The organism is Pseudomonas petrae (assembly GCF_021728295.1).
Taxonomy (GTDB): domain Bacteria; phylum Pseudomonadota; class Gammaproteobacteria; order Pseudomonadales; family Pseudomonadaceae; genus Aquipseudomonas; species Aquipseudomonas petrae.
The window spans coordinates 57,672-159,688 of the sequence record NZ_JAKJXE010000012.1 but is presented as its reverse complement, the minus strand read 5'-3'; the positions used below and the strand labels follow the sequence as shown (position 1 = coordinate 159,688).

Sequence of the window (102,017 nt, the reverse complement as noted above, 5' to 3'; positions counted from 1 at the left end):
CTTTGCGTGACAGCTCGGCTCACCCCGCCTTTCGCAGCATTGCAATGAATCCGGGCGAAGAGGATGCTGAGTCGCAAATCCTCCGCAGAGCACCGGCTCAGGATGAAGAATAAAAATGCACAGCAATCACCTGACGCGCCATGCCGAACAAGTGCTGACCGTTACCCAAGGCAAAACGCCCCATCAATACGGCCCCGGCGCCGACCCTTCCATTGCCCGTTCATGGTTGCGGTGTCTGGAGGATTATCACCTTGACCCCGCGCAAGCCATGGCGCCCACCGTGCTTGAGCATGCGCGCGTGCTGGAGAGTCGCGAGCAGTTGCAGCAGGTCCTGACCATCGCCGGCGACGAGATGAACAGCCTGCACCGCCAGCTTGCCGGCGGCAGCGCGGTGCTGCTGACCGATGCCCGCGGGATCATCCTCAATTGCGTGACCGAGCCCGGGGACCGGCGGATTTTCGAGCGCGCCGGCCTGTGGCTGGGCGCCGACTGGAGCGAGGCGCGAGAGGGCACCAATGGCATCGGCACCTGCCTGGTCGAGCGTCAGTCGGTGACGATCCATCGCGACGAGCACTTTCGCGGCCGCCATACCGGGCTGACCTGTTCGGCGAGCCCGGTGTTCGATCCCCACGGCGATCTGCTTGCGGTGCTGGACGTGTCTTCGGCCCGTCACGACGTGTCCCGCCAGAGCCAGTTTCACACCATGGCGTTGGTGAATCTGTCGGCGAAGATGATCGAAAGCAGTTACTTCCTGCGCCACTTCGACGATCAGTGGCTGCTGCGTTTTCATCTTCAGGCCGGTGCAGTCGGTTTGTTCAGCGAAGGGCTGTTGGCGTTTGATGGCGAAGGTCGCGTTAGTGCGCTGAACCAGAGCGCGCTGAATCTGCTGGGCTTGAGCCGTGGCGATCTGGTCGGGCAGGGCGTGGAATCGTTGTTTGACTGCTCGCTGGATGAACTGCTGAACCGCGCTTCGCCGGATGCCGCCGCCAGTTGGCCACTGCGTACGCGTGATGGACGGGGATTCTTCGCTGTGCTGCGTGGGCAATCGAGGGCCGAACTGAAGGGCCTTGCTACGCCGGTGGTCAGCAAGTTGGCTGTGCCGGTCTCTTCGAGTGATATCTGCCTGGGGGACGCGTCGCTGCAAACTGATTTCCGTCGCGCGCTGAAGGTGTTTGAGCGCGACGTGCCGTTGCTGATCAACGGCGAGACCGGCTCTGGCAAGGAGGCGTTCGCCAAGGCGGTGCATCAGGCGAGTCAGCGCTCCGCCAAACCGTTCGTGGCGCTGAACTGCGCGGCCATTCCCGAAAGCCTGATCGAGAGCGAGCTGTTCGGTTATCGCGGCGGCAGCTTTACCGGCGCGCGTAAAGAAGGCATGCGCGGCAAGCTGCAACAGGCCGATGGCGGCACGTTATTTCTGGATGAGATCGGCGACATGCCGGTGGCCTTGCAGACCCGTTTATTACGAGTGCTGGAAGATCGGTTGGTGGTGCCGATTGGCGGCGAGCCGCAGGCAGTGGATGTACGACTGATCAGCGCGACCCACCGGAATCTGCTGGAGCGGGTGGAGGACGGCAGCTTTCGCGAGGATTTGTTTTATCGGCTAAACGGCCTGGAAATCGCCTTGCCGCCGTTGAGAGAACGGAGTGATAAGGCGCAGTTGCTGGAGTTTCTGCTGGAGCAGGAGGCGGGCGGGCTGTCGGTGGTGATCGAGGCGAAGGCCAGGCAGGCGCTGCTCGACTTCAACTGGCCCGGCAACGTGCGGCAGATGCGCAACGTGCTGCGTACCTTGGCGGCGCTGTGTGATGAGGGGCGGATTGGTTTTGATGATCTGCCGGTGGCGATTCGGCAGGGGAGTGCGCAGACCAAGTCCGATGTGGCCCATTCCCCGTTGGACGACGCCGAACGCGCAGCGCTCATCGCCACCCTGGAAACCCAGCGCTGGCACATGACCCACGCCGCCCGGGAGCTGGGGGTAAGCCGCAATACGCTGTATAGAAAGCTGCGCAAGCATGGGATCAACCGCTGAGGGTCTGTGTAGGCCTTCCAACCCTTCCCGGCTAAAGCCGGTCCTACTAAGTACGTGCTCCTTGGGCGGCATATGGGGCAAGGCGGGAAAACGAGATAACGCTGGCTGACGCCCATCCTGTAGGAGCGCGCTTGCCCGCGAAGGCGTTCGAACTGCAACCATTGTATTGCCCGACTAACCGATTTCGCGGGCAAGCGCGCTCCTACAATTGCCCGCGTCAGACCGCACATAGTCAGTGAAGCCAGTCCGCCAGCAGGTGCGCTAGGTTTTTAAGTGGGACATCGCGGTCAGTCAGTGGGACCGGCTTCAGCCGGGAATAGGCCTGTGTGAGCGCCATCCATTCTGCGGTGTGGCACCTGACGCTTTCCCGGCTAAAGCCGGTCCTACTGGGGGGATCGCGGTCCCACTCAGTAAGTGCTTCTTGGCCGGTATATGGGCCAGGGCGGGAAAACGGAATAATGCAGGCTGACGCCCATCCTGTAGGAGCGCGCTTGCCCGCGAAGGCGTTCTGACTGCAATGAAATTCGCTGCCTGATACACCGATTTCGCGGGCAAGCGCGCTCCTACAATTGACCGCGTCAGACCGAAGATCCGCAGCGCGAGGTTTTTAAGTAGGACCGGCTTCAGCCGGGAATAGGACTGTGTGAGCACCATCAATTCTGCGGTGTGCTACCCGACGCTTTCCCGGTTAAAGCCGGTCCTACTGGGGGATCGCGGTCCCACTCAGTAAGTGCTTCTTGGCCGGTATATGGGCCAGGGCGGGAAAACGGAATAATGCAGGCTGACGCCCATCCTGTAGGAGCGCGCTTGCCCGCGAAGGCGTTCGAACGGCAATGAAATTCGCTGCCTGATACACCGATTTCGCGGGCAAGCGCGCTCCCACAATTGCCCGCGTCAGACCGAAGATCCGCAGCGCGAGGTTTTAAGTAGGACCGGCTTCAGCCGGGAATAGGCCAGTGTGGGTACCATCAATTCTGCGGTGTGCTACCCGACGCTTTCCCGGCTAAAGCCCGGTCCTACCCTGGCGTTCACTCGCTCTCGGTAATTCCCTCGTGCGCATCCACTGCCTTCTACGCTAACCTGCGCCCCATGTTTTAAGAGGTCGGTCATGCACATTCATATTCTGGGTATCTGCGGCACGTTCATGGGTTCGCTGGCGGTGCTCGCCAAGGATCTGGGCCATAAAGTCACGGGCTCTGATGCCAACGTTTACCCGCCGATGAGCACGCAGCTCGAGGCGCAGGGCATTCAGTTGATGCAGGGTTACGACCCTTCGCACCTGGAACCGGCGCCGGATCTGGTGGTGGTCGGCAACGCCATGTCGCGCGGCAATCCCGCGGTCGAGTATGTCCTGAACAAGGGCCTGCCCTACGTTTCCGGGCCGCAATGGCTGGCTGATCACGTCCTTCGCGAGCGTTGGGTGCTGGCCGTCGCAGGCACCCACGGCAAAACCACCACCAGCAGCATGCTCGCCTGGGTGCTGGAACACGCCGGCATGGCCCCCGGCTTTCTGATCGGCGGCGTGCCGCAAAACTTCGACGTCTCGGCGCGCCTGGGCGATACGCCGTTCTTCGTCGTCGAGGCGGATGAATACGACAGCGCCTTCTTCGACAAGCGCTCCAAGTTCGTCCATTACGGTCCGCGCACCGCCATCCTCAACAACCTCGAGTTCGATCACGCCGACATCTTCCCTGATCTCCCGGCCATCGAACGGCAGTTCCACCACCTCGTGCGCACCATCCCGAGCGAAGGCCTGGTCATTCACCCGACCACCGAGCCCGCACTTGAGCGCGTGATTCAAATGGGCTGCTGGACGCCGGTGCAAACCACGGGCGAGGGCGGTCAATGGCAAGCGAACCTGCTCAGCGAAGACGGTTCAAAATTCGAAGTGCTGTTCGACGGTGCGGTCCAGGGCGTCGTCGATTGGGGCATGACCGGCCAGCACAACGTTGCGAATGCCTTGGCGACCCTCGCCGCCGCCCGCCACGTTGGCGTTGTGCCGCAGCAAGGCGTCGAAGCGTTGAGTGCTTTCAAAAGTGTGAAGCGGCGCATGGAAAAGGTCGCCGAAGTGCGCGGCATCACTATTTACGATGACTTCGCCCACCACCCGACGGCCATCGCTACCACGCTGGACGGTCTGCGCAAAAAGGTTGGCGATGCGCCGATCATCGCCATCGTCGAACCGCGTTCCAACTCCATGAAGCTCGGCGCCCACCGCGACGGCCTGCCGGAAAGCGTGGTCCAGGCCGATCAGGTGGTCTGGTATGCGCCGGCCAATCTGGGTTGGGATCTGGCCGCAACCGCTGCGCAATGCACCATTCCATCATTAGTGTGCGACAGCCTCGACGGCATCATCGAGCTTGTGAAAAACCAGGCCGAGCCTGGCACCCACGTGGTGATCATGAGCAACGGCGGCTTCGGCGGCCTGCACGGCAAACTGGCGGAGGCACTGCAATGAGCGGCCCGGAACGCATCACCCTGGCGATGACCGGCGCGTCCGGCGCGCAATACGGCCTGCGCCTGCTGGACTGTCTGGTGCGCGAAGACCGCGAGGTGCATTTCCTCATCTCCAAGGCCGCGCAGCTGGTCATGGCCACCGAGACCGACGTCAACCTGCCGCCCAAACCGCAGATGATGCAGGCCTTCCTTAATGAATACACCGGCGCGACCGCGGGCCAGATTCGGGTGTACGGCAAGGAAGACTGGATGTCGCCGGTGGCGTCCGGTTCCGGTTCGCCGAGTGCGATGGTCGTGGTGCCGTGCTCGACCGGGACCCTGTCGGCGATCGCCATGGGCGCCTGCAACAACCTGATCGAGCGCGCCGCAGACGTGACGTTGAAGGAGCGTCGTCAGCTGATTCTGGTGCCCCGCGAGGCGCCGTTCTCCAGCATCCATCTGGAGAACATGCTCAAACTGTCGAACATGGGCGCGGTTATTCTGCCGGCGTCGCCCGGCTTCTATCATCAGCCGCAGACGATCGATGATCTGGTGGATTTCGTCGTCGCACGGATTCTCAATCTCCTCAACATCCCCCAGGACATGCTGCCGCGCTGGGGCGAGCATCATTTTGGCGCCGATGAATAAGCTCGTCGTCATTGCCTTGGGCCTGTTGTTGACGACGGGCTGCTCGACCGTGCGCACCCTCGACGCCAATCAGCCGGGCGCACCGGTCGTTTACGCCGGCACGCGACTGGATCTGTACGCCATCGAAGGCGGCTGCTGCGAGAAGGACCGCTTCGGCACTGAGGCGCCGAAATACCCGATGCTCGACCTGCCCGGCAGCGCGCTGCTCGACACGCTGCTGCTGCCGCTGTCGATTCTGACCGCGCTGGGTGTGGGATTTCAGGCTACGGGCGGGATGTAATGCCTGTCGGGTGGTTTGATTACTTCCCCAACCGCCGCAAATCATCCGATTCAACCACCCGCACGCCGTCCTGCTCTTCCAGCGCCAGGCGCCAGAGCGCGCGGGCGAGGTTGCAGGCTTCGATGCCGCCGTATTTGCCGGGAATCAGCTTGGCAATCGGCGCTGCCAGCTGCTCCACCAGACGCTGATCCTGCCGCTCGCCAATCAACAGCGACGGTTGGACGATGGTCAGTTGCGGCCAGCCCTGAAGCTTCAGCGCTTCTTCCATCTCGCCTTTGACGCGGCTGTAAAAGATGCTCGATTGCGGGTCGGCGTTCACTGCGCTGATCACCAGCAGGTGACGCGCCCCCAACTCGCGGGCACGTTTGCCGAACGCCACGACCATGTCCAGATCCACGGCCCGAAACGCTTCCTGGGAACCGGCCTGTTTGATCGTGGTGCCCAGGCAGCAGAAAGCGATGTCGACGGGGCCTTCCAGTGCAGGCAGCAAGCTCTGAAGATCGCCAACCGGGTTTTCCAGGCGTGGATGTTCAGCCAGAGGACGACGGCTGGGGGCGAGAACGCGGGTGACAGTGGGTTCGTTAAGCAGGCGGTCGAGCAAGTGCTCGCCAGTCAATCCGGTAGCTCCGGCAAGCAAAATGTCCTGAGGCGTCAAGTACATGATCTTTCTCCCTTGATACGCCACAAGCATAGGCGCTGTACCGCAACAGACTGCGAGGGAGGCGGGAGGGTTTCACAAAAACACATGAAATCTTGGCGCATCCCGCATTTGAGGTTGGATCAATCTGTGGGAGCCGGTTTGCAGGCGAACCCGCCCGGCCCCTTCCCGGCTGAAGCCGGTCCTACATTGAGTGCGATGGCACTCAGCGCCGAACCGTATTCAACGCGCGCTCCGCCTGACTTTTGCGCAGCTGCCGCCAGTGGGCGACCACGCCTTTCGGCGCCCACATCTGCGGCTCGGAGGCTTCGAAGCTTTCGTCCGTCTCGCGCTGTGCGACGATGTCTCGCGCCTCGTTGAACGCCTGCACCAGATCATCGGTTTCCACCAGCGCCTTGCCGAACAGCGCCTCGCCGAAGTAGGTGAAATCGGCCTCCTCAGAACAGCCAAAGGAAACCCGATCCTCACGGGATGCAGTAATCACCATCGTCCGCTCGTCCTTGATCGCCGGAATGAAACCGCCCGAATAGCACGCTGAAATCACCACCACCTTGTCGCGATTCTTCAGCGGTGCCAGTACGCCGGCCATCTCGTTGGCGGGCAGGTCGGACAGCTCCAGACGCGGCTGGTCCAGCACCAGCTCGTGTTCATGGGTGCCGTGGCTGGTCAGGTAAATGAAGATCAAATCTTCCGGGCCGCTGCGCTTGGCCAGCGTTTGCACGGCGCGGCTGATGGTCTCGCGCGTGGCCAGCGGTCGATCGGCCATGTGATCGCGGTGGTTGACCAACGTGATCTGGCCGAACGCACCGAAGCGCGTCGCGAGCAGCTTGTTGACGTAATCGGCCTCGCGCAGAAAAACGCTCTGCTTGCCATCGCCACCCACGACGAGGCTGTAAAGCTCAATGGCCGGCGTGGAGGCAGGCACGGCGGCGAGGGCTTTCTCGACGAGGGCGCCCTGGGCGAGCAAGCCGATTTCCAGCGGGTCAGGCAGCAGCTTGCCGGCGGCGTCGCGCACGCGCTGGCCGTTGGACCAGGTGCCGCTCTGGACTTCGCCTTCCGCCGTGGTCAGCACGCCGCTGCCTTGATAGTTGTCGTTCTCGAACTGGCCGATGTACACGCTGCCGTCCGGGAGCTTCAGGCTGCCTGAGCCTGCGAAGCGCCAGTTTTTGAAATCACCTTGATAGCGCGTGCCGTCGGAGCCGATCAACTCGCCCTTGCCGGTGAACGCGCCATCCTTGAACTGCCCCGACCAGACATCGCCATCGGCGTTTTCGTAGCGACCGCGGCCATTGAGCTGATTGTTGTGAAAGCCGCCGACGTACTGATCGCCATCGGCGCTGTTGAAATTGCCCGTGCCTTCAAGCTGGCCGTCGACGAACTTGCCGCTGAACTGGTTGCCCGCCGAATCGTTGCGCTGGCCTTCGCCATTGGGTTTGCCGTGGGCGAACTGGCCCTGATACTCGCTGCCGTCGTCCAGCTCCAGATGCCCGGCGCCGTCGTACAGATCGGCCTTGAACTCGCCGCGATAACTCATGCCGTGCTCTTTCAACGTGCCTTCGCCGTCGCGCCGCCCCAGCTTGTAGCCGCCGACGTAACTGCCGGCGCTGGTCGTCAGCGAGCCCTGGCCATGGAAAAGCCCGTCCTGAAAACCGCCCCGGTACACGTCGCCATTGCTGGCGTGCCACTCGCCCTGGCCGTTCCATTGCCCGTTTTTGAATTCCCCGGCGTACCAGCTGCCATTGGGGTAATCGATCCGGCCCTTGCCTTGCAGCACGCCATTGATCACGTCGCCGCGATAGCGTCCACCGTCGGGCAGGCGAGCGTCCGGGGGCAACAGCGATTCGCCGTCGCCGCAAGCGGTAAGAAGGAAGGTCAGGGCCAAAGGAGCAAACGCGCGCATGGTAAATCCCGAAAAAAAGATGTTTCGGCGTGATCTGATCGCGTACGTGTATCGAGTCGCTCACACAGCCGCAGCGAGTATGCCGCAGCGAGGAACGCTCATGAAACAGTCTGTTACGACTGTTTCATGTTTCGGGAGGGTTCACGGAGGGGCGACGGGGGTTATACGAAGCACAGCGAAAGCGGTTCAGCAACGAACGCGGGCTTGTCCAGGCCTTCGATTTCAAGCGTTGCCGTGGCCTTGAGCAGCCATTGGCCGGGCTTCTTTTCGGTGACCTGTGCCAGAGTGACTTTTAGACGAACGCGCGAATTCACTTTCACCGGCTGAATGAATCGCACGCTGTCCAGGCCATAGTTGATCGCCATCTGCATGCCTTCGGGTACTACCATCAAAGACTCCATCAGCTTGGGCATGAGCGACAGCGACAGAAACCCATGGGCGATGGTCGATCCGAACGGGGTTTGCGCTGCTTTGACCGGATCGACGTGGATGAACTGAAAGTCGCCGGTGGCCTCGGCAAACAGATTGATGCGCGCCTGATCGATGGTCAGCCAGTCGGAGCATCCCAGGTCCTTGCCTTCATAACGTTTGAGTTCTGCAACGGGTACGTGGGGCATCGCTACTCTCCTTGCCAGTTATTGTTTTCGCACGCGGTCTTCACAGGCACGGTGGCGTCGGCGCTGTTATTGCTTGGCAATGAGATCAGCACGCTGCACTGCGCGGGTCAACGTGACCTCAACTGGCGAATACCACCCCATAGGCAGCGCGGGTGGCGTGTCTATAATGTCGCCGCGAATCCGCTGGAGTTTTCTATGTTGCTAAGAGGCCTGACCTGGCTTGTGCTGTTCCAATTGATCGGAACCGCGCTCAACCACCTGTTTTTGTCGATACTGCCCGGCCCGATCATCGGGCTCGTGCTGTTGATGATCTATCTGATGACCCGCGGCGAAGTCAGTCAACCGATCAGCCTGGCGGCCAGCAGCCTGCTGCGTTATCTGCCGCTGCTGCTGGTGCCGCCCGCCGTCGGTGTGATGGTGTATGCCGACCAGATCGCCGAAGACTTCTGGGCGATAGTCGGCTCGCTGGTGATTTCCCTGATGGTCTCGCTGACCTTCGCCGGCTGGCTGATGCAGAAACTCATCGACCGCCAGGCCAATCGCCGGGAGCCATCATGAGTCTGGACTGGCACGGCGCCTGGCTGTCGGTGATTCATCACCCCTTGTTCGGCATCGCCATCACGCTCGGCGCTTATCAACTGGTGCTCGCCGGCTACGAAAAAACCCGTTGGGTGTTTCTGCAACCGGTGCTCATTTCGATGCTGGTGGTGATCGGCGTGTTGGTGAGCTGCGGACTGTCCTATGTCGAATACCGCAAAAGCACCGAAATCCTCAGCATTCTGCTGGGCCCGGCGACGGTTGCGCTGGCCGTGCCGCTTTATCTGAATCTGCGGCGCATCCGGCAACTGTTCTGGCCGGTATTGACTACGCTGGTGGTGGGCGGCGTGCTGGCCACCGGGCTGTGCGTGGGCTTGGGCTGGTTGCTCGGCGCTGATCACATGATCCTGATGACCATGGCGCCCAAGTCCGTAACCTCGCCGATCGCCATGCTCGTCGCCGAGCAGATTGGCGGTGTGGCGGCGCTGGCGGCCGTGTTTGTGTTGATAACCGGAGTGATCGGCGGCATATTCGGCCCCGGCTTGCTGACCCTGGCGCGGGTAAACAGCCCGGAAGCCCGAGGCATGGCCCTGGGGCTGACGGCCCACGCGGTGGGTACGTCGGCGGCCTTGCAGGAAAGTGAGGAATGTGGCGCCTTCGCGGCGCTGGCGATGAGTTTGATGGGTGTCGCCACGGCCTTGTTCCTGCCGTTGGCGGTGTCTCTGGTTGCTTGAGGATAGGTTTATGTCGTTGTCGTTGTTTGCGCTGCCGCTGTTTCCGCTGAACGCCGTGCTGTTCCCGGGGTGCGTGCTCGATCTGCAGCTATTCGAGGCGCGTTACCTCGACATGATTGGCCGCTGCATGAAGCAGGGCGAAGGCTTTGGCGTGGTCTGCATCACTGAAGGCAGTGAGACGGGCGACGTGCCGGACGGTTTTTCGCTGATCGGCTGCGAAGCGCGGGTGACCGATTTCCAGAAGCAGGACAACGGCCTGCTCGGCATTCGGGTGGTGGGTGCTCGACGCTTTCGGGTGAAGGACTACAGCACTCAGCGCGACAACCTGCTGATCGGTGAGGTCGAGTGGCTGGACGATCCCCAGGAACAACCGCTGCAGGAAGAAGACGACGACCTGGTCGCGTTACTCGCCGCGTTGGCCGAACACCCGATGGTGGCCGCGCTGAACATGGGCCTTACCGCCAGCGGTCAGCACTCGCTGGCCAATCAACTGGCGTACCTGTTGCCGTTCGCGGAAGAAGACAAGATCGAGCTGCTGGAAATCGAAGACGCTGAACAACGGCTCGACGCGATCCAGGACCTGCTCGACGAGATGCAGGGCGACATGCAGGCCTGAATGAAGCTGTTCTGCTCGTTGCAGCGCGGCCCGAGATCTATGATCTGGCGGGGCGCGCCCAAGCCGTTCTAGTACTGGTAACGGATCAAGCCGTGCGAGAACGAGTGCAGTCCAAAGCCGGCGAACAGCGCAACCATCGCCGGCAGCACCAACCACCATACCTTGATCGGCAGCGCCTCCAGCGGCTTCTTGTTCTGCACGAAAGCCAGACTCGCCGCGCAAGTGAAGAACGCCAGCAGCATCCCCGCCGTGACATCCGTCGGCCAATGCACGCCCAGATACACCCGTGACATCGCGATCGCCAGCGCCGGAATCCCGCCCAGCAGCAGCCAGGTCAGTCGCAGCCGCACCGGCTGACCGCGGCCGGCAAGCACCGCCAGCGACATGAACAGCGCAAACGAGGCCGACGCATGTCCGCTCGGCATGCTGTAAGTCCCCAGGGCCTCCGTCAGGACCTCAGGCCGTGCGCGTGCGAAGGTGTATTTCATGCTCTGATTGATCAGCGCCGCGCCAAGGGTGGTGCCGATCACGAAGATCGCATGACGCCATTGCCGCGTGACGATTAAGAGGACTGTCAGCAGCGCGGCGGCGCAGAACTGAGTCCGGAAATCCCCCAGGCCGGTCACTATCACCACGAAGTTCTCGGCCGCAGCGCTTCGGCTGGCCTGCACCACGGTCATGATGCCCTGATCGAAATCGGCCAGGTACGGCCAGCCCAGAAACACACTGCCCAGCAGAATGAAGCAGGTCAGGGCGATAACCTTGGTGGCGTAGGGTTTTTGCCGCAGGCTGCTCTGGACGCTGATCCCCAGCAGGATTGCCAGCCCGGCGCCAACCACGGCAGCCTGGGGCCAGAAGTTTTCCGGCAGCGGCAGTCGGATCGCGGCACCGGTCGCCCAGCCCGGCAGAATGTAGGCCACCGACCAACCGGCGGCGGCAATCAAGCTGACGCCGGCAAAGCGCACGAACGGCATGTCACACATCCCGGCCACCATTGGCAGCATCGGGCGCAGCGGCCCGATGAAGCGGCCGACCAGCAGGCTGGCGATCCCGTAACGCTGGAAGTAGGTCTCGGCGCCGCCGATCCATTCAGGGTGATTGCGAAGGCCGGGCAATTGCCGAATGTTCTGATGGAAGCGTCGACCGATGAAGTACGACACCAGGTCGCCCAGTATCCCGCCGAGGAAACCCAGCAGCAGCGCTTCGCTCAATGGGAGTATGCCGCTGCCGGCCAGTGCGGCGATCGCGAACAGCACAACCGTGCCCGGGACGACGATGCCGGCGATGGCCAGGCACTCGATGAACGCAACGATAAAAATCGCCGCGCCCAGCCACGAAGGGTTGGCGCTTAGCCAGGAGGTAATGCTGTCGAGCCACGCGCCCATGTGTTTAGTTTCCTTAATCGATGAAAATATAGTCGCGGCCTTCGACTTGCCCGCGTCTGACCGGGTTCCGTGTGCAGAAGCGGGCATAGGCGGCGTCAACGAACCGGTACATCAGGTGCTCGTCACGGCCAGCGGGAATGCCCAGGCGCGTCGTTTGAATGATCCGCGGCGGTCGCTGGCCCACGTCTTCGACAAATAGCTGTTCTTCATCGAAGCGCTTGGCGTCCCACATCGGCACTTTCAGGCCCAGCGCTTTGCACAGCAACGTCTGCCCGGCGCACAGCCGCTCTGGCGTGCGCACGTTTCCGCTGGCGTCGGGATTGTTGAGCAGCATGCGGGCGAGGGCGTTTTCATCGGACACCGCGTCGACCCAGGGGTAAGCCGATTTAATCAACACGGCGTTGCCCGGACCTTCCGCACTGAAGTTCAGCGAATCACCGCCACGGGCGTAATACATATAAATGTGCCCGCCTTCCAGAAACAAAGCCTTACGTTTTTCGGTGTAGCCGAGGGACGCATGACTGCCCTTTTCGGCCACGTAATACGCCTCCGTCTCAATAATCCGCGCCGACAACCACAACCCTTCGACTTTGTGACGAATGACCTTGCCGAGCAACTCTTGGGCGAGCGTCTGCGCGTCGCGATGAAAGAAACTGTCCGGCAGGGCGCGTGGCGATGGGTCAGGCATGGATGAGTGCAGTCAGAGAATGGACCGCGATCATATCAACAACGGCCTTAATTGGAGCTGAATGGGTGTGTAAGCACGGGGCCGCCAATACCAGCGCCTGAACTGCCGCCTTCCCGGCTAAAGCCGGTCCTACTAAAAGCATCGCATCCCGCCAGTGGGACCGGCTGCGACCCCCGTAGGACCGGCTTTAGCCGGGAAGCCTTAGATCTGCCTAAACGCGCTTTTGATCTTGATCTCCATACGCAGAAGGCTCAGACGACACCAAACGCGACTTGGGTGCAGGCTGAACGCAGGTCTCGCGCAGTGGGCCGAGCCGCATGGATGCGGCGAGAGCGCCGTCAGGACATGGATGTCCGTTCGGCGCGGGCCCACGGAGCGAGGCCGGAGTGAAGGAACCCCGAGGAACGAGGGGCCCAACCAGGAGCAGGCACCCTTGGTTACTTGGGGTGCTTTTCCAAGTAACTCGCCGAAGGCGAAACGATTCTGCCGTTAGGCAGAACCCGGATAGCACAACCGCCGCGGATATCTTTGACGCACCAAATCCGCCTTATTCCGACCATCCGCCCGTCGCCGCTGTCGTTCAGCACGCCCGACAGCTATAATCCGCCGCTTTCCCATTTGCCAAGCCACCCGAGACCATGACTGAGTCCGTTCTTGACTACATGACCCGCCTGGGTCGCGCCGCCCGCGAAGCCTCCCGCGTGATCGGCCGTGCCAGCACCGCACAGAAGAACCGCGCGCTTGCAGCCACCGCTGCCGCGCTGGACGCTTCCCGTGCCGAGCTGACCGCCGCCAACGAACAAGACCTCGCTGCTGCCCGCGCCAATGGACTCGAACCCGCTTTGCTCGAACGCCTCGCCCTGACCCCGGCCCGCATCGACAGCATGATCGCCGGCCTGCGACAGGTCGCCAGCCTGCCAGATCCCATCGGCACCCTGCGCGACATGAACTTCCAGCCCTCCGGCATTCAAGTCGGCAAAATGCGCGTGCCACTGGGCGTCGTCGGCATCATCTACGAGTCGCGCCCCAACGTAACCATCGACGCCGCCAGCCTCTGCCTCAAATCCGGTAACGCCACCATCCTGCGCGGCGGCTCCGAAGCCATCCATTCCAACCGCGCCATCGCCGCCTGCATCCAGCGCGGCCTCGACGAAGCCGGCTTGCCTGCCGCCGTCGTACAAGTCGTCGAAACCACCGACCGCGCCGCCGTGGGTGCGCTGATCACCATGCCGGAGTACGTGGACGTGATCGTTCCGCGCGGAGGCAAAGGCCTGATCGAACGCGTCAGCCGCGACGCCAAAGTCCCGGTCATCAAACACCTGGACGGCATCTGCCACGTCTACGTCAGCGCCCATGCCGACCTGGCCGCCGCCCAACGCATCAGCTTCAACGCCAAGACCTACCGTTATGGCATCTGCGGCGCGATGGAAACCCTGCTGGTCGATCAGGCCATCGCCGCAGACTTCCTGCCGCCAATGGCCGCCCAGTTTCGCGAAAAAGGCGTCGAGCTGCGCGGTTGCGAGCGCACCCGCGACCTGATCGACGTATTACCGGCGACCGAAGAAGACTGGCACACCGAGTACCTTGCACCGATTCTGTCGATCCGCATCGTCACCGGTCTGGACCAGGCCATCGAACACATCAATCACTACGGCTCGCATCACAGCGACGCCATCATCTCCGACTCGCAAGCCCAGACTCGCCGCTTCATGGCTGAAGTCGACTCGAGTTCGGTGATGGTCAACGCGCCCACCAGCTTTGCCGACGGTTTCGAATACGGCCTGGGTGCGGAAATCGGTATTTCGACCGACAAGATTCACGCGCGCGGTCCCGTGGGGCTCGAAGGCCTGACCTGCGAGAAATACATCGTCGTCGGCGATGGCACGCAATTGCGCGGGCAGGGGCCGGTCTGACTTGGCCGACGTCGGTCAGCTTTCAGGCAGCGGCGCGCAGGCAATGGCCGATCCGATTGCAGTTCCGCTGAACAGTGCACGTGTGCCCAAGCGCATCGGCATACTCGGCGGTACGTTCGACCCGGTGCACATTGGCCATTTGCGTGGCGCACTGGAAGTCGCCGAGCTGCTGAAACTCGATGAGTTGCGTCTGACGCCCAGCGCCCGACCGCCTCATCGCGACACGCCGAGTGTCTCGGCCCAGGACCGTCTGGCGATGGTCCAGTGCGCGGTCGCGGGGGTGCCGCCGCTAACGGTGGATGATCGCGAGCTGTTGCGCGACAAGCCGTCGTACACGATCGACACGCTGGAATCGATGCGCGCGGAACTCGCCGCCGATGATCAGCTATTTTTATTGCTGGGTTGGGACGCCTTTTGCGGGCTGCCTTCCTGGCATCGGTGGGAAGAGTTGCTGGAGCACTGCCATATCGTGGTGCTGCAACGCCCGGACGCCGACAGCGAGTCCCCGGATGCGATGCGAAATCTGCTCGCGGGACGTGCCGTCAGTGATCCGAAGGCCCTCAAAGGGCCCGGCGGAAAGATTACGTTCGTCTGGCAGACGCCGCTTTCGGTGTCTGCCACCCAGATCCGTCAACTGCTGGCCAGCGGTAAGTCGGTACGTTTTCTGGTGCCAGACGCGGTACTGGCCTATATCGATACGCACGGGCTGTACCGTGCGTCGAACTGAAGGAGCGTTTCAACGCAGCCAAGTGCGCGAAGAAACGCCCAAACATACGAGTTGAAAGAGTTTTTTATGACTGACAAACGAGCTGTAAATCCAATCATCGACGTGATCAAGGCTGCACTGGAAGACGTCAAGGCCGTGGACATCCAGGTCCTGGACGTCCGTGACAAGCAGAGCATCACCGACTACATGGTCATCGCAACCGGTACCTCCAGTCGCCAGATCAACGCGATGCTCGACAAGGTCCGCGAAGAAGTCAAAAAGCAGGGCCTCAAGCCGTTGGGCGAAGAAGGCAAGGGCAACAGTGACTGGGTGCTGCTGGACCTGGACATCGCCATCGTCCACATGATGACCGCCTCCGCTCGCCAGTTTTACGACCTCGAGCGTCTGTGGGCCGGTGCCGAGCAGAGCCGTTCGGCCAGCGCTGCACACCACAGCCCGGAAAACGCTCACGAGCATTTCGACAAGCTGAACAAAGACCAGGCCTAAGGCTTCGTCGTGCGTCTGCGTCTGATCGCTGTCGGTTCCCGCATGCCCAAGTGGGTGGAAGAGGGTTGGCATGAATATGCCAAGCGTCTGCCATCCGAACTGGCGCTGGAACTGGTGGAAATTCCGCTCAACACCCGTGGCAAGAACGCCGACGTGGCACGCCTCATCCGTCAGGAAGGCGAGGCCATGCTGGCGAAAGTGCAGCCGGGCGAGCGGATCGTCACGCTTGAAGTGCATGGCAAGCCATGGAGCACCGAGCAACTGGCGGGCGAGCTCGATCGCTGGCGTCTGGATTCGCGCACGGTCAACCTGATGGTCGGCGGCCCGGAAGGGCTGGCGCCGGAAGTCTGTGCCCGGGCCGAGCAGCGTTGGTCGTTGTCGCCGCTGACGTTGCCGCACCCGCTGGTGCGCATTCTCATCGGTGAGCAGATTTATCGTGCCTGGACCGTGCTGTCCGGTCACCCTTATCACAAGTAGCGCTGCTGCCTTCACTGTGAACCTGCCCTAAATGTCTCAGCCGATTCGCCTGAAAGACCACGAAAAGGACGCACGCCTGGTGCGCAGCCGAGTCGTGGTCGGTGCAGTCGCGGTCGTCGTGCTGATCTGCGTGCTGATCGCGCGGCTTTATTTCCTGCAGGTCATCCAGTACGACTACCACTCGACGCTGTCCGAGAACAATCGCGTTCACGTGCAGCCGATCCCGCCGAGTCGCGGGCTGATCTACGACCGTAACGGCGTGGTGATCGCCGACAACCGGCCCAGCTTCAGCCTGAGCATGACCCGCGAACGTTCCGGTGAATGGACGCAGGTGCTGGACACCATCGTCCAGGTCCTTGAGCTGACGCCTGACGATCGGATCATCTTCGAAAAACGCATGAAGCAGGGGCGGCGGCCGTTTGAGCCGGTGCCCATTCTGTTCGAGCTGACCGAAGAACAGATCGCCCGTATCGCCGTTAACCAGTTCCGCCTTCCGGGCGTTGAAGTGGTGGCGCAGCTGGTTCGCCACTACCCACAAGGCGAGCACTTCGCGCACTCGGTGGGTTACATGGGGCGGATCAACGAGAAAGAGCTGAAAAGTCTCGATCCCGTGAATTACAGCGGCACCCATCACATGGGCAAAACCGGGATCGAGCGTTTCTACGAGCCCGAGCTGCACGGTCAGGTCGGTTACGAAGAAGTCGAAACCAACGCCCGCGGCCGCGTCTTGCGCGTGCTCAAGCGGACGGATCCGGTGCCCGGCAAGGACATCGTCCTGAGCCTCGACATCCAGCTGCAGGAGGCCGCCGAAGCTGCGCTGGCAGGGCGTCGCGGCGCCGTGGTGGCGCTGGACCCAAGCACTGGCGAGGTGCTGGCGATGGTCAGCCAGCCGAGCTTCGATCCGAACCTGTTCGTCACCGGCATCAGCTTCAAGGCGTACTCCGAGCTGCGTGATTCGGTCGACCGCCCGCTGTTCAACCGCATCCTGCGGGGCCTCTACCCACCGGGTTCGACCATCAAGCCGGCCGTGGCGATTGCCGGCCTCGACACTGGCGTGATCACGGCGAGCACGCGGGTTTTCGACCCCGGCTATTACATGCTGCCGAACTACGACCACAAATACCGTAACTGGAACCGCACCGGCGATGGCTGGGTGGATCTGGACACCGCCATCATGCGCTCCAACGACACCTATTTTTACGATCTGGCCCACAAGGTCGGGATTGATCGGCTGTCGGCGTACCTGAACAAGTTCGGCATTGGCCAAAAGGTCTCGCTGGACATGTTCGAAGAATCCCCCGGCCTGATGCCGTCCCGTGACTGGAAGCGCGTCACCCGGCGGCAGGCGTGGTTCCCGGGCGAAACACTCATTCTGGGGATCGGCCAGGGTTACATGCAGGCCACCCCGCTGCAGTTGGCCCAGGCCACCGCGCTGGTGGCGAACAAAGGCAAATGGAACCGTCCGCACCTGGCCAGGACCGTCGAAGGGCAGAAGCCGGTGGACGAAAACCCGATGCCGGACATCGTTCTGCGTGATCCGTCGGACTGGACCAAGGTCAACCACGGCATGCAGCAAGTGATGCACGGTGCTCGCGGCACCGCGCGCAAAGCCGCGATTGGTGCGCAGTACCGCATCGCCGGCAAGAGTGGTACAGCCCAGGTCGTGGCCATTCGGCAGGGCGAGAAATACGACCGCTCGAAAGTCCAGGAACGCCACCGCGACCACGCCTTGTTCGTTGGCTTCGCACCGGCCGACAGCCCGAAGATCGTCGTTGCGGTGATGATCGAAAACGGCGAGTCGGGATCGGGCGTTGCCGCGCCGGTGGTGCGGCAGGTTATGGACGCCTGGCTGCTCGATCCACAGGGCCATCTGAAACCCGAATACGCCAGCAACGCACAGCCTCCGGAGACCGCGGCCCGTGAAGAGTAATTTCGACCGCATCCTGTCCAGCGAAGATGTGATGCGCCGTCGCGCCACGTTCCTGCAGAAAATCCACGTCGACGGCCCGCTGCTGATCCTGTTGCTGACGCTGGCGGCGGGCAGTCTGTTCGTGCTGTATTCGGCCAGCGGCAAGAGTTGGGACCTGCTGATCAAGCAGGCGACCTCGTTCGGCATCGGCCTGGTGTCGATGTTCGTCATCGCGCAGCTCGAACCCAGATTCATGGCCCGCTGGGTGCCCGCCGCCTACGTGATCGGCGTGTTGCTGCTGGTGGCGGTGGACGTCATGGGCCACAACGCCATGGGCGCCACGCGCTGGATCAACATTCCCGGGGTCATCCGCTTTCAGCCCTCGGAATTCATGAAGATCATCATGCCGGCGACCATCGCCTGGTACCTGTCCAAGCGCACGCTGCCGCCGCACCTCAAGCACGTGGCGGTGAGCCTCGGGTTGATTGGTCTGCCGTTCATTCTGATCGTGCGTCAGCCTGACCTTGGCACCTCGCTGCTGATTCTGGCGTCCGGCACCTTCGTGCTGTTCATGGCCGGCCTGCGCTGGCGCTGGATCATCAGCGTGATCGCGGCGGCAGTTCCGGTCGCGGTCGCCATGTGGTTCTTCTTCATGCACGACTACCAGAAGCAGCGGATTTTGACCTTCCTCGACCCGGAGAGCGATCCGCTCGGCACCGGTTGGAACATCATTCAGTCCAAGGCGGCGATCGGTTCGGGCGGCGTGTTCGGCAAAGGCTGGCTCATGGGCACGCAGTCGCACCTGGACTTCCTGCCCGAGAGCCACACTGACTTCATCATTGCGGTGCTCGGCGAGGAATTCGGGCTGGTGGGGATTTGCGCGCTGCTGCTGATCTACCTGTTGCTGATCGGCCGCGGGCTGGTGATCACCGCCCAGGCGCAGACGCTCTACGGCAAGCTCCTCGCGGGCAGCCTGACCATGACCTTTTTTGTTTACGTTTTCGTCAATATCGGTATGGTCAGCGGTCTGTTGCCGGTCGTGGGCGTGCCGTTGCCCTTCATTAGCTACGGCGGAACTTCGCTGGTGACGCTGCTGTCAGCGTTTGGTGTTTTGATGTCGGTCCATACGCATCGCAAATGGATCGCTCAGGTTTGATTAAGGTGAAGAACTCAATGCAAGTAGTGCGTGGCTGGGCTGCTCGATATGCGCCGCTGGTCGGTCTGATGGGCATCTTCGGCTCAGTGCAGGAATCACTTGCCGGTGACTATGACGGCTCTCCTCAAGTCGCCCAGTTCGTCAGCGAAATGACCCGCGATTATGGGTTTGCGGGCGAGCAACTGATCGATGTGTTCCGCGATGTGCAGCGCAAGCAGGCGATTCTCGATGCCATTTCGAGGCCCGCCGAACGCGTCAAGCCGTGGAAAGACTATCGCCCGATGTTCCTCACCGACGCACGCGTTGCCCGGGGCGTCGACTTCTGGCGTCAGCACGAGGCCGCCCTGGCGCGCGCCGAACAAGAGTACGGCGTGCCCGCTCAGGTGATCGTTTCGATCATTGGCGTCGAGACGTTTTTCGGCCGCAACACCGGGAATTACCGGGTGATGGACGCATTGTCGACGCTGGCGTTTGACTATCCCCAGCGCGCCGATTTCTTCCGCAAGGAGCTGCGCGAGTTCCTGCTCCTGTCCCGCGAACAGCAGGTCGATCCACTGACGCTCAAAGGCTCCTACGCCGGCGCCATGGGGTTGCCCCAGTTCATGCCGAGCAGCTTCCGCGCCTACGCGGTCGATTTTGACGCCGACGGCCACATTAATATCTGGAACGACCCCGACGACGCGATCGGCAGCGTCGCCAGCTACTTCCAGCGTCACGGCTGGGTCGCCGGCCAGCCGGTCGTCAGTCGCGCGGACGTGCGCGGTGACCGTGTTGACGAGGGCTTGAGCCCCGGTATCGATCCGGTGAAGACCGTTGGGGAGTTGCGAGCGTTGGGCTGGGCGAGTCATGATGCGCTGCGCGACGACATGCCGGTCACGGCGTTTCGCCTCGATGGAGACAAAGGCCCTGAATACTGGATGGGTCTGAAGAATTTTTACGCAATCACGCGGTACAACCGCAGCGTGATGTACGCCATGGCCGTGCATCAGCTGTCTGAAATGCTTGTTCAAGCCCGGGACGTCAAGTAATGCGGTCACTGCCGATGCAACAACCATTGAAACTGATGGCCTTCACGGCGCTGACTTTGCTGATCGTCAGTTGCTCAACCAGCCGCCCGACGACAACGACGCAACGGCAGGGCAATGTAATCCGCTCGCAGCCCGGGCTGGACATCAACAGGGCGCACAAAGACGGCGCGCCCTGGTGGGACGTTGATGTTTCGCGCATCCCCGACGCCATTCCGACCCTGCACACCGGCCCGTACAAAGCCAACCCGTACACCGTGCTGGGCAAGACCTATTTCCCGCTCAGCGATTCCAAGACCTATTCCCAGACGGGAACGGCGTCCTGGTACGGCACCAAATTCCACGGCCAGAACACCGCCAACGGCGAAGTCTATGACCTGTATGGCATGAGCGCGGCGCACAAGACCCTGCCGCTGCCCAGCTATGTTCGCGTGACCAACCTGGACAATAACCGCACGGTGATCCTGCGGGTCAACGATCGTGGCCCGTTCTATTCGGACCGGATCATCGACCTGTCCTACGCCGCAGCCAAAAAGCTGGGTTATGCCGAAACCGGTACGGCGCGGGTAAAAGTTGAAGGCATCGACCCTTCTCAGTATTGGGCGCAGCGCGGCAAACCGGCGCCGCTGATGCTGGATCAGCCGCAAGTGGCGAGCAGCAATCCACCGCCTCAGCAGCCAGCAGCGCCGGTGATCACCGCGTCAGCCGGCACGATCGAGCAATGGACGCCGCCGCCGCAGCAACACGCCGCTCCGGTTACGCCGGTACCGATCGACGCAAAAAAAAACGCTTCCGGACAAGCGTCTGGGCTGTTTCTCCAAGTGGGAGCCTTCGCCAACCCGGACGCTGCGGAACTCCTGAGGTCGAAATTGAGCGGGATGGTCCGCGCGCCGGTGTTCGTGAGTTCGATCGCGCGCAATCAACAGACGCTCTATCGCGTGCGGATGGGACCGGTCGACACGCCGGGTGAAGCCCAGCAACTGCAAAACAGCGTAAGGTCCGCCAATCTCGGCTCGCCAAGCGTCGTCACATCGGACCAGTAACGCGTTTATCAGCGATTCCCGCCCCGGCAACGGAGGCGAGTTTCGTTGCCTGACCGACGACGTGCCGACCAGGCTTGTCGTTGTCAGCAGCTTTTCACGGCACGTTCTGTAGAATGTGAGCCCGTTTGCCGGGGTAGCCCGGCACCCGCTTTGCCCGCAAGGGCATGTTTGCCCATTAGCATTTTCGAGAGACGGATGAACATCACCAGCTTTGCAAAACGCCTTTGCCTGCTTATCCCGCTATTCACCGCGCCTGCCGTGTTTGCGGCAGAACAGATGACGCCATCGCCACCGCAACTGGCTGCCAAGGCTTATGTGCTGATGGACGCCAACAGCGGCAACGTTCTGGTCGAAAACAATGGCGACCAGCGCCTGCCACCGGCAAGTCTGACCAAGCTGATGACCGCTTACATCGCCACGCTGGAAATCCGTCGTGGCCAGATCGGCGAAAACGACCCTGTGACCGTCAGCGAAAACGCCTGGCGCACCGGCGGTTCGCGGATGTTCATCAAGGTGGGCAGCGAGGTCACCGTCAGCGACCTGCTGCACGGCATCATCATTCAGTCGGGTAACGACGCCAGCGTTGCGCTTTCCGAGCACATCGCCGGCAGCGAAGACGCCTTCGCCGACCTGATGAACAAGACCGCTGCCGACCTGGGCATGGTCAACAGCCACTTCATGAACCCGACCGGCCTGCCGAATCCTGATCACTACGCCACCGCCCATGACATGGCCCTGCTGGCGCGCGCGATCATCCACGAAGACCCGGCGCACTACGCGATCTACTCGCAGAAAGAGTTCTTCTGGAACGGCATCAAACAGCCTAACCGCAACCTGCTGCTGTGGCGTGACAAGACCGTCGACGGTCTGAAAACCGGTCACACCGAAGAAGCCGGCTACTGCATGGTGTCCTCGGCCGTTCGTGATGGCATGCGTCTGATTGCTGTGGTGTTCGGCACCAACAGCGAGCAAGCTCGTGCTGCAGAGACCCAGAAGCTGCTGACCTACGGTTTCCGCTTCTTCGAAACCCAGACCTTCTATCAGAAGGGCACCGAGCTGGCTCAGGCGCCGGTCTGGAAAGGCACAGAGCGTCAAGTCAAAGCCGGTCTGGCTGAAGACTTGACCATGACCATGCCAAAAGGCGAGCTGAAGAAGCTGGCTGCCAGCATGACCATGAACCCGCAACTGGTTGCACCGATCGCCAAAGGCGACGTCATCGGCAAGGTTGAAGTCAAACTGGACGACAAAGTCGTGCACAGCGCGAACCTGATCGCCCTGGACGCCGTCGAGGAGGGTGGTATCTTCCGCCGCCTGTGGGATAGCATCCGCTTGTTCTTCTACGGTCTGTTCAACTGATCAACGATTGATCAAAAGCTGACCGTTGCTCCGTACGCCCCCGTCGCCGAACGCGCCGGGGGCCTGTCCGTTTTCCGGCTTACGAGGCCGTTACTGCCATGACAGATTCCGAAGTAAAAGCGCCAAAAATCGAATTTCCCTGCGCCGACTATCCCATCAAGATCATCGGCGACACGGGTGTGGGCTTCAAAGACAGAGTCATCGAGATTCTCGAGAAGCACGCCACCGTCGACATGAAAACCCTGGCCGAGCGCCAGAGCAGCAACGGTAAATACACCACCGTTCAGTTGCACATCATCGCCACCGGGCAAGATCAGCTATACGACATCAACAGCGAATTGCGGGCCACCGGCTTCGTGCACATGGTGCTGTGATGGGCGCGGTTCTGGGCTTTCGTGAACTCGGGCTGACCGACTACGAGCCCACCTGGCAGGCCATGAAACGCTTCACCGACGGTCGCGACCGCGAAACCGCCGATGAGGTCTGGCTTGTGCAGCATCCGCCTGTCTTCACCCAGGGCCAGTCCGGCAAGCCCGAGCACTTGTTGCTGCCGGGGGATATCCCGGTGGTGCAGGTCGATCGCGGCGGCCAAGTGACTTATCATGGCCCCGGCCAACTGGTCGCTTATTTGTTGTTGGACGTGCGCCGTCTGGGCTTTGGCGTTCGCGAGCTGGTCACCCGGATCGAGCGCAGCCTGATCGATCTGCTGGCCAGTTACGGCGTAGACGCCGCAGCCAAGCCTGATGCACCGGGGGTTTACGTCGACGGCGCCAAGATTGCCTCGCTGGGGCTGCGCATCCGCAACGGCTGTTCGTTTCACGGCCTTGCGTTGAACGTCGATATGGATCTGGACCCTTTTAAACGGATTAATCCCTGCGGGTATGCGGGGCTGGCGATGACCCAGCTGCGCGAACAGGCAGGTCCGATTGAATTTGCCGAGGTTAGTGCCCGGCTGCGTGCGCAGCTCGTCAACCACCTCGACTACGCTGAGCAGACGACCCTAACGGGCGGAATCGATTGATATGACTACTGCGTATGAGGCAGCTGACACTGTCGTGAATACAGAGAATGCCGTTCAAACCCTGATCCCGACAGTGAGCGTGGCCACGCCTGAGCGGGTGGCCCGTCCGAAAGTGGAGGCCGGCGTGAAGCTGCGCGGCGCGGAAAAAGTCGCGCGCATCCCGGTGAAGATCATTCCGACGGTCGATCTGCCGAAGAAGCCGGACTGGATTCGTGTGCGCATCCCGGTCTCGCCGGAAGTCGACCGCATCAAAGCGCTGCTGCGTAAGCACAAGCTGCACAGCGTGTGCGAAGAGGCGTCTTGCCCGAACCTGGGCGAGTGTTTCTCTGGCGGCACCGCGACCTTCATGATCATGGGTGACATCTGCACCCGTCGCTGCCCGTTCTGCGACGTCGGCCATGGCCGGCCGAAAGCGCTGGACACCGACGAGCCGAAGAACCTCGCCGTCGCCATCGCTGACTTGAAACTCAAGTACGTCGTGATCACTTCCGTAGACCGTGACGACCTGCGTGACGGCGGTGCACAGCATTTTGCCGATTGCATCCGCGAGATCCGCTTGCTGTCGCCGAATGTGCAGCTGGAAACTCTGGTCCCGGATTACCGTGGCCGCATGGACATCGCGCTGGAAATCACCGCCGCGACGCCACCAGACGTCTTCAACCACAACCTGGAAACCGTGCCGCGCCTGTACAAGGCCGCGCGCCCGGGTTCGGATTACCAGTGGTCGCTGACCTTGCTCAAGCGTTTTAAGGAAATGCTCCCCCACGTGCCGACCAAATCCGGGCTGATGCTGGGGCTGGGCGAGACCGACGAAGAAGTCATCGAAGTCATGCAGCGCATGCGCGAGCACGACATCGACATGCTGACCCTGGGTCAGTACCTGCAACCGTCGCGCAACCATTTGCCGGTGCAGCGCTTCGTGCACCCGGACGTCTTCGACTGGTTCGCCGAAGAAGGTTACAAGATGGGCTTCAAGAACGTCGCCTCCGGCCCGCTGGTCCGTTCCTCGTACCACGCGGACGAGCAAGCCAAGCTGGTCAAGTCGCTGCTCACGGCGGGTTGATCACAGCGTCGTTGATGCAGAAAGCAAAACGGGCCGGATAGAAATATCCGGCCCGTTTTTTTGCCTCTCGTTCAGGTCTGCGCAGTTACGGCTTGCGCAGTTGCTCCAGCAATTCCTGCGTCGGATATCCGTCCGCCGGCCAGCCAAAGGATTGCTGTGCGCTGCGAATCGCTTTACGCGTATTGGCGCCGATGATCCCGTCCGGGGCGCCTGCGTCGTACTGTCGGGCAGATAGCAGCGTCTGCAGTTCGATACGCTCGGTGCGGCTCAGCGGACGATCGCCGCGCGGCCAGCTGCCCTGCACATAACCGCCGCCACTGAATCGCTCGGACAGCAAACCGATGGCCATCGCATAGGACGACGAGTTGTTGTACTTCAGGATGGCGCGGAAGTTGTCCATCACCAGAAAGGCCGGGCCTTTGTAGCCTGCGGGCAGCAGCAAGGCTGCCTGCTGTTGCAGCAAGTTGGCCGGCAGCGCAGAACCGTTCGGCAGTTTCAGCCCCAGCTGTTGCCATTCGCTAATGGATTTGCGGGTTGATGCGTCCGCCAGCGCGTAGTCGAAACCCTGAGCCAGTTGCACTTCAAAACCCCACGGCTGGCCTTTCTGCCAGCCCGAGCTTTGCAGGTAATGCGCGGTGGAGGCGAGGGCGTCGGTGGGGGAGTTCCAGATATCACGGCGACCGTCGCCGTCGAAATCCACCGCGTGGGTGTTGTAGGTCGTCGGTATGAACTGCGTCTGTCCCATGGCGCCGGCCCACGAGCCCAGCATGCTCGGGGCATCGATATCGCCGTGCTGAATGATCTGCAGCGCGGCGATTAGCTGGTCCTGGGCAAACTGCGGACGGCGGCCTTCATAGGCGAGCGTTGCCAGTGAGCGAATCACTGACTGAGTGCCCTGGAACTGGCCGAAGCTACTCTCCATGCCCCACACGGCGATCAGTGCCTGGCGATCGACGCCATAACGCTGCTCGATGGCGCTCAGCGCGTCGGCGTATTCATTCAAAAGGGCCTGACCCTTGCGCACGCGCACGGCCGACATGGCGCCATCGAGGTATTCCCACACAGGGCGGCTGAATTCCGGCTGGCTGCGATCGGCCTTGACCACGCTCATGTCCGGCGTGACGCCGGCAAACGCGTTATCGAACACCTCCGGGCGCACACCCGCATTCAGCGCCAGAGCGCGAAACTGGCTCTGCCACTCGCTGAAGCTCATCGCAGGCTGGATTTCAAAGTTGCCGTCGTCAGGTTGCGCAACGGCGCCTGAAGGAGTGGGCAGGTTCTTGACAACTTGCGCTGCGGGCGCGGACTGGAGAGGGGTGGCAACGGCAGCGGTAGGCTGCTCGGCACAGGCGACCAGCGCGAAGAGGCTGGAGGCGGCGATCAACTGGCGAAGGTGCCAGCGACGGGGAAAGCTTGGGGGCATTCTGGGGTCCACAGGGCTAAACCGGAAGGTGCAGACCTTAACATGCCGGCCCTGTTGGTGGGGCGTCAGTCAGTAACGTGAAGTTTTCAACCCGCCATAACGGAAGAAGCCTCCCAGCTTTTAGACTGGAAGGCTTCGCGGCGGTAGCTGCCTTTGCCTTTGCCGGGTTGTTCCTGACGGCTGCGGAACAGTGGCTGGGCGATGATGGATTTGGCCTTGTTCGGCCGCTTTTTGGCTTTGCTCATGGCGTTCTCGCTCAAGTGGTGGGGCGCAGCAGCGGGGATATTCTGCCAGTTAGGCGCCGCTGTCCAATTAACCTGAGCTATCGAAACGTTACAGATTATTCCGCCGGCAACGCCAGCCGTTGCCCCGCCATCAGCAGCGTCAGTCGACTCAGGCTGCTCCAGACCGATCCCTGCGCCTGGCCTTTGATCTGCGCGTCGATGTGTTGGGCGTCCATCAACAGCTGGCCCCAGCGTCGCGCAGAGTGGCGTTGCAGGGCTTTGCTCATCAGCGGTTTGCGCTTGTCCCAGATGGGCGGGCGCGCCTGGCTGAAAGCTTTGTCCAGCGGGATGCCCTGACTGAACTGCAACGCCAGATTGGCCAGCACACGCAGCTCGCGGGACAGCGCCCAGAGAATGACCGGAGGCTCAACGCCTTCGCCGCGCAGGCCTTCGAGCATTCGCAGTGCATGGGCCGCTTCGCCATTGAGGATTGCGTCGGTCAGGCCAAAGACGTCGAAGCGCGCGCTGTCGGCCACCGCAGCCTGCACGGTCTCCACCGTGATCTGGCCTTCGTCGGCCATCAGCTTGAGCTTTTCGATTTCCTGCGCAGCGGCCAGCAAGTTGCCTTCCACCCGCGCGGCGATCAGTTCGATGGCGTCCGGCGTTGCTGCGAGGCCGGCCTGTGACAGGCGCTGACGAATCCATTGAGGCAACTGGCTGGCATCCACCGGCCAGATCTGCACGAACTGGGTTTGTGGCTCTTCAACCAGCGCCTTGCCCCATTTGGTTTTCTGCGCCGAGCCGTCGAGCTTGGGCAGGCTGATCAGCAGCAGCGTGTCTTCGGCGGGACGGCCGCAGTATTCAAGCAGCGCGGCGGCGCCCTTGTCGCCGGGTTTACCGGACGGCAGGCGCAACTCCAGCAGCCGGCGCTCGGCGAACAGCGACATGCTCGCGCCCGCCTGAAGCAGGGTGCCCCAGTCGAAGCTTGAATCGGCACTGAACACCTGGCGTTCGTCATAGCCTTGCTGGCGTGCAGCCGCACGGATGGCGTCGCACGCCTCCTGACACTGCAGCGGGTCATCGCCGCTGACGATGTAGACGGGCGCAAGCGTGCCTTGCAGGTGTTTGGAAAGCTGGGCGGGGGCGAGTTTCATGGGTCAGAAAAGATCAGGGCCGGCGAACCGGCCCCGATGCCGTCACTTGGACGGGATTTCGATAGGCGACTGTTGTGGCGTCTCGTCGCGAATGCGCTGAGCAGCGGCTTCGGCGTCAGCCTGGGCGCGGGCAGCGGCGTCGGCTTTGGCTTGCAGCTCGTCAAGGCGCTGAGGTGTCAGTTGCTGCAGACGGGCCAGCACTTTCTGCACGAGGTCAGTGCGCATTTCCTTACGGATCTGATCGGCTTCCTGGTCAGAGCCGATCAGGTTGTTGCCGTCATGGACAAACACCTTCTGCGACTGAACGGAGTCATCGATCAGCAGAACATCTTTGCTGCCGTGGATTTCGTATTTCAGTACGGTGGTCAGCTCGTATTCGGCGGAACGGCCGGAACCGGCGTAGCTCGCCGTGCGCTGGGTCTCGTCTTCACGGGCGATAAACAGCTTGTACTGAGCGCCGGTGTAGACGTGCACGCCACTGCTGGTCAGGGTCTGACGCAGCTGGGTGACGACGTCGCCGTAAGCGTCGCGCGCGCTCACGTCCAGTTCCTTGATCGACAGGGCGTTGGTGCCGGTGCCGCGCAGCTGGAAACCGCAGGCGCTCAGCAGAACCGCGAGTCCCATTACCAGCAGATTGCGTTTGATCATCTTGTTGCTCCCTTGAATCCGTTAGAACCCGGCATCCCGGGTTCTTGAAATGTATGCGGCGCCTGCTGGCACGCGCCCGATTGCGTCAGCTGGCGACGATGTTAACCAGTTTGCCCGGCACCACGATCACTTTGCGGATCGTCAGGCCGTCGATGAAGCGCAGGACGTTTTCGTTGATCCGTGCGGCAGCCTCGACTTCCTCGCGGGTGGCGCTGGCCGGCATCTCGATATGGCCACGCAGCTTGCCGTTGACCTGAATCACCAGCTGCAACGTGTCCTGCACCAGTGCCGAGTCATCGACCACAGGCCAGCCGGCGTCGATGATCGGACCGGAGTGGCCCAGCGCAGCCCACAGCTCGTGGCTGATGTGCGGGGTGATCGGCGCCAGCAGCAGCGCGACAGTCTCCACACCTTCCTGCAACAGCGCGCGGTCCTGAGCCGAAACCTGCGGTGCCTTTTCCAGCACGTTCATCAGCGTCATCACTTGCGCGATGGCGGTATTGAATTTGTGATGCTGCCCAACGTCCTGACCGGCCTGCTTGATGGCCAGGTGAATCGAGCGGCGAATAGCCTTCTGGTCGTCGCTCAGCGCGGTTTTGTCGAGTGCGCTTGCAGCGCCCGCCGTCACGTGAGCCTGAGCCAGACGCCAGACGCGCTTGAGGAAGCGGTGCGAACCTTCCACGCCGGAGTCAGACCATTCCAGGCTCATGTCAGGCGGGGAGGCGAACATCATGAACAGGCGGCAGGTGTCTGCGCCGTACTGGTCGATCATCGACTGAGGATCGACGCCGTTGTTCTTGGATTTCGCCATCTTTTCGATGCCGCCGATTTCAACCGGCTGGCCATCGGCAATCAGTCTGGCGCCGATGATCTTGGCCTTGCTGTCGCGTTCGAACTCGACGTCAGCCGGGTTGAACCAGGTCTTGCTGCCGTTGGCTTCCAGACGATAGAACGTCTCGGCCACGACCATGCCCTGGGTCAACAGATTCTTGAACGGCTCGTTGGAGCTGACCAGGCCTTCGTCGCGCATCAGCTTGTGGAAGAAGCGCGCGTACAGCAGGTGCAGAATCGCGTGTTCGATACCGCCGATGTACTGATCAACCGGCAGCCAGTGATTCGCGGCCTTCGGGTCGACCATGCCGCCTTCGTAATGAGGCGAGGCGTAGCGGGCGAAATACCACGACGACTCGACGAAGGTGTCCATGGTGTCGGTTTCGCGCTTGGCCGGCGCGCCGCAGGTCGGGCAGCTGCACTCGTAGAACTCGGGCATGCGCGCCAGCGGTGAGCCCGCGCCATCCGGTACCACGTTTTCAGGCAACTTGACCGGCAGTTGATCTTCCGGGACAGGCACGTCGCCGCACGTGTCGCAGTGAATGATCGGGATCGGGCAGCCCCAGTAGCGCTGACGGCTGATGCCCCAGTCGCGCAGGCGGAACTGGGTACGTGACTTGCCAAGTTCTTTCTTGAGCAGCGCAGCTTCGATGGCATCGAAAGCACCCGCGAAGTCCAGCCCGTCGAACTCGCCGGAGTTGATCAGCTGACCGTGTTCGCCGTATGCGTCCTGCCAGGGCGCAGGCGTTTCGTCGCCCGCGCTGGTGCGCACCACCGGCTTGATCGGCAGGCTGTACTTGGTCGCGAACTCGAAATCACGTTCGTCGTGGGCAGGAACGGCCATGACCGCGCCGTCGCCGTAATGCATCAGCACGTAGTTGGCGACCCACACCGGCAGCTTCTCGCCGGTCAGCGGGTGCTCGACGAACAGCGAGGTCGGCAGGCCTTTCTTTTCTTGGGTGGCGACGTCGGCTTCGGCAACGCTGCCGCTTTTGCATTCGTTAATGAACGCTTGCAGCTCGGGATTATTCTGCGCAGCCAGGGTCGCCAGCGGGTGCTCGGCGGCAACGGCCACATAAGTTGCGCCCATCAGGGTGTCGGGGCGGGTGGTGAAGACTTTCAGGGTGCCGGCTTCGCCGATGGACGCCTGGTCGTACGGGAACTGGACTTCCATGCCACGGGATTTGCCGATCCAGTTGCGCTGCATGGTCTTGACCTGTTCTGGCCAGCCCGGCAACTCGTCGAGGCTCTCCAGCAGCTCATCCGCGTAAGCAGTGATCTTGAAGTAGTACATCGGGATTTCGCGTTTTTCGATCACCGCGCCCGAACGCCAGCCGCGCCCGTCGATGACTTGTTCGTTGGCCAGGACGGTCTGGTCGACCGGGTCCCAGTTCACGGTGCCGTTCTTGCGGTAGATCACGCCTTTTTCGAACAGGCGAGTGAACAGCCATTGTTCCCAGCGGTAGTAATCGGGTTTGCAGGTGGTGATCTCGCGGGACCAGTCGATCGCCAGACCCAGGCTCTTGAGCTGGTTCTTCATGTAGGCGATGTTTTCGTAGGTCCACTTGGCGGGGGCGACGTTGTTCTTCATCGCGGCGTTTTCCGCCGGCATGCCGAACGCATCCCAGCCCATCGGCTGCAGCACGTTTTTGCCTTGCATGCGCTGATAGCGGGCGATCACGTCGCCGATGGTGTAGTTGCGCACGTGACCCATGTGTAGCTTGCCGCTGGGGTAAGGGAACATCGACAGGCAGTAGAAGGTGTCCTTGCCTGGCTGTTCACTGACTTCAAAAGACTTTTGCTCGTCCCAAAAGGTCTGGGCGGCGGCTTCGATTTCGCGGGGCTGGTAGAGTTCGTGCATGGCTACTTTTGGCTGAAATGAGTGACCCTTGACCGCTTCTCGGCGTGACCGGATCAGGAAGCCTTCGCATGCCAGACGAGGCCGTCCGCATTGCGATGCATCCATGCCCGGTTGGGCGGAAGTGGATTTACAGGAAGCGACGTAGCATACATGAGGCTACCAAGCCGAGGGAAACCCTGATTGCGTGCTCAAGACTCGGCATCTGCGGCATCCGCCGTTGGTCGCGGCATCGCGCCGGTTTTTGCAGTGGCGCTAAGCTCATTGACGGGGGTAAGTGTTTATCTTCAGTGAGGTGAGCGGATGGCAGAGCTGCAGCATGAAGTAGAGCAACCTGATGTGTATGACCGTTTGATCGATCGTCTCGGCCTGGCTCTGGACACAGCAAAAACAGCGGTGCGGCTTCGAAACGAATCCCCCGCCGAGCTTGAGTTGCGTGGATTGAGTCACGCCGAGTTTCAGTTGATCGAGGCTTATCTGGGCAGAACCGAAGTCGTTTCCAGAGAAGATTCTCCGATCGTCACGAGGGGAAGTTCCAGCACCTCACGGGAGCCTTCCGAGTCGATGCGAGCGCCGCATCCTCAAGCCAATGTCATCTGGCTCAAGGATCAGCGCCGAGCCAAGGTGTCGGCAAAGTTGAGTCGCTACAGTTCCACCAAACATTTCAAGCGTTAACTTCTGCGGGGGCTAACCCCGGCCAATCGAGCATTGCTGCTTAGCGTCATTGCTTCTAGGCTTCGGGCATCTTTGGAGATGCCCGATGCCCTTTCGTTATTTCATCAAAAACCTGCTGCTGCCTCCGGGCCTTTTCCTGCTGTTGTTAGTGCTGGCCTGGTGGTTGAGAAATCGCCGGCCGGTGTTGGCGCGGGTGCTGTTCCTGCTGGGCGTTGGCGGGATGACAGCGATGAGTTTGCCCATTGTGGTGGAGTGGTCGGCGAAGGGCATCGAGCGCATTCCGCCGCTGCCGCAGAACGAGTGGTCAACACTGGCCCAGCATGCGGACGCGATCGTGATTCTGGGGTCGGGCCGCGAGCGCAACGACCCGAGCTGGGGCACTGACATCCCCACGGGCGTTGCGCTGGAGCGCATGAGGTATGCCGCGCGTTTGTCCAAGGCGTCCGGTTTGCCGATCCTCACCACGGGCGGGCTGCATTACGGCGAGCCGCCGAGTGAGGCGGCGATCATGGCCGACTCCCTGCGTGACGACTTTGGCGTGAATGTCCGTTGGCAGGAAGGGGAAAGCCGCACGACCTGGGAAAACGCCAACATGACGGCTGCGATTTTATTGCCGCAGGGCATCAAGCGTGTGGTCGTGGTAACCCAAGCCTGGCACATGCCGCGTTCGGTGTGGAGTTTCGAGAAGGCCGGATTCAGTGTGGTTTCGGCGCCTGTGGGATTCCTGAGCGTGGACAACGCCCGCCCGTTCGGAGGCTGGACGCCTGAGGCGAGGGCCGTGTGGCAGAGCGGTCAATTGATCAACGAAGCGGCGGGGTTGGTGGGGTATCGGTTGTTTTACCGATGACCTGAGCAGCAGGCGCTTGTTCGGACCGGTGAGTCCTAATTGCGGGGGCGCGTGCAGTCAGCGGAGCTGGCTGTGGCCTAATTGTGGGACCGGCTTCAGCCGGGAAGGCGTCAGGTGTCAAACCGCAGATTGAGGGTGCTCCCACCGCCCTCTTCCCGGCTGAAGCCGGTCCCACTAACAGACGCATGCAGTCAGTGAGACCGGCGCGGCCCAATTATGGGAGCGCGTGCAGTCAGCGGAGCTGGCTGTGGCCTAATTGTGGGACCGGCTTCAGCCGGGAAGGCGTCAGGTTTCACACTGCAAATCTGATGGTGCGCAAACTGGCCTTTTCCCGGGGACGTATCATCTACCAGAAATCTCCCGATACCCACTCGCTGTATGTAAAACGGTTCACTGCTTTTACTGTTCGCCTTCACAACGAGGGAGAGCGGCGAAATGTATGGAAGCAAACATGAACGGTCTTTGCGTATCGGTCGATATTCCCAACAGGGAAACGTCTATCTCGTAACCTCTGTGGTGAAGGATCGCGCCCCTCTGTTCGGTGATGCTCAGATAGGCCGCCTGGTGGTTCAGGAAATGAAACGTTTGCACGACTCAGGCGTTGTGCACTCATTCGCCTGGGTGCTTATGCCTGATCATCTGCATTGGCTGTTTGAACTCAAGTCAGGATCACTGCCTGCGCTCATGCAAGCGCTGAAGGGCAGAACCGCTTTCGCAGTGAACAAGGCACATGGCGCAAAAAAAATGACATGGCAGAAGGGTTATCACGATCACGGGGTCAGGGCCGATGAGGACCTCGTTGAAATGGCTCGCTATGTCATTAACAACCCAATCCGGGCAGGGCTAGTGATGCACCGGGGGGACTATCCACTGTGGGACTGCGAATGGATGCTTGAGTGGGATTGCCTTTAGCTGTCCCACTGACACACCGAGTGCTCTTAGTGGGACCGGCTTTAGCCGGGAAGGCGTCAGGTGTCACGCCGCAAATCTGATGGTGTGCAAAGTGGCCTCTTCCCGGCTGAAGCCGGTCCCACTAACTAGACCGCATGCATTCAGTCAGGCTGGTGCTGCTCAATGGTGGGACCTTACTAAGTCAGCGGGACTGGCTGCGATTTATTGTGGGACCGGCTTTAGCCGGGAAGGCGTCAGGTGTCACGCCGCAAATCTGATGGTGTGCAAAGTGGCCTCTTCCCGGCTGAAGCCGGTCCCACTAACTAGACCGCATGCATTCAGTCAGGCTGGTGCTGCTCAATGGTGGGACCTTACTAAGTCAGCGGGACTGGCTGCGATTTATTGTGGGACCGGCTTTAGCCGGGAAGGTGTCGGGTGTCACACCGCATATTTGACGGTGTTCATGCGGGCCTCTTCCCGGCTGAAGCCGGTCCCACTAACTAGACCGCATGCATTTAGTCAGGCTGGTGCTGCCCAATGGTGGGACCTTACTAAGTCAGCGGGACTGGCTGTGATTTATTGTGGGACCGGCTTTAGCCGGGAAGGCGTCGGGTGTCACACCGCATATTTGACGGTGTTCATGCGGGCCTCTTCCCGGCTGAAGCCGGTCCCACTAATAGACCGTGTGCATTTAGTCAGGCTGGTGCTGCCCAATGGTGGGACCTTACTAAGTCAGCGGGACTGGCTGCGATTTATTGTGGGACCGGCTTTAGCCGGGAAGGCGTCGGGTGTCACACCGCATATTTGACGGTGTTCATGCGGGCCTCTTCCCGGCTGAAGCCGGTCCCACTAATAGACTGCATACATTCAGTCAGGCTGGTGCGGCCCAATTGTCGGATCGTCCGCAGTCAGCGAGACCGGCTGTGGTCCCGCTATCACACCGCCTTCGCCATCCTGCCCGCAAAGAACGCCCAGCCGATCAGTAGCAGCGACAGCACGATCAACGGCCATGAGCGCCAGTGCAGATACGGCGTGAGGTTTTGCATCGGGGTGACTTCGCCGTACATCACGGCGCGCTCGAATTGCGGCACGGTGGTGGTGATTTCGCCAAACGGGTCGATCAGCGCGCTGACGCCGTTGTTGGTGGCGCGGATCATCCAGCGCCCGGCTTCCAGCGCGCGCATCTGCGCCATCTGCAAATGCTGCAGCGGGCCGATCGAGGTGCCGAACCACGTGTCATTGCTGACCGTCAGCAGCAAATCGCTTTGCGCGGCGAGCCCGGCGGCGAATTCCGGATACACCACTTCATAACAAATGAACGGCGCAATCTCATAACCCTTCGCCTGCAACAGCGCTTGCCCGGACGGCCCGCGCGCGAAATCGGACATCGGCAGGTTAAAGAATGTAATCAGCCCACGCAGCAGGTCCTGCAACGGCACGTACTCACCAAACGGCACCAGCTTCTGCTTCAGGTAAGTGCCGTCGCCTTCGCCCGTCACGGTAATGGCGTTGTAGTAACGGTATTCACCATGGGTGCCTTTTTCACGCAGCGGCACACCGGTGATCAGCGCCGAATCGCGCTCGGCAGCAAACTTGCCCATCACCGACAGGTAACCTTCAACCGACTCCTTGAGCACCGGCACCGCCGTTTCCGGCCAGATGATCAGGTCCGCTTTTTTCGAGGTGAAAGTCATGTCCCGGTACAGCGCGAGTTGCGCGTTGAGCGCCGCTGGGTCCCACTTCATGCTCTGCTCGACGTTGCCCTGCATGGCCGCGACGCTCAGCGGCTTACCGGCAGGCTCGGTCCAGGCGTGATTTTTCAGCGCCAGCCCGGCAACCCACGGCGCCAGCAGCAACACAATGCCAGCCGCCAACTTCGGCGCGCGCGTCCGTAAACGGGGCAGATTGCACAGCAACGCAGCACTTAGCGCGAGCACAAAGGAGATCAGCCACATGCCGCCCAGTGGCGCGAGCCCTTTAAGGGGGCCGTCCAATTGGCTGTAGCCGGAATAGAGCCAGGGGAAGCCGGTGAGGAACCAGCCGCGAAACATCTCCTGGCCGAACCACAAGGCGGCAAAGGCCAGTGAGTCGGCCAGCGGGGCTTCGTTGCGACGGATCCAGCGCGCCCAGATCCAAGCCGGCAGGGCGAAGAAAAACGCCACCGCCGCGCAGAACAGCACCATCAGGAATGCCGCCAGCCACACCGGCGCCTCGCCATAAGTGTGGATGCTGACGTAAATCCAGCTGGTGCCGCCGCCGAACAGGCCAAACCCGTAGGACCAGCCGCGCCAGAGAGCCTGACGCGGCGTGAGATCGCGCAGGCCGAGATAGAAAACCACCAGCGCCACAATCGCCAGCGGCCAGATATCGAACGGTGCCAGGGCCAGGGTAATCAACGCGCCGGCCACCATGGCCAGCAGGTTACCGGGCCAGCCGGGGCGGGTGATCCAACGCATTTACATTCCTTAAAACGGGTAGGGCATTACGTGCGGTTGATCGGGCTCAGGCGCAGCAAGTGAATACGACGGCTGTCGGCATTCAGGATGCGGAAACGGTACGCGCCGATTTCGGTGATTTCATTACGCTTGGGCAGATGCCCGAACGCATTCATCACCAGACCGCCGACGGTGTCGAATTCGTCATCGGAGAACCCACTGTCGAAAAACTCGTTGAAGCTCTCGATCGGGGTCAGCGCCTTGACCAGGAAGTCGCCACTGGGCAGCGGCTTGATGTAGCTGTCTTCCTCGACGTCATGCTCGTCTTCGATGTCGCCGACGATTTGCTCGAGCACGTCTTCGATGGTCACCAGCCCCGCTACGCCGCCGTATTCGTCGATGACGATGGCCATGTGATTGTGGTTGGCGCGGAATTCCCGCAACAGCACGTTCAGGCGCTTGGATTCAGGGACGAAGGTCGCCGGGCGCAGCAGGCTTTTCACGTCGCCGCTGCCACCGTCTTCCTTGAGAATCAGCGGCAGCAGGTCCTTGGCGAGCAATACGCCCAGCACGTCATCGTGGCTTTCGCCGATGACCGGGTAGCGCGAGTGCGCCGAGTCGATCACAGCCGGCAGGAATTCGCGTGGGGTCTGGCTGGCCTTGATGCTGACCATCTGCGAACGCGGCACCATGATGTCGCGGACCTGCAGGTCCGCGACCTGAATGGCGCCTTCGACGATGGCCAGCGCTTCGCTGTCCAGCAGCTTGTTCTGATGGGCTTCGCGCAGCAGCTCCAATAGCTCCTGGCGGTTTTTCGGCTCATGGGCAAATGCCTGGGTCAGTTTGCCCAACCATGACTTTTGCCCGTTGCTCGATCGGTCTTCGCTCATAGCCCTTACTCGTGGTCCTTGGCTGATGTTTCTAAATGGGGTGTGTCGGAATTCGATGCGTCTGAATGGGACGCTTCTGTATGGAGGGCGTCGGCGGATTCGTCGTCGGCGTAGGGGTCCGGATAGCCAAGCTCTGCAAGCAACTCCCGTTCCAGCGCTTCCATCTCTTCGGCTTCGTCATCATCGATGTGATCGTAGCCCAACAGATGCAGACAGCCGTGAATCACCAGATGGGCCCAATGGGCATCCAGTGACTTGCCCTGTTCAGCGGCTTCACGGGTGACGACAGACACGCAGATGACCAGATCCCCCAGCAGCGGAATGTCCAGCAGCTCGTCCGGGACGTCGGCAGGAAACGACAGCACGTTGGTGGCGTAATCCTTGTGCCGCCACGTGTTGTTCAGCTCTCGACCTTCGGCTTCGTCGACGAGGCGAATCGTCAGTTCCGAATCAGCCGAACGCTGGCGCAGGCCCATTTCACACCAGAGGCGGAACTGGGCTTCGCTCGGGGCGCTGGCCTGACTCGCAAGTTGCAGATCCAGCTCAAGCATCGCGGCGAGTATCCCGTGAGCCCTGGGGAACAGCCGGGTTGTCGTTGCGTTCTTCGTAGCGCTCGTAGGCTTCGACGATGCGCTGCACCAGTGGATGGCGCACGACGTCCTTGGGCTTGAAGTGGGTGAAGCTGATGCCCGGCACGTCCTTGAGCACTTCGATGACGTGGTTCAATCCGGATTTCGTGCCCTTGGGCAGGTCGATCTGGGTGACGTCACCCGTGATCACGGCCGTGGAGCCAAAGCCGATACGGGTCAGGAACATTTTCATCTGCTCGACGGTGGTGTTCTGACTCTCGTCGAGAATGATGAAGCTGTTATTAAGGGTACGACCGCGCATGTACGCCAGCGGCGCGACTTCGATCACCTGCTTCTCGATCAGCTTGGCGACGTATTCGAAGCCGAGCATTTCGTACAGCGCGTCATACAGCGGGCGCAGATACGGGTCGATTTTCTGGGACAGGTCGCCGGGCAGGAAGCCGAGCTTTTCGCCCGCTTCTACGGCAGGACGCACCAGCAGGATGCGGCGGATGGTCTCGCGTTCAAGCGCATCGACCGCAGCAGCCACCGCCAGGTAGGTCTTGCCGGTGCCGGCCGGGCCGATGCCGAAGTTGATGTCGTTAGCGAGGATTTCCTTTACGTACCGCTGCTGATTCAAGCCGCGCGGGCGAATCATGCCTTTCTTGGTACGCAGAGCAACGCCGACTTCGGCAGCAGGGTGGTTATCCAGCTCTTCGACGCCGGATTCCTGCAGGAACAGATGAACCATGTCCGGGGACAGCTCGGTCGCTTTCGTTTCCCGATACAGCCGGCGCAACAGGTTCTCTGCCGAGGTGGTTTGTTTGCGCTCGCCGATCATCTCGAACTGGCCTCCGCGATTGCGGATCTCGATGTCCAGGCGCTGTTCGATCAAGCGCAGATGCTCGTCGAATTGCCCGCACAGATTGGCGAAGCGGTGAGCCTCGATAGGTTCGAGGCTGAAGCGATGTGGTTCGATAGGTGCGTTCAAAGTGGTTTTGGGCCGCCCGACGGCAATGTGAAGTGACGTGAAGGATAACCCCTGCAGGCAGTGTCCGGAAGGGCTCACTCACGAATGGATAAATGAGCTGCGCAGACGCCCGGCAGGGCGCCCTTCAACAGACAGCCCGCCGGGCCCGCGAGCTGAATCGCGCGCCGGTGCAGCCGACGTATGGCGGCTGTCCGGCACCTGGTTCACCGCCCGGGCCTGCACACAAACATCATGCGTGGCGATTACATTGGGGCACTTTGGACTATTGCAACAACGACCCGCGCAGCGAATGGGGTTGGGCGCTGTCGATGTAGACGTCGGTGAACTGGCCGATCAGTCGGGGGTTGTCGCAGCGGAAATTGACGATTCGATTGTTCTCGGTACGGCCCTGTAATTCGCCGGGGTCCTTCTTCGAATAATCGGTCACCAGAATTCGCTGCACGGTGCCGGCCATCTTGCGGCTGATATCCAGGCCCTGGCGGTTGATCAGGTCCTGCAGCTGTTTCAGGCGTTCTTTCTTCACTTCGTCCGACGTGTCGTCGGGCAGATCGGCGGCCGGTGTGCCGGGGCGTGCGCTGTAAACGAAGGAGTAAGAGAAGTCCATGCCGACGTCTTCCACCAGCTTCATGGTTTGCAGGTGATCCTTCTCGGTTTCGCCCGGGAAGCCTACGATGAAGTCGGAGCTGATGCAGATGTCCGGCACCGCCGCACGCAGCTTGCGCAGGCGCGACTTGTATTCGAGCACCGTGTGATTGCGTTTCATGGCCGCGAGAATCCGGTCGGAACCTGATTGCACGGGCAAGTGCAGATGCTTCACCAGTTCCGGCACTTCGGCGTGGGCCTGAATGAGGCTGTCGGAGAACTCCAGCGGGTGCGAAGTGGTGTAGCGAATGCGGTCGATGCCGTCGATGGCCGCGACGACGCGGATCAGTTCGGCCAGATCAGCGAGACGCCCGTCGTGGGTCGTGCCGCGATAGCCGTTGACGTTCTGGCCCAGCAAGGTCACTTCACGCACGCCGTTCTCGGCCAGATGAAGCACCTCGTTGATGACGTCGTCGAACGGCCTGCTGACTTCTTCACCACGGGTGTAAGGCACCACGCAGAACGTGCAGTACTTGCTGCAGCCTTCCATCACTGACACGTAAGCGCTCGGGCCATCGACACGCGGCTCGGGCAGGTGGTCGAATTTTTCGATTTCGGGGAACGAGACATCGACCTGCGGCAGGCGAGTGATGCGCGCCGCGTCGACCATTTCCGGCAAGCGGTGCAGGGTCTGCGGGCCGAACACCACGTCGACGTACGGCGCGCGATCACGGATCGCCGCGCCTTCCTGACTCGCCACGCAGCCACCGACGGCGATGACCATTTCAGGGTTTGCCAGCTTCAATTCGCGCCAGCGGCCAAGCTGGGAGTACACCCGGTCCTGCGCCCGCTCGCGGATCGAACAGGTGTTGAGCAGGATGACGTCAGCGTCTTCCGCCCGTGCGGTGACTTCCAGTGCTTGATGTTCGCCCAGCAGATCGACCATGCGCGAGCTGTCGTACTCGTTCATCTGGCAACCGTGGGTTTCGATGTAAAGCTTCTTGGTCATGCGGGGTTCATCAGGTGATTCAAAGAACCGCGCATTATAGGGATGCGGGCCCCGGCTTCCTAGCGTCGTCTAACCAGCGGCATGCTATAGTTCGCGCCCTTTTCAAAACGCTGATCACTGCCTGCCTGTTATGACCAAACGCGAAGCTCCAATCTACAAGGTGATTTTTCTCAACCAGGGACAGGTGTTCGAGATGTACGCCAAACAGATCTATCAGAGTGATCTGTGGAGTTTTCTGGAAGTGGAAGAATTCGTCTTCGGCGAGCGCACCACCGTCGTGGTCGACCCCAGCGAAGAGAAGCTCAAGGCGCAGTTCGATGGCGTAGTGCGCAGCTTTGTGCCGATGCACTCGATCGTGCGGATCGATGAAGTGGAGCGGATGGGCACAGCGAAGATCACCGAGGCGCGTCACACCGGCAACGTCATGCCGTTTCCGATGCCGATGCCGGACAAGTAATCCAGATCAAGGCTTGTCGCTGTCGGCGGGGAAGGGTGCAAACGGTGTGCGTCCTTCCGCGGTTTGCAGCTCCAGCAGGTATTTGCGGAAGATCTGCCCGAGCACTTGCGTGGCCACTTCGAGATCCTCGCGCTTCATCTGTGCGGACACTTCGTCAGCCTGATCCAGCGCATCTTCCGAACCGTTGACCGCGGCCATCTTCAGCACGATATACGCCTGAATGTTGTTGGCCTGCACCCCTTCGCCACGAAAGAACATCAAGCCCAGTTGGTACTGCGCCTGGGCATGCCCCTGCAACGAAGCTTTTTCGAAATAGTTGAGTGCCTGAGGCAAGTCACGTGGCGTACTTTTGCCCCCGTAATAGAACTCCCCCAACTCGTATTGCGCCTGCGCATCCCCATCCTGAGCCGCCTGCTGACAAGCGGACAACGCTGCTGGCAGGTTGTCTGGCTGGGTATCGAGGGTGCAACGACCCACCGCCGGGATTAACAACGAGTTGCCACCTGCATTAGCCAGCAGGGGATGAAGAAGCAACAGGCAGCCCAATGCAAGGGTGCGGCCGGTGCGATTCATGGAAGTCGACTTACCTCTGAAAAAGGTGCGGGCATGCCCGTCCAGCGAAACGTGCTGGCTGCGCATTATGAAATAAGCGAGGGCAACCTTACAAAGTCTTTACTGATTTTCTGCTGCGCGGGCGTGATTGGCCTGAATTCAGGGAGGTTGGCCGATGGCGAACAAACCTGTAGGAGCGCGCTTGCCCGTGATTGCGGCGGGTCAGTGCCGCAAACATCGCCTGACGCCTCGCGTTCGCCAGCAAGCCGGCTCCTACGGATTGAGTGGCGGGCGCAGCTCTCGCTTTTGTAGGAGCCGGCTTGCTGGCGAACCCGGTGGAATTGGCGAGGTGATGCCCGGGCGGAATCCGTTCCGCCCGGTCTTCCTGTTATTTCAGTTGGGCGAACGCCTTTTCTGCCGCATCCAGCGTCTGCTGCAACTCCGCGTCACCGTGGGCGATTGAGGTGAAGCCGGCTTCGAACGCGCTTGGCGCCAGGTACACGCCGCCTTCCAGCATCAGATGGAAGAACTGCTTGAAGCGATTGGCGTCGCTGGTCATTACGTCCTGGAAGGTGACGATTTCTTTGGCGTCGCTGAAGTACAGGCCGAACATGCCGCCCGCCTGGGTGGTCACGAACGGGATGCCGGCGGCGTCGGCGCGCTGTTGCAGGCCTTCCAGCAGGCGCGTGGTGAAAGCGCTCAGTTCGTCGTGGAAACCCGGGCGGCTGATCAGGCGCAGGGTGGTCAGACCCGCCGCCATTGCCAGCGGGTTACCCGACAGCGTGCCGGCCTGATACACCGGGCCCAGCGGCGCGATGTGCGACATGATTTCGCGCTTGCCACCGAAACAGCCGACCGGCATGCCACCGCCGATGATCTTGCCGAAGGTGCTCAGGTCCGGCTTCACGCCGTAGTACGCCTGCGCGCCACCGAGGGCGACGCGGAAACCGGTCATCACTTCGTCGAAAATCAGCAGCACGCCGTGCTCGTCGCAGGCCTCGCGCAGGCCTTGCAGGAAACCCGGTGCAGGCGGCACGCAGTTCATGTTGCCGGCCACCGGCTCGACGATGATGCAGGCCACTTCCTGGCCGACGTCAGCGAGCATCGTTTTGACCGCGTCGATATCGTTGAACGGCAGGGTCAGCGTGTGCTTGGCGAATGCCGCCGGTACGCCGGGCGAACTCGGCACGCCCAAGGTCAGCGCCCCCGAACCGGCTTTCACCAGTAGGCTGTCGGAGTGGCCGTGGTAGCAGCCTTCGAATTTGATAATGCTGTCCCGGCCGGTAAAACCGCGGGCCAGACGGATCGCGCTCATGGTCGCTTCGGTGCCGGAACTGACCATGCGCACCATCTCCATCGACGGCACGATGGAGCAGACCAGATCGGCCATCTCGGTTTCCATTGCGGTCGGCGCGCCATACGACAGACCGTGCTCCAGCTGCTTGCGCACGGCATCCAGCACGTCTGGATGGCTGTGGCCCAGAATCATCGGGCCCCACGAGCCGACGTAATCGACGTAACGCTTGTCGTCTTCATCGGTGACGTAGGCCCCGACCGCGTGTTTGAAGAACAAGGGCGTGCCACCGACGCTTTTGAAGGCGCGGACCGGCGAGTTGACGCCGCCGGGGATGTGTTTCTGGGCGTCGGCGAAAAGGGTTTCAGAACGGGACATGATGAGGTCTCTGTTTGAATCGGGAATGAATGAGTGCGCAACCGGCCTGACGCAGAATCAGGCGGGCTTGAACAAATCGTTGAAAGCCTGGGCGCGGCGGGTGACTTCCTGAGTGGTTTCAGCGCCGAACAGGCCGTGCACGACGGCCAGGAGATCAGCGCCGTGGGCCACCAGCGGCGCTGCGTTTTCCAGGGTAATGCCGCCAATCACCGCGATGGGCAGATTGATGCGCTTGCGCGCCTGGCTGAGGAGGTCGAGGCTGCACGTCGGCGCGCCGGGTTTGGTCTGGGAATTGAAAAAGCGTCCGAAGGCGACGTAGGTGGCGCCGTCGGCCTTGGCCTTGTCGGCCAGCTCCAGCTGCGCGTGGCAGGTCGCGCCGACAATGGCTTTGTGACCTAGCAGAGCGCGGGCGTCCGGCAGCGAGCCGTCGGTTTGCCCCAGATGCACGCCAACGCCCAGCCGCGCAGCCACTTCGGCGTCGTCGTTGATGATCAGGCGGGTCTTGTAGCGCTCGCACAGCTTGAGCAGCGCCGAGGCCTCGCGCAGGCGGCGGGTCTCGTCACCGGATTTGTCGCGGTATTGCAGCAGGGTCACGCCGCCATCAAGGGCGGCCTCGACGTAAGACAGGAATTTGCCAGCCAACAGCTGGCTGTCGGTCACGGCATACAAGCCACGTAATCTCATCAAGGTGCCTCTTTTCGTGGCGTTACGAGCAGAAATCCAGCGGCAGGCGGCGCGGAACAAATTGTCCCCGGCCCAGCTGTTCGGCATCGCGCAGCGTGCGCCAAGTGTAGTCCAGCGCCATTTGCACCGCGCCGATCAGGTCCTGACCCAGCGCCAGTCTTCCCGCCAGTGCGCTGGCCAGTGTGCAGCCGGAGCCGTGATAGCTGCCCGGCAGGCGCTGACAGGTAAAGGTGCGTGACTGCCCGCCGCGGATATACAGGCGGTTGTGAACTTCGTGCTCATCGCCATGACCGCCGGTGATCAGCAGGTGCTCACAGAACGGCAGCAGCTTCTCGGCACATTCATCGGCGGTGCCTTCGGGCAGTTCGGCGAGAATGCGCGCTTCCGGCAGGTTCGGCGTGGCGATGGTGGCCAGTGGGAGCAGACGCTCGCGCATCGCATAACCCACTTCGTCCTTGCCCAGCCGACCCCCGCCACCGGCGCGCAACACCGGATCGCAAACCATTGGCAGGTGCGGATGCGCCGCCAGCAGTTCGACGACGGTGTCGACCATCTCCAGCGAACCCAACATGCCCAGCTTCACTGCAGCGACGGTGGAATCGTTGAGCACGGCATTGGCTTGCGCCAGCACCCACTCGCGATCCAGCACGCGAAAGTCAGTGACATTCACGGTGTCCTGAACGGTCAGGGCGGTGACTGCGGGAGCGGCGTGGCAACCCTGAGCAAGCAGGGCTTCGATATCTGCCTGCAAGCCGGCGCCGCCACTGGGGTCGTGGCCGGAGAGACAGAGGACAACAGGGCGGGAGCTATAGATATTCATGGTGCGCGAGCTTACCACTAAAGTTTTTGCCAGTGGGACCGGCTAAAGCCAGTCCCACAGGTGAACGCGGTGTTTTTAGTAGGACCGGCTTCAGCCGGGAAGAGGCCGGTGCGTACACCATCAATTTGCGGTGAGACATCCGACGCTTTCCCGGCTAAAGCCAGTCCTACAGGGGCGCGCGGTGAGTTTGGTAGGACCGGCTTCAGCCGGGAAGGGGCTGGAGCGTTCACCATTGATTTTGCAGCGAGACATCTGACGCCTTCCCGGCTAAAGCCGGTCCCACTAGGTGCATTGCGATCAGCCTGTACTGCTTGGCAATTTTCTGGCCAAAGCCAGTCCTGCATGTGAACGAACCCGTCTCAACCAATGCACAGATTTAGATGGTGTCATCGAGCTATCAGTCGCTATCCTGTGGCGCTTCTTCTGTTCCGCCAAAAGAGTAAATGCAAGTGCGTTGCCCGCTGACCCCTTCGACCGATAAAGCGGTCGCTCGCAGAATTGCGAAGCCGTCCCACGTTCCCACGGCGGCCCGTGCCCGCCATCAGTGCCAAGGCGGTGTCCCATGCGTCTTGTGCTGATCGCTCTGTTCTCCCTGTTGCCGATGTTCGCCAGCGCCGTCGATTTCGATGAGAACACCCGCCGCCTGGCATTGGGCCGCGACACCCAGGTGTTCGAAGACCCCACCGGCGATGCGAGCATCCAGCAAGTCGCTTCACCCGAGGGCGCCGCACGCTTCCAACAGCTTGCCGGTCCGTCGCTCAACGCCGGGTACTCGCGCTCGGCATTCTGGTTGAAGGTGCGTCTGACCTATCGTCCGGCCAACCCACTGGCATCTGCCGACTGGTTGCTGGAACTGGCCTACCCGCCGATGGACCATGTCGATCTCTACCTCGGCGACGGCGATGCGCGCCCCCGTCTGGCTTGGCAGACCGGCGACATGCTGCCGTTTTCCAGCCGGCAGATTAAGCAGAACAACTACGTATTCGATCTCAACCTGAACGCCCACGAGACCAAGACCGTTTACCTGCGCGTCGCCAGTCACGGCTCGGTGCAGGCGCCGCTCAATCTGTGGGCCAGTCACGCCTATATAGAAGAGCAGCCGTCGCGCCTGTACATACTCGGCATGATTTACGGCGTGCTGGCAGTGATGCTGGTCTACAACCTGTTCATCTACCTCAGCGTGCGCGACACCGCGTACCTGCATTACATCCTCTACATCACCTTTTTCGGCCTGTATCAGGTGTCGGTCAACGGCGCGGCGATCGAGTATTTCTGGCCGGACAACCCGTGGTGGGCCAACACCTCAACCACCTTCCTCATCGCTGCGGCGATTCTGTTTGCCAGCCAGTTCACCCGCAGATTCCTGCAGACACCACGCCTGGGTCGCTGGCTGGACGTACCGCTGTTAGTGATGATGGTCTGCGCCGCGGTGATCATGGCGCTCGCGTTGAGCATGGATTACGGCGTTGCGCTGCGCCTGGTCACCGGGCTGGTGTTGCTGTTCACGCCGGTCGTGCTGCTGATCGGGCTGGCGGCGTGGTTCAAGGGGCGGCGGGTCGCGCGGTATTTCATCATCGGCTGGTCGGCGTTCCTGATCGGCGGGGTGGTCAACGCGACCATGCTCCTCGGGCATCTGCCCAACAACTTCTGGACCATGTACGCCAGCCAGATCGGTTCAGTGATCGAGGTGGCGTTACTGTCACTGGCGCTGGCCGACCGCATCAATGCCATGCGCGAGCGCGAGGCGCAGATCATGACGGAATCGCAGCAGGGGCTTGAAACGCTCAATCAGCAATTGGCGGTGAGTAACCGATTGAAGGATGAGTTTCTGGCCACGCTGACCCATGAACTGCGCACGCCCATGAACGGCGTGATCGGTTCGCTGGAGTTGATGCAGATGGACGTGGCCGAGAGCGAGATCGAGCTGTATCGCCAGACTGCCGCCGACTCGGCGCAAAACATGATGGGCATCGTCAACGGCATCCTCACGCTGACCGAACTGCAAGCCGGACGAATCACCGTGCGCAACGAGCCGTTCAGCCTGCGTCATGTGCTGTTTCAGCTTCGCAGTGGCTTCGAGCCGCTGGCCCGTAGCAAGGCGTTGGCGCTGAGTGTGGAGCTGGACGAGACGCTGCCGGACAGCCTCGACGGTGACGGCGTCAAGTTGCGTCAGTGCCTTGAATGCCTGCTAGACAACGCGATCAAGTTCACCAAAACCGGTTCGATCAAGATCCGCGTCAACGGCCAGAGAGCAGACGCCGGGTACGTGCGGCTGGTGATCGACGTCATCGACACCGGCATCGGCTTCAGCCGTCTTGATGAAGAAACGCTGTACGCCAACTTCTTCCAGGTGGACGGATCAACGACGCGGGAATACGGCGGGCTGGGCATCGGCCTGGCGATTTGCCGACAGTTGATTGAATTGCAGGGCGGGCGCCTGAGCCATCAATCCGAGCCGGGCAATGGCAGCCAGTTCCGCTTGAGCCTTGACGTGCAGATAGCAACGCAATCGGTGTAGGAGCGCGCTTGCCCGCGAATTGCGGTGTGCCTGTGACGGATATACCAATCGACCCACCGCGTTCGCGGGCAAGGTGGAGCGCCACCCCGGTCGCTCCTACAGATATTTTCATACGCCGGACATCCCGCGCCTGACATAGATCGGTGTAGGAGTGAGCTTGCTCGCGATTGTGGTGTGTCTGTGACGGATATGCCAATCGACCCCCCGCGTTCGCGGGGCAAGGTGGAGCGCCACCCCGGTCGCTCCTACAGTTGATCCGCGTTCGTTCAGGCGTAGCTCAGTCCCTACAGGGCTAATACAAGGCAAAACCGCCGTGATTTCGTCTTCTATGGCGCTGTCGCTGGGGCGGGGTGCGTGATTCACTAGGTCAGCCGCACCACCGCCGCGTGGTGCCCGGACCGGAGTCGCCTCATGGACCAGCGCATCAATCTGCATCAATTCGCCGAGACCCACGAGGTCACCAATCAGCCGCCTTCACTGGACGGCACCAACCTGTACCGCATCGATCTGCCGCTGCAAGAGTGGTCGCAGCGCTTCGGCGCGGGCTGGGCGCAGGACAGAATCGACGCCTATGGCGCGCTGGCCGGTGGCCCGTTGATGGAAGCGGGTTTCCTCGCCAATCAGAACAAGCCGGTGTTCGCCAGCCATGATCGCTATGGCCATCGCATCGATCTGGTGGAGTTTCATCCTGCGTATCACCAGTTGATGCAAACGGCGATCGAGCACGGCATCCCCTCGCTGCCGTGGACCGATCCCCGGGAAGGCGCCCATGTCGCACGCGCGGCGATGAGCTATTTGCACACCCAGGCCGAAGCGGGCAGCGGCTGTCCGCTGACCATGACCTTCGCCAGCGTGCCCGCCCTGCGTCTTCAAGCGGATCTGGCCGAGACCTGGCTGCCGAAGATCCTCGCCACCCGCTACGACCCGCGCAACGTCGGCATCGCCCACAAGGCCGGCGCCACCATCGGCATGGCCATGACCGAGAAACAGGGTGGCACCGACGTGCGCGCGAACACCACGCGGGCCTATCCGGTCGGCCAGCCCGGTCCCGGTCAGGCGTATGAACTGGTCGGGCACAAATGGTTTTGTTCGGCGCCCATGTGCGACGCCTTTCTCACCCTGGCGCAGACCGACAAAGGCCTGACCTGTTTCCTGCTGCCGCGCCATCGCCCGGATGACACCCGCAACGAGTTCTACATACAGCGGCTGAAGGACAAACTGGGCAACTGGTCCAACGCGTCCAGTGAAGTGGAATTCCGAGGCGCCCTGGCCTGGATGGTGGGCGAGGAGGGGCGCGGCGTGCCGACCATTATCGAAATGGTGGCGATGACCCGATTCGACTGCATGACCGGTTCCAGCGCGCTGATGCGTCAGGCCCTGACCCAGGCCGCTCACCATTGCGCCCATCGTACCGTCAGCGGCCGCTTGCTCAGCGAGCAGCCGCTCATGCAAAACGTGCTCGCCGATCTGGCGCTGGAAAGCGAAGCATCCCTCGCACTGACCTTGCGCATGGGACGCTCGCTGGAGCGCCTGGATGACGGCCACGAAGCGCGTTTCGCACGACTCGTAACGGCGGTGGGCAAGTACTGGATCTGCAAGCGCGCGCCGGCAATGATCAACGAAGCGGCGGAATGCATGGGCGGCGCAGGGTATGTGGAGGACACGATTCTGCCGCGTCTTTACCGTGAGGCGCCGGTCAATTCGACGTGGGAGGGTTCCGGGAACGTGCAGTGCCTGGACGTGCTGCGCGCGCTGTCCAAAGAGCCCGGCGTGCTGGATGCGCTTTTTGATGAGCTTGGTGACGGTCATGGCGACAAGCGTCTGGCCGCGCATATTCATGGCTTGAAGGACGCGTTTCAGGACACCGGCGACATCCAGTACCGCGCCCGACAACTCACCGAAGACATCGCCGTAGGGCTGCAAGCGAAATTGCTGCTGGAAGCGGGCAATGCAGTGGTCAGCGACGGCTTTATTGCCGGACGCCTGGAACGGCCGGGGCGCGTCTACGGCGCCTTGCCGCGCGGGGTGGATGTTCAGGCGCTGGTCGCGCGGTCATCGACGCAAATCGGGTGATCTGTGTGTGCGCTGCCTGCGAATGGGCTGTGTCAGGCATACATTCGGTGAATGCCACATTTTTCGCGGGCAAGCGCGCTCCCACACGGGATATCCGGAGCGGGCCTCTCTGACACAACTCGTGCCTTCGTCATCTGTTGCAGGCAAGATGTGCGCTTGCAAGATCAGAAGGATATGCATCGTGACCGAAGCTTTCATTGTCGTAGAAACTGCCGAACAAGCCGTTGACCGGCTCGCTGAGCTGCACGCACGGGCAACCACCGCCTTGAGCCAGGCGCTTAAGCGCTACCTGAAAGACCGCGTCGAACCAGATGCCGCCGAGCGTCTGACGTTCCGCTACCCCGAGCTGCGCCTGACCTACCACTGCCAGGGCGAAGTGCCGCTGACCACGCGCGCCTACGCCAAGGTTCAGCTGCCCGGCACCTACAGCGTCACCGTCACCCACCCGGCGGCCTTCCGTAAATACCTGCTCGAACAGCTTGTGCCGCTGATGAACGACTTCACCGTGACGGTGGAAGTGGGCGTCAGCGAGCAGAACATTCCGTATCCGTACGTGGTCGAGCAGGGCGATGAACTGGCCGGCACCGGCGTCACCGCCGCGACCCTGGCCCGCGTCTTCCCGAGCACCGATTTGTCGGCCGCCACCGATGGCATCGCTGACGGTCTATACGACTGGGCCAACACCGATCCGCTGCCGCTCGCCTTGTTCGACGCCGCCCGGGTGGATTTCTCGCTGCGCCGTCTGGTGCATTACACCGGCAGCGACTGGCGCCATGTTCAGCCGTGGATCCTGCTGACCAACTACCACCGCTACGTCGACCAGTTCATCGTGCATGGCCTGGAAAAACTGCGCGATGACCCGCGCTTCGTGAAGATGGTTTTGCCGGGCAACGTGATCGTCGACAAGAGCATGGATTATGGCGAAGCCCAGGCCATCGTCTCCGGCGTGGTCTGGCACCGTTACCAGATGCCGGCGTATCACCTGATCGCCGAAGACGGCCATGGCGTCACATTGGTCAACATCGGCGTCGGCCCGTCCAACGCCAAGAACATCACCGACCACCTGGCCGTCCTGCGTCCGCATTGCTGGCTGATGATTGGTCACTGCGGCGGCCTGCGTCAGTCGCAGACCATCGGCGACTATGTGCTCGCCCACGCCTACATGCGTCGTGACGGCATTCTTGATCGCGTGCTGCCGCCGAACATCCCGATCCCGGCGCTGGCCGAGGTGCAACTGGCGTTGCAGGAATCAGCCGCTCAGGTCACCGGCGAACGCGGCGACGATCTGAAGAAGCGTCTGCGCACCGGTACGGTCCTGACCTACGACGATCGCAACTGGGAACTGCGCTGGGCCCAGGAGCGGCCGCTGATCAACCTGTCCCGCGCCGTGGCGGTGGACATGGAGAGCGGCACCATTGCGGCGCAAGGTTATCGCCTGCGGGTGCCTTACGGAACCTTGCTCTGCGTGTCGGACAAACCGCTGCACAGCGAGATCAAGCTGCCGGGCTCGGCCAACGCGTTTTATGAGCGTGCCGTCACGCAGCATCTGAAGATCGGCATCGCCGCGCTGGACCTGATGCGCACGCAGCTCAACTCGCTGCATTCGCGCAAACTGCGCAGCTTCGACGAGCCGCCGTTCCGTTAAGGCGCTAGGCGTTCAACGAAAGGGCCACTAAAGTGGCCCTTTCTGTTTAGTGGTCCTTTCCGTTCCCGTCATTTTTTCCGGTTTCCCATGCCCCGCAACCAATGTCCCGATTCCCGCCGTCCTTCGCCTGATCGCACGGGCGCCGCCCGGCGTGTCGCCAAAGCGCCGCCCGCCGAACCTCGGCTGATTCTGTTCAACAAACCCTTCGACGTGCTGACTCAGTTCAGTGATGGCGAAGGTCGCGCGACGCTCAAGGATTTCATCGACATCCCCGGCATCTACCCGGCCGGCCGCCTGGACCGCGACAGCGAAGGCTTGCTGTTGCTGACTAACGACGGCCAACTGCAAGCGCGCATCGCCGACCCCAAGCACAAGCTGGCGAAAACCTATTGGGTGCAGGTGGAGGGCGAGCCGACGCAAGAGCAACTGCAGAAGCTGCGTAATGGCGTTGAGCTCAACGATGGCCCGACCCTGCCTGCACAGGCCCGACAACTGGACGAACCGGAACTGTGGCCACGCAACCCGCCGGTGCGGTTTCGCAAAAGCGTGCCGACAAGCTGGCTGGAGCTGGTGATCAAGGAAGGCCGAAACCGCCAGGTGCGCAGGATGACCGCGGCGGTCGGGCTGCCGACGTTGCGACTGGTCCGCGTGCGGATTGGCGACTGGAGCCTTGAAGGGCTGGATCAGGGGCAGTGGCGTGAAGTGCCGGCGAAGCTCTGACAGTCTTGATGACCGGCGCGAGATGCCTGGCCTGCACGTATCAACTGTAGGAGCGCGCTTGCCCGCGAACGCGTCGGGTCAGACGACATCAATGCAGCGGGTACGACGCCTTCGTCCGGATGCAGCCCAGACCAAGCGCGCTCCTGCACAAGCCGTTCGGGGTTGTGGCGAAATCACCCACGCTGCTCCAGGTAGGCGATCACCACGCTCTTGATCACAAACGCCAGAATTCCCAGGCCCAGAACGCTGAACAGGAGAATGGTGCCGAAGCGCCCGGCTCTGGATTTCTTCGCCAGATCCCAGACGATGAAGCCCATGAACCCGACCAGCGCCGTGATCAATAGGGTCATCATCCATTCTTCAAACAGTGCAGGATGCATGGATTACTCCTGTCGTACGCGGTTCAGCCGCGCAAATGCACCAGCGGCAATTCAGTGCTCGCCAGTACCTGATTGAGCACGAAGCTGGAGCGCACGCTGGTCACGCCGTCGATGCGGGTCAGATGGCCAAGCAGAAATTTCTGATAGTGATCCATGTCCGGTACGACAACTTTCAACTGATAGTCGGCGTCGATACCGGTCACCAGGCTGCATTCCAGAACCTGCGGCAGGTTACGGATGTGCTGCTCGAAATTCTCGAAGCGGTCGGGCGTGTGGCGATCCATGCCGATCAACACGTAGGCTGTCAGGCTCAGGCCCAGCTTCTTGCGGTCCAGCAGCGCGACCTGGCCCACGATATAACCATCGTCTTCGAGCTGTTTGACACGACGCGAGCAGGGTGAAGGCGACAGGCCAATGCGCTCGGCCAGCTCCTGATTGGAAATGCGCGCGTCCTTTTGCAGTTCGGCCAAAATACTCAAGTCATATCTGTCGAGCTTGCTCACGATAAGCGCCTTTATTGAATGGATTGCGCAGGATTATTCATCTGAAGTGAATTATTGCGCAAGTGGTGTTTTCATCAGCAACATTCGCAATCCTCTGTCGTCCGCCAAAGCCTATTCTTTTAACCAGAATCACTGCCCGGACACAGCGTCCAGCGCGGCCCGCCGAATCAGGCCAGCCGCGGCCTCCAGCCCGACAGGGTTGAGCAGGCCACCGGGCTACGCACTGTCCAGAAGACGATGCGAGGTGAGCCGGCGTCAAAAGCGTCGAGCCAGGACGAAGTATTCCAGAGAGGGCCATTGAGCCCTCTTTTTTTGCGCCTGAATTTCCGCCTGGGCCGAAACGCACGCTTCTACAGTTTCATCCGCCACGCTGATAGAGTGCGGCGAACGGCGCACCCGACACGCAGTCCTATCAACAGGTATCCGCGCCGCAGTGAGGAAAGCATGAACACGCGCATCTGGCGTTTGGCAGGTGTCAGTCTCTTGGCCATGAGCATCAGTGCTCAGGTGTGGGCCGACGACAACAACAATCAGCAGCAACAGCAGCGTAACGAGCAGCAGCACCAACAGCAGCAACAGCAGCAGCAGCGTGGGTTCGAGATGCAGCGCCAGCAGCAGGAGAACCAGCGCGGCTTTAGCGACAACCAGCAGCGTCAGCAACAGCAACAACAGCAACAACAGCAACAACGCCAGCAACAGCAGAATCAGCAACAACAGCAGCGCCAGCAGGAACAGGTGCAGCAACAGCGCCAGATTCAGCAGAACCAGCAAGAGCGCGCCAATCAGCAGCGCCAGCAGCAGGACCGCGAACGCAATCAACAGCGTGATGACCAGCGCCAACAGCAGCAACGCCAGCAACAGCAGGATCAGCAGCGACGCCAGCAAGAGCAGCAGCAACAGCAGCGTCAGTTGCAGGATCGACAGGGCGGTTTGCCTATTCAGGGTCGGCCGGACACGGTGGTTCAGACCCAGCAGCCTCGTCAGGGCTTCTATCGCGACCAGCCGCAAGACAACCGCTGGCGCGGCGGCGATCATCGTCCCGACAACGGTAACTGGCAGGCCGGGCGCCCCGGTGGTCATGGCGACGGCTGGGGATCCGGTCCGCGCTATCGCCCGGGCTACCAGATCGATCGCATGCCGGGCGGGTATTCCCGCGTGCCTTATCGCGGTGGCGATTATTTCTACTCAGGCGGTTACTGGTATCGTCCGCAAGGTCCGCGTTATGTGGTCGTCGAGCCCCCAAGAGGCGTGCGCGTTCGCTACCTGCCCGACTACGCGCAACAGGTCTGGCTCGGCAGCGCCTTGTTCTTCGTTGCCGCCGGCACCTATTACACCTACGAGCAGAGCACCCAGGAATACGTAGTCGCCGAGCCTCCGCAGAACGTCGAGCCGGTGTACTCGCCGCAGCAGCCGCAGCCCGTACAGCAGGCAGCGAACCCTTACGACGTCGTCGCCTATCCGCCTGAAGGCAAGCCACAACAGGAAATCGAACAGGATCGCTACGATTGCTACCGCTACGCCGTGCAGCAAAGCAATTTCGACCCGGCGGGCGCGGCGTATCAGCCGGCACCGGAAGTGCTGGGTGTGTACCGTCAGGCGATGGCCAGTTGTTATGCAGGGCGGGGGTATAGCGTTCAGCAGTGAGTGCGCGGGAGACAAAATAATGCTGGCTGACGCGCATCCTGTAGGAGCGCGCTTGCCCGCGAAGGCGTTTGAACTGCGACAACTGTATCGCCTGATTAACCGGTTTCGCGGGCAAGCGCGCTCCTACAGTGGCCCGAGTCCGCCAGCACATGCGCGAGGTTTTTAAGTGGGACCGGCTTTAGCCGGGAAGAGGCCGGTATGTGCACCTCAGATTTGCGGTGTGATGCCTGACGTCTTCCCGGCTGAAGCCGGTCCCACAGGACCGGCTGCGTTGGCTTGATACGGCTTCAATTCAAAACCGGTCCATCCCCGCGACCCACCACTTCCTGCGGATCCGCGTGAACCAGCACTTCCGCCTTGGGGAATTCGTCCTGAATCGCCGCTTCCACCCGCTCGCATAAATCGTGAGCCACCGACAGCGTCAGCGTCCCCGGCAACTCCAGGTGCAACTGCACAAACCAGTGATTGCCCGAAATCCGCGTGCGCAGGTCGTGGGCGCCCAGTACGCCCGGCACGCCCTCGGCCAGTTCAAGCATTTTTGCGCTGACATCCACAGGCAGTTCAGCGTCCATCAGCACTGAAACCGTCTCCCGGGCAATGGAAATGGCGCTCCACAAAATGTAGAACGCGATCGCCAGACCAAAATAAGCGTCTAGCTGGAAGTAGCCGAAATAGGCCAGGCCCAGCGCCACCATGATGCTGAAGTTGAGCAGCAGGTCAGAGCGGTAATGCAGGGAATCCGCGCGTATCGCCGCTGACCCCGTCGCTTTCACCACTCGGTGCTGCAACATCAGCAATGCGATCGTCAGTCCAATCGACAACACCATCACCAACAGACCCAAACCCGGATCGCCGAGGGGTTGCGGGTGTTGAATGCGGTCGACCGCCTGAAAGCCGATCAAGAAGGCACTCACCGCAATGAACAACGCTTGTGCCATGCCCGACAGCGCTTCAGCCTTGCCGTGGCCGTAGCGATGATCGTCATCAGCCGGGCGCAACGCGTAATGCACGGCCAGCAGATTGAGGAATGAGGCGGCGCCATCGAGCAGCGAATCCGTAAGCCCGGCCAGCAGACTCACTGACCCGCTGAGCCACCACGCAATCGCTTTGGCAACGATCAGAATGCTCGCCACGGCAAGCGAGGCGCGGGTCGCCAGACGCAATAAGCGGGCGTGTTCGGGGCTGGTGCTCATGGCGCTTCCTTTAAATCACACATCTCAAGCGGACGGTACAAGACCCAGTGCGGCGAGCTGCTGCACGCTGCCTTTGTGCTGGATCAGGCGAGGATCATCCAACGGCAACGTGCGGCCGAGCTCGGTCTGGATGATGGCTTGCAGCTTGAGGTTGTCGACCGTGCCGTCAGTGCGCACTGCAGGTTCAAGTTTCTGCGGATCGATCTGCGCCTGATTGCCGCTTGGCAGGTAGATCGCGCCAGTGGCGAAGTCCACGCCAAACGCGATCACGCCGGGGATGATGTAGAACAGCAGGCCAATGGCGTCAAGCACGATGATGGCCGGGTCCATTCGACCGCTGCCCTGAATCTGGCCGCGACGGTCCGGGTAGAAAATACTGCCGCACGCAGTGAGTTGCGTCAGCAGCGTGGCAACCAGTACACCGCCAATCAAACGGGAAGGAATGCGCATGGGGATCTCCTCATAAGAAGTCGCAACTATACAAGGCAAATGCCTAATCAATAAGAGTATCCGTGGAGGAAGACAGTTCGTTGAGGGGATAAGCAAAAGCCGCATCGGCTCGCCGTATAATCGTCGCCCTGTTTCTGGAGGTCACATGAATTCTTTGCCCATCGATGCCGTTCTGCCCGCCTTGCGCCAGGCCCTTGCCGACCGGGACGAGGCCGTGCTCGAAGCGCCGCCGGGCGCGGGCAAGACCACCCGCGTGCCGCTGGCGCTTTTGGGGGAGTCGTGGCTGGCGGGGCAAACGATCCTTATGCTTGAGCCACGGCGTCTGGCGGCCAGGGCGGCGGCTGAGCGGCTGGCGTCGGAGTTGGGGGAGGGCGTCGGCGAGACGGTGGGTTATCGGATTCGCCTGGACAGCAAGGTCGGCCCCAACACCCGGATCGAAGTGGTCACCGAAGGCATTCTCACCCGGCGCTTGCAGGAAGACCCTTCGCTGGACGGTGTTGGGCTGCTGATCTTCGATGAGTTTCATGAAAGAAGCCTCGACGCGGATCTTGCGCTGGCCCTGAGTCTTAACGGTCGCGCGCTGTTTCGTGACGAGCAGCCGCTGAAGATTTTGCTGATGTCGGCGACGCTCGAGGGCGCGCGGCTGTCGAGCTTGCTCAATGATGCGCCGGTCATCAGCAGTGAAGGGCGCATGTTCCCGGTGTCGATGCAGTGGGGGCGGCCGTTTCAGCCGGGGGAGTTCATCGAGCCGCGCGTCGTGCAGACCGTGCTCGACGCGCTGGGCAACGAGTCCGGCAGCGTGCTGGTTTTTCTGCCGGGGCAGGCTGAAATCCGTAGGGTGAATCAGCAGTTGGCCAATGCCATTGGCGATCGCGCCGACGTGCTGCTGTGCCCGCTGCATGGCGAGCTCGACCTGAGCGCCCAGCGCGCGGCAATCGAACCCGCGCCCAAGGGCAAACGCAAAGTCGTGCTGGCCACCAACATTGCCGAGACCAGCCTGACCATTGATGGCGTGCGGGTGGTCATCGACGCGGGGCTGGCGCGGGTGCCGCGTTTCGATCCCGGCAGCGGCATGACGCGCCTCGACACGCAGCGCATTTCCCGGGCCAGTGCCACGCAGCGAGCGGGACGGGCCGGGCGGCTTGAGCCGGGCGTGTGTTACCGGTTGTGGTCCGAGGCTCAGCACGATCAATTGGCGGCGTACGGCGCGGCGGAAATTCTTCAGGCCGACCTTGCCGGCCTGGCGCTGCAATTGGCGCGCTGGGGTGTCGAACCGGCGCAACTGACCTGGCTGGACCTGCCGCCTGCCGCCGCTTATGCCCAAGCGCAAGACCTGCTGGCGCGGCTGGGCGCTCTGACGCGCAAGCCGGGTGAAGACTGGAAACTCACGCCTCACGGTCAGTCGATGGCGGAGCTGCCCGCGCATCCGCGCATCGCCCATTTGTTGCTGCGCGGTCATGAACTGGGTCTGGGCCCGCTGGCATGCGACGTCGCAGCGTTGCTGGGCGAACGCGATATTCTGCGCGGCGCCGGTGCCGATCTGCACAGCCGGCTCACGTTGCTGGCTGGCGCAGAACGCGCAGCGAAAGGCGCGCAGGGCGGCGTGCAGCGAGCGCGGCAATTGTCGCGGCAATATCGCGGGTATCTGAGAGGTGCAGCCCGGAAACCGATCGCCGATCCTGATCACCCGCGCTGGCTCGGCGCGCTGCTGGCGCTGGCCTATCCGGATCGCGTCGCTCAACAACGACGCGCTGGCGGCGCGGAGTATCGACTCGCCAACGGCCGCGCTGCCCTTTTCTCCGAGCCTGACGCGTTGATGAAACAGCCGTGGCTTGTGGTGGCCGACCTGGGCAGCCGCCACGGCCAGCGCGAAGAGCGTATTTATCTGGCCGCCGAGTTCGATCCTGACCTGTTCGACTCGGTGCTCGCCGAACAGGTGACGCAGTTCGATCAACTGGATTGGGACGAGCGCGAGGGCGTGTTCCGCGCCGAACGTCAGCGCAAGGCCGGGGAGCTGATCATCAGCCGCGAGCCGCTCACCGGGCTGGACGATTCAGCAAGGGGTCAGGCGCTCTTGGCGCTGGTGCGGCGCAAGGGACTGGAGCTGCTGCCATGGACACCGGAACTGCGCCAGTGGCAGGCGCGAGTCGGTATGTTGCGTCAGATGGATCTGCAAAAGCTGAGCGAAAGCGAGTGGCCGGATGTGAGCAACGGTGCGTTGCTGGCGACGCTGGAGCACTGGCTGCTGCCGTACCTGGGCAAGGTCACCCGATTGAGCCATTTCAGCAATCTGGACCTGTCATCGATCCTGCACAACTTGCTGCCGTGGCCCTTGCCGCAGCGGCTCGACGAACTGGCGCCACACCACCTGACCGTCCCGTCGGGGTCATCGGTGCGCCTGGATTACAGCGAGTCCCCGCCCATTCTGGCGGTGCGCCTGCAGGAACTCTTCGGCCTGGCCGACACCCCGCGCATCGCCAATGGCCGGCAGGTCGTCAAACTGCACCTCCTGTCCCCCGCACGCCGCCCGGTGCAAGTCACCCAAGACCTCGCCAACTTCTGGCGCAGCACCTATGCCGAGGTGAAGAAGGATTTGAAGGGGCGGTATCCGAAGCACTATTGGCCAGACGATCCGTTGATCGCCGAGCCGACTGCGCGGGTGAAGCCGAGGAAATGATGGGCGGGTTTGCATCGTAATTGTAGGAGCGCGTTTGCCCGCGAATGGCCGGTGCATTCAACGCATTTGTGTCGCTCTTAGCTCAGCTTTCGCGGGCAAGCGCGCTCCTACGGCCTTCGGCCAGAATCAAAAACCTATCCACCCTTCACTGGCACCAAAAATTGCGCAATCACCGGCATGTGGTCAGAAATCAGCAACGTATCCGCCTGCCTCACCCGCGCCTCAACTCGCTTCAGCTTTGGGCTGTAGAACAGAAAATCCTGCGTCCGGTCCGGGCCGCTGATGCTGGGGTCGTTGGGGAAGCGGGTGTACCACTTGCGACGATCCTCACCGGTCACGTCTTCATTGCTCGGGATCATCGGGAAGCTTTCCCACAAACCCTGAAGCTCGCTCTCCGCCGAATACGGTGCGCGCTGTTGGGCGGGCAGCCGCTGATATTGCCCCTGCGGTAGCAGATTGAAGTCGCCACCACTTATCCACAGCGTGCCGTTCTGCTCGAAGGTTTGTTGCAATTGACGAACCGCCGCGACTTGCCGCCCTTGTACGTCGCCCCCCGGCTCAGCATCGCTCAAGTGCGTATTGGTCACTGCCAGCTGTCGGCCATCGCTCAGCGGCAGGTAGCTGACCAGTAGCGCAGGCTGGGGTTGAAACAGGCGGCTGATGAAATGGCCGGACGGCGAGGGCAGGTGCAGGCGTTCGGCGCTGTCCAGTTGGTAGCGGCTCAGCGTCGCCAGTTTGCGGCCGACGCTGCCGAAGATGTGGCGATCCGGCACGAAGTCGGACTTCCAGTAGAACGCCTCGCTGCTGCAGGGGTAAAGGTCGGCGACGCGCGCCTGTAGCAAGGCGAGTTGATTGCCGTAGTCGGTGTTCTTCGCGCCGTCGTCGACTTCCTGCAGCAAGACGATGTCCGGCTGCTCGTCGCGAATGACCCGCGCCACTTCATCGAGGTTGTACGCCAGGTCTTCCGGGGTCGGGCGCTCGTCAGGGCCGCTGCCGTCGGGCAGGTCGTACCAGAAGACATAGCGCTTGCCGGCCAGGTACTGAATGTTCCAGGTCATCACTTTGAGCGTCTGACCAGGCGCGAATACCGGTGGCTTTTCGTCCTTCGCGTTGCAGGATACCGCCACCTTCTCGTGTCGGGCGGGATGCCAGGTCACGTCATAAAGCAGTATCACGACCAGCCCGGCACATACTGCGAGGTAAAGCAGATACCGCGTCGGACGTGCCATCTTCTCAGACCGACCGCGCAGGTGGATCGATGAGCATGAACAACCGGAACATCATCACGCTGATAAGTAGCTGCAAGAAGCTGGAAACACTGTCCACCACAATCGACAGCATCGGGCTTTGCTGGTCTGGCAGCACGTAATAACTGAGCGCCTCAAGCAGCGACAGCGGAATATAGATGCACAGCACGCAGACGAAAATCCGCACCACGTGGCCCTGGGTCATTCTGAAGCTTTCGCGCATCGCCTCCAGCGGCCCCATCCCGCGCAACACCAGCAGGTATTCCGACAGCTGCAGTTTGATCATCACCCACACGCCCGGCAGGATGAACAGCGACATGCCGGCCATGATCAGTAGCACGCTCAGCGCGGTCAGCACCGCGAAGGTGGGCCACATGCGCAACGCAGCGGCCCACAGATTGGATTTAACGGGCTCTTCGCCTCGGGTTTTGGCGTCCATAAAAAGGATCAGCGCGCCGGTGTAGAGCGGATAGAAAAGCAGCCCGACTAACAGTTGCACGGTCCCGGTGCTTTGCCCCAAGCCGATGAGTTGTTTGGTCAGGGCCTCCAGCACCACCAGTGGCAGGCACAGCGTAAGAATGCTGCCGAAGTTGCGTCGGAAGAAGTACAGCGAGTCTTGCAGAATGGTCAGCGGATTCATGAACGGATCACAGGGATAAGCAGGCCGACACTGTAACGTAGAGCCGCAGAACCGGCCAACCGGCGGCGGCAGACCGGCCTTCTTAACTTTTTTTACATCCTATTGAAACGCCCTTGAACAGCCCCATTACTGAACGTGTCCGAGCAATGGCTCAGAACAGAATTCCTACGGCAATCTAACGAGGTCGCCATGAACAGCGAAGAACAAACCCTGATCGACGGCTTGTTTGGCAAGCTCAAACAAGCAGAAACCGAATCGGCCCCCCGTGATGCGCAGGCCGAAGCGCTGATCAAGGAGCACCTGACTCGCCAGCCCGCCGCGCCTTATTACATGGCGCAATCGATCCTGGTGCAGGAAGTCGCGATCAAGCAGCTGGAGGTCCAGAACCGTCAGCGCGACGAGCAGATTCAACAACTGCGGGCTGAACTGGAGCGGACCAAATCCGCCGCGCCTGCCCAGTCCGGCAGTGGCGGTGGGTTTCTGTCGAACATCTTCGGCGGCGGTTCGCGCGAGCCACAGGCTCAACAGCCGGCTTCGTCGTTCTCCCGTCCTTCGAACCCGCAGCCTTCATCGGGCGGTTGGCGTGAAAGCGGTCCTGCAAACCCGCCGCCTTACAACGCGCCGCAGCAGAACTATGCTCAGCCACAGCAAAACTATGCCCAACCGCAACAGGCACCGGCTGCGCCAGTCGGCAGTGGTTTCCTCGGCGGCGCATTGAAAACCGCAGCGGGCGTGGCCGGTGGCGTGATGCTCGCGGAAGGCATCAGCAGCCTGTTTCACCACAATAGCCAACCGCAGGAAATCGTCGAGATTATTCAGGAACAGCCGGCCCAGCCTGCCGCCGAACATGATCAAAGTGGCAGCGGCGGTTGGGGTGATGACCAGCAGCGCGTGACGGGGAATGACAGTACCGGCAATGAAAGCTGGGGCAGTGATTCCAATGGCTTCGCCGATACCGATTACGGCAGCGACACCGGTGGCGGCATGTTTGACGACGACGATTCGTTTGTCTGATATCGCAAGTACAAGCCTCACCCCATTGTAGGAGCGCGCTTGCCCGCGAAGACGTTGGTACACACGATACATCTCTATCGTCTGAACGAGTTTTCGCGGGCAAGCGCGCTCCTACACCGTTGTGTGATGGGTCGCGACTGCGGTGTGTCAGGAATACAGACCGCGTCCCGCAATCACCGCCTAAACCCAACCCTTCAATCCCTTCCCCAAACTGGCATACTGAGCGCCGGTCCGGTCTTCGGGCCCTTGTCGCTTGTCAGCGCATCGAGGAATTTGGGTGAGAAGAATCGCGGTCTTTGCCGACGTACAAAATCTGTATTACACAGTGCGTCAGGCTCACGGTTGTCACTTCAATTACGCCGCTCTGTGGGCTGACATCAGCCAGCGCGGGCAGATCGTCGAGGCGTATGCGTATGCCATCGACCGTGGCGACAGCAAGCAGCAGCAATTCCAGCAGATCCTGCGCAACCTCGGTTTCACCGTCAAACTCAAACCCTACATCCAGCGCAGCGACGGCTCGGCCAAAGGCGACTGGGACGTGGGCATCACCATCGACATCATGGACGTTGCGCCGAATGTCGATGAAGTCGTGCTGGCGTCCGGCGATGGCGATTTTGACCTGTTGCTGGAACGCATCATCAGCAAGCATGGCGTCGAAGCGATTGCCTATGGCGTGCCGGGGTTGACCGCCAATTCGTTGATCCGCGCGGCCAGTCGTTATGTGCCCATCGAGGGCGGGTTGCTGCTCAAGACCTGATGCCAGTAGCGCGCTGATCAGGCCACGCAATATTGCTCATTACCACGCACCACCCCGCTATTTCTGAAGGCCACTCCATGCAAGAACGCATCGCCGTCATCGACTTTGAAACCACCGGCATTTCCCCCAGCAGCCACTGCCGCGCCACGGAAATTGCCGTAGTGATCGTGGAGCAGGGCGTTATCGTCGAGCGCTATCAAAGCCTGATGAACGCCGGCGTGCGCATCCCGTCTTTCATCGAGTCCCTGACCGGCATCAGCAACAGCATGCTGCGCACGGCGCCCCCGGCTGAACGCGTCATGAACGAAGTCGCCGAGTTCGTCGGCCTGACGCCGCTGGTGGCGCACAACGCCTCGTTCGACCAGAAGTTCTGGGACTTCGAGCTGTCGCGCATCAAGCGCAACCGCGTGCAAAGCTTCGCCTGCTCGATGCTGCTGGCGCGACGTCTGCTGCCGCACGCGCCGAACCACAAACTAGGCACCCTCACCAGTTGGGCCGGCTTGCCCCACACCGGCAAGGCTCACCGGGCCATGGCCGACGCGGAAATGGCCGCCAACCTTACGCTGCATCTGGGCCATCACCTGCGCGACACCCACGGCGTGGCCGGCGTCTCTCACCAATTGCTGTGCACATTGCAGAAGGTCCCGGCGAAGAAGATTGCTGATGCCATTAGCAAACACCGGGGGCTCGCGGCGTGTCAGTAGGACCGGCTTCAGCCGGGAAGAGGCCAGTCTGTGCGCCATCACTTTTGCAGTGCGGCAACAGACGCCTTCCTGGCTAAAGCCGGTCCTACGGGTGGACGGCGTTGTTTCAGTAGGACCGGCTTCGGCCGGGAAGAGGCCAGTCTGTGCAACATCACTTTTGCAGTGTGGCAACCGACGCCTTCCCGGCTAAAGCCGGTCCTACGGGTGTACGCCGTTGTTTCAGTAGGACCGGCTTCAGCCGGGAAGAGGCCAGTCTGTGCAACATCACTTTTGCAGTGTGGCAACCGACACCTTCCCGGCTAAAGCCGGTCCTACGGGTGGACGCGTTGTTTCAGTAGGACCGGCTAGAGTAGCTCCCACATCGCCGCTTCAGCGCGTGAAGAAAGTGTACGGGTCGAATAAACCTCATTTGTAACTGACGACCGCAGCCCTGACATTTCTAGAATCAATCCCACAATAAACGACTGTACTAGAGCCTTTCATGCCTGCCGCCCGCCGTTTCCCCCTGCTGCTCATCGGAGCCTTTTTCGCGCTTTATGTGATCTGGGGCTCAACCTATCTGGCCATCCGCATCGGTATCGAAACCTGGCCTCCGCTCATGATGGCCGGGGTGCGCTTCACCATCGCCGGCTCCATCCTGTTTGCCTTCATGCGCTTTCGTGGCGCGCCGATGCCCACCTGGAAACAGTGGAAATCCGCAGGGATGATCGGCTTCCTGCTGCTCGCCTGCGGCAATGGCGGCGTCACTCTGGCGGAACACGCTGGCGTTGCCTCCGGTGTCGCAGCGTTGGCGGTGGCCGTGGTGCCATTGTTCACCTTGCTGTTCGGCCTGATCTGGGGCCATCGCAATACCGGGCTGGAATGGGCCGGCATCCTGCTCGGCCTTGTCGGTATCTCGTTGCTCAACCTCGGCTCGAATTTGCAGGCCAGTCCCATGGGCGCCGCGCTGGTGATCTTCGCCGCCGCGACTTGGGCGTTCGGTTCGGTGTGGAGCCGCTACCTGCCATTGCCCGCCGGACCGATGGCCAGCGCCTGCGAAATGCTGGTAGCCGGCGCGGTGCTGCTGCTCGGCAGCTTCCTGAGCGGCGAACGCATGACCCAATCCCCCGGCCTGTCCGGCTGGCTGGTGATGGCGTATCTGGTGGTGTTCGGCTCCATCGTCGCGTTCAGCTCCTACATGTACCTGCTGAAGAGCGTGCGGCCCGCCGCCGCGACCAGCTATTGCTACGTCAACCCGGCGGTGGCGGTGTTGCTGGGCGTATTGTTCGCTGGCGAACACATCGGCTGGGCGGAAGGTGCAGCGATGGCGGTGATCATCAGCGCCGTCGTGCTCATCGGCCTGCCGCAGTGGCGCAAGCAGAAACCGTTGCAGAAAGGGTAAACTGCGCGCCATTGTCTTCTACAGACTCTTGTGCGCTGACCTTTTTCCAACGGTACTGAAATGACATTCGCCTCCCTCGGCCTGATCGAACCCCTGCTGCGCGCCCTCGAAACACTGGGCTACCAGACTCCCACCCCCGTTCAGGCCCAGGCGATTCCGCCCGTGCTCGAAGGCCGCGACCTCATGGCCGCCGCCCAGACCGGCACCGGCAAGACCGCAGGTTTCGCGCTGCCATTGCTGCAACGCCTGACCATGGAAGGCCCGAAAGTCGCCGCCAACTCCGTGCGCGCGCTGGTGCTGGTGCCGACCCGCGAACTGGCCGAGCAGGTTCACGAAGCCATCGCCCAATACGCCGAGCACTTACCGCTGACCACCTACGCGGCTTACGGCGGCGTCAGCATCAACCCGCAGATGATGAAGCTGCGCCGAGGCGTTGACGTGCTGGTCGCCACGCCTGGCCGTTTGCTCGACCTGTACCGCCAGAACGCCGTGAAGTTCTCCCAGCTGCAGACCCTGATACTCGACGAAGCCGATCGCATGCTCGATCTTGGCTTCTCCGAAGAGCTGCGCGACATCTACGCCGCACTGCCCAAGCGCCGGCAAACGTTGCTGTTCTCCGCCACCTTCTCCGATGCGATCCGCGCGCTGGCCGGGCAGATGCTCGACAACCCGCTGACCATCGAAGCCAGCCCGCGCAACGTGGCGGCCTCGTCGGTGAAGCAGTGGATTGTCACCGTCGACAAGAAGCGCAAAAGCGAGCTGTTCATTCATCTGCTCAAGAAGCATCGCTGGGGTCAGGTGCTGGTGTTCGCGAAAACCCGCGTCGGCGTCGACCAGTTGGTGGATCGGCTGCAAGGCCTGAGCCTCAACGCAGACGGCATTCACGGCGACAAACCCCAGGCCACTCGCCAGCGCGCGCTGGATCGCTTCAAGAGCGGTGACGTGCAGATCCTCGTCGCGACCGACGTTGCTGCTCGCGGTCTGGACATCGACGACCTGCCGACCGTGGTCAACCTTGACCTGCCGATCGTTGCCGAGGACTACATCCATCGCATTGGTCGAACGGGCCGCGCGGGCCAAACCGGTGAAGCGATCTCCCTGGTGTGCGCCGACGAAGTCGACCTGCTCAGCGCCATCGAAATGCTCACCCGCCAAACCCTGCAGCGCCGCGAAGAGCCTGACTTCATCCCGGAACACCGCGTGCCGGCCACCGACGCGACTGGGCAGGTTCTGAAGAAACCGAAAAAACCCAAGAAACCGAAAAGCGGTGGTGGGGGCGGCAAACGCAATCTGGGCAAGTGGGTCGATAGTGGGGAAGCGGCGGCAGAAGTGCCGGCCATCAAGCCAGTGCGCAAAGTACCGGTGTTTAACACTGGGCCGCGCAAGCGCAAGCCGTAATGGCTTTTAATACCCTTTAGTAATAATGGACGTTGGCGCTAAAATGCGGTCTGTTCATTTCGTTGATCGTCGGCACCTATGTTCAGACGTATCCGACAGTCAATTCGCACAAGAGGCTGACCATTCTCTGTCAACCTCGCTTTCCATGGACCCGGCAGCGTGCAAAGTTGCCAACAATCAGGGTATGAAATTCGCGTGAAGATCTTAGTTACTGGCGGCGCAGGCTTCATCGGCTCAGCAGTCGTACGGCACATCATTGCCAACACCACCGATTCGGTCGTCAACGTTGATAAGTTGACTTACGCGGGTAACCTCGAGTCGCTGCAGACAGTTGACCAGAACGATCGTTATGCCTTCGAGCACGTCGACATCTGCAACCGCGAAGACCTTGATCGCGTGTTCCGCGAACATCAACCTGACACTGTGATGCACTTGGCGGCCGAGTCCCATGTAGACCGCTCCATCAGCGGGCCGTCCGAGTTCATACAGACCAACATCATCGGCACTTACGTGTTGCTTGAAGCTGCACGCGGTTATTGGTCAGCGTTGGACCAGGCCCGGAAGGCGGCCTTCCGTTTTCACCATATATCGACTGACGAAGTGTACGGCGACCTCCACGGGCCGGAAGACCTCTTCACAGAAACTACCCCTTACCAGCCAAGCTCCCCGTACTCGGCCAGCAAGGCAAGCTCCGACCACCTCGTTCGCGCCTGGGCCCGTACTTACGGCTTGCCGACACTGGTCACAAACTGCTCGAACAACTACGGACCATTCCACTTCCCTGAAAAGCTGATCCCTCTGGTCATCCTCAATGCACTGGAAGGCAAACCGCTGCCGATCTATGGCAAAGGCGACCAGATCCGCGACTGGCTGTTCGTTGAAGATCACGCCCGTGCGTTGTACAAAGTCGTCACCGAAGGCGAGGTAGGGGAGACCTACAACATTGGCGGCCACAACGAGAAGCAGAACATCGAAGTCGTCCGCACCGTGTGTGCATTGCTTGACGAGATGCGTCCTGATTCAGCGTTTCGCCCTCACGTCGAACTGCTGACCTACGTTCAAGACCGTCCTGGCCACGATCTGCGTTACGCGATCGATGCCAGCAAGATTCAGCGCGAGCTGGGCTGGGTGCCTGAAGAAACCTTCGAGTCCGGCATCCGCAAGACTGTGCAGTGGTACCTCGATAATCCTGAGTGGGTTGCGCACGTCAAAAGTGGCAGCTACCAGCAGTGGATCGACAAGAACTACGCTGCGCGCGATGACAAGGCATGAAGATTCTCCTGCTCGGTAAGAACGGCCAAGTCGGTTGGGAGCTGCAGCGCGCGTTGAGCGTGTTAGGTGAGGTCATTGCGCTTGATCGCCATCCGGCTGCCACTCCCTATGGCACGCTGGTTGGCGATTTGTCGGACCTCGCTGGTCTGCGCGAAGCCATTCGCAGCGTGTCGCCGCAGGTCATCGTCAATGCTGCTGCTTACACCGCAGTGGACAAAGCCGAAACCGAACAGGAGCTGGCACATACGATCAACGCATTGGCCAGCCAGGTGATGGCCGAGGAAGCAAAGCGCCTCGACGCGCTGCTGGTGCACTACTCGACCGACTACGTGTTCGACGGCAGCGGCATGGCACCCTGGAAGGAAACTGACGCAGTCGCGCCCGTTAACTACTACGGCGCCACCAAGCTGGAAGGCGAGCAGTTGATTGTCGCTTCGGGCTGCAAGCATCTGATATTCCGCACCAGCTGGGTGTATGCCGCGCGTGGCAATAACTTCGCAAAAGCCATGCTGCGTCTGGCAAAAGATCGGGCATCGCTTAACGTGATTGCTGATCAGATTGGCGTGCCGACAGGCGCCGATTTGCTGGCTGATGTGGCAGTCGCCGCGTTGCAGAAAGCGCTGGTGAATCCGGCGCTCTGTGGCATTTATCATCTGGCGCCCGCAGGCGAGACGTCCTGGCACGCCTACGCGAGCTACGTCATTGACTTCGCGCGTGCTAATGGTGAAATCCTGGCGGTCGAGAATATTGATCCAATTCCGACCACCGCATACCCGACACCCGCCAGCCGTCCGTTGAATTCCCGTCTTGCGACGGACAAGCTTCGCGACACCTTTTCTCTACACTTGCCGGACTGGCAAAGTGGCGTAACCCGCATGCTTATGGAAGCTCTTAACAAATGAACACGACCAATCGTAAAGGAATCATTCTGGCCGGCGGTTCGGGCACGCGTCTGCATCCGCTGACCCTGGGCGTTTCCAAGCAAATGCTGCCGATCTACGATAAACCGATGATTTTCTACCCGCTGTCGGTTTTGATGCTGGCAGGCATGCGTGAGATCCTGATCATCTCTACACCGGAAGATCTGCCCAGCTTCCGGAAACTGCTGGGTGACGGTAGCCAGTACGGCATCGAGCTGACCTACGCCGAGCAACCGAGCCCGGATGGTCTGGCCCAAGCCTTCATCATTGGCGAAGAGTTTATTGGTAAAGACCCTTGCTGCCTGATTCTGGGCGACAACATCTTCTACGGCCAACACTTCTCGGACAACCTGCGCGCTGCGGGCGAGCAGACTGAAGGCGCAACCGTGTTTGGCTACCACGTCAACGACCCGGAGCGTTTTGGTGTCGTCGAGTTCGACAAGGACGGCCGAGCACTGAGCATCGAAGAAAAACCCGCAGCGCCGAAATCAAGCTATGCGGTGACCGGTTTGTATTTCTACGACAACCAGGTTGTTGAGATTGCGAAGAGCATCAAACCGTCCGAGCGCGGCGAGCTTGAAATCACAGACGTGAACCGCGCCTACCTTGAGCAGAAGAGCCTGACGGTACAGATGCTGGGTCGCGGTTTCGCTTGGCTAGACACTGGCACCCACGAGTCGCTGCTAGAAGCCAGCCACTTCGTGCACACCATCGAACAGCGCCAAGGCTGGAAAGTGGCGTGCCTGGAAGAGATCGGGTACACCAACGGCTGGATCACCAAAGAACAGGTTGCATCCCAAGCCAATAAGCTGAAGAAAACCGGATACGGCCAATACCTGCAGAAGATGCTGGACCACGGCGTCGCTTGATAGACCTTTGACCAAACAGGCTGCCAACAGCATGTCTTTTGAATTACCTGAAGTCGCTGTGCTGTTGGCCGCCTACAACGGGATGTCGTGGATAGAGGAGCAACTGGCCTCGATCCTTGCGCAGACCAATGTCCACGTCAGCATCTACATCAGCATCGACCCCTCGGCCGATGGCACTGAAAGCTGGTGCGCCAACTACGCCCTAAGCCACCCGAACGTCACGTTACTTCCGCCTGCCGGGCCATTCAAAGGTGCCGCGCGTAACTTTTTCCGATTGATACGCGACGTAGACTTCAGCGCATACGACTTCGTGTCCTTCTCCGACCAGGACGACATCTGGTACCCCGACAAGCTTGAGCGTGCGATTGCAACACTGCGCTCGGACCATATCGATGGTTACTCCAGCAACGTCGTCGCGTTCTGGCCCAATGGCCGAAGAATGCTTGTCGACAAGGCCCAGCCCCAAGTGCAATGGGATTACCTCTTCGAAGCAGCGGGGCCGGGATGCACGTATGTGCTCAAGCCTGCGCTGGCATCAGGGTTCAAGAAGCTGATCGTGGATGAGTGGGAGAGGGTGCAGGGCGTAGCCTTGCATGACTGGTTTTGCTACGCCTATGCGCGGAGTCATGGGTTTAAGTGGTTTATTGATCCGGTGCCGGGGATGGATTATCGGCAACATGCGAATAATCATGTTGGGGTGAATTCTGGAATTAAATCCGGCATTTCAAGAATTCGTCGAATAGTCGACGGCTGGTGGTATGAGCAAATAGAGCTGACTCGCTCGCTGGCTTTAAAAGATGTGAAAAGACTTTCGGATGACTATTCGTTCATGCGTGTGAAATGGGGGCAGATCTTTCAAATGGCTCGCAGCTGTCGGCGAAAACGTCGTGATCAGCTCATTTTTCCCGCTCTCTATCTAGTGGCGAAGCTTCTCAGCTCCAGACTGAAGAAGCGTGCGGTATAGGTTACTTACAGTCTTAAGGCGCGAAGGCTCTGGAGCTGAGCAATTTCAACCACATTCAAGGTCGGGAAATAGTATGCATAAAACTTTAGCGACAATCAGTGTACTGGCTATTGGTTTGACGGTTATCGCAGGGTGCGATGGCAAAGTCGAGAATAAGAACGTCACCCACTATTCCACGGATCTTTGCTCGCTCGATGTCATTGGCGGCAAACCTGACGCCACAGTCTATGTTCATCGGGACACAGTGGTTTTTGCCGGATGGGCAATTGACGCATCAAAGAGGATATCGCCCGAAAAATTGAGACTGCGCTTGACCGGAGCTGCCGGAGTTCCCTATACGTTTGACGGCCCGACCATGACAGACCGCCCGGACGTTGTTAAGGCTTATAACAACGATAAGCTCCTCAAGACGGGTTTCAACTTTAGAGCAGATCTTTCGAAGCTTGAACCAGGCGGCTATGGCATCATTTTAGAAATACCAGACGGAAACTCGCTGCTGGTGTGCCAGCCAAAAAAAGTCTTGGTAGTTCAATAGTAGACAGTTGGCACCTATGTTTAGATCGCGTATGGCATCACCCCGCAATCAAGGTCCTGAGAATTGAAGAGAGTTCAGCGCGCGCTACAGCCCAAAAGCGCAGGCTGGTGCTGCGGGGCGTCAAGCAGCAGGCCTTTGGCAGGTATAACACCAGTGACCGCGTGTGGTACGGGCGGGAAGCCGCGCACTAGCGACCTCGTAGCGCGCCGGTGAATGTCAAGGCCTCTTCCTGTACGTGAAGCCTTGAGCTTTGCCTGAGCGCCAGTCCAGTCTCGGGATTTCACCATGAAGTATCCGATGGCATGCTGCACTGCGCTTGCTATTGCGTTTCGCCAGCATCGACCGATTTATACGTCAGTAGAGCGCCGCCAACCGAATTGGTGATCACTTCAAAGTGAGAGCGAATGTAATCATCAATTATAGGATGTGAATTGGAATATCTTAGTTCTTCGCGCCCGTCCATCGGCATATCGAATACTAGAACGTAGCCGGGATCAGCTTTCTTAATACGTTCAATTTCAGCGCGCTGAAATTTTTCATCGCGAGGTGACAACGCATAGATCTCCCAAAGTGGCGCCTGCCGATCAAGCAGTGGATAGGCTCCAGGCCAAAACGGTAACACCAGCATAGGCCTGCCATTCTGGGCATAGCGGGCCGTTAGATCTCTGAGGAGTTTTACGGCCTCAGCGGTACTGGGATCCATGGAGAGTGTCGATCCGGAAACGGTAACTTTCTCCCAGCCTGGTTTTGTACGTGCCAAGACCCCAGGCTGCCAGTCGGCGAGGATAAATACGCTCAGGAAGGCAATAGCTATTACTGAAAACCACCTGATAAACCGAGACCTGCCAGCGGCGAGCATTATGAACGTGCCCAAGAGTAACGGATATATACCTTGAGCGAGATGGCCTACATCTGCCCGAGCGAATGCGTAATGAGAATAGGGCAGACCGCTACAGATGGCGGCGACCAGTTCGGGTCGAACATAGCGTCCTCGCAGCTTCTGATTAAATATCCAGACTAGCGCGCCAACCCCGAACGCTATAAGCGCGATGAAGCACGTACCAATCAGAAACCAGCGTGTCTCGATAAAGACCCCGGCTGTTCCAAAACCTACCGTCCAAGGCCAAGGTATAGGGAGTGGAAGATTGGTATTACCCTGCTGCAGCATGAAGACAATGGTGTCCATAAAAGCGTCAAGGTACCCAGGCACGAATGCGCACATTGCGAGCACAGGCATATAACCAACAATCACGCCAGCCGCCCAGACTCCTACGCCGTGCCAAAGACTCCTACTCGCAGGCGCACCGGCCCGTAACCAAACAAAGGCGAGAAAACTAGCAAGCGCTCCATAGACTCCGTGGTTGCGACCGAAGACGGCGGCAAATCCTACTACAGCGCCAAGCAAGAAATATCGTCTTGCTGATGGGCCCTGCAGAAGATAGGTAAGTCCGGCCACAATGATCATAGATATGGAAATATCAAATATTTTGTGGCGCGGATATGCCCATGCCATGAGCGTGACGGCAGCAATACACAAATATAAGATGTTGTAGCAGTTGCCTTTTCGCAGTGCTGAGGAAATAGTCCATAGCCCAGCATATAATCCAAGCACTTGGAATACAGCAACTGATGTTCTTAGGGAAATAATCCCCGTGTCCCCTGAAAGCATGAAGTAGCTGGCTGACCAGTAGTACCTGCCTGGGTCGTACGCCATGAAGTCTCTCAGAGGTATCTCCCCTGCTACGATCTGCTTCGCGCCGTACCAGAGATAGCCTTCATCCCAGAGGTTGAAGCCGTCGTGGCCTTGCCACCAGAAATTAGCCATGACGAACAAGACAGACAATGTCATAAGCGCCAGATATTTTAAGGCATGGTCTCTTGCAGCGTCCGTCATATCTCGTTCCGTTTCACACCGTTATGGCTGTGCACTATGCCAATTTGCGAGAGATCGCGGTAGTACAACAGCGCTAGAAGTTGGCTTTACAGAGTGCTTTCAGTTAATCCGCTCGCCAGTTGCGAACAGGATGCCGCTAACGACGACCGCTATCTAGATCTCTGCAGTTTGAACCCATCGCTCGAATCACCAATCTGATGTGGGCTCTCAGGGAGCTCCGCGCCGAAGTGGGCGTGCTGAAGCTGGCACACAGCATCCCGCCCATGCCGCGGAAACACGACAGTGCAGCACCACAGGGCGCCAGTGCGCGGGCTTTTTTCGGCAGCTTTAAATTAGAGTTGTTTTAGTTAGCCACTCCGTACTCTCGGCCCGCGTAGCCTCGGCCATCTGGGCCGGCCTACAGGAGCGTTGGCGGTGATGGTAACTGCTCGCCACGCTAAGCCCTCTCGGCGTTGTCAGAGTGCTATTCAACCGTTTGGATATAGGATTCAGGCCTTTCATGAATTGGATTCGAAACTGATTTTTGAACAAATATGAATATCGATGTGAGCAGTAGTGCAGCAATTAGCGCTTGCCACTTGTTAGTATTTAGCTTTCCGTGAGCGACCGATTCCAGTGATAGAGAGCAATATGCTAAGCAAAAGATAGGAAAGAAAAATCGTGTTTCTACAGCTCCAGGTATGCTTGCAAAGCATGGAAGCGTTAGCGTTGCTAGCCACATCACTTTGTATCGGTTATGGGATATGGTCTTATTTGAGATCAACGATCTTGCCAGCTGCGTAAGCCCAAGCGTAACGATCATCAAATACATAAATGACCGTATAGACTTATTATAAGAAGGCGTGGTTGTGTAGACGTCGCCATCGCGGGCATCAAGGGCCGAAGCTGTGTGGCGCAGATAGATAGTTAATAAGTCTGCAGGGTGTTTCAAGGCTATGTCAACGTAGTCAGAGAGGCGTGGGCTTGTTAGATCAACACCCTTCTCCTTTAATATTTCGATACCTCTGCTGTTAGCGTAGAATACTGGCGTTCCTCCAGCTTTTCCCTTTTCAATGTAGGTTTCGTACCTGTCAACTATCAAGCCCCACATAAGCTGCGAGACATACAGTGAGTCCCCTTGAAGTCCTGTAGTTATAAGTGGCGAAAAATTGTCATTGTATTTCTTGTTAATGACCATTTGCGGTGCGGCGCCGATGAGGCTACCAGAAAGAAAAGCTAGAAGACATATGGTTTTTACCCATGTGTTCCCTATCGTTATCGCCACCACTGCCACCGCCATCGCGGCGAACGAAAATATATAAATTGTTCTCGTGTTGTAGGCCGCATATGAAAGCAAACCAGCCATCATCAGGTAAGCCATTTTCTTGGTCACCGTTTTCTTGTCGTATGCTAAAAGCACGCAACTCATTGAGTATACCGTCAGAGCAAAAGATGGAGCATCACTTAGCGGATAAGAGACCAGCCCTGGAAAAATTATAGATACTATCAAAGCGAGTGTTACTCTTTTTGCGACTGAGGTAGTACCGCCAATAATTTTTGTATATAAATTTGGAAGGGTTACGGCGAAGAAATAGCCATAGATGATTGAATGGCATAGCTTTAAGAGCGTAGGCCCCGCATCAATATTCCTGTCGAATAGTGCACGGGCCGGCGAGAGCAGTAATGGGTAAACATATCCTCGAACCGTTTGAGGGAATGAAAGGTCCCATATCGTGGAGCTTAGAGACCAATATAATCTTGCGTCTCCCCTAAAGTCATGGGCATCTGTAACTGTCTGGGCCATGAGAAATATTAGAGCTGACACAACGAAAGATAAGGTCAGGTTATCACTTGTAACTGGTCTCAATAAGTGGTTGCGTATTAACTTGTCGATGGTCAATCGCATTGCTGCACGTCCCTAGTTGCCGTACTGAGGAATTGTCTCAATTTCAGTTCGGATGCTATCAGCATTCCGACGGTATTAAAATTCTTATCCTAATATTAAGTCTTACCCCGGCAGGGATTTTGACGTGGAGAAAATGATGACTGTAATTAAAGAAGATCGCGACTATCTTAAGCGCACGTCCAAGCTACGACCGCAGGGAAAGACTGGCCGGAATAGCGGCCTTTGGATGGACTATCCGCACCCGCGCCGACGACCGTAGGGACAAGTCGTGGCGAGGTGATTGCTACGCAAGCGGTAGCCGTTCTGGTATGCGTTGTACCCACACGCAGGGCCTTGGCGGTTGTCTTTAGCTTAGAAAACTGGCCTTTCGGGCTGCATCTGTTCCAGTATCAGAACTGGTACACCTTCTGGTGGACCCCCCCGGAGCCCTGACCACCTGCATCACAGTTGCCGTCGCTCACGCGACTACGGAACTGCCCCGCTACGGTAACCGTAACGTCCCTGACAGATTCCATAGCCTACCCGTTGTCTGCTTGCCAGCACGCGCGCCCCTTGTTCTGTGCCCCGTCATGACTTTCGTCAAAAAGAACGCCACAACGAATTTTTGGAACATCGAGCGGCGGCATGGCGGCCCTACTCATGGCTATATTTTTGCTCGCGCAGGTAAATATTTGCACCCGATAATACCTCCGCTATGCTTGAGGCAGGACCGCTTGAGGTAGAAGGTCCATGGATCTCATTACAAAGTCTGTCCAAGGGGAATAATACAGTGCCTTGTCGAATCCTTAGATCCCTGTACCTGCGGGCAAATGGTGAAATTCCATGTGACGATGATTTTGGTGAACAAATAAACTTGGGGTGGGTGCCAAGAAATAGCAAGTTTTCGCCCACGGAGATTTTTACCAACGAGAAATACCTTGCTATCGAAGAAGCATTCAATTCTCAGAGCATGCCTTGGAGCAGAATTTGCAATCATTGTGCGCTTAACCGGCCCTCAGACCCTCCCGACAATCATTTACGATCTAAGGTAATATCTTACTTTCAAATAGAGCCAACTCTCGCCTGTGCGCTTGCCTGTCCCGGGTGTTCCAGATCAAAACAGATAAGACAGCGTCCGGGGCCTCATACCTTGGAACTTAATCAGCTTCAAAATCTACTTAACGGACTTTTGTCTGAGGGATACGTCGTACACAATATTGAGTATTGTGGCCAGGGCGAGCCCCTGGATCATCCGAATTTCAAGAAGATTGTGGAAGCGACACGTAAGGCCTATCCGGTTGGGAAGCAGCGTCTTATTACGAACGGAAATAATGACTACCGAGCAAAACTCGACGGTACGTTCATCGACGAAATAATGGTTTCAATTGATGGTGCCACCCAGCAAAGTTATGAGAAATATAGAATCGGAGGTGCCTTAAACACTGCGCTCAATTTCACCAGAAACGCTAAAGAGGCAAACAGAAAACAGTTTGTTGTATGGAAATACATATTGTTCACTCACAATGACACCGAGGACGAAATCAAACTTGCTGAAGAAATAGCACTCGGCCTTGGGGTAGACCGCTTGCAGTTTGTCAGAACACACAGTGAAGGGAAATCTGTGACTTGGGAAAACAAAACCTTGCCGCTGCGATGGTCGAATTCAGTAGACACCTCTACGCCGCTGATAGAACGGAACAGTCTACCGTAGAAGCGTTATCACTCCGGCGGGCACGCCACGGCATGAGGAAGCTTAGACTACATAAGGAAGAATCGGCTACACGATGTCAAACCGCGGGTACAGAGCAGTCTTGCGACGCCACTACCTTTGATGACGGTGTTGGGCTGGCCCTTGTCCATTGAAACCATTAGCTGCTGGCCCTCTGAAACACTGTCCGCTAACGCCGAAGGCCATATGCTTCAGAGATGTAGACTTTTTTAATCTGCAATTTTTTTTGCTTTATCGGAAAAGGCAATTTTCGAAAAAATATAAGTAATGGGAAGTGTGATTACAATCGCAGTAATTGGCGCAAGCCTTTCATCGAGACCGAATTTTTCCACCCAACACCAAAGTATCAGCATGCTTAGACCATACTGTATCCCGTAAATCAGCGGTAAGAGCAGGGCCGATTGCAAGCCGCGATGACTTTTGAATACGAAAAATCTATTCAAAATATACGCAAGCAATATGCCTACTGCATAGGATATGGTGTAGCTGGCCGTATATGGTATGAGCAATAGCAGTAATAGATAGATTCCATAAGTAAGGGCGGTGTTGAAACCGCCCGAAACTAAAAACCGGGCAAAGTCCAATTTCATGAGCTTAGATAGAGCCAGATTAAGCATCTGGTTAACTACTTTGTTGAATCAGTGACTTGAAGTCGTCGTAATTCCGAATGTAGTCATCCGCATCATAATAGTGGGATGCGAAGACCATCAGCACGGCGTCAGCAGAGTAGCGGTACTGAATGCCCCATGTCATTGGTGGTAAGTGAATGCCGGCGTTTGGCTTGTCTAGCACGAACTCTTCTCGATTTACCCCGTCGTCTGCTACGACGTGGACGGAACCCTTGACCGCAACCAGGAACTGATGACAAATGCAGTGTGCGTGCTCCCCGCGCGTTTCAGCGGTAGGTACGTCATAGACCAGAAAGTAGCGTTCTGTCTTGAAAGGCACTGAGCGCTCGAACTCTCCCGCTGACAAACTCCCGCGCATGTCAGCAACTTCGTTCATCGTGTGCAGCGTGACGCCTTTCACGGATGTTTGAAGTGAACCGGGTTTATCTGCCTGCTGCATGCCTTCAACACTGGCGGTAACAGGCTTGGCGTCAACATACCCGATGATCTTGGCGGGATTGCCAACCACGATTGCATTAGGCGGCACTGAACGGGTGACAACGGCGCCAGCGCCCACCATCGCGTTTATGCCGATGGTAATACCGGGCAGAATAGTGCAGTTAGCGCCCAGTGAAGCACCACGCCTGATGATCGTGCGAGCGAATGTCTCTGGATATACCTTGCTGCGAGGAAAGAGGTCATTGGTGAAGGTGGCGTTAGGGCCGATAAAGACATCGTCCTCAATTGTGATGCCATCCCAGACTTGCACGCCGCACTTCAACGTCACTCGGTCGCCGATGATCACATCGTTTTCTATGAAAACGTTATCGCAAACGTTGCACTCGCTGCCCAGTGTGGCGCCAGGCAATATGTGAGCAAACGCCCACACCCGGCTGTCCTTGCCAATTTTTTCCGATTCGCACAGCGCGTGGCTATGGACGAAGAAATCCCTAGTATTGCTCATGCCTGTCTCCAAAATCTTCAACCCGCATTGGAATCGCCAACGGCCGGTTCTTTGTATTCTCGTAAGTGCGCCACGCATAAGAGCCAACGATGCCGAGTCCCAAGAGATTCAGGCAGCCCAAAAAGGTGATCGCGAGCATTATCATCGCGTAGCCAGGTACTTCAATCATGCCATCTAGCTTGGCAATCAAGGTGAAAACGCCAAATAGCGCCGCCAACGCAGATCCGAAGGCACCTACGCGGGTGAGCAGTCTGATGGGCAAATCAGTGAATGAAAAGACACTGTCCATCAGATAATTGACTTTCTTGCGTAATGTCCAGGCCGACTTACCGTGGACTCGCTCTTGGCGGGTGTAGGTGACAACTTCGCGGCGATACCCTAACCAGAAAATCTGTGCAATCAAAGAACTGTGACGTTCATCCAGAGTGAGCAACGTGTCTCTAAATGCCTTGTTGCACGCAAACATGTCAACGCCGCCAGGCGGGATTTCCGGGATCACATACCGGCGATATAAGCCCCAGAAGATTTTCGAAGCCGTGCGGGTCGCCCAAGGATCTTGACGGCCTTCACGTACGCCCACCACAACGTCGATGTCCTGACGCAACAGAACGCTGTTCATTTCCAGAACCAACTCTGGCGGCTCTTGCAGATCCGCAGCCATTACCGCAAATCGATCGCCACTGCCGTTTTGCAATCCGGTGCGAATGGCCATGAATGAGCCGAAGTTGCGAGATAGCAAGATGAGCTTGGAGCGGAATGGCTGCAGCGGCAGCTCTGCCCGCAGAATCTCGTAGCAGCGGTCGGGACTGCCGTCGACGACGAACACGATTTCCAGATCATTGTTCAGCTCTCCGTTGAGAGCCGATATCGCAAGCAGCAGATCCGGCAAGTTGCTCTCGTTGCGGTAGACGGGGATGACCAGCGTCAGCAAAATTATTGCTCCTTTGAGAAGTAAGCCGTTACTGCCTCAATGACGCGATCCACTTCCTCATCCGTAAGGCCTGGGTAGCAAGGCAGCGAAATCACGGTGTCGCAAGCCTGCTCTGTGACAGCGAGAGAATTTGTGGCTGAAGCGTGGTACGCAGGTTGTCGATGGTCGGCGATCGGATAGTGAATATCGGTGTTGATCGATTTTTCTTTCAGTGACGCGGCGAATTTCGCGCGATTGTTGAGGCGTACCACGTACAGATGGGCAACGTAGTCTTCAGCGGTGGAGGACGGCAGTTGCATATCCAGCGAGGCGAATGCGGTGTTGTACCGTTGAGCAATTGAGCGGCGCTGGGCATTCCACTCGTCGAGGAGGGGTAGTTTCACGCGCAGTATTGCAGCTTGCATTTCATCCAGTCGGCTATTACGGCCACCAGGAATTGCGACTTCATACTTTTGTGACCAGCCATACTGACGTAACTGTCGAATGCGAGCGGCGAGCTGATCGTCACGAGTGACAACAGCACCGCCATCGCCCAGAGCACCGAGGTTCTTGGTGGGGTAAAAGCTAAAGCAGGCGATGTTTCCGAAGCTGCCTGCCTGCTTGCCATTACGGCGAGCCCCATGGGATTGAGCGCAGTCTTCCAGCACTGGCACACCTGCGGCCGATGCAATGCGCACGATCTCTTCGATGTTTGCCAGTTGGCCGTACAGATGGGTGACGATGATTGCTGCTGGTTTGGTATCAATGACTGACGCTAATGCCTTGGGACACATGGTCAGTGTCTCAGCGTCAACGTCGACATACACTGGTTCTGCGCCGATCGCGTGGATCGCAGTACTGCTATAGAAGCCTGCATTGGCGATCGCTACGACGCGGTTGCCTTGCTCCACACCTAGCCCGCGAAGCGCCAACTCCAGCGCTTCCGAGCCGTTTGCGACGCTCACGCAATGCTCAACACCCACATAGCTCGCGAATTCTTCCTCAAAAAGTTTTACTTCGTTACCGAGAATGTACCAGTGGCTATCCAAGACTTTTTTAAGAGGCGAGACGAAGTCGATGCCTGCGTTTGCCTTGGTGGCGGAGAAAAGAACAATATTTTCCATGGTATGTCCGAAATCAGGGAATAGGGTGAGCGGCTTTTTCACACGCGTCAGGCATTGGGTAAAGCTTAAGAGAAGAGCTTAAAGTAGAAAGCGTGATACTACAGTCCGCTGGCTTCGTCGCGGTAGTGATCTGGCCCGAAAAGCCAGAGAGCAACGCGTCTTGTCGCCCCAGAGCCTTCACGACGTCGGGCCGCTTTTGATTGAACCTGAGTGCGCCGATAACCTTGCCGCTCTGACTCGCGATCAAGAATTCCGGGCGCTCGCCGGGGTCGGTCGGAAAGCTCCAGCCCCTTACCGCCCAGCCTTTATCTGTTCTTCTGATTTCATCAATGCTGCCGACTATTGCGGTGTTGCTCGCCGCTGGCAAAAGTAGAGTGGCGTGTTCAATCGGGGGAATAATCGTACGATCGACGAGGTCCGCCTCACTCAGCGTCAGTCCCAGATCGGCCGTAGAGTTGTCGCCTGCAGCCAGAGCCTCCTGAGCGAGGCGCCCCAAGACGGAGTTCTGGACATTGGATGGTGAAGTTATGTTTGCCTTCCACGTGGCCAAGTTGGCTGCGGCGAGAAAAAGAAAAATGAGCAGCAGGATTACGGCAATTCTCTTTTTTAACGCGAGAGACTTATAGCTACGCATGCTCATTGTCTTTCCTCTCCAGTATGCGTTGGGTCGTTATGGATAACAGGAAGGCGAGGAAAGGAATGGTGACAAACAGGTATCTACCTTGAGGCTGTGGAAGAGAGTTCTGCGACGCAATGAGGCTCAAGAGGATCATGGCTGGATACAGTCCCAAAATCATGACGACCGGGAGGATGAAGTTCACCACCATGTCTTTACTTGACTCTGACTTTGCCATTCGCGTGGCTTGGTACAGCGAGGCTAACACTGCCAGTAAGAATATTGAGGCGGCCAGAGTGTAGTAAACACTGGGAATAAAAATATTCATCCACCCTGTAACAGAGAAATAGCTTCTGAGTGTCAAGCCCAGCCAGGGGAGTAGGTTGCTGTAATTGAGCGTTTGACCTCCGCAAAAAATATAGCAGGTGCCAAAGCCTGCTGCAGGATTGGTCTTATGCATTTTTACGAAGTCGATCTGCCCAGAGACCCCCGATATCTCTCCATAGCTTGAATAAACAAGCAGCAGCATCGGGGCTGCTACCACGCTGGCAGCAATAATCGATGTAGGTAAGTGCACAAACAGGCGCTCATTTTTGAATGCTCTGTTAGTCAAGAGATTAACCACCACAAATACAAGTGCCGGTAAAAAATATAGTTTTGTCATCAGCATCATCCCGATGGCGAGGCCTAGGTAGAGCGCCCTTTTCCGCGTCGGTGAATTTATGAAACTAACCGATGTGCTCAATAAAAGGGCAATGCTGGTCAGCCCATAGGCGTCGCTGTTGAAGTACGAAAATACAAAGGTCACTTGTGGTATTAGTGAAATGCAGGTCGCGATTAACGCCGAAATTAGAAGAGGAGAACCAAGGGAGCGCGCAGTGCGAAACAGTGAAGTAATGAAAACCCCACCCAAGATCCAGTTGAAACTCCTAGCCCCTATGTAGAGTACGTCGGCAGGCAGAAACCACGCGCTGATTTTTGTCGTGATCCAGGCACCTAGCACGTGCGGGAAAGGAAGCCCGTGATACCAGAATTCGCCGGGTTGCCATGTCCGCCCTGAAATCAAACCAAGCAACGGCTCTCGAGGCTCCACGGCGGACGGTAGCGTGTGGAATTTATTCAAAAATTCCAACAGGAAAAAATGAGTCGATTCATCAGGTGCGCCATTGAATGCGATCCCTATCGACCAAGCACAAACCAAGATTAAATAAAATGCCGCCAGCAAAAGCTGGCAGCGGAAGTCATTTAGTCCAGGGGAACTGTCGGTCATCTGTGACTGAAGCACTATAGAAGCCCTGTAAAGTTTGAAAATCTTTATTTATATCTTGACTCTCGGAGGCCACGCCAAGCCGAAGTCCTCGTGATCAAGTGTAAGATTTGGATTGTACGTGTAGTCTTCCTGAATTTTGGGCCAGCGCGCCTGAATGTGCAGCACCTCTTTGGAAAACCGCTCTTTCTTCTCGGGCGTATCTTCCAGGCCTCGGGTTGCTGACTCGTGATGGTACAACTCAGCGAAAGGGGTCCAGACGTTGATGTAGCCCGCCTCCTGCACCCGTAGGCAAAAATCAACATCATTGAAGGCGATCTTGAGGTTTTCCTCATCCAGACCGTTGACCTGCTCGAAGATTGATTTTTTGATGATCAGACAGGCTGCAGTGACGGCGGAAAACTCCTGAATGAGCGACGCCCGGCAGAAGTAACCATAATCACCCTTCGGCAGATACTTATGAGAGTGGCCAGCCACTCCGCCAACGCCTACGACCACACCACCGTGCTGCAAACGGTTGTCGGGGTACCAGAGACGTGCACCCACCGCGCCTACATTGGGTTGAAGAGCGATTGACACCATCTCATCAAGCCATTCAGGGGTGATGACTTCAATATCATTATTCACAAGTCCGACCAGCTCACCGCGTGCCAGCTCTACAGCCTTATTATTGAGCGCTGAGTAATTGAACGGGCCGTCATCACGCATTACGCGGATGTTTTCCTGCTGATCAAGCTTCGTGAAGTACTCCAGCGACACCGGATCGTCAGATCCGTTATCGATGAGAATGATCTCGTAATTAGGATACGTCGTTAATTGTTCGATGCTGTCGATGCACTGCTTGACGAGCGCATATGCGTTACGCGTAGGGATAATCAACGAAACTAGCGGGGCTACGGTAGGCTGCGTATAGCGCACGCGATACATGCCCATCGGAAGGAGCTCGGTGATACCGATGTTGCCTTTGCGTTGCAGATGCTCATCCAGCGCCTTCACACCGGCCAATGCTGCGTATGGCTTTTCACCGCCTCCGAGGGCTGTGCTGCCAGCGTGAATCCGCCAGTGGTAGAGGACTCGAGGGATGTGAACGATCTGGTCACGCTGCAAATGCTCTGCGCAACGCAAAGCGAGATCGTAATCCTGTGCGCCTTCAAAGCCTGGGCGGAACCCGCCTACGTGCTTCACCAAATCGAGCTTATAAACGCCCAAGTGGCAAACCATATTTTGCGAGCGGAACAGGAACTCATTCCAGTCAGACTTGAAGTAAGGCGAACTACGCTGGCCCGAATTGTCGATCTTGTCTTCATCGGAGTAGATGAGCCCGACATCAGGATTGTCGTGAATGGCTCGCGCTACCCAATAGAGCGCGTTTTCCGGAAGCAAGTCGTCGTTGTCCATCAGCGCGATGAAGCTACCTGATGCCATCTCCAATGCGGAATTGCTGGCATTGGAGATGTGACCGTTTTCGTTGCGGAACACCACTTTGAAGCGCCGATCCTGCTTCTGCAAAGCTTTGAGATACGCAATGACCTCAGGATCAGATGATGCGTCGTCAGCGATGCACAGCTCCCACTCTTTGTACAACTGCGAGCTGATGCTGTCGACGGCCTCACGTAACATAGAGAGCGGAGGGTTATACACAGGCATGATAATCGAGATCAGCGGTCTAGACTTCCACTTACGGATTTCCTCACTGATCCTCCAGCGAGCATTATCATCGATGGTGTCGTAGTACTTAACCCAAGTCGAATAGTCATGACGGTTCAGAACCTCGCGGGTCTCCTGACCCACGAATTCAAAATTGCTCGCTCCTGCCACCCAGCGGACTCGGGCTATCAGTCCTGCGGTGCCCTGCTGGCGCCAAACGGCAATGGCCTTGCGGATTGTATTTTTCAATCCGCCGCCCCGACGTATGACAGAAGGCAAAAGAGAGGTCGCTTTCTTCAGGCGACGAGCGATTCTCTTGGCTTTGCGGGCAGGGCCCATTGCTTTCCAGCTCGCAGACGACTGGATGGCTATAAGGTGCAGGTTGAGATTATGGATATGTGTGTCTTTCTCGACCTGCTGTACGCGAAGCTGCTCTTCCAGATTTCGGATGTGAACGTCTTTTTCGGAAAGCGATTCCTGCCATTTATCCAGGGTGGCTTGAAGCGCTTCATCCTTCAGAGTGATTTGGTCGCTCAGCGTTTCGATGATTTGAAGACGCTCCTCCTCTGAATTGGCATTGTCCAAAGCTTTCGAGCCGATTAGCTCTTGTACCTGCAGGTCCTTGGCCTGTAACTCCAGGTGCTTTTGATCAGTCAGCACCTGAATCTGCGATTCGTGCTCCTGAACCATCCGCTGACGCTCATCATTCAGCTCGCGTAGTTTTCTTTCCTTCTCGAGCAGCGATTGGTTCAGCTCGCTTATGGTGCCGGTGCTGCTCACTGAGGCTTTTACAAACTCCAGGGCATCTGCGATTTCTTTGTTCGAGCCGACGATGAGGTCGAGTTTGCTTTGCAAGTCTGCGTGTGGACCGAGGAGTCCAGATTCATTCAGCACATTGATCTCGTGAGCCAGCTGCTCTTCCGTGAATATAGTGAGGCTTACTTCCAGCTCAAGCGAGTCGGTGCCCTGGAGCGTTTCCCCGTTGAGGGGAAGCGCTATGCTAGGGTCGTCACTTAGCGCTAGATAAAGCGTGTCATCGCCGACCTGGGCAATCTTTATAGCGAACCTAGCGACAAGCGGTTCCTTGATGTCACCCTGCCATTCCCAGACCGGTTTGGAGCGAGAGTATACCGTGATGGCATCAATGGAAAACCCTTGCCGCTGATTCACTGGGTCGAAACGTAGCTTCCCGGATGCTGACAGCTGGTGCGGAAGGGAGAATCTGACGCGCTGCTTCCCGTACTCTACTTTTTGGTGAAACGCCGACTGCTCTGAAAAATCACCGTCATCGTCGCTGATGTATAAGGTCGCAGATGTAGGTGGCGCTTCTTTCGCTCCACCCACCTTGTGAATCTGGGCTTCGGGCGCCCAGTTCAGAAACTGGTCGGCCTTGGCTCCCGTCACTTTCTCTTGAAACACAGCTTCCATAGCGATGTATCGTTCACAGTCTTCCGATTCGATGTTCAGCCCGGCGCTTGCTAGTAACTGGGTGACAAATTCTTGCCTGCTGAACGATGCTGCGCTTGGGTAGAAAGGGTTGGCGGCTGCCATAAGCAACAAAAGCGCGCGCATCAACAGATGGCCAAGTTCCACGCCGTCCATCATTTCCCATTCGACGTCGATCAGCTGTGGAGTGCCGTCCGCGGTGATGACAATGTTTTGTGGGACCGCATCTATATATTTTCCTGGAAGCACGGAATGTACGGTGCTTAGGTCCTGGCTGGCTCCATCATCTGCGAGCAGGCTTTTGAGCGCGAGGATATATTCATTCAAAAACGGCACGAAACTCTCGATGTTCCAGTCTCGGCGTGCGGCGATGTCCAGAAACTCAAGGCTCAGAACCTTGCCACTTACATAGGTATCGATCCTGGGCAGCACGTATCTGAAGGAATTCCCCGGCTCTTCTTCAACTGGATGGTTCCCAGCCTTGCCCAGTTTCCTGTACTCGACCTGGATGCCCTCCGGTGTGTTGACGAATAGTGATTCCTTGCAATAACGGGTCCTCCTGCCGGTGCTGTAGTGATAAGCGAGAATGTTCTTCGCCAACGGCTCGCTCGTTTGGCAGGCAGCGACAACCAGGAACGAATTCGCAAGGTCCATGCCCAGTCGATTGTTAACGACTACAGGCCAAGCTTTTTCAAGGTTGAATGTGGTTGCTTCCGGCAGTTGGGGGTCTTTCTTCACGTTCTGCCAAGCTAGTGCGGCTGCGTCAAAGCCAGTGCACTCGAAGCCGGACTCGGTAATGATCGAATTAGGTAGCTTGTAGTCAGGACTTGGAGCCAGAAACTCTGACGTTGCGAACCCGGCTGACGCGATAAGCCTTTCAAGTTCGTTTTTGCCGAAGGTCTTTGGTTGACCATGTTCATAACGGCCTTCAATACCGTACATGGTCACGCCAACATGGTCTTCTGGAGCGCCTGCGAAATATTTCAGACCCAGCTGATTTTCAATGGCGATGAAAAGATGACCGTCAGGCTTCAACAACTCCTTGATCCGCATCAACATAGCGAGCGCCGGATCTGGCGCGCTGCTGAACATGCTCGCGTATTCAAGGACCCCGATTAGGGTCACTACGTCGAATTTTTCCTCTACCTTGAAGTCGTCAAAGCGTTCGGCGAGTACGGTCACATTGGGCAAGTCACGTGTCCGACTTGCCGCTATGGCTGCTCTGCGCGGGCTCCCTTCCAGGCAAAGCAGGTCGGCTCCACATTCACCCAGATAACGGCTAATGGCTCCGCAGCCTGCGCCGATTTCCAGAACACGACCTTCGAGCACGTGCTCGAATGGACGAAGAATGTTTCCCCGCGTGGCGCTTAGATGGTAGAGCTTTGCCCAATCAGTGCAGTACTGCGGTAATTCATCGGATAAGACCGAAACGTCATCAGCTTCGCGAATGATCTTCGCTAACTCCGTTTCAGCATCATCGCCGTCGCTGTAGGCAATCCCTTGGAAATCAGAGCGCACCCACACGCCAGTAGCGCTGTCTTTGGTATAACCATATTGTTCTAGTGTATGCATCGTGGGCTTACCGGGTGATTTCCATGGTGAGAGCTAGATCGATCAGGCCCAAAAGTCTGGGCGTTGGCTCAACGACAAAGTGAATGGAGTCGTATCGACGGTCATGAGGAACAATTTCTTCGCCTTCTCTGGAGGCGAGACCGATAGATATAAAATAATCTCCGGTGGCGAGTCTGTTTTTGAACTGCAGTCGCGCGCGCACTCGAGCGCCGGCTCCACCCATGTCTCTAGCTTCTTGGCAATCAAGTAGATAAGAGTTAGTGCCGTAGACCGTAACGCCTTCTTTGGTCTTGATCGTGAAACCTAATATGGGATTGATGATTTGCCGGCTAAAACGGAATGCCAGCGTCAGCGTGACGTCGTCGCCTGGCTCAACGCTGCTTGGATAGGCTGTGCCAGCAGCGCTTAGGTGAAAGTCCGTCATAATCGCTGCACCATCGCCCCAGCGGTACTCATGTTGGTTATAGCCAGGTCTGGTGCTATAGACGTCCTGATCATGAGACAGAAAGATATCCTCCGCCGGGATTTCAGTTGCCTCTGCCGACCCCGCTTCAACTTCTTTGTCTACTGATGTAATTTCGCTCTGTTTCTCTCGGCCGAAGAGAATATCGGTATACCGGTTAACGACTGGACGTGAGTTTCCAATCATCTCTACACGACTTTTTTCGAGCAATATGGCGCGGTTGCAGTGCGTCACAACCTGCTCGCTGGAGTGGGTAACGAGCAGAATGCTGGTGCCGTTTTCTTTCAGCTGTCTGAGGCGTTCGAAGCATTTAGCCTGAAACCGTGCGTCGCCAACGGATAACGCCTCGTCCACCACCAGGATTTCAGGGTCAACCTGTGCCTGAACAGCGAACGCCAGCCGAACCGCCATACCGCTTGAGTAAGTTTTAACAGGGTGGTCGAGAAATTCCCCGATATCTGCAAAGCCAGCGATGGCATCAAAGCGCTCATTCACTTCATCGCGCGTCAATCCGAGCACAGCCGCGTTCAGATACACATTTTCACGGCCCGTAAATTCGGGGTTAAAGCCTGAACCCAGCTCCAGAAGTGCAGCGATGCGGCCCCGGGTTTCGATTTCGCCTAAGGTCGGCGTCAGAGTCCCGCAGATGATTTGCAGCAGCGTGGATTTCCCCGAGCCATTGCGGCCAACGATACCTACGGTTTCGCCTTTTCTAACGTCAAAACTAACGTCTCGCAGCGCCCAGAACTCTTTGCCATAAGTAGTGATCTGGTCGCCAGCCCAGCGTTGGAATCTAGGGACGATAGCCTGCTTCAAGCGATCGTGAGGTTTGTCATAGCTGTAAAAGCATTTGGAAACGTTCCGAACGCTGATAACCGATTCATCAGATGACATCAGCGAATCCTTTGCGTGTTTTTTGGAAAAACCAAAAACCGACAGTTGCGATCAGCGTACCGACAGCAATTGCGATGGCTAGGCTGCCCCAGTCTGGCAAGTTACCAAAGAGCAGCACGCTCCGGCTTTCCTCAATGATGTACGTCAGCGGGTTGAGCTTTAGCCATGGCTGGTACGCGGCGGGGAGTGCGGCCACTGGATAAAGCACAGGCGAAAGAAACAGCAGGACGGTTGTCAGGACCGTAATCACATGGCCCACGTCTCTCAAGTAAACGCCTAAGGATGCCAGTAGCCAGCTGATTCCCAGCGTCGCAAGGATCAGGGGTACAAGTATCAGAGGGAACAGTAAGGCGGTCCAAGACAGCGTGCCCACGATCAGGAGTTGAGCGATCAGCAAAACCAACAGGCTAATGCAGCTATGGAACAGCGCGGAGCCGAGAGTGATAACTGGCAGGATCTCTAGCGGAAATACCACCTTCTTGACGTAGTTGCTGTTGCTCATGACGAGAGAAGGCGCGCGATTGGCGCATTCGGCAAAAAGACCGTGAACGATCATCCCCACAAAAAGCAGAATCGCGAAGCCGCCCTTGCCAGTATCAACGCCTACCCATCGCGATTTGAAAATCTCCGAGAACACGAAGGTGTAGACGGCCAGCATCAGGATTGGGTTGAAAAACGACCACGTCAGTCCCATGACGGAGCCACGGTAACGCCCGATAACCTCTCGCTTTGTCATCTGCGAGATCAACGATCTGTTTTTCCAAAGGCTGATCGCGAGGCTGACAGGCCCCGCTGAAGGACTGAGATGAGGGTTCACTATGGGAACACCTCAGCTTCAGGCAAATTCACGGCGACGGCGTCTTTTGCCGATAAGGTTGGTTGACCGAGGTACGGCCATTGAATCGCCACGGTAGGGTCGTCCCAGGCAAGGCTGCGTTCGTACTCGGGCGCCCAATAGTCAGTGGTTTTGTAAAGGAACTCTGCGCTTTCCGAAAGCACAACGAAACCGTGGGCGAAGCCCTCAGGTATCCAGAGTTGAGAGCGGTTGGCCGCACTCAGATGCACGCCTACCCATTTACCGAATGTGGGGGAGCTGCGGCGTAGGTCCACAGCGACGTCAAACACCTCCCCCTGAGTGACTCGAACGAGCTTGCCCTGAGCTTGCTGAATTTGATAATGCAGGCCACGCAGCACCCCCTTGACCGAGCGGGAATGGTTGTCCTGTACGAAACTTACCGGACGGCGGACCGCCTCCTCGAAAACCCTCTGGTTGAAGCTTTCGTAAAAGAAGCCGCGCTCATCACCGAAGACGTTGGGTTCGAAAAGGACAACGTCCGGAATGGCGAGGGGGGTGGCTCTCATTGCTTTTGTATCTCCAATGTACGACCAGGGCCGGGGTTATCGGCTCCGCTGGTGAAAATAAAAAACTGTCTCGAAATGCGCCCCGCGCGCCAAGCGGCACGGGCCGTTGAAGATCCCGTTCGATACGCCGTCGCGCAATGAGGGCGGAGCTGTTTGGCACACGCGGTGAGTGAGCATAAGAAGTCGCGGCCGTGCCGGATCGCGTCTAGTCCTAGAGCCTGCGATGCAATCCAACAAAGCGGTTATTGCAGGTGTTCTGCAGAACGGGCTTCGGAGTGCGCTGGCCAAGTGATCACGGTTTGCCAAATGATTTTTTTCTATCCTGTGCTGGTTTTGTGCATGGCCGTCAGACCGCGAAGCGCACCACTTGTTCTGTACATCGGGCTGTTTGGGTAAGTCGCAGCGTGTGATGACGCGGCTTGCAGGCGGCAGATTATCACATCACGACTCTGGGCCGACCGCTGCCCGCCCGGGCGATTCTTGGCCTATTGGTGCCAGCAAAACGCTGGCGAAGGTAAGGTTTTAACGTTCCGCCTGCAAGAGTATTTCAGCTGCCAGTAGCAATTCGGAAATTTCCGACACTTGTCACACCTTTCCCATGCATGCAGCAAGGTACAAGCTCAAGCTGCCTGCAAGGGTTTGCCGGTAGACCCCTGATTTCCTTATCTCGTACAGCCGGGTCGGCAAGCGCAAGCTGCGTCCTCGCTCGAAGTGCATCAAAGTCGCCCGCGACTCAAGCGTCAGCGGCGCATTGATGATTTCCAGGACATAAAGGTTAGCGTCAGTCCACGCCTGCCGTTGCCCTGACCACAGACCGCCCAATCTCCGGACCCGCTCCCGCCAGGTCGACTGTGAGCCGATCAGGTTATTACCGTGCTGGCGGTAGTCCAGACTGGGCTGAGCGTCGTATTGGACTTCGCCGCCACACCCGCTTACTACGAGATACGTGAGCCAGTCATGCGCGACTACGCAGGTACTCGGCGGCACTTGCGCCATAAGCTGGCGAGCAGAGTCATTGATGAGCATCGTGTTGGCCCCGGCCAGGCTTTGGACTAGGGCATTACGGAAGGAAGGGGGCTTGTCGAACAGAGGCGAATGTCCAATGACACCGCCTATGTCATTGATCAGGCGGGTCCTGGAGCAGTAAAGGTTTGGTGTGTCTGGGGCCATATCTCGAAGAACGGATAGGGCTCTGCCGAGTTTGTCGCTGAACCAAATGTCGTCTTGGTCACTGAAGGCGAAGTAGTCCGCATCTATCTCATTCCGACGAATCAGAGAGAGAAAATTTTGGGCGAAACCGGTACGAGGGCCATCGAGACGAATGAGGCGCCTGGTGCCCCAGCGGTGTTGATATTCATGGATGATTTGCAGCGTTGTGTCTGTCGACCCGTCATCAGAAATGTAAAGAACCCAGTCTGTGAAGCTCTGTGCTTCGAAGGAGTCGAGTTGCTCCCTCAAAAAGCGGGCGCCGTTGAATGTACACATAAGGATGGCAATAGTCGGTCGAGCCTTTCCGCCACAATGCGTAGAAGCGCTCGGACCTTGATCTTCAATCTGGTTCAACACCGGTGACTGGGCCTCGTCGGTTTTTAAGAATATTGATGAGGCATTTGCCAGGACAGGGCGGTATCTTACCTGTACCTCGGATTATCGTCAGCACGGACATTTCGGCCGTTGCAACCGATGTCGAGATAGCATGCACTGAGGTAATGTGGGATTTTTTGCCGAGGACATTGGGGTGAAGCTTCATAAGTATTTTCGCAGTCCCATCGTCTTGGTGGGTATCCCGGCATTGATCCTCGGCTCGATTTTCGATCAGCCGGTACTCATCGGGCTTGCTATGTCCCTGATTGCCTGTCTGCTTATCAGGACTTGATCCTCTAAAATAGCGCCCCCGGGGCGAGCTTGCCGAACCTCCCCGCCATTGCCCTCCCTCCGATCTTCCACTATTACCTTTTATCATCATGCCTGATGGCTAGAAATTGGCAGCGGCTTTGGCCTGCATCCTTACCACCCTCAAGTATCAACGGCGCGAGCAGCCCAGCGCTGTGTAAGCGAGCAACGGTAGTGGCATGACGTCCCCAATCGCTGCACTATCGAACCGGCATCAGCAGTACTTGATCAGGTCAGATCTCGGGGTCAGCAGCTCGTCGGATGGAGCGCTGGGCAACGAATAAGACTGGAAGTCCAGTGTCGAGATAGCAGGAAAAGAATCTGAACGCGGAACGCTACGTCGGTTGACGGCTCTTATGCTGCCGGCCTCTGCCGTTGCCGCACTTTCCTCGGCTTCGCAGCCCTCTATCCTCAATCATGGATTCTATGAATCGCTCACACGAAAACAACCTGCAAGCGGCGCTCAAGGCTTGTCGCGGGAGTTTCCTCTCGGTCGGGTTCTTCAGTCTTTTCGTCAACACGCTGATGCTGGTTCCGACCTTCTACATGATTCAGGTCTCGGGGCGGGTGGTGCCCAGCAGCAGCACGTCGACGCTGATCATGCTCACCCTCATTCTCACCATCCTGATGCTGACGCTGGGGTCGCTGGAGTGGGTGCGGTCGCGCATCATGGTGCGCATCAGCAATCGGCTGGATGTGTTGCTGAGTCGCGACGTCTACCGCGCCAGTTTCCGGAAAGCGCTGAACAGCGGCGGTATGGACGCGTCGGCGCAGTCCCTGAATGACCTGACCTCGCTGCGGCAATTTCTCACCGGCAACGGGCTGTTTGCATTCTTCGATGCGCCGTGGCTTCCGGTGTACACCGCCGTGATGTTTCTGTTCCACCCCTGGTTTGGCTGGATGACGGTTGTCTCGGCAGTGGTACTGGTGGCGCTGGCGTACGTCAATCATCGCTACACCGGCGGCGCGCTGGCAGAGGCCAACAAGCAAAGCCTCACCGCCAATCTGCACACCACCAAAAGCCTGCGCAACGCTGAAGTCATTGAGTCGATGGGCATGCTCGACACCCTGATGGGCCGCTGGGCGGTTCGGCAGCGGCGCGTGCTGGTGTTGCAGTCCGGGGCCAGTGACAAGAGCGGCGTGATCACCTCCATTTCGAAGACGTTCCGAGCCTGGGCGCAGTCCATGATGCTGGCGGCGGGGGCATACCTGGTGATCACCCACGAGATCAATCCCGGTTTGATGATGGCGGGTTCTATCCTGCTGGGCCGGGCACTCGCGCCTATCGATCAGATGATTGGCAGCTGGAAAGGCTTCGTCGCTGCGCGCGTGCAGTACCAGCGCTTGAATGAAACGCTGGACAAGCTCAACGCCGAGCCCGACCGCATGTCATTGCCCGACCCGGAAGGGCACGTGCAGGTTGAAAGCCTGTTCGTGGCGCCGCCGGGTGCCAAAGCGGCGGTGATCAAGAACATCAGTTTCGTCACGCCCGCCGGCAGCATCGTCGGCATCGTCGGGCCCAGTGCGGCAGGTAAATCGACGCTGGCGCGTGCGTTGCTCGGTATCTGGCCGCCACAACATGGAGTGGTGAGGCTCGACGGCGCCGACATCAGCGCGTGGGACAAGCAAAAGCTGGGTCCGCACCTGGGCTACCTCCCTCAGGACATCGAGCTGTTTGAAGGCAGCATCAGCGATAACATCGCTCGCTTCACCAAGGTCGATCCCGAGAAAACCGTGTTGGCGGCCCGTATTGCCGGCGTCCATGAAATGATCCTGCAATTGCCGGACGGCTACGACACGGTTATCGGCAGCGAAGGTGTCAACCTGTCGGGCGGGCAGCGCCAGCGTATTGGTCTGGCGCGTGCGGTGTATGGCAGTCCTCGGTTGATCGTGCTGGATGAGCCCAACTCCAACCTCGATGAGGTCGGTGAGCGTGCATTGGGCGTGGCACTGCAAAAAATGAAAGAGACCGGCGCGACGGTGTTCATCATTTCGCACCGTCCCAACGTCCTTTCCCGACTGGACCGGATCATGGTCCTGAACAGTGGTGCCATGACAATGTATGGCCCCCGCGATCAAGTGATCGCCGAACTGGCTCAGCAACAGGCCAAAGCTCAAGCCCAGGCGCAGGGCCAGACCCCGCCTCGGGTCGCTCCAGCATCGACCGGCGCTATTCAGCCCAGCGCCTGAAAGGAATTCTTGAATGACCAGTAACGCGATAACCGTGCTCGACGAGCATTCTGAAGACATGCCGACGTCCGACCGTGGCATCCGCCGGGTCGGGATGACGATTGTCCTGGTGACCTTTGGCTTGTTCGGCACGTGGGCCGCTTTTGCCCCGCTGGGCAACGCAGTTTACGGTTCCGGTGTTGTCACTGTGCAGAGCTACCGCAAAACCGTCCAGCACCTGGAGGGCGGCATCGTAAAAGAACTGCTCGCCCGTGACGGTGACACGGTGCACAAGGGCGATCCGTTGATCATCCTCGACGATGGCCAGCTCAGCTCGGAATATGAGTCCACCCGCAATCAGCTCATCACCGCCCGCGCCAAGGAGGCGCGTCTTCGTGCCGAACGTGACGATCAACCGGCAATACCGGCGTTGAAGATCGACGGCGTCGAAAGTGATCGTGCCCGTGAGGCCATCGACGGTGAGGCCCAGGTGTTTCGGTCCCGGCATGACGCGCGCCTGGGCGAGATCTCCGTGCAGAAAGAGCGCATTGGCCAGTTGAAGCAGCAGATCATTGGCCTCAACGAGATGATCGCCACCAAGGTCAGTCTCGAAAAATCCTACACCGGTGAGATCACCGAGCTGAAGGACCTGCTGCGTCAGGGCTTCGTTGACAAGCAGCGCCTGCTCGAACAGGAACGCAAGCTGGACATGCTCAAGTCAGAGGTCGCCGACCACCAGTCGACGATCACCAAAACGCGGCTGCAGATCAATGAAACCGAGATGCAGATTGTCCAGACCAACCAGAAATTCAGCTCCGATGTGGCCAAGGATCTGAGCGACGTGCAGGCGCAGGTTTTCGACCTGCAAGAGAAAGCCAGCGCGCTCAAGGACAGGCTGTCGCGCATCGTCATCCGCGCCCCTGAAGACGGCATGGTGCTGGACATGAAAGTGCACACCATCGGCGGGGTAGTTAGCGCGGGCACGCCGCTGCTGGACATCGTGCCGGAGTCTTCAGACCTGGTAGTGGAAGCGCATGTCTCGACTAACGACATCGACCGCATCACCTTGGGCAAGATGACCGACATCCGCTTTAGCGCGTTCAACGCTGCCACCACGCCGGTGATTCAGGGGCAGGTCACGCGAATTTCTGCTGACCGTCTTACCGACGAGAAAACCGGCGAGGGCTATTACCTGGTGCGCGTGAAAGTCACCGATGAAGGCATGCAGAGGTTGGGCAACCGCAAACTGCAACCGGGCATGCCGGCGGAGGTGCTGATCAACGCGGGCGAACGCACCATGCTGCAGTACCTGCTCAAGCCTGCGCGCAACATGTTCGCCAAATCGATGATCGAGGAATGAACGTGGTTCGTATCCTTCCCGGTCTGCTTTTTGGTTTGTTTGCGCTAAACGCCAATGCGGCGCAGCCCGCCGCCCCGCAACAGGTCAGCGCTTCGACCTATTCGCTGGACCTGATGACGCTGTACAAAGAGTCGCGGCTTGAAGACCCGCGCATTCTTTCGGCCTACGCCCACGCCCGGTCTGCCAAGCAGCAGGAGCGCGAAGCGTTTGGCGGGTTGCTGCCCCAGGTGTCGGCGAGCAGTAACATCAACCGGATTCTGCGCAAGGACGATCAATCGCGGGATATCTATGACAACAAAAGCTATTCGCTGAACCTGAGTCAGTTCATCTACAACAAGGAGGCGTGGGAGCGATATCAGAAGGCCAAGAGCGTCACGCTGCAGAAGAGCTCGCAGTCCGAGGACTCTCAGGCGGAAGCGACCGTTGATCTGGCCAAGCGGTATTTTGCTGCGCTAGCCGCCGACGATGCGCTAGAGCTGGTCTCGGCCGAGCGTCGCGCCACTCAGGGCAGCCTCGATCGCGTCAACGCCTTGTACGCCAGGCAGATGGCCAAGATCACCGACATGCTGGATCTCAAAGCTCGGGTCGACCTGTTGATCGCTCAGGAAATTGAAGCGCGCAATCAGGTGCGCTTGTCACGGGAAGGGTTGTCGGAGATCGTCGGCCGGCCAATCAATGATCGCTTGAGCCGGATCCGTAATGACATCGCACTGGAAGCACCTACGCTGCCGCTGGACGCCTGGATCGCCCAGGCGCTTGACAGCAATCCCCGACTCAAAGCCTATGAAAGCAACCTCGCCGCGGCCGATGCGGCGGTGCGTGAAGGGAAGGGCGGGCATTATCCCTCGTTGAGTTTTAACCTCGGCGCCTCGCAGAGTGACGTCGGTTACGACAACACGCTGACCCCACGCAGTGACAGCTACGTCGCCACCATTGGCCTGAAAGTACCGATCTACAGCGGCGGCTCGACGTCGGCGCGGGTGAGCGGTCTGTATGACGAGCAATACGCAGCCGAGCAGGATCTTGAAGGCGTTCGCCGGCAAGTGGTGAAGGAAACTACCAACGCGTATCTCACCGCTCAGTCTGCCGTGGACAAGATCCGCGCGGGGCAGAATGCGTTGTCTTCGGCCAAGCAGTCGAGCATCGCTGCGCAGAAGGCGTTCACCTATGGCGTGGTTAACGCCGTCGATGTGCTGACCGCCGTGCAGAATGAATTCAAGGCACGGGGCGACCTGCTGAAATCGCAGTACGACTTCATCACCAACCTGTTCATCCTGAATCGCTGGGCGGGCAAGCTGTCGCAAGAAAGTGTTGCCAGCGTCAACGTGTGGCTCGGCGGTGATGACTCGGAAGCGCTGAAAGACTTGAACAATTCAGCCCCCAAGTCCAAGTAACGAGCAGTCACTCATGCTTGCCGGTGTACCGACAAAACTTTGCGGTACACCGCCAGCGTCTGCCGCGCGCATTCCTGCCAAGTGAATCGAGGGCGCGTTTGAGGCCCAGCTTGACGCGCTGGGTGAGTCATGAAATCAAGGGGCGCGAGCCTATCATGAGTCTCGTTTTCGGGCATTTGCTTCTGCGCATGATCTCACCGCGCCATTGCGTTTCCTCCCCCAACCCATCACCATCGCTTTCCGTTATCCATTGCCTGATGGACTAGACAAATTGGCAGCACGTTCGGCTCAAAAGCGCCCTGGATTATGGATGCTTCTGGCGCTTGCACTGACGTGCACGGCGTGTGTCGGCTATCTGCAGGCGGATTGGGATTTTTCCCTGATCAGCCGTCGCGCCGAAGCGCTGTACGGGCCGCTGGGCGCCGGAAAGCAGCGCATCGATGCCTGGCAGAATTTGCTGGCGACCGAGAAGCAAGTCAGCGAAATGGACAAGCTCAACGTCGTGAACCTGTTCTTCAACAAGCAGATGCGCTACGCCGAGGACATCGACCTCTGGCATGAGGTCGATTACTGGGCCACGCCGGTCGAGTCGTTGATAAAAGGCGCTGGGGATTGTGAGGATTACGCGATCGCCAAGTATTTCAGCCTGCGCCGCCTGGGTGTGCCCAGCGAGAAGCTGCTGATCACGTACGTCAAGGCGTTGCGCCTGAACCGCGCGCACATGGTGCTGACTTATTACTCGAGTCCGAACGCGATGCCGCTGGTGCTCGACAGTCTGATCAACGACATCAAACCCGCCAGCGAGCGAACGGACCTGTTGCCGGTGTATTCCTTTAACGCTGAAGGACTGTGGCTGCCGGGCGCGCAAGGCAACAAGAAAGTGAGCGACACCAAACGTCTGTCCCGGTGGCAGGACGTGCTGAAAAAAATGACCGCAGAAGGCTTCCCCACCGAGCCCGAGAATTAGGAGTACTGATGTCTCTGTTCAAACAGCTGTTGATCGCGATCTGTCTGTTTCTGGTGGTTGCCTTTGCGGGAAGTTTTGTCGTCAGCCTGGAAAGCTCGCGGGCGCAGTACGTCAATCAACTGCGCTCCCACGCCCAGGACGCCGCGACGTCGCTGGCGCTGTCGCTGACGTCCAACATCGACGACCCGGCGATGGTCGAGCTGATGGTGGCGTCGATCTTCGACAGCGGTTACTACGCCAGCATCCGGGTGGTGGATCTCGCGAGTGGCGACGCCATCGTCGAGCGCAGTGCGACGCCGGACAATCAGGGCGTGCCGCAGTGGTTCATCAACGCCATCGGGCTTGAACCCGCGGGCGGCGAGGCGATTGTCAGCCGTGGCTGGCAGCAGACGGCGCGGGTCGAGGTGGTCAGCCACCCGATGTTCGCGCTGGCGAAGTTGTGGCAGAGCGCGCTGGGCAGCCTCGGCTGGTTGCTGGTGTGCGGCGTGGTCAGTGCGATTCTGGGCGCGATGTTGCTGCGACGGCAGCTCAAACCGCTGGATTACATGGTGGCGCAGTCGCAGGCGATTGGTCGTCGCGAGTTCCTTGTTCTGCCCGAGCTGCCGCGCACGCCGGAGCTGCGCCGGGTGGTGCAGGCGATGAACCAGATGGTCGAGAAGCTCAAGGCGCTGTTTCAGGAAAGCACCGAGCGCAGTGAGAAGCTGCGCGTCGAGTCGTATCAGGACAGCCTGACCGGGCTGTCCAACCGCCGTTATTTCGATATGCAGCTCAACGCGCACGTCAGCCACCTGGAAGACGGACGCGCGGGGTATTTGATGCTGTTGCGCGTAAAAGACCTGGCCGGCTTGAACCAGCGTCTGGGAGGCAAGCGCACCGACGCCTTGCTGGTGGCAGTGGCTGAGCAGTTGGTGCGTCACTGCGAAAAATATCCCGAAACCCGCAACCTCATCAGCCGCAGCCGTGGCGGCGAGTTCGCCGTGCTGGCGCCGGGCATGGTTCACGATGAGGCCGTGCAGCTGGGGCAGAATCTTGAGGCGGCGCTGCAGAGTCTGGAAGCCACCGGCGCCTCCGACGTCTCGCCCGTCGCGCACATGGGGCTCGCGCCGTACAGTCCGGGCGATGCCTCGATGACCTTGCTGGGGCTGGCCGATCAGGCGTTGTCCCAGGCCGAAAGCGGCGGCGAGCAATCGTGGTATTGCATTGAGCGTGGCGCGATTGGTGATCTGGGTGAAGATCAGCATGCGTGGCACAGCGCGTTGGATCATGCCCTTGAGCACGGGCGGTTTCAGCTGTTCTTTCAGCCGGTGATTGAGTCTCGCGATGCGTCGAAGGTGCTGCATTACAAGGTGCTGTCACGGCTGGTCGACGCTGACGGCGAGACGATTCCGGCCGGGCGCTTTCTGCCGTGGCTGGAGCGGTTCGGTTGGTCGAGCCGGCTGGATCTGCTGATGTTGCGGCAGGTGCTGACACATCTGGGCACCCACAATGAGCGCTTGGCGTTGAACCTGTCGGCGGCCACGCTCAATGACGCTGCGGCGCTGAACGAAGTGTTCAATGCCCTGCGCCTGCACCCGAAACTCGGCGCGCGCCTGACCTTCGAGATCGGCGAGGAGCAGGTGCCGGAGCAAGCGGTGCTGGAGAAGTTGACCCGCCGCCTGCAAGCAGCCGGCTATTCCCTGGCGCTGCAGCGGTTTGGTGGGCGCTTCAGCATGATCGGCAACCTGGCGCATCTGGGGCTGGCGTATCTGAAGATCGATGGCAGCTACATCCGCACCATTGACCAGGAGAGCCACAAACGGTTGTTCATCGAAGCGGTCCAGCGCGCGGCGCACAGCATCGACCTGCCGCTGATCGCCGAGCGCGTTGAGACTGAAGGCGAGCGTCAGGTGATCGTGGAAATGGGGATAGAAGGGCTGCAAGGTCGGCTGTTCGGGGATCCTGCGCCCTGGAAGTGATTGACCGAGGAATGCGCCTGCCGGTGAGCCGCAATGATGCTGGCTGAAGCACTCCTGATGTTTTCGCATAATCAAACAATGGAAGCACTTTTATGAAGCGATGGACTGCAGCATTAATGATGGCAACCCTCACAGGATGCGGCACCATCAAGACCCTCAACGACGAAAAAGGGGCCGGGGATACACTGGCGCGCCACAGCTCCAATTGCCAGTCCATACCCCGTGCCTACAGCGGGGCTGTCTATCAGTTCTGCACCTTGAACGCCCCGCCGGTTTCCGGGCCGCACTGGTCTGCGGCCACCATTGCACTGGACATGGCCCTTTCCGCGGTCGCCGATACCGTGCTGCTGCCCTACACCGGGTATCAGCAATACCAGCAGGGCGATATCAAGGTTCGACGTAAGCAGTACTGATCGGTCTGCGTCTACAGGCAGATGCGCGCCTGCCCGCTAATGCGGTGTGCCAGACGACATTGATGTCACAGCCCCGCCGCTTTCGCGACCGTCGTAACCTCCGATTGCTCCTACAGGGGTATTTGCATTCGACGCGGATTTTGGATGCGGGCGTGAAATGGTGGGAGCGAGCTTGCTCGCGAAAAGGTCGGCACATCCGCTACATCTTCAGCGGCTGAAATGCTGTCTTCGTGAGCAAGCTCACCACACGTGCACTGTGAGCTGTGTGGCAGCATGCCGTCACAACCACGGGATCGAGTTTGCGGCTCGAAAGCACGTCTTTGCAGGAAGGCGTGTACGAAAAACGGGCTTCAGATCAGCCGTTGTTCATCATCATTGATCAAGTCACTCAGGCCGCCCAGTGTTTCTCGGGCCTGGGTACGATCCATCAATTTCGCCTGTGCGGCGGAGGGGAGGTCGGTGATGTTGAGGATGCCTTTGCTGGTCAGGACCTGAATCAAGTCGTCCAGTACCCGGATCATGTCCATGTCGCTGGACTTGAGCTGGATCAGGCTTTTCTCGACCACTTCGTTGGCAAACCAGGCTTGCACCTGATGGTCATCGGGCGGCAGTTGCTCGCTCGCTTCGGCGAACGCCGTTGCTTCCACGCGAACTAGCGTTCCATCGGCATCGCGCTGAACGTAAAACATGACTCATTCCTCAGGGAGTAACCGGGCTGGCACCCGTCAGCGACGGGTGCCAGCACAGTACAACAGCTCTCGCGACTCAGCTATCAGTGGTGATCGACTTTGATGGTCGGATCCGCACCGCTCACCAGCGAGTTGACCATGGCATTGCTCCAGGTCACCCCTTCCACCTTGATGTGCACATCGGCCGTGGTCGCCGCGGCAGCCGCAGAGACGTTCGACGCGAACTGCCCGGTGGTGCTGACTTGCAGAATGGTGTCATGGCCATCGTTGGTGACTTGCAGGTACTTGCTGAGGGTATCGGTGTCTTCACCTTGCAGCAGGTCACGCAGGTCAATCCGGTCGCCACCATCCTTGTTGAAGTCCTTGATCACGTCAAAGCCACCGCTGTTGGTGTCGCCCGCTTTCCAGGCGAATGTATCGGCACCTGCGCCACCGGTAAGGATGTCGTTGCCTTTACCACCCATCAGTATGTCGTTGCCGTTGCCACCGTTGAGGATGTCGTCGCCACCCTGGCCGAACAGGATGTCATTGCCATTACCGCCCAGCAGGGTGTCGTTACCATCCTGCGACGTTGACGAGGAGTTCGCCAGGTGAGCTACTGCGTCAAGGTTGTTGGTCACGAACGAGTGCAGTGTCTTGTCATCGATGGTCGACACGTTGACGTGCAAGGTATCTGCCGCGAAAGCCTTCAGCGCTGTGATGCCGCCCTGCGTGTTGAAGGTGATCAGATCACCGAACAGGAGGTCATTGCCGTCGCCACCGTTCAGGGTGTCGCTGCCCGGAGCGATTGCTTTCTGGTCGCCCAGTACCGCTTTCGCCAAGTCATCGGCGTTGACGTTGGTCTGCGCGTGACCGTCGCTGTCGTAGTGGTTGAGCGTGCTCGTCTTGACCGCCGAGTTCAGGCCGATCGCTTCGATGGTCGGCGACTGCTTCAGCAGCAGTGCGTAACCGGTGTCCGCTTCAGCCAGCACGACGCTGCTGCCGTTGGTTTCAGGTGAATTCAGGCTGTATTCCTGACCGCCCATACCGTCGGCGTGGCTTGCGAGGGTGCCCATCAGCTTGCCGGTCGTGCTGCTGGCGTAGCTGTACACGTGGCCCACGGTGTCGATGGCGACTTTGCCGTTCACCGAATACGTGCTGCCCAGATGCCAGCTTTCCAGGCCCGTCGCCAATGTAATGGCCGTGCCGTTCACCGTACCGAGCACCGTACTGGTGTTCTGGTAAACGTTAGGCTCGCCGTCGGTGATGAAGTAAGTGCGGTTCTCGCCCGTCGGGTTGGTGCTGTTCAAGCCGGCAAACCAGTTCGCCGTAGTCTTGAACGCATCTTCGTAGTTGGTGGTACCGCCCGATGTCATGGTCGCCAGAGCAGCGGCCAATGTTTTCAGCGCAGCAGCCTTGTCAGACATGTCCACGGAGACGGTCGAGCGTACGTTGGTGTCGAAATCCACCAGCAGCACGTTGATCTTGCCGGCGTTGGCCGTCTGGGCGCCGTTCGCCAGTTTCTCGAAAACCGACTGCAACTGGGTCTTCGCCGTGTCGAGGGTTTTGCCCATGCTGCCCGAGCTGTCGACGATGAAGGCGATGTTGTAGCTCTTGCCCTGCACGATGGTCGTGCCGCTGACGTCGGCAACAATGATGTCGCCACCGGTAGTGCCGTTGATCGGCGTCGGGTCGGTGCCGGCCAGGCCTTCACTCGAGGTGTAGGTCTGAGGCTCGACAGTGACCGTGATCGCCTTGCTGTCGCTGGCGCTGGCTACAGCGCTTGGGACGCCCGGAACCGTCGCTTCAGTCGCCGTCGCCGTAACGTTCAGCGTGAATTTGCCGCTGAAGTAGTCAGGCGTGGTGATGCTCAGCGTCGACAGGTCGAATTTGCTGACATCGATCGTGTCCATCACGGTTTTGCCGTTTTCGACATGAGTCGTCACGGTGGCCGTGTGGCCCGCTGCGTCGGTCAGGATCGAGCCGGCCGGTGCGCCGCCGCTCAGGGTCGTGACGTGAGTCTCCGAACCGTCGAGGCTGTCACCGAACACCGCCTGGACCGGGCTCAGCTTGATCGCGGCGCCTTCGGTGCCGTGGTTCAGCTCGTAACCGGTGTAGTAACCCTCACCGCTGCCAACCGTGCCTTCGTGCAACGGCGAGACGTTCAGGCCGGACGCCTTGAGGTCATCGACCGTTGCGAACAGCAGCACGTTGGTGCTGTTCAGCGCCACGGTCTGGGTGGCGTTGGTGCTGATGTTCTTGTCGGTGAGGCTGATGTTGTAACTGCCCGGGCCCGCCTGGTTGTAGTGGTAGATGTCCAGGGTGTAGTAGCCGGACTCCGTTGGCGTGAAGCCCGCGCTCTGGATCTTGCCACCCGCGCCCCATGTGGCGTTGGCGGCGGTCTGGCCCGCCACGGTGATCAGCAGGCTGTCGTCCGCAGTCCCGGAGAAGGTGTAAGTGTGGCCGGCTTCCATGTAGACCAGACCGGACAACTTGGTGCCGGTGCCGACAGCTACGGAAGAGTCCTGCGCATCGGCGGCGACGGTGTGAGAGGTCGACGCAACGGTGGTGTTGAAGCCGGCCTTGATGGTCGCTTCATTCGCGCCGTTGCCGTCGGTGCCCATGCCTTTCAGCGTGCCGACGTAAACGTCCTTGACCAGACCGGTCGACTGAACGACGCCGGAGCCCAGCGTCACCAGCGGTTGATCGGCGACAGGCGCCACATTGATGGTGCCGGTGGCTTTGACCGAACTCGCCAGACCCTGATCGTCGACTGCCTTGTAGGTGAACGAGGTGCTGCCCGCCCAATCGGCGGCCGGCTTGAAGAACACCGTTGCAGCGTTGCCGACTGCCACGATGTTGCTCAGGCTGGTCAGCGCGACCTTGCCCGCCGCATCGGCGTAGAACGTGCCGTGTGCGGCCATGTCGACCAGGTTGAAGTGGTCGATTTTGCTGTCCACGTCGGTTGCGCTCAGCGTCACGGCGATGGCCGGGCTGTCTTCGTTACCGGTGCCGGTCGTGGCGTTGGCCACCGGAACATCGTTGACCGTCGTGATGTGGATCGTCGACGTGGTGTTGGCGATGTTATTGGTGGCGCTGCCGTCGTTGACGCTGATGTTGATGATGCGGTCGTCTTTGACAGGGTCGTGGGACGTGCTGTCGAAGGTGATCGACGAGATCGCCGTCTGGTACTGAGCGGCCGTGCCCGCACCGAACGTGATGACCTTGCCGGTCACGACGTTGTTGGTGACGATGTCGGTGGTGGTGTAGCTCAGGCCAGCGGTGTTGCCGATCGCCAGCAGATCACCCGCCTTGTAGTTGGTCAGCGTGACAGTGGCGCTTTGCAGCGTCTGGCTGTCGGCATCGCTCACGGTGAAGTCGCGAGCGATCAAGCCTGGACCTTTGCCCGGCGCGGTGACAT

At 59.3% G+C, this 102,017-nt stretch carries 87 protein-coding genes (1 of these 87 only partly in view); 46 read left to right on the top strand and 41 right to left on the bottom strand.

The window, feature by feature from the left end:
- Nucleotides 1-115 precede the first annotated feature (115 nt).
- The 4 genes from L4G42_RS20485 to L4G42_RS20470 all read left to right on the top strand — a co-directional run bounded on the left by L4G42_RS20485 (nt 116) and on the right by L4G42_RS20470 (nt 5,390).
- Nucleotides 116-2,026 carry a sigma-54-dependent Fis family transcriptional regulator gene (locus L4G42_RS20485; protein WP_237259823.1) on the top strand — a complete coding sequence of 637 codons (1,911 nt, stop codon included), beginning with the start codon at nt 116-118 and terminating at the stop codon, nt 2,024-2,026.
- 1,108 nt (nt 2,027-3,134) lie between these two features.
- Complete coding sequence (gene mpl / locus L4G42_RS20480) at nt 3,135-4,484, top strand: UDP-N-acetylmuramate:L-alanyl-gamma-D-glutamyl-meso-diaminopimelate ligase (protein ID WP_237259824.1); 1,350 nt, start codon at nt 3,135-3,137, stop codon at nt 4,482-4,484.
- On the top strand, nt 4,481-5,110 hold the full coding sequence (gene ubiX / locus L4G42_RS20475) for a flavin prenyltransferase UbiX (RefSeq protein ID WP_237259825.1): 630 nt from the start codon (nt 4,481-4,483) through the stop codon (nt 5,108-5,110). The genes mpl and ubiX overlap by 4 nt, the downstream gene beginning before the upstream one ends.
- Entirely contained in the window at nt 5,103-5,390 is a 288-nt protein-coding gene (locus tag L4G42_RS20470) for a YceK/YidQ family lipoprotein (RefSeq protein ID WP_122536988.1), read from the top strand. Before ubiX ends, L4G42_RS20470 begins: the two co-directional genes overlap by 8 nt.
- Before the next feature lie 19 nt (nt 5,391-5,409).
- Here L4G42_RS20470 and L4G42_RS20465 read toward each other — a convergent pair whose 3' ends face one another.
- The 3 genes from L4G42_RS20465 to L4G42_RS20455 all read right to left on the bottom strand — a co-directional run bounded on the left by L4G42_RS20465 (nt 5,410) and on the right by L4G42_RS20455 (nt 8,565).
- The gene (locus L4G42_RS20465) at nt 5,410-6,051 is read right to left on the bottom strand and encodes an oxidoreductase (protein ID WP_237259826.1); all 642 of its coding nucleotides are present in this window, start codon (nt 6,049-6,051) and stop codon (nt 5,410-5,412) included.
- 202 nt (nt 6,052-6,253) lie between these two features.
- Entirely contained in the window at nt 6,254-7,948 is a 1,695-nt protein-coding gene (locus L4G42_RS20460) for a C13 family peptidase (protein ID WP_237259827.1), read from the bottom strand.
- A 161-nt stretch (nt 7,949-8,109) separates the two neighbouring features.
- Nucleotides 8,110-8,565, bottom strand: a complete 456-nt coding sequence (locus L4G42_RS20455) for a MaoC family dehydratase (protein WP_237259828.1) — start codon at nt 8,563-8,565, stop codon at nt 8,110-8,112.
- Nucleotides 8,566-8,760: 195 nt separating this feature from the next.
- On the opposite strand from L4G42_RS20455, the gene L4G42_RS20450 reads away from it, so the two are divergent.
- The 3 genes from L4G42_RS20450 to L4G42_RS20440 are packed head-to-tail and all read left to right on the top strand — an operon-like array spanning nt 8,761 to nt 10,452.
- Nucleotides 8,761-9,123, top strand: a complete 363-nt coding sequence (locus tag L4G42_RS20450; RefSeq protein ID WP_133776055.1) for a CidA/LrgA family protein — start codon at nt 8,761-8,763, stop codon at nt 9,121-9,123.
- Between the two features lie 2 nt (nt 9,124-9,125).
- On the top strand, nt 9,126-9,836 hold the full coding sequence (locus tag L4G42_RS20445; RefSeq protein ID WP_237255035.1) for an LrgB family protein: 711 nt from the start codon (nt 9,126-9,128) through the stop codon (nt 9,834-9,836).
- Between the two features lie 10 nt (nt 9,837-9,846).
- Entirely contained in the window at nt 9,847-10,452 is a 606-nt protein-coding gene (locus L4G42_RS20440) for an LON peptidase substrate-binding domain-containing protein (protein WP_237259829.1), read from the top strand.
- A 68-nt stretch (nt 10,453-10,520) separates the two neighbouring features.
- Here L4G42_RS20440 and L4G42_RS20435 read toward each other — a convergent pair whose 3' ends face one another.
- Nucleotides 10,521-11,837 (bottom strand): bifunctional DedA family/phosphatase PAP2 family protein, encoded by a 1,317-nt coding sequence (locus tag L4G42_RS20435; RefSeq protein WP_237259830.1) that lies wholly within the window; start codon nt 11,835-11,837, stop codon nt 10,521-10,523.
- A 13-nt stretch (nt 11,838-11,850) separates the two neighbouring features.
- The gene (locus L4G42_RS20430) at nt 11,851-12,525 is read right to left on the bottom strand and encodes a DNA-3-methyladenine glycosylase (RefSeq protein ID WP_237261159.1); all 675 of its coding nucleotides are present in this window, start codon (nt 12,523-12,525) and stop codon (nt 11,851-11,853) included.
- A gap of 638 nt (nt 12,526-13,163) precedes the next feature.
- Between L4G42_RS20430 and L4G42_RS20425 the strand changes: the two genes are divergently transcribed.
- The 12 genes from L4G42_RS20425 (at nt 13,164) to lipA (ending at nt 24,701) form a co-directional block, all read left to right on the top strand.
- Nucleotides 13,164-14,438: a glutamate-5-semialdehyde dehydrogenase gene (locus L4G42_RS20425; protein ID WP_237261156.1), complete on the top strand. Its 1,275-nt coding sequence runs from the start codon at nt 13,164-13,166 to the stop codon at nt 14,436-14,438.
- An 82-nt stretch (nt 14,439-14,520) separates the two neighbouring features.
- Nucleotides 14,521-15,165, top strand: coding sequence for a nicotinate-nucleotide adenylyltransferase (gene nadD / locus L4G42_RS20420; RefSeq protein ID WP_237255044.1), 645 nt, complete (start codon nt 14,521-14,523; stop codon nt 15,163-15,165).
- Nucleotides 15,166-15,231: 66 nt separating this feature from the next.
- Nucleotides 15,232-15,651: a ribosome silencing factor gene (gene rsfS / locus L4G42_RS20415; protein ID WP_237255042.1), complete on the top strand. Its 420-nt coding sequence runs from the start codon at nt 15,232-15,234 to the stop codon at nt 15,649-15,651.
- Nucleotides 15,652-15,660: 9 nt separating this feature from the next.
- Nucleotides 15,661-16,128, top strand: coding sequence for a 23S rRNA (pseudouridine(1915)-N(3))-methyltransferase RlmH (gene rlmH / locus L4G42_RS20410; protein ID WP_037017961.1), 468 nt, complete (start codon nt 15,661-15,663; stop codon nt 16,126-16,128).
- Between the two features lie 31 nt (nt 16,129-16,159).
- A complete protein-coding gene (gene mrdA, locus L4G42_RS20405) occupies nt 16,160-18,058 on the top strand; it encodes a penicillin-binding protein 2 (protein WP_237259833.1) in 1,899 nt (632 codons plus the stop codon).
- Nucleotides 18,059-18,089: 31 nt separating this feature from the next.
- Nucleotides 18,090-19,193, top strand: a complete 1,104-nt coding sequence (rodA, locus tag L4G42_RS20400) for a rod shape-determining protein RodA (protein ID WP_237259845.1) — start codon at nt 18,090-18,092, stop codon at nt 19,191-19,193.
- A gap of 17 nt (nt 19,194-19,210) precedes the next feature.
- On the top strand, nt 19,211-20,221 hold the full coding sequence (gene mltB / locus L4G42_RS20395) for a lytic murein transglycosylase B (protein ID WP_237254871.1): 1,011 nt from the start codon (nt 19,211-19,213) through the stop codon (nt 20,219-20,221).
- Complete coding sequence (locus L4G42_RS20390) at nt 20,221-21,261, top strand: septal ring lytic transglycosylase RlpA family protein (RefSeq protein ID WP_237254872.1); 1,041 nt, start codon at nt 20,221-20,223, stop codon at nt 21,259-21,261. Before mltB ends, L4G42_RS20390 begins: the two co-directional genes overlap by 1 nt.
- Before the next feature lie 195 nt (nt 21,262-21,456).
- Nucleotides 21,457-22,617 carry a D-alanyl-D-alanine carboxypeptidase family protein gene (locus tag L4G42_RS20385; RefSeq protein ID WP_237259834.1) on the top strand — a complete coding sequence of 387 codons (1,161 nt, stop codon included), beginning with the start codon at nt 21,457-21,459 and terminating at the stop codon, nt 22,615-22,617.
- Between the two features lie 98 nt (nt 22,618-22,715).
- Nucleotides 22,716-22,991: a DUF493 domain-containing protein gene (locus tag L4G42_RS20380; protein ID WP_122536890.1), complete on the top strand. Its 276-nt coding sequence runs from the start codon at nt 22,716-22,718 to the stop codon at nt 22,989-22,991.
- Nucleotides 22,991-23,638, top strand: a complete 648-nt coding sequence (gene lipB / locus L4G42_RS20375; protein WP_237259835.1) for a lipoyl(octanoyl) transferase LipB — start codon at nt 22,991-22,993, stop codon at nt 23,636-23,638. The genes L4G42_RS20380 and lipB overlap by 1 nt, the downstream gene beginning before the upstream one ends.
- Before the next feature lies 1 nt (nt 23,639).
- Complete coding sequence (gene lipA / locus L4G42_RS20370; protein WP_237254875.1) at nt 23,640-24,701, top strand: lipoyl synthase; 1,062 nt, start codon at nt 23,640-23,642, stop codon at nt 24,699-24,701.
- 85 nt (nt 24,702-24,786) lie between these two features.
- Here the strand turns inward: lipA and L4G42_RS20365 are convergent, their stop codons facing one another.
- From L4G42_RS20365 to leuS, 5 genes are all read right to left on the bottom strand, one after another.
- Nucleotides 24,787-26,124, bottom strand: coding sequence for a lytic murein transglycosylase (locus L4G42_RS20365; protein ID WP_237259836.1), 1,338 nt, complete (start codon nt 26,122-26,124; stop codon nt 24,787-24,789).
- Between the two features lie 86 nt (nt 26,125-26,210).
- Nucleotides 26,211-26,369 (bottom strand): alternative ribosome rescue factor ArfA, encoded by a 159-nt coding sequence (arfA, locus tag L4G42_RS20360; RefSeq protein WP_237259837.1) that lies wholly within the window; start codon nt 26,367-26,369, stop codon nt 26,211-26,213.
- A 95-nt stretch (nt 26,370-26,464) separates the two neighbouring features.
- Nucleotides 26,465-27,502, bottom strand: a complete 1,038-nt coding sequence (holA, locus tag L4G42_RS20355) for a DNA polymerase III subunit delta (protein WP_237259838.1) — start codon at nt 27,500-27,502, stop codon at nt 26,465-26,467.
- Nucleotides 27,503-27,544: 42 nt separating this feature from the next.
- Nucleotides 27,545-28,150 (bottom strand): LPS-assembly lipoprotein LptE, encoded by a 606-nt coding sequence (locus L4G42_RS20350; protein ID WP_237254877.1) that lies wholly within the window; start codon nt 28,148-28,150, stop codon nt 27,545-27,547.
- 85 nt (nt 28,151-28,235) lie between these two features.
- On the bottom strand, nt 28,236-30,842 hold the full coding sequence (leuS, locus tag L4G42_RS20345; RefSeq protein WP_237259839.1) for a leucine--tRNA ligase: 2,607 nt from the start codon (nt 30,840-30,842) through the stop codon (nt 28,236-28,238).
- A 300-nt stretch (nt 30,843-31,142) separates the two neighbouring features.
- Here leuS and L4G42_RS20340 point away from each other — a divergent pair, with 300 nt between their 5' ends.
- From L4G42_RS20340 to L4G42_RS20330, 3 genes are all read left to right on the top strand, one after another.
- Entirely contained in the window at nt 31,143-31,514 is a 372-nt protein-coding gene (locus L4G42_RS20340) for a hypothetical protein (RefSeq protein WP_237259840.1), read from the top strand.
- Nucleotides 31,515-31,599: 85 nt separating this feature from the next.
- Nucleotides 31,600-32,361: a YdcF family protein gene (locus L4G42_RS20335; RefSeq protein WP_237259841.1), complete on the top strand. Its 762-nt coding sequence runs from the start codon at nt 31,600-31,602 to the stop codon at nt 32,359-32,361.
- A 435-nt stretch (nt 32,362-32,796) separates the two neighbouring features.
- Nucleotides 32,797-33,273: an REP-associated tyrosine transposase gene (locus L4G42_RS20330; RefSeq protein ID WP_237254952.1), complete on the top strand. Its 477-nt coding sequence runs from the start codon at nt 32,797-32,799 to the stop codon at nt 33,271-33,273.
- A gap of 914 nt (nt 33,274-34,187) precedes the next feature.
- Here L4G42_RS20330 and lnt read toward each other — a convergent pair.
- The 5 genes from lnt to miaB form a co-directional block, all read right to left on the bottom strand.
- Nucleotides 34,188-35,708, bottom strand: coding sequence for an apolipoprotein N-acyltransferase (gene lnt, locus L4G42_RS20325; protein WP_237254953.1), 1,521 nt, complete (start codon nt 35,706-35,708; stop codon nt 34,188-34,190).
- 26 nt (nt 35,709-35,734) lie between these two features.
- Nucleotides 35,735-36,577 carry an HlyC/CorC family transporter gene (locus L4G42_RS20320; protein ID WP_237254954.1) on the bottom strand — a complete coding sequence of 281 codons (843 nt, stop codon included), beginning with the start codon at nt 36,575-36,577 and terminating at the stop codon, nt 35,735-35,737.
- 5 nt (nt 36,578-36,582) lie between these two features.
- Nucleotides 36,583-37,128 (bottom strand): rRNA maturation RNase YbeY, encoded by a 546-nt coding sequence (ybeY, locus tag L4G42_RS20315; RefSeq protein WP_237259846.1) that lies wholly within the window; start codon nt 37,126-37,128, stop codon nt 36,583-36,585.
- Nucleotides 37,121-38,137: a PhoH family protein gene (locus tag L4G42_RS20310; protein ID WP_237259847.1), complete on the bottom strand. Its 1,017-nt coding sequence runs from the start codon at nt 38,135-38,137 to the stop codon at nt 37,121-37,123. Before L4G42_RS20310 ends, ybeY begins: the two co-directional genes overlap by 8 nt.
- A 262-nt stretch (nt 38,138-38,399) precedes the next feature.
- On the bottom strand, nt 38,400-39,728 hold the full coding sequence (miaB, locus tag L4G42_RS20305) for a tRNA (N6-isopentenyl adenosine(37)-C2)-methylthiotransferase MiaB (protein WP_237259848.1): 1,329 nt from the start codon (nt 39,726-39,728) through the stop codon (nt 38,400-38,402).
- Nucleotides 39,729-39,858: 130 nt separating this feature from the next.
- Between miaB and L4G42_RS20300 the strand changes: the two genes are divergently transcribed.
- Complete coding sequence (locus L4G42_RS20300) at nt 39,859-40,185, top strand: DUF1820 family protein (RefSeq protein ID WP_237261154.1); 327 nt, start codon at nt 39,859-39,861, stop codon at nt 40,183-40,185.
- A gap of 6 nt (nt 40,186-40,191) precedes the next feature.
- On the opposite strand, the gene L4G42_RS20295 is transcribed toward L4G42_RS20300, so the two are convergent.
- From L4G42_RS20295 to L4G42_RS20280, 4 genes are all read right to left on the bottom strand, one after another.
- Nucleotides 40,192-40,758: a tetratricopeptide repeat protein gene (locus L4G42_RS20295; RefSeq protein WP_237259849.1), complete on the bottom strand. Its 567-nt coding sequence runs from the start codon at nt 40,756-40,758 to the stop codon at nt 40,192-40,194.
- Between the two features lie 367 nt (nt 40,759-41,125).
- Entirely contained in the window at nt 41,126-42,409 is a 1,284-nt protein-coding gene (gene hemL / locus L4G42_RS20290) for a glutamate-1-semialdehyde 2,1-aminomutase (RefSeq protein ID WP_237259850.1), read from the bottom strand.
- 57 nt (nt 42,410-42,466) lie between these two features.
- The gene (gene thiE, locus L4G42_RS20285) at nt 42,467-43,093 is read right to left on the bottom strand and encodes a thiamine phosphate synthase (RefSeq protein WP_237259851.1); all 627 of its coding nucleotides are present in this window, start codon (nt 43,091-43,093) and stop codon (nt 42,467-42,469) included.
- Between the two features lie 22 nt (nt 43,094-43,115).
- Nucleotides 43,116-43,913, bottom strand: coding sequence for a hydroxymethylpyrimidine/phosphomethylpyrimidine kinase (locus L4G42_RS20280; RefSeq protein ID WP_237255039.1), 798 nt, complete (start codon nt 43,911-43,913; stop codon nt 43,116-43,118).
- 562 nt (nt 43,914-44,475) lie between these two features.
- Here L4G42_RS20280 and L4G42_RS20275 point away from each other — a divergent pair.
- From L4G42_RS20275 to L4G42_RS20260, 4 genes are all read left to right on the top strand, one after another.
- Nucleotides 44,476-46,431, top strand: coding sequence for a sensor histidine kinase (locus tag L4G42_RS20275; RefSeq protein WP_419789392.1), 1,956 nt, complete (start codon nt 44,476-44,478; stop codon nt 46,429-46,431).
- A 423-nt stretch (nt 46,432-46,854) separates the two neighbouring features.
- Nucleotides 46,855-48,504, top strand: coding sequence for an acyl-CoA dehydrogenase family protein (locus tag L4G42_RS20270; RefSeq protein ID WP_237259898.1), 1,650 nt, complete (start codon nt 46,855-46,857; stop codon nt 48,502-48,504).
- Nucleotides 48,505-48,652: 148 nt separating this feature from the next.
- Complete coding sequence (amn, locus tag L4G42_RS20265) at nt 48,653-50,149, top strand: AMP nucleosidase (RefSeq protein WP_237254938.1); 1,497 nt, start codon at nt 48,653-48,655, stop codon at nt 50,147-50,149.
- Nucleotides 50,150-50,236: 87 nt separating this feature from the next.
- Nucleotides 50,237-50,869, top strand: a complete 633-nt coding sequence (locus tag L4G42_RS20260) for an rRNA large subunit pseudouridine synthase E (protein WP_237259852.1) — start codon at nt 50,237-50,239, stop codon at nt 50,867-50,869.
- A 173-nt stretch (nt 50,870-51,042) separates the two neighbouring features.
- Here L4G42_RS20260 and L4G42_RS20255 read toward each other — a convergent pair whose 3' ends face one another.
- The 3 genes from L4G42_RS20255 to L4G42_RS26150 form a co-directional block, all read right to left on the bottom strand.
- Nucleotides 51,043-51,249 (bottom strand): DUF2788 domain-containing protein, encoded by a 207-nt coding sequence (locus L4G42_RS20255; protein ID WP_237259853.1) that lies wholly within the window; start codon nt 51,247-51,249, stop codon nt 51,043-51,045.
- Between the two features lie 23 nt (nt 51,250-51,272).
- Nucleotides 51,273-51,752: an Lrp/AsnC family transcriptional regulator gene (locus tag L4G42_RS20250; protein WP_074893299.1), complete on the bottom strand. Its 480-nt coding sequence runs from the start codon at nt 51,750-51,752 to the stop codon at nt 51,273-51,275.
- 255 nt (nt 51,753-52,007) lie between these two features.
- Nucleotides 52,008-52,649 (bottom strand): hypothetical protein, encoded by a 642-nt coding sequence (locus L4G42_RS26150; RefSeq protein ID WP_336886194.1) that lies wholly within the window; start codon nt 52,647-52,649, stop codon nt 52,008-52,010.
- A 12-nt stretch (nt 52,650-52,661) separates the two neighbouring features.
- Between L4G42_RS26150 and L4G42_RS26145 the strand changes: the two genes are divergently transcribed.
- On the top strand, nt 52,662-53,396 hold the full coding sequence (locus L4G42_RS26145; RefSeq protein WP_336885891.1) for a DUF6515 family protein: 735 nt from the start codon (nt 52,662-52,664) through the stop codon (nt 53,394-53,396).
- A 287-nt stretch (nt 53,397-53,683) separates the two neighbouring features.
- Here the strand turns inward: L4G42_RS26145 and L4G42_RS20240 are convergent, their stop codons facing one another.
- Both L4G42_RS20240 and L4G42_RS20235 read right to left on the bottom strand, forming a co-directional pair.
- Complete coding sequence (locus L4G42_RS20240; protein ID WP_237259855.1) at nt 53,684-54,589, bottom strand: cation diffusion facilitator family transporter; 906 nt, start codon at nt 54,587-54,589, stop codon at nt 53,684-53,686.
- Between the two features lie 24 nt (nt 54,590-54,613).
- The gene (locus L4G42_RS20235) at nt 54,614-55,039 is read right to left on the bottom strand and encodes a polyribonucleotide nucleotidyltransferase (protein ID WP_237254932.1); all 426 of its coding nucleotides are present in this window, start codon (nt 55,037-55,039) and stop codon (nt 54,614-54,616) included.
- 145 nt (nt 55,040-55,184) lie between these two features.
- Here L4G42_RS20235 and hrpB point away from each other — a divergent pair, with 145 nt between their 5' ends.
- Nucleotides 55,185-57,716 (top strand): ATP-dependent helicase HrpB, encoded by a 2,532-nt coding sequence (hrpB, locus tag L4G42_RS20230; protein ID WP_237261152.1) that lies wholly within the window; start codon nt 55,185-55,187, stop codon nt 57,714-57,716.
- A 134-nt stretch (nt 57,717-57,850) separates the two neighbouring features.
- Here hrpB and L4G42_RS20225 read toward each other — a convergent pair whose 3' ends face one another.
- Together L4G42_RS20225 and L4G42_RS20220 are read right to left on the bottom strand one after the other, a co-directional pair.
- Nucleotides 57,851-58,945 carry an endonuclease/exonuclease/phosphatase family protein gene (locus L4G42_RS20225; protein WP_237259857.1) on the bottom strand — a complete coding sequence of 365 codons (1,095 nt, stop codon included), beginning with the start codon at nt 58,943-58,945 and terminating at the stop codon, nt 57,851-57,853.
- A 4-nt stretch (nt 58,946-58,949) separates the two neighbouring features.
- Nucleotides 58,950-59,603 (bottom strand): YciC family protein, encoded by a 654-nt coding sequence (locus L4G42_RS20220; RefSeq protein WP_237259858.1) that lies wholly within the window; start codon nt 59,601-59,603, stop codon nt 58,950-58,952.
- A 189-nt stretch (nt 59,604-59,792) separates the two neighbouring features.
- On the opposite strand from L4G42_RS20220, the gene L4G42_RS20215 reads away from it, so the two are divergent.
- The 10 genes from L4G42_RS20215 (at nt 59,793) to L4G42_RS20170 (ending at nt 69,417) form a co-directional block, all read left to right on the top strand.
- The gene (locus L4G42_RS20215; RefSeq protein ID WP_237259859.1) at nt 59,793-60,617 is read left to right on the top strand and encodes a DUF2076 domain-containing protein; all 825 of its coding nucleotides are present in this window, start codon (nt 59,793-59,795) and stop codon (nt 60,615-60,617) included.
- A gap of 277 nt (nt 60,618-60,894) precedes the next feature.
- Nucleotides 60,895-61,374: an NYN domain-containing protein gene (locus L4G42_RS20210; protein WP_108121635.1), complete on the top strand. Its 480-nt coding sequence runs from the start codon at nt 60,895-60,897 to the stop codon at nt 61,372-61,374.
- A gap of 77 nt (nt 61,375-61,451) precedes the next feature.
- The gene (locus L4G42_RS20205; RefSeq protein WP_237259860.1) at nt 61,452-62,078 is read left to right on the top strand and encodes a 3'-5' exonuclease; all 627 of its coding nucleotides are present in this window, start codon (nt 61,452-61,454) and stop codon (nt 62,076-62,078) included.
- A gap of 481 nt (nt 62,079-62,559) precedes the next feature.
- A complete protein-coding gene (yedA, locus tag L4G42_RS20200) occupies nt 62,560-63,459 on the top strand; it encodes a drug/metabolite exporter YedA (RefSeq protein ID WP_237259861.1) in 900 nt (299 codons plus the stop codon).
- Between the two features lie 60 nt (nt 63,460-63,519).
- Nucleotides 63,520-64,857 (top strand): RNA helicase RhlE1, encoded by a 1,338-nt coding sequence (locus tag L4G42_RS20195; RefSeq protein ID WP_237259862.1) that lies wholly within the window; start codon nt 63,520-63,522, stop codon nt 64,855-64,857.
- A gap of 195 nt (nt 64,858-65,052) precedes the next feature.
- Nucleotides 65,053-66,129, top strand: a complete 1,077-nt coding sequence (gene rfbB / locus L4G42_RS20190) for a dTDP-glucose 4,6-dehydratase (protein WP_237254673.1) — start codon at nt 65,053-65,055, stop codon at nt 66,127-66,129.
- Nucleotides 66,126-67,031, top strand: a complete 906-nt coding sequence (gene rfbD / locus L4G42_RS20185) for a dTDP-4-dehydrorhamnose reductase (protein ID WP_237254674.1) — start codon at nt 66,126-66,128, stop codon at nt 67,029-67,031. Before rfbB ends, rfbD begins: the two co-directional genes overlap by 4 nt.
- Nucleotides 67,028-67,918 carry a glucose-1-phosphate thymidylyltransferase RfbA gene (gene rfbA / locus L4G42_RS20180; protein WP_237254675.1) on the top strand — a complete coding sequence of 297 codons (891 nt, stop codon included), beginning with the start codon at nt 67,028-67,030 and terminating at the stop codon, nt 67,916-67,918. Before rfbD ends, rfbA begins: the two co-directional genes overlap by 4 nt.
- 31 nt (nt 67,919-67,949) lie before the next feature.
- Entirely contained in the window at nt 67,950-68,882 is a 933-nt protein-coding gene (locus L4G42_RS20175; protein ID WP_237261150.1) for a glycosyltransferase, read from the top strand.
- A 73-nt stretch (nt 68,883-68,955) separates the two neighbouring features.
- On the top strand, nt 68,956-69,417 hold the full coding sequence (locus L4G42_RS20170) for a hypothetical protein (RefSeq protein ID WP_237254677.1): 462 nt from the start codon (nt 68,956-68,958) through the stop codon (nt 69,415-69,417).
- 319 nt (nt 69,418-69,736) lie between these two features.
- Here L4G42_RS20170 and L4G42_RS20165 read toward each other — a convergent pair whose 3' ends face one another.
- Both L4G42_RS20165 and L4G42_RS20160 read right to left on the bottom strand, forming a co-directional pair.
- Nucleotides 69,737-71,311: a hypothetical protein gene (locus tag L4G42_RS20165; RefSeq protein WP_237254678.1), complete on the bottom strand. Its 1,575-nt coding sequence runs from the start codon at nt 71,309-71,311 to the stop codon at nt 69,737-69,739.
- A 463-nt stretch (nt 71,312-71,774) separates the two neighbouring features.
- Nucleotides 71,775-73,196, bottom strand: a complete 1,422-nt coding sequence (locus tag L4G42_RS20160) for a hypothetical protein (RefSeq protein ID WP_237261148.1) — start codon at nt 73,194-73,196, stop codon at nt 71,775-71,777.
- Nucleotides 73,197-73,890: 694 nt separating this feature from the next.
- Here L4G42_RS20160 and L4G42_RS20155 point away from each other — a divergent pair.
- Nucleotides 73,891-74,886: a radical SAM protein gene (locus L4G42_RS20155; protein WP_336885890.1), complete on the top strand. Its 996-nt coding sequence runs from the start codon at nt 73,891-73,893 to the stop codon at nt 74,884-74,886.
- Nucleotides 74,887-75,113: 227 nt separating this feature from the next.
- Here L4G42_RS20155 and L4G42_RS20150 read toward each other — a convergent pair whose 3' ends face one another.
- The 11 genes from L4G42_RS20150 to L4G42_RS20095 form a co-directional block, all read right to left on the bottom strand.
- Nucleotides 75,114-75,521: a GtrA family protein gene (locus tag L4G42_RS20150; RefSeq protein ID WP_237254680.1), complete on the bottom strand. Its 408-nt coding sequence runs from the start codon at nt 75,519-75,521 to the stop codon at nt 75,114-75,116.
- Nucleotides 75,522-75,525: 4 nt separating this feature from the next.
- On the bottom strand, nt 75,526-76,476 hold the full coding sequence (locus L4G42_RS26075; RefSeq protein ID WP_272905124.1) for a WxcM-like domain-containing protein: 951 nt from the start codon (nt 76,474-76,476) through the stop codon (nt 75,526-75,528).
- On the bottom strand, nt 76,463-77,413 hold the full coding sequence (locus tag L4G42_RS20135) for a glycosyltransferase family 2 protein (protein WP_237254693.1): 951 nt from the start codon (nt 77,411-77,413) through the stop codon (nt 76,463-76,465). Before L4G42_RS20135 ends, L4G42_RS26075 begins: the two co-directional genes overlap by 14 nt.
- Nucleotides 77,410-78,510: a DegT/DnrJ/EryC1/StrS family aminotransferase gene (locus tag L4G42_RS20130; protein WP_237254681.1), complete on the bottom strand. Its 1,101-nt coding sequence runs from the start codon at nt 78,508-78,510 to the stop codon at nt 77,410-77,412. Before L4G42_RS20130 ends, L4G42_RS20135 begins: the two co-directional genes overlap by 4 nt.
- 13 nt (nt 78,511-78,523) lie before the next feature.
- Nucleotides 78,524-79,150 carry a hypothetical protein gene (locus L4G42_RS20125; RefSeq protein ID WP_237254682.1) on the bottom strand — a complete coding sequence of 209 codons (627 nt, stop codon included), beginning with the start codon at nt 79,148-79,150 and terminating at the stop codon, nt 78,524-78,526.
- Nucleotides 79,137-80,396, bottom strand: coding sequence for a glycosyltransferase family protein (locus L4G42_RS20120; RefSeq protein WP_237254683.1), 1,260 nt, complete (start codon nt 80,394-80,396; stop codon nt 79,137-79,139). The genes L4G42_RS20125 and L4G42_RS20120 overlap by 14 nt, the downstream gene beginning before the upstream one ends.
- 48 nt (nt 80,397-80,444) lie before the next feature.
- Nucleotides 80,445-85,058 carry a glycosyltransferase gene (locus tag L4G42_RS20115; RefSeq protein ID WP_237261147.1) on the bottom strand — a complete coding sequence of 1,538 codons (4,614 nt, stop codon included), beginning with the start codon at nt 85,056-85,058 and terminating at the stop codon, nt 80,445-80,447.
- A gap of 7 nt (nt 85,059-85,065) precedes the next feature.
- On the bottom strand, nt 85,066-86,415 hold the full coding sequence (locus L4G42_RS20110) for an ABC transporter ATP-binding protein (RefSeq protein ID WP_237254685.1): 1,350 nt from the start codon (nt 86,413-86,415) through the stop codon (nt 85,066-85,068).
- A complete protein-coding gene (locus tag L4G42_RS20105; RefSeq protein ID WP_237254686.1) occupies nt 86,405-87,232 on the bottom strand; it encodes an ABC transporter permease in 828 nt (275 codons plus the stop codon). The genes L4G42_RS20110 and L4G42_RS20105 overlap by 11 nt, the downstream gene beginning before the upstream one ends.
- On the bottom strand, nt 87,232-87,777 hold the full coding sequence (rfbC, locus tag L4G42_RS20100; protein ID WP_237254687.1) for a dTDP-4-dehydrorhamnose 3,5-epimerase: 546 nt from the start codon (nt 87,775-87,777) through the stop codon (nt 87,232-87,234). The genes L4G42_RS20105 and rfbC overlap by 1 nt, the downstream gene beginning before the upstream one ends.
- A 585-nt stretch (nt 87,778-88,362) precedes the next feature.
- Nucleotides 88,363-89,343: a glycosyltransferase family 2 protein gene (locus tag L4G42_RS20095; RefSeq protein WP_336885889.1), complete on the bottom strand. Its 981-nt coding sequence runs from the start codon at nt 89,341-89,343 to the stop codon at nt 88,363-88,365.
- A 753-nt stretch (nt 89,344-90,096) separates the two neighbouring features.
- Between L4G42_RS20095 and L4G42_RS20090 the strand changes: the two genes are divergently transcribed.
- The 6 genes from L4G42_RS20090 (at nt 90,097) to L4G42_RS20065 (ending at nt 97,928) form a co-directional block, all read left to right on the top strand.
- The gene (locus L4G42_RS20090; protein ID WP_237254688.1) at nt 90,097-91,860 is read left to right on the top strand and encodes a type I secretion system permease/ATPase; all 1,764 of its coding nucleotides are present in this window, start codon (nt 90,097-90,099) and stop codon (nt 91,858-91,860) included.
- 13 nt (nt 91,861-91,873) lie between these two features.
- Complete coding sequence (locus tag L4G42_RS20085; protein WP_237254689.1) at nt 91,874-93,199, top strand: HlyD family type I secretion periplasmic adaptor subunit; 1,326 nt, start codon at nt 91,874-91,876, stop codon at nt 93,197-93,199.
- The gene (locus L4G42_RS20080) at nt 93,196-94,593 is read left to right on the top strand and encodes a TolC family outer membrane protein (RefSeq protein ID WP_237254690.1); all 1,398 of its coding nucleotides are present in this window, start codon (nt 93,196-93,198) and stop codon (nt 94,591-94,593) included. Before L4G42_RS20085 ends, L4G42_RS20080 begins: the two co-directional genes overlap by 4 nt.
- 271 nt (nt 94,594-94,864) lie before the next feature.
- The gene (lapG, locus tag L4G42_RS20075) at nt 94,865-95,560 is read left to right on the top strand and encodes a cysteine protease LapG (protein ID WP_419789391.1); all 696 of its coding nucleotides are present in this window, start codon (nt 94,865-94,867) and stop codon (nt 95,558-95,560) included.
- Nucleotides 95,561-95,568: 8 nt separating this feature from the next.
- On the top strand, nt 95,569-97,515 hold the full coding sequence (lapD, locus tag L4G42_RS20070; protein ID WP_237259867.1) for a cyclic di-GMP receptor LapD: 1,947 nt from the start codon (nt 95,569-95,571) through the stop codon (nt 97,513-97,515).
- Between the two features lie 92 nt (nt 97,516-97,607).
- Complete coding sequence (locus tag L4G42_RS20065; RefSeq protein ID WP_237255128.1) at nt 97,608-97,928, top strand: YceK/YidQ family lipoprotein; 321 nt, start codon at nt 97,608-97,610, stop codon at nt 97,926-97,928.
- A 350-nt stretch (nt 97,929-98,278) separates the two neighbouring features.
- On the opposite strand, the gene L4G42_RS20060 is transcribed toward L4G42_RS20065, so the two are convergent.
- Together L4G42_RS20060 and L4G42_RS20055 are read right to left on the bottom strand one after the other, a co-directional pair.
- The gene (locus L4G42_RS20060; protein ID WP_237259869.1) at nt 98,279-98,617 is read right to left on the bottom strand and encodes a tryptophan synthase subunit beta; all 339 of its coding nucleotides are present in this window, start codon (nt 98,615-98,617) and stop codon (nt 98,279-98,281) included.
- Between the two features lie 83 nt (nt 98,618-98,700).
- A protein-coding gene (locus L4G42_RS20055) for a retention module-containing protein (RefSeq protein ID WP_237261144.1) crosses the window boundary here: on the bottom strand, nt 98,701-102,017 show its final stretch. 9,592 nt of this gene lie beyond the right edge of the window; the window shows 3,317 of its 12,909 coding nt (coding positions 9,593-12,909); its start codon lies off the right edge, out of view; its stop codon occupies nt 98,701-98,703.

Bases quoted from the DNA above. Each gene is read 5' to 3' on its own strand.
- arfA (WP_237259837.1), bottom strand. From the start codon at position 26,369: ATGAGCAAAGCCAAAAAGCGGCCGAACAAGGCCAAATCCATCATCGCC.
- rfbA (WP_237254675.1), top strand. From the start codon at position 67,028: ATGAACACGACCAATCGTAAAGGAATCATTCTGGCCGGCGGTTCGGGC.
- L4G42_RS20080 (WP_237254690.1), top strand. From the start codon at position 93,196: ATGAACGTGGTTCGTATCCTTCCCGGTCTGCTTTTTGGTTTGTTTGCG.
- L4G42_RS20215 (WP_237259859.1), top strand. From the start codon at position 59,793: ATGAACAGCGAAGAACAAACCCTGATCGACGGCTTGTTTGGCAAGCTC.
- L4G42_RS20295 (WP_237259849.1), bottom strand. From the start codon at position 40,758: ATGAATCGCACCGGCCGCACCCTTGCATTGGGCTGCCTGTTGCTTCTT.
- L4G42_RS20455 (WP_237259828.1), bottom strand. From the start codon at position 8,565: ATGCCCCACGTACCCGTTGCAGAACTCAAACGTTATGAAGGCAAGGAC.
- L4G42_RS20085 (WP_237254689.1), top strand. From the start codon at position 91,874: ATGACCAGTAACGCGATAACCGTGCTCGACGAGCATTCTGAAGACATG.
- hrpB (WP_237261152.1), top strand. From the start codon at position 55,185: ATGAATTCTTTGCCCATCGATGCCGTTCTGCCCGCCTTGCGCCAGGCC.
- lapD (WP_237259867.1), top strand. From the start codon at position 95,569: ATGTCTCTGTTCAAACAGCTGTTGATCGCGATCTGTCTGTTTCTGGTG.
- L4G42_RS20470 (WP_122536988.1), top strand. From the start codon at position 5,103: ATGAATAAGCTCGTCGTCATTGCCTTGGGCCTGTTGTTGACGACGGGC.
- ubiX (WP_237259825.1), top strand. From the start codon at position 4,481: ATGAGCGGCCCGGAACGCATCACCCTGGCGATGACCGGCGCGTCCGGC.
- L4G42_RS20260 (WP_237259852.1), top strand. From the start codon at position 50,237: ATGCCCCGCAACCAATGTCCCGATTCCCGCCGTCCTTCGCCTGATCGC.
- L4G42_RS20300 (WP_237261154.1), top strand. From the start codon at position 39,859: ATGACCAAACGCGAAGCTCCAATCTACAAGGTGATTTTTCTCAACCAG.
- L4G42_RS20065 (WP_237255128.1), top strand. From the start codon at position 97,608: ATGAAGCGATGGACTGCAGCATTAATGATGGCAACCCTCACAGGATGC.
- rfbD (WP_237254674.1), top strand. From the start codon at position 66,126: ATGAAGATTCTCCTGCTCGGTAAGAACGGCCAAGTCGGTTGGGAGCTG.
- L4G42_RS20125 (WP_237254682.1), bottom strand. From the start codon at position 79,150: ATGAGCATGCGTAGCTATAAGTCTCTCGCGTTAAAAAAGAGAATTGCC.
- L4G42_RS20460 (WP_237259827.1), bottom strand. From the start codon at position 7,948: ATGCGCGCGTTTGCTCCTTTGGCCCTGACCTTCCTTCTTACCGCTTGC.
- L4G42_RS20320 (WP_237254954.1), bottom strand. From the start codon at position 36,577: ATGAGCGAAGACCGATCGAGCAACGGGCAAAAGTCATGGTTGGGCAAA.
- leuS (WP_237259839.1), bottom strand. From the start codon at position 30,842: ATGCACGAACTCTACCAGCCCCGCGAAATCGAAGCCGCCGCCCAGACC.
- hemL (WP_237259850.1), bottom strand. From the start codon at position 42,409: ATGTCCCGTTCTGAAACCCTTTTCGCCGACGCCCAGAAACACATCCCC.
- L4G42_RS20380 (WP_122536890.1), top strand. From the start codon at position 22,716: ATGACAGATTCCGAAGTAAAAGCGCCAAAAATCGAATTTCCCTGCGCC.
- L4G42_RS20160 (WP_237261148.1), bottom strand. From the start codon at position 73,196: ATGCGATTGACCATCGACAAGTTAATACGCAACCACTTATTGAGACCA.
- L4G42_RS20440 (WP_237259829.1), top strand. From the start codon at position 9,847: ATGTCGTTGTCGTTGTTTGCGCTGCCGCTGTTTCCGCTGAACGCCGTG.
- lipA (WP_237254875.1), top strand. From the start codon at position 23,640: ATGACTACTGCGTATGAGGCAGCTGACACTGTCGTGAATACAGAGAAT.
- L4G42_RS20205 (WP_237259860.1), top strand. From the start codon at position 61,452: ATGCAAGAACGCATCGCCGTCATCGACTTTGAAACCACCGGCATTTCC.
- thiE (WP_237259851.1), bottom strand. From the start codon at position 43,093: ATGAGATTACGTGGCTTGTATGCCGTGACCGACAGCCAGCTGTTGGCT.
- L4G42_RS20130 (WP_237254681.1), bottom strand. From the start codon at position 78,510: ATGGAAAATATTGTTCTTTTCTCCGCCACCAAGGCAAACGCAGGCATC.
- L4G42_RS20275 (WP_419789392.1), top strand. From the start codon at position 44,476: ATGCGTCTTGTGCTGATCGCTCTGTTCTCCCTGTTGCCGATGTTCGCC.
- L4G42_RS20340 (WP_237259840.1), top strand. From the start codon at position 31,143: ATGGCAGAGCTGCAGCATGAAGTAGAGCAACCTGATGTGTATGACCGT.
- L4G42_RS20170 (WP_237254677.1), top strand. From the start codon at position 68,956: ATGCATAAAACTTTAGCGACAATCAGTGTACTGGCTATTGGTTTGACG.
- yedA (WP_237259861.1), top strand. From the start codon at position 62,560: ATGCCTGCCGCCCGCCGTTTCCCCCTGCTGCTCATCGGAGCCTTTTTC.
- L4G42_RS26075 (WP_272905124.1), bottom strand. From the start codon at position 76,476: ATGAGCAATACTAGGGATTTCTTCGTCCATAGCCACGCGCTGTGCGAA.
- L4G42_RS20390 (WP_237254872.1), top strand. From the start codon at position 20,221: ATGCGGTCACTGCCGATGCAACAACCATTGAAACTGATGGCCTTCACG.
- mltB (WP_237254871.1), top strand. From the start codon at position 19,211: ATGCAAGTAGTGCGTGGCTGGGCTGCTCGATATGCGCCGCTGGTCGGT.
- L4G42_RS20485 (WP_237259823.1), top strand. From the start codon at position 116: ATGCACAGCAATCACCTGACGCGCCATGCCGAACAAGTGCTGACCGTT.
- rsfS (WP_237255042.1), top strand. From the start codon at position 15,232: ATGACTGACAAACGAGCTGTAAATCCAATCATCGACGTGATCAAGGCT.
- L4G42_RS20060 (WP_237259869.1), bottom strand. From the start codon at position 98,617: ATGTTTTACGTTCAGCGCGATGCCGATGGAACGCTAGTTCGCGTGGAA.
- L4G42_RS20155 (WP_336885890.1), top strand. From the start codon at position 73,891: ATGCTTGAGGCAGGACCGCTTGAGGTAGAAGGTCCATGGATCTCATTA.
- L4G42_RS20115 (WP_237261147.1), bottom strand. From the start codon at position 85,058: ATGCATACACTAGAACAATATGGTTATACCAAAGACAGCGCTACTGGC.
- L4G42_RS20090 (WP_237254688.1), top strand. From the start codon at position 90,097: ATGAATCGCTCACACGAAAACAACCTGCAAGCGGCGCTCAAGGCTTGT.
- rfbC (WP_237254687.1), bottom strand. From the start codon at position 87,777: ATGAGAGCCACCCCCCTCGCCATTCCGGACGTTGTCCTTTTCGAACCC.
- rodA (WP_237259845.1), top strand. From the start codon at position 18,090: ATGCGCCGTCGCGCCACGTTCCTGCAGAAAATCCACGTCGACGGCCCG.
- lipB (WP_237259835.1), top strand. From the start codon at position 22,991: ATGGGCGCGGTTCTGGGCTTTCGTGAACTCGGGCTGACCGACTACGAG.
- L4G42_RS20150 (WP_237254680.1), bottom strand. From the start codon at position 75,521: ATGCTTAATCTGGCTCTATCTAAGCTCATGAAATTGGACTTTGCCCGG.
- L4G42_RS20225 (WP_237259857.1), bottom strand. From the start codon at position 58,945: ATGGCACGTCCGACGCGGTATCTGCTTTACCTCGCAGTATGTGCCGGG.
- miaB (WP_237259848.1), bottom strand. From the start codon at position 39,728: ATGACCAAGAAGCTTTACATCGAAACCCACGGTTGCCAGATGAACGAG.
- ybeY (WP_237259846.1), bottom strand. From the start codon at position 37,128: ATGCTTGAGCTGGATCTGCAACTTGCGAGTCAGGCCAGCGCCCCGAGC.
- L4G42_RS20110 (WP_237254685.1), bottom strand. From the start codon at position 86,415: ATGTCATCTGATGAATCGGTTATCAGCGTTCGGAACGTTTCCAAATGC.
- lnt (WP_237254953.1), bottom strand. From the start codon at position 35,708: ATGCGTTGGATCACCCGCCCCGGCTGGCCCGGTAACCTGCTGGCCATG.
- L4G42_RS20220 (WP_237259858.1), bottom strand. From the start codon at position 59,603: ATGAATCCGCTGACCATTCTGCAAGACTCGCTGTACTTCTTCCGACGC.
- L4G42_RS20330 (WP_237254952.1), top strand. From the start codon at position 32,797: ATGTATGGAAGCAAACATGAACGGTCTTTGCGTATCGGTCGATATTCC.
- L4G42_RS20240 (WP_237259855.1), bottom strand. From the start codon at position 54,589: ATGAGCACCAGCCCCGAACACGCCCGCTTATTGCGTCTGGCGACCCGC.
- L4G42_RS20430 (WP_237261159.1), bottom strand. From the start codon at position 12,525: ATGCCTGACCCATCGCCACGCGCCCTGCCGGACAGTTTCTTTCATCGC.
- L4G42_RS20175 (WP_237261150.1), top strand. From the start codon at position 67,950: ATGTCTTTTGAATTACCTGAAGTCGCTGTGCTGTTGGCCGCCTACAAC.
- L4G42_RS20335 (WP_237259841.1), top strand. From the start codon at position 31,600: ATGCCCTTTCGTTATTTCATCAAAAACCTGCTGCTGCCTCCGGGCCTT.
- L4G42_RS20165 (WP_237254678.1), bottom strand. From the start codon at position 71,311: ATGACGGACGCTGCAAGAGACCATGCCTTAAAATATCTGGCGCTTATG.
- L4G42_RS20450 (WP_133776055.1), top strand. From the start codon at position 8,761: ATGTTGCTAAGAGGCCTGACCTGGCTTGTGCTGTTCCAATTGATCGGA.
- L4G42_RS20195 (WP_237259862.1), top strand. From the start codon at position 63,520: ATGACATTCGCCTCCCTCGGCCTGATCGAACCCCTGCTGCGCGCCCTC.
- mrdA (WP_237259833.1), top strand. From the start codon at position 16,160: ATGTCTCAGCCGATTCGCCTGAAAGACCACGAAAAGGACGCACGCCTG.
- L4G42_RS20425 (WP_237261156.1), top strand. From the start codon at position 13,164: ATGACTGAGTCCGTTCTTGACTACATGACCCGCCTGGGTCGCGCCGCC.
- amn (WP_237254938.1), top strand. From the start codon at position 48,653: ATGTGCGCTTGCAAGATCAGAAGGATATGCATCGTGACCGAAGCTTTC.
- L4G42_RS20120 (WP_237254683.1), bottom strand. From the start codon at position 80,396: ATGACCGACAGTTCCCCTGGACTAAATGACTTCCGCTGCCAGCTTTTG.
- holA (WP_237259838.1), bottom strand. From the start codon at position 27,502: ATGAAACTCGCCCCCGCCCAGCTTTCCAAACACCTGCAAGGCACGCTT.
- L4G42_RS20365 (WP_237259836.1), bottom strand. From the start codon at position 26,124: ATGCCCCCAAGCTTTCCCCGTCGCTGGCACCTTCGCCAGTTGATCGCC.
- mpl (WP_237259824.1), top strand. From the start codon at position 3,135: ATGCACATTCATATTCTGGGTATCTGCGGCACGTTCATGGGTTCGCTG.
- L4G42_RS20350 (WP_237254877.1), bottom strand. From the start codon at position 28,150: ATGATCAAACGCAATCTGCTGGTAATGGGACTCGCGGTTCTGCTGAGC.
- L4G42_RS20255 (WP_237259853.1), bottom strand. From the start codon at position 51,249: ATGCATCCTGCACTGTTTGAAGAATGGATGATGACCCTATTGATCACG.
- L4G42_RS20435 (WP_237259830.1), bottom strand. From the start codon at position 11,837: ATGGGCGCGTGGCTCGACAGCATTACCTCCTGGCTAAGCGCCAACCCT.
- L4G42_RS20280 (WP_237255039.1), bottom strand. From the start codon at position 43,913: ATGAATATCTATAGCTCCCGCCCTGTTGTCCTCTGTCTCTCCGGCCAC.
- L4G42_RS20465 (WP_237259826.1), bottom strand. From the start codon at position 6,051: ATGTACTTGACGCCTCAGGACATTTTGCTTGCCGGAGCTACCGGATTG.
- L4G42_RS20235 (WP_237254932.1), bottom strand. From the start codon at position 55,039: ATGCGCATTCCTTCCCGTTTGATTGGCGGTGTACTGGTTGCCACGCTG.
- L4G42_RS20385 (WP_237259834.1), top strand. From the start codon at position 21,457: ATGAACATCACCAGCTTTGCAAAACGCCTTTGCCTGCTTATCCCGCTA.